The following is an 82,171-nucleotide window of genomic DNA, read 5'->3' as shown; positions in this document are numbered from 1 at the left end:
CACAATGGCTTTAAATGAAAGGATAAGACAACTGAACCAAGTAATACGAGGATGGATAAACTATTATTCCATATGTAATATGAAAACACATATGATGAATATAGATAAACATCTTCGTACAAGACTTCGAGTAATTATATGGAAGCAGTGGAAAGTTCCCAGCAAGCGACAATGGGGATTACAAAAGCTTGGGATTTCAAAAGATAGAGCAAGACAGACATCGTATATGGGAGACCATTATCAATGGGTAGTAACCAAGACATGTGTGATAAGAGCAATATCAAAAGAAAAACTAGCCCAAAAAGGACTAGTCAGTTGTTTAGATTACTATATAGAGAGACACGCTTTGAAATTAAAACGAACCGCCGTATACGGAACCGTACGTACGGTGGTGTGAGAGGGTGATTTATTTCACCCTACTCGATTCACAATAAAAAAAACAGCGATTGAAATGTCTTTCCATTGAATAACAAATGAAAATTCACTTCAAAAGCTGCTTTTAACAAAGTTTTGCTTGGGCTTTTGCTTCAAACTTTTCTTTCATCACCACAAAACGTTCATGGCTTGCTTTACCGATGATATCCTTTTCATCTTGGGCGATGATCGAAAAGGTGACTTTCTTACGATCAACCGCGATAATTTCAGCACTTATCCGAACCTTCATACCTGCTGGTGTGGCAGCATCGTGTGTCGTATGCATCAAGACACCAACACTGGTTTCTCCTTCTTCTAAGAAAGGCTGTAGACATTGCACTGCCGCATGTTCCATCGCCGCAATCATCATTGGTGTTGCATATACAGAAACAATGCCGCTGCCCACATTGCAAGCAAGCTTAGCTTCATCTACGATTACTTCTTCTTGACACTTTGCATGTAATTGAACTTCTTTCATCTTTTATCTCCTCTTACGACAGGTTTCCTGCCCATTTTTGCAGCATCATTATAGCATAATCTTCTTTTTCATATCCATACTAGAATTGAAAAAGGAGGAAATCTTGCATGTATTTGTATGATAATCAATTACCTATGGAAATAAACAATATTACCCCAGATCCTAAGCTTTATGAATATATGGATCATGAATGTGGCGGATGTGAAAAAGGCTTACAACTGGCTATATTATATTTGCGTCAAAGCTTCATGATACACAATCCTACATTTCATGAATTATTTCGCCGTATTGCTGCCCGTCGCTTAAGTGATATGGAAGTTTTAGGCGAGCTATTGCACCATCTGCATGGGGAAGATGATCGCTATTATGATGAATCCAATGACGATACCCCGGTCTTTGCATTTATTCCACCCTGTGATCAGCCAACGCATAAGGAAATAAAACAACATCATGTAAATAATGATCTAAGCGCTGCCTTACTATGTGATATCGAAGAAGAACAAGCCTATCAAACATATTATGAACAAGTATTAACCAAAACAAAGGATGAAGAGACAAAAAAGGTCTTGACATATTTATCTGAGAGCAGTGCCCATGTATTGCAGCATTTAAGAACAACACTGGACATTTTAACTACACATGACGAATTAAAAGACTTTGGAGAAGGGGATATGCATAATGCATGGGATTTAGATACGTCCAATTATTTTGATAAACCGAATCCATATTTCTTCAATCCAAACGACAAATTGAATAGCTGATAGAAGAACGGTCACATTTGTAAGAGATGCGACCCTTTTTTTCATGTATAATAAATACAGGTGATGCATATGCATGAGAAAAAGGATACAACAAGATATCAGAAGAAGATAAAAACGCAGCTGCGCTTATTTACTTGGCTTTTTCTATTGTTTTACATATGCTATGCCGTTTTACAAGTCATGCTATTGAAAGAACTATTTCCAATTCGCTTCCAAGAGCCACAGAAAAGATACATGATACGTTTACTCATGGAAGGGATATTATGGCTGTTTATCGTCAGGTCATTGCAAAAGGGCAGAAAGATCGCGCGCCTACTGTTCACCCTATGTGCGATCCTCTCTCTGTATTTTCTATCGGCACTGCCTGCTTTTTATCAGCTCAGTCTGTCTGGCTGGGAAGCTACGACGTTGCGGATCTTATTCACCTTATTGATGATTAGTAAGTACCTCATCACCTTTTGTTGCGTCTGCTATCTCTATCGCGATCCACATATTGTCAGTATATGGAAAAAAGCAGATAGAAGGATGGCAATAACGCAGCCAGAAGAGGAGGAAGAAAGACAAGAAGATGAAGTCTTAAACCAAGTGTTACAAGAAGTATCTCTGGTCCATATGGAAGAGGATAATCGTCTTTTTACAAGAGCACAACATTTTTTACATCGCTATACGTTTTATCTTGTCATGATTTTATTGGGGACGTTGATAGGCTTCTTACTGTTTTTATTCATCATGCAACTAAGTTTTCCTACGGACATAGATGGGTTACAATATGTGCAGCGTTTTTTCCTGTTAGCTATTCTTTTTACGTCGTTGCTATGGTCTTTTGCAGGTGTTGCCATGTTCATGTACAGTTCTTCCTGTCGCATTCTAATCATGCTTGCATGGCTTTGTGAAAGTACCCATCTGCTGCAAGAACTCCCTCAAGTATGGCAGACTTTTCAAAGTCAACAGTATCAACTGCCTTCCATACTTTGCATTATCGTGTTGGAGTTATTGCGTTATGGATTATTGTTAAAGCTTACGATAGCGCTATATCAAAACCCATTCTTGCAATTATATTGGAAACGTAAAACAGCAATTAAAAAAGCCCAAAGAAACAAGGATAGTCGTTATAGCTGAGAAACAATAAAATCAGGTTTTCGTTTCAGAGGGAAAATGCTATACTTAAAGTGATAAGTAGGAGGATGTTCTTATGAAAATGAACAAATATATCGATCACACTTTATTGAAAGCGGATGCTACACAGGATAAGATCCAGGTATTGTGTGAAGAGGCTAAGAAATATGATTTTGCGAGTGTTTGTGTAAATACGTATTGGGTAGCTTATTGTGCGAAACTATTAAACGATAGTGATGTTAAGGTTTGTACGGTCGTAGGTTTCCCACTAGGCGCAATGAGTACGAAAGCAAAAGCTTTTGAAACAAGCAATGCCGTTGCCGATGGGGCAGAAGAAATTGATATGGTAATGAATATCGGTGAAATGAAGGCACATCATTATGATGCTGTTCGTGATGATGTGGCTGCTGTTGTTAAAGCGGCAGATGGACACTGTGTCAAGGTAATTTTGGAAACATGCTTATTGAGTGAGGAAGAAATTGTGAAGGCTTGCCAGCTTTGTGTAGAAGCAGGGGCAACCTTTGTGAAAACATCCACTGGTTTTTCTACAAGAGGTGCAACACCAGAAGATGTGAAGCTGATGAAGGATACCGTAAAAGATAACTGTAAAGTTAAAGCAGCTGGCGGTGTACGTTGTCGTGCAGATATGGATGAGATGATTGCAGCAGGTGCTGATCGTATCGGAACCAGTGCCGGAGTTCAATTGATGCAAAATGAAGCAAGTGAAGGAGGCTATTAAGCCTCTTTTTCATAGCGCAATGAAAGAATTCTTATCTGCTAGAAAAGCAATCGATAGAACACGCTAAAAGTTTTTATGATAGCACAAAACGGAATTCATAAAAAATTAAGTAAGATTGGAAAAAAGATGGAAGTAAAAAAAACACTTGCAAGGAAGCATTCCACATGAAGCTTTTTCTGCTATTTTTGCTAAAAAAGATATTGTCAAAAAACTAACTTTATGATATTATAATTAAGCACTTGATAAGTGCCTTAATAGCTCAGTTGGTAGAGCATCCGGCTGTTAACCGGCAGGTCACAGGTTCAAGTCCTGTTTAAGGCGCCATTAAAAAAGATAACCTCACAAATGTGAGGTTTTTTTGTTATGTTTGCGATATCCTAAGTAAGTGCTTTTTAATAAGTTGCTGTTAAACTATTTAAATGGTTTCTACCAAATAACCATTAAATTGAAAGAGGCTTCTTTAGCATTATAAGGCAACTCAATAAATAGCCTCTTTTAAACGACATTTTAGATAGTATTATCGAGAACCCTTGATTAATCAGTACTTCGAAATTACTTGAAGGAATATAAAAATGTGTCACAATGCCTTTACAGGACGAATGACACATTTTCTTACATAGATGAAGTTTTTTGCAGCCTTTATAATCCAAATGATTTAGGATAAACGGGAATATCTAGCATTCTGCCTATTTCCATAGCCCACTCACGAAATCCATAGATCACACTGGTGATGATATGCTCATGACGGATAAATTTAAGATCTTCTTCAGCACAACATGCATCCCAATCGATCATATTCTGTAAACAGCTTAAAGCGTAACCTTCTTCAACAAGATCTTGTTTGTTCGTGGCACACATAAATGGGCGATCTTTTAGAATGCCGGCATTGTATAAAAGTAAAGGAGCAATGGAAATAGCCCCAATGACTTTTTTCTGTTGATCAAATATGCGTAATTTTTCTTTAAGAAGTTCATTCTTTAATATAGTAGGGTTCTCTTCCATAAATCCCGACAACAAGATGCCATCATAACCATCAACATCCAATTCATCAAGGGTATGTTCACATTGCAATACTATGCCTTCTTCACTGCGATATGCTTTCTTTTCAACACCAAAATAAGTAACGGGGATGTCAGCCATACGAAGCATTTCTAAAGCTACGGTAATTTCACACAGGCAATATCCCTCATATAAGATAACTGCAATTTGTTTCATAACGTCATTCCTCTTCTTTCTTAGTACAATTAAGCACAATGGATGAATTACGTTTTTCTTTTGATTTTATGCTCACTTAACCATGACAAAAAATAAAAGCTAGAGAAAAATTATCGATATTTCTTTACATACATGTGCGCATACAAAAAGCAAATCATCCATTGAAAAAAACATTCGTTTTCTACAATAGATTATTTGCTCATGTTCATCACCACGCCATTTCTTATTGCTTTTATTGTAGCCTGTGTTTGGATGTCTGTCAATAAAAAGGGAAACCATAGTGATGCAACATCTTACTTTTCCAAAGACTTCGCATATGCTACAATATTTTGTAAGTATAAAAAAAGAAAAGAGGAATACAGCATGAATGAAATAGAGCGAATCAAGGCCTTAAGTAATGCCTTTGGACCAAGTGGCATGGAAGATGATGTAATCGCATTGGTACGTGAAGAGTGTAGTGCTTTTCATTGTGAAGAGGATCATATGCGCAACTTATACATTTATTCATCGACAAGCAACACGAAGCAAGAAAAACCGATCATTCATCTTGATGCCCATGGGGATGAGGTTGGTTTTATCATCCAGGCCATACGTCAGGATGGGATGCTGCGCTTTCTACCCCTAGGCGGTTGGGAAGCGAAAAACATCGTTGGGAATAGTGTGCTTATTCGCAATGTAGACGGTGAAATCGTACAAGGCATCGTATGCAGCAAACCTCCACATTTTATGAAACAGAGTGAAAAAGGAAAAGCCATCGCTTTTGATGATTTGCTCATTGATGTAGGAGCTACCAGCTTAAAGGAAGTGCAAGAATCTTATCGTATACAGATAGGCTGTTTTGCCGTACCCAATGTTTTATGTTCCTATGATGAGCGTCACGATATCTTTATGGGAAAAGCCTTTGACTGCCGCATTGGCTGTGCCGCTTTGATTGAAACGATGCATCAGGTGCAGAATATGGATGTAGCAGTACAAGGGACGATATCAGCACAAGAAGAAGTTGGCGAGCGGGGCATGAAATGTGCTATTCAAAACATCCATTGTGATGTTATGATTGCTTTTGAAGGATGTCCTGCAGATGATACCTTTGAAGAAAGCTATATGATTCAAAGCGCATTGAGAAAAGGACCGATGTTACGTCATTTTGATTGTTCTATGATTACCAATCCACGTTTTCAACGCTTTGCCTTGGATGTGGCAAAACGTCATCACATACCGGTACAGGAAAGCGTACGCAGCGGTGGCGGCACCAATGGAGCCATTTCTCATACGCATTTGCGAGGCATTCCAACCATCGTAATTGGGATTCCAGTTCGTTATGCTCACAGCAGTTATGGTTATACAACATTAAAAGATTATCAAAATGCTGTCAAACTTGCCGTGGCGATAATAAAAGATTTAACAAAAGAAATGGTGGCATCTTTTTAATTAACCAAAACTTAACAAAGGAATATTCACAAATGGAAGAACTTCTGTTACAATCAAGACCATAATATAATTTAGAAAAGGAGCGATTTTAATTTATGGACACAGACCCCGCAGGGACCTCTATTACGTTACAATTGATTTTAATGGTGATATTAACAATGACAAATGCCTATTTCGCAGCGAGTGAAATGGCCATTGTTTCTGTTAATAAAGGAAAAATCAAACGCCTGGCTCAAGATGGAAATAAAAAGGCTAGGTTAGTTGAACAGCTGATGGATGCACCTACGAATTTCTTATCTACGATTCAGATTGCCATCACGTTATCCGGCTTTTTCAATTCCGCAAGTGCGGCAACGGGAATTTCAAGTTCGCTTGCTGAAGTATTACAGCGTTGGGGCATTCCCCAGGCCAATACGATCGCCGTTGTGTTGATCACGATGCTTATTTCTTTTATTACGCTTATCTTTGGTGAATTGGTACCCAAACGAATGGCTATTCAAAAGGCGGAAAGCTTTTCCATGTTTTGTGCTAAGCCGATTTTAATAATTAGTAAAGTAGCGTACCCTATCATTAAGATTCTCTCGGTATCTACCACGCTTGTTTTACGTTTGTTTGGCATACAAGATGAACATGTGGAAGAATCTTTATCGCGTGAAGAGATTCGCAGTATGCTAGAAGATAGTCGTGAAAAGGGTGTGCTTGATGAAGCTGCGGCAGAAATGATGGATGGGGTTTTTGAATTTGATGAGATCTTGGCTAATGAAATCATGACACCTAGAACACAAGTATTTTGTATTGATATAGATGATCCCAAGGATGCATATGTACACGTTCTGATGGAAATGCAGTATTCTCGAATACCGGTATATGAAGAATCTATTGATAATGTGATCGGTATTTTAAATATTAAAGATTATTTTACGCAAGCATATCAACATGGTTTTGCTTTTGTGGATATCCGTAAGATATTAAGAAAGCCGTATTTTGTTCCTGAAACAAAAAATATCGATGATTTATTTCAAGAGATGCAGAAGTTGCATCAACATATCGCGATTCTGATTGATGAATATGGAGGCATGTCCGGTATTGTGACCATGGAAGATCTCGTAGAAGAAATCATGGGAGAAATCGAAGATGAATATGATGATGCGCAAGCGATGATGTTACGCAAATTGTATGATAATGTCTATGAAATCAATGGTAGGATGCCCATCGAAGATTTGAATGAAGCACTGCAAATAAATATTGAGAATGAGAAGTATGATACGATTGGTGGTTTCATCTTAGATCAGTTAGGCTGTATCCCTGAAGATGGGGAAAGTGGAACCTTATATTGGAATGGTATACAATTTCAAATGTTAGAAATCAGAAATCATCGTATTGAACGTATCCGTGTGGAATTGCCGAAACAAAAGGAAGAATAACGAAAAAAAAGGCTATGCGAAAGAAAGGAATTTTCTAATGCATAGCCTTTCTAAATAAGATTGCGATAAAATTTGGAAAATGAGAAAGTGTTGTCATCTGTTTACTTTTTTATCAAAAATGGCTATACTATTAAAGAACATCCAGAGGTGTTGTACCGCTTAAAGAGCGGCATATGGAGGTTTTTATGAAAAAAATTATGTACATTACGACGTTATGCTTTCTTTTGCTGCTAAGTGGATGCGGCGGTTATACAAGAGATGAAACACCAGGTGCCTTACGCACGATTTCCGTAGCAGATATGGAAAAGAAAATGAAAAATAAAGAAGATTTTGTAATCGTATTTACCCAAAGCTGGTGTGCACATTGTGAGAAATTTCGCGATATGCTGGATGAATATTTACCAAAGCACCATGTGATCGTATACGATGTTGTCATTGACAAAGACCCTAATCCGGATCGCAGCGGCAATATTAAAAAGATTCAATCTTACTTTAAAACCATGGATAGTACGCCTTCCTTGTATTATGTGGAAAAAGGTAAGGTCAAAGATGAATTGGAAAACGGCGATGATGGAATCACGAAAGAAAAATTCGACAGCTGGGTCCAAAACTTTAAGCTCGATGAAAAGAAATAAGAAATTTGCACTAAATAGCGTTGAAAACTAACATTTGTCACATGTGACTAACAAATGTCATGAAAATTATGTGACAAAAGAAAGTTGCAATTCTTTACCTGGTTGTATACAATATAAGTGCAATAGTAGAATGATTGTTTGCAGTGTAGATCTACATCAAACAAAACATCTATGGTATTGTGGAACAACTAGATTTAAAGTATAAGTCTCTTTTAAATCTACACTACATTGGTGGATGGGGCATATCAGGAATAAGGATACGAAAATCAGATGTCTGCTGGTAACATTCAATGGTTTTCTTAAGATTTCCTTTCACTAATTATCATAATATAAGACCCCATACAATCCTTTTTTGAATAAACATGAAACCCTTCACACATTACACACGGGGTCATGCCTTATTCTCTGAGATTACACCGTTCATTCAATTACATGCGAGTGTTTCATACAATTATGAAGCAGGAAGAAACAAGTCAATGATGAGAGAGTGGCTTGTTTTTTCTTATGTTTTTAACATGGAGAAACATCACTTTTTCCTTCCGAGAAAAACATCTAAGGTGCTCTAAACGCAATCGCTTATACAAAAGCGGGCTTAATGTGTTTTATCATAAAATGAAAAGGAGTGGCTTTTTCTTAAAAAGGAAACCGAAAGGAGAGAACGAAATGATTAGCGAAATCAATCACGATATCATACTATTACAGAAAACAAGTGAGCCAGCAACAGAAAAAGATCTATGGGTGGCAAAAAATCTATTGGAAACACTGCAAGCACATGAAGATAGGTGTGTAGGCATGGCTGCCAACATGATTGGCATATTCAAGCGAATCATTGCTTTTGTGGATATTGATACAGGATCTCATTGGGTCATGCTGAATCCGGAAATCATCAAAACATCAAAAGAAACTTATCTGGCGCAAGAACAATGTCTGTCCATCAGCGGAATTCGCCAAACAAGACGCTATCGCCGTATCAAGGTACGATATCAAGATGAACATATGAACATAAAGATTAAGACCTTTCATGATAGGACTGCACAAATTATTCAACATGAAATCGATCACTGCAATGGCATACTAATATAAACGCTCTCGTTGTTTTCATTTCACCAACAAACAAATTAAGAAATGTCATTCCTTTTTCTCATTGTGAAAAATTCCGGCAGATATCTTTTTTCACTCTGGAAATTGCAGTAGGAATGCTTTAGAATATGATATAATAAGGAAAAACAGTCAGGAGGAAGGGTACGTATGTCAAAAATGAAGGGCGCATTGAAAACGGCTATCATTTTTTTGTTTTTAATGGTGTTTGTGGCGGCAGGCATCAGTATCTTTAGTAAAGCCAGTAAAACTTCCTTTGTCTATCGCAGCAAGGAGCCTCTGAAAATCGGTGCCACCTACATGACACTTAACAATCCTTTCTTTAGTATCATTGATGAAGAAATACATAATGTAGTCGAAGCGAATGGTGATGTGTTAATCAGTCTTGATCCTGCCTTAGACTTAGAAAAACAAAAACAACAAATACAATACCTCATTGATCAGAATGTCCAAGCGATCATTGTCAATCCTGTTGATTTCAACGGCTTAACTTCCTCCCTTGAAGCAGCCAAAAAAGCCGGTATCCCGGTCATTGCTGTGGATAGTGAAGTCATGGACAGTGACTTAATTACTTACAGTGTAATGTCAAATAATTATGATGCCGGTGTCCAGTGTGCAAAAGATATGATGAAATATAAGAAAAAAGCAGATATCGTTTTATTACAACATAGTACAGCATATTCTGCTGTTCAGCGCATTCAGGGCTTTATCGATACGATTAAAAATGATCCCAATTATCGTATTGTCGAACGCATTGAATGTGATGGTCAATTAGAGATTGCAATGCCGCTTATGCAAAAGTTCTTGGAAAAGGATGTATCTTTTGATGTGGTAATGGCTTTAAATGATCCAAGTGCATTAGGTGCTCTGGCAGCCATGCAAGATCAAGGCAAATTAAAAGATGTATTCGTATATGGCGTAGATGGCACACCGGAAACCAAGACGCTGATATCAGAGCATATCATGCAGGCAACGGTTGCTCAATCACCAAAGACATTAGGAAAAATGGCGGCAGAAGCTGTTTATAAGATTCGCAATCATGAGAAAATAGAAAAACTTCAGCGTATTCCAGTGACCATCATCACACAAAAAAACGTCGGGAAATATTCATTAGAAGGGTGGCAATAGTATGTTACGTAAACAACTTATGGAAAACAGACTGCGCTATACCTACTTCATCATGTGCTTTCTGAATTTCACGATGATTGTCTTTATCAGTTCGATTATTTATATCACAACCAAACGTATCTGTGATATGCAAGAGGCAAGGACCTTTTTATCGATGATTGATTATTTACCGAAAGATCCTATGCATAGTATGATCTTATCAATTACAGCCTTTGTGGCATTATTGATCGTGATGCGTCTGCGTTTAAAACTACATTTTGAAACATGGCAGCTGGTGCTTTGTTTTCTGGTTGAGTCAGGCTTATGTCTATTGATCATGGAACGACTATATTTCAGTACCAATTCCATATTGTTGCTGATGATGGCTGATTTATTAACCTATATTACTTCCAATACCTATCGTTTCTTCTTTATGGTTGTATTGGTTACGTTTTATTTAGGTGCTAATTATGATTTCTTATCGGCTCGCGTTTCTATGACATCCTTCTATGATTATATCAACTGTTATAATTCCTTTGTCAAATCACTCTTATTAAGTGTTCAAAATACCCTAGCCAGTCTGAATATCATTGTTTTTATCATCTACATGGTCTTTCTGGTTCAAGATAAGATCAATGAAAACAAGCGTTTCTTAGCATTGAATGAAGAATTACAAAGCTTAAACGAACAACTGAAAGAATATGCCGATATACGTGAAAAAATGGGAGAAACAAGAGAACGAAATCGTTTAGCCAGAGAAATCCATGATACACTGGGGCATACTTTGACGGGGCTATCCGTTGGCTTAGATGCCTGTGTGCTGACCTGTGAACTGGATCCAAAAGCCACACGTAAACAATTAAGTGTATTAAGTGAAACCGCCAGAAGAGGCTTAAAAGATGTTCGTCGCTCGGTTGATAAGTTGCGACCGGATGCCTTAGAACATTATACCTTGAAAGTGGCAATTGATAAGATGATCAAGGAATTTCAGGAAATTACGGATGTGACGATTCACTTTGTCTGTCATTTACCTAAGTTAACCTTTGATTCTGATGAAGAAGAAGTCATCTATCGTATTATTCAAGAGGGAATGACCAATGCGGTTCGCCATGGACATGCGACGAAAATATATATTTCTATCGCAAAGGAAGAAAACACGTTAATATTAATAATAGAAGATAATGGTATAGGATGTGAAAACATCAAACCAGACTTTGGTCTTCATCATATGCAGGAACGCATTGAGTTATTAAAAGGGAATATACGTTTTTATGGTTCCAGTGGGTTTATCATTATCGCTGAAATACCAATTCGGGAGGGTTTAGAATATGATTAAGATTTTAATTGCAGATGATCAGGAATTGATTCGTGAAAGCTTAAAAATCATCCTAAGTACCAATAATGAATTTGAAGTAATTGATACAGTAGGGAGTGGAAAAGAAGTAGTCGAAAGCATACGCCGTCATATACCGGACATTATTTTAATGGATGTTCGTATGCCGGATATGGATGGTGTGCAATGTACCAAATTTGTCAAAGAAGTATATCCTGAAATTAAGGTTATTGTATTAACGACATTTGATGATGATGAATATATTTTCTCGGCCTTAAAATATGGGGCAAGTGGTTATTTATTAAAAGGGGTATCTTTAGATGAATTGACCTCCGCAATTAAAACCGTTCTGCAAGGAGGAGCTATCTTTAATCCGAATGTTGCTAGCAAAGTGACCAAGATCTTTTCAGAAATGGCAAAAAACAATATCGTGGCAGAACGTATTCATGATGAAGACTTACCGAATTTAAGCGATACGGAATGGAAAATCATTCAACAAGTATCACAAGGACTTTCGAATAAAGAAATCGCCGAAATATTAAAATTCACAGAAGGTACGATACGCAATTATCTCAGTGTTATTTTGGATAAGCTGCAGCTGCGTGATCGTACACAACTGGCTATCTGGTATATCCATAGAGGAAAAGAAGCATGAAACAGAAGGTTATAGCCGTTGCGGCTGCCTTTTTGTTGATCGTGTCAATCTTATTATATATGACCTATCAGAAAAATAAGCCAATCACATTGACGTTTGGCATGTTTGCCGGCAGTAATTGGGATGTGCCCAATGGCGAAAGCTATAAGATCATTGATGAAGTTGTGGAACGCTTTGAACGTAAACATCCTAATGTAAAGGTAGAATATGTCAGTGGTCTACAGAAAAGTGATTACTCTGAATGGCTCTCGCAACAGGCTTTAAAAGGCAATTTACCTGATGTATTTATGATACGATCAAATGATTTATCTACATTTTCTGATATCGGCATCATGCAAAATTTGAACAGCTATATTCATAAGGATGATGCATTCGATAAAGCGGCATACTTTACACCATCCTATCAATCCGGAACTTATCAGAAGAAACAATATGCACTCCCTTATGAAAGTGTACCAACATTAATGTATGTCAATCGTACCTTGTTGGAAAAAGAAGGTATTTCTCTTCCATCAGATAACTGGACATGGGCCGATTTCTATGATATCTGCCGCAGGGTGACAAAAGATACGAATGAGGATGGCGCATTAGATCAGTTTGGTGTTTATGGTTATGGCTGGCAAAATGCAGTTGCCTCAAATGGAGCTACGGTATTTAATGCGGAAGGTACAAAAGCAACTTTAAGTGATGAGCGGGTATATGAGGCGATAGAATTCACCAGAAGATTAGAAGAACTAAATCAAGGCATGACACCAACGAGCGAAATGTTTGATAAGGGACAGGTTGTTTTCTGCCCTATGCGTTTTAGTGAATACCGCACATATAAACCCTATCCTTGGCGTGTCAAGAAATATAGCAGCTTTGAATGGGAATGCATCCCTATGCCAGCAGGGCCTCAAGGAGATAATGTATCGGAACTTGATACCTTGTTGATGGGAATGGCAAAAACCTCACAGCATAAAGACCTCGCCTGGGAATTCTTAAAAATGTTATCCTATGATGAAACAACGCAGGAGGATATCTTTGCTTATTCACAAGGAGTTTCTGTACTAAAAGACATTACCAATTCAAAGACGGTAAGTCGTTATCTGCAAGAAGATACACCAGGAGAAAGTGCTTTTAAGCTAGATTTCTTCAATAAAACAATGGAACATGCTATACCAGTGAATAAATTTTCAGATTATGATCAGGCAATGTCTGTTGCGGATAGTGAAATACGACGTCTTTTATCCACGGATGAAGATATTAAAACAATGGTGAATACACTGCAAAGTAAACTGGATATTTTATTACAAAATTAATAGTATTTCTAACATCGTTCAAACTGTTGACTCCATATGCAAAGGAAAAGTCAGCAGTTTTATTATGCTAAAGTTATATAATTGAGATTACGTTATCTGACTATTAAACTTCTTATATACACACAGTATTTCTACATGCCAGCTTACGATTAAACTTTTGATAAACACGCAGTACTTCTATATGCTATCTTACGATTAAACTTTCGATAAACACACAGTACTTCTATATGCTATCTTACGATTAAACTTTTGATAAACACGCAGTACTTCTATATGCTATCTTACGATTAAACTTTCGATAAACACACAGTACTTCTATATGCTATCCTATAAGTTTTATTATCATCACACGACTTATGAACTGGTAGTTGCTTAGGATATGGTACCAAGGAAGAATGTGAAGTTGGAAGAAGCAGATGTATATAACTACTTGAATGATGATTTATCCTGGGATAGGTCATCTTTTTTTGATGAAAAGATGTAAGAATTTTACTTTTGTAAAAAAGAGTACGCTATACTAATATCATAAATCTAATGGGAGGTAAGCTTATGCAAAAACGAATCTTATGTGGTTTATTTGCATGTGTGTTATTACTTGGTGGTTGTTCTACAAATACAAATGTTCATAAAAAAGAGCCAGAGAAACAGAAAGATACAGAGAATAACAGTGAGGTTAATAAAACTTATGAATTTACAGGTGTTATTAAAGATCTGACATCCAATAGTATCATGGTGAAGAATCAAGATGAAGAAAAGCGATTTGATCGTGAACAAATGAAGATGGAAGGTACGGATACGTTGTTACTGGATGAAGAAGTAAGTATTACTTACCGAAAAGAAAAAGAGCATTTGATTGCTCTTCAATGTGTCGTGAAGAAGGTCGCAAAGCAACAGGAAGAAAAAACCGAAAAAGAAGTGGCTATCGATAAGATTATTGCCTCTATGAGTATCGAAGAAAAAGTCGGACAGATTTTCTTTGTCCGCTGTCCAGACATGTATTCTATAGAGGATGTGGATACATATCATTTAGGCGGATATATTTTATTCGACAGAGATTTCAAAGATCAAAACTATCAAGATGTTGTGGCAAAGCTCACCGCTTATCAGAAAGAAGCAAAAGTTCCTTTGCTAATCGGGGTTGATGAAGAAGGGGGAACTGTGAATCGGGTGAGTACTTATTTTCGTGAAGTTCCATTTTGGTCACCACAGGATTTATATCAAGAAGGTGGTATGCCGCTGATTATTTCTGATACTAAGGAAAAGGCAGAATTATTAAAGAACATGGGCATTAATGTGAATTTAGCACCAGTGGCAGATGTTTCGACACATACAGAGGATTTTATATATGCACGATCTTTTGGCAAGAACGCACATGAAACAGCGAACTATGTGAAAACCGTAGTTCATACGATGAAGAAGAATCACATTGGTTCTTGTTTAAAGCATTTTCCTGGCTATGGAAACAATGTGGATACGCACACCGGTATAGCAATTGATAAGCGTTCTATGGCAACTTTTGAAAATAGTGATTTTATCCCTTTTAGCGCCGGGATACAGGCAGGTGCAGATAGTGTTTTAGTTTCCCATAATATTGTAAAGTGCATGGACGCTAAACATCCGGCATCGTTATCTGCAAAGGTCCATAGGATATTACGTGAGCAGCTGAAATTTCAAGGTGTTATAATGAGCGATGATCTGGCTATGGATGCAATTACGCAATATAGTGATGATGCTAGTGTGGCCGTAAGTGCTGTCAAAGCGGGTAATGATTTATTAATTTGCAGTAATTATCGCGTACAGTTGCCGGCCGTTCTAGAAGCAGTGAAAAAGAAAGAAATTCAGGAAGAGCAGATTGATGCCTCCCTGCGTCGTATTTTAAAGTGGAAATATGACTTAGGTTTATTGTCATAAACGATACGTAAAAAAGCAATTCATCTGGGTTTATTATCATAAATGATACGTAAAAAAACATCTCATCATGTAGAATTCCCATTGATAGTTACAGGGAATGATACGATAAGATGCTTTTTTTACTATATGATTACTAATAAGCTACTAAGGTATTACTATAGAATCAATTATTAATGCCATGGTGAAATCCAGAAACACTACTATCTACGGTTTTAAAGGTATAGCCAAGGGATTGATAATATTCAATGATCGCAGGTAAGGCTTCTACACTTTCTTGGGATCCTGGATGATCATGGGTTAGCATCATCAATGGAGATGCCCCGCCATAAGATGTTGCCTCTTGAATCAAAGATGCACTCGGCAAAGCCGAATTTCCATCGCCGCTGCTGGAATTCCAATCATAATATTGATAGCCTCTTTCTTGAACTGCTTTTGCTAAGCGTGTCATTAACCCGGGGACGTTTGAAGAAACCGTGTTACTACTGCCTCCAGGGAAGCGGATAATGTTTGGTGTCAAGCCGGTTTGTTGTTTCACAACATCACTTATGTTTTGTAAATCTTTAAAATAAGCGGATTCGCTAGCATAAAGAGCTCCATAATCATGTGAATAGGTATGTAGTCCAATGGCATGGCCTTTTTGATATGCTGTTTTGATATAGCCAAGATAGGAAGGGCATTGCGCTGTAACAAAAAAGGTCGCTTTTACATGATAACGGTCTAATATTTCCAATACCTTTGGTGTGTTTGCACTAGGTCCATCATCAATTGTTAAATAGATGATTTTTCCAGATGTTTTTTCTTGCACGATGACGGTACGATTTATTTCTGTCCTATTACCGGCTTTGTCTATTGCCTGATACGTTATGCTATAACGTCCGGGTTGTTTTGCGTCAAAGTTATTTTTATTTATGGTAAAGTTAATCTTACCATCACGATCATCAATTGCTTCTACGCCTTTTTTGAAGTCAGGCTTCTCACCTTTTTGGATGGTCATATCTAAAATTCCGGTAAAAACAGGTGGCTGTGTATCTTTTTTTAGAATATTTGCAACAGCCTTTACCGTTGTCTGGTTTCTTCCTTCATCTTCGACGATGATTTGAACGGTTTGTTTGCCAAGTTTTGTAAAGGAATATGCTTTTGCAAAACGAGCTGTTGTTTTCGTAGCATCATCAATTTTTTGAATAAAATCCTCAGGTGCTACCTTATCACCGATGCTTATTTTTTGATCTTGCGCTACTACAACAGGTGGTTTGCTGTCTTTTACGATATAATCAAGGGTGAATGTATGACCATCTATAGTATAGGTTATTTGATGATTGCCAAGTTTTGTCGTGTCGATGTTTGTTTCTACATGTACATCCTGAAGTGAACCATGATCGATCTTTTTGATGAAAGCTTTTGCAGAATAGGTTTCTTTCACTTCCAGAGTTATCGGGTTCTGCGTAAAGTGAATACGTGGCATACACAACCATATATAGCCGGCAACGGATAGAACAATGATTAGTAAAGCACAAAGAAGAATGCACAGGTAACGTTTTTTCTTTAAAGTATTTTTCATTTTTTCCACTCTTTTCCTTACCATTATAGCATAGCATGGTTTTAATTGAAAAACACACTAAAAATTTGATTATCCGCTAAAACGCTGTATCTATCGGCATTATCAAGGAGCTAAACACATCAAAATACTACTAATTTACTACGATTGAATGAGCCTTGATACGTCCTATTTCCCAGATATGCAAAGATACGGTACAGCACATCAGTATTGAAACAAGAAAAATTGAATACTTCATAGACTACGGAACGCACAATATCAGCGTTCCTTTTCTATTTCCAGCCGTTCCTAGTGGACGGCTATTTTACTACCAAAATGAAAGGAGCATTTAGAATTATGAAAAAGATATTAAAACGATTGTGTACGGGCTTCCTTGTTTTTGCGACTGTCGTTACCGCTTTACCGAGTACGGCGGTTCATGCGTCAGGTACGCAGTATTGGACGGAAAGTGATGAGCGTGTCGGTATCGTTGAAAAAGTAATGAATGACGGTTCTATCAGTTCAACATTCAATGAGGGACACATGAAAGTTGAGGGCGAGGACGCTTATTGTATCGACATCAACACCGACTTTCAAAATGGCTACAAGACTAGAGCTGACGCAAGCTCACGCATGAGTGCCGACCAGATAGCCGACGTTGCGTTATCTATTGAATATGTAAAGCAGTATGCAAAAAACCACAGCGGTTTGAGTAGCCAGCACAACTACTTATTAAGACAGTTGGTTGTCTGGCAAAGATTGAGCGTTCATCTTGGCTGGCAATGCGATAACGTGCGAGCTTCCTATGATGAAATCTCAAAAGCCGTACAAGATGAAGTATTCGCAGGAGCAAAAGCCTTTGTGAAAGAAAACAAAGGACGTTATGACTGTGGCGGATATATCTATTCTGGAGAGGGTCAAGAGTTAGGGCAATTCTGGGCGAAGTTAGCTGTCGGAAATGCCAAACTTCAAAAGACTTCCACCAACGCCAATATTACAGACGGCAACGGGATTTACTCTATCGCTGGTGCAACGTATGGTGTGTATTCTGATAAAGACTGCACGAAACAGCTTGCCACTCTTACGACAGATACCAGCGGAAATACAGAAGCCGTTGAAGTAAGAGCCAGTACAGTATATATCAAGGAACTTTCTGCACCAGCAGGATTTAAAATTGATAAAACTATTTACAGTTTGAGTGTGGAGGCTGGAAAGACGGCAACCTTGAAAGTATCTGATACTCCAAAGGTAACAGATACCTTGATTGAGCTTTTCAAGATTGACATGGAAACACAGAAATCCAATCCACAAGGAAACGCTTCTTTAGAGGGAGCAGAGTTTACATGGAACTTCTACGCTGGCTACTACAACAAGGATAATCTTCCTGCCAAAGCAACTCGTACATGGATAACAAAGACTATCGCTGAAAAAGACAGAGACGGTGCTATCCATTACATTACTCGTTTAGCTGACAAATATAAAGTATCTGGGGACAGCTTCTATACGCAGGACGGTAAAAACGTACTTCCATTAGGAACACTAACTGTTGAGGAAACAAAAAGTCCGTCGGGTTACTTGTTAGAGGGTGCATATATGCAGGCTGACGGTAGCGAGGAACAGATAAAAGGAATGTATCTGACACAGATTACAGAGGACGGTGACCTTGCCGTATTATCTGGAAGCAATCAATACCATGTTTCTGATAAAGTCATTCGTGGCGGTGTGAAAATCCAGAAACGAGATTTAGAAACCAAAGACACGAAAGCTCAAGGCGGTGCGACTTTGAAAGATACCGCCTTTGAAATCATTTCCTTAAATGAGAATGCCGTCTTAGTTGAGGGCAAGTTATACAAGAAAAATGAAGTGTTAATGACAATCCATACCGACATTGAGGGTATCGCTTCTACTTCTCCTGACCTATTACCTTACGGAAAATACAGATTGTCTGAACAAAAACCGCCAGAGGGTTACTTAATTAGCGGTGCAAAGCCGATTGATTTTGAAATCACAGAGAATGGAAAAATCGTTGATTTGACTGACGAAGCCCACTCTATCTATAACCAGATTAAACGTGGCGATATTGAGGGCGTAAAAATTGGTGCAGGTTCGCACAAGCGTCTTGCAGATGTTCCGTTTAGGATCACAAGCAAGACGACGGGCGAAAGTCATGTTGTTGTAACTGATGATAACGGACAATTCTCTACTGCTTCTGCTTGGGCTTCCCACAAGCACAATACCAATGCAGGAAAAACAAGCGAGGACGGTGTGTGGTTTGGTACTTCTGAACCAGACGACAGCAAAGGTGCTTTGCTTTATGATACCTACATCATTGAAGAATTACGTTGTGAAAGCAACAAAGGCTTCAAACTTATTCCACCGTTTGAGATTGTCATTTCCAGAAATAAGGTTGTGGTTGATTTAGGTACGCTGACTGATGAATACGAAAAAGAAATCACTATCCATACTACCGCTACCAGCAAGGACGGCGAAAAGACTATTCTTGCTGGGAAAGACGTAACTATCATTGATACAGTCGAATTAGACGGTCTTATCAAAGGGACAAAGTATCAGTTGAAAGGCTGGCAGATGTTAAAAGAAGAAAATGCAGAGCTAATCATCAATAACAAGCGTGTGGAAAATGACTATACTTTTGTTGCTGATGATGAAGCTATGAAAGTGGAAATCGTCTATACTTTCAATGCGTCTGCTCTTGGCGGTAAGAACCTTGTAACCTTTGAGGAATTATACGATTTAAGCAATTCAGAAGAACCCGTAAAAGTTGCGGAACACAAGGACATTGAGGACGACGGACAGACAGTGCTTATCACAGAGCGTATCATCAAAATTCATACGATAGCTACGGATAAAGACGGCAAGAAAGAGATTGAAGCTGGAAAAGACGTAACTATCGTTGACACAGTCAAGTTAGAGGGCTTAGAAGTCGGTACGAAGTATCAGCTTGTGGGCTGGCAGATGTTAAAAGAAGAAAATGCAGAGCTTATCATCAATGACAAGCGTATTGAGAATGACTACATCTTTACGGCTGACAGCGAAACTATGGAAGTTAAAATTGGGTTTACCTTTGACGCTTCCACTCTTGGCGGTAAACAGCTTGTAACTTTTGAGGAATTATACGATTTAAGCAATCCAGACAAACCTATCAAAGTTACGGAGCATCATGACATTGAGGACGACGGACAGACAGTTACTATCAAGGAAGTACCAGAAACACCTACCCCAGAAGAACCAGAGAAGCCAACCACACCAGATACACCTACGAAAACAGACAGCCCCAAAACGGGCGACAATACAAATATCCTTGCCTTTGCAATTATGATGTTTGTTTCTGCTGGTGGTCTGGCTGGTACATACTTTTTCAAACGCCGTAAGATGAAGAAATCATAAGGCGGTAGCTGTATGAGAAAAGAAAAATCACGCTCTCCGCCGTAGCTTAGATAGGCAGACTATACCTATTCTGGCTTGTCTGCCGATTACCTGCAAGAACACGGATAGTCAAGGGTGCGTTAGCATTTATTTACCCTTTACTATCTGGGGGCTTGCTGGTACTTTCCTAAATGCCAGAATACACACATCAATCAAACTTAAAGAAAGAAACGAGGTAAAACAATATGGAATTAAAATATATCGTGCCGAATGTGGCACAGACTTTTGGAAACTTGGAATTTGCAGGGGAAAACAAAGTAGACCAGCAACGTATCAATGGGCGTTACACTCCCGTATCAAGAAGTTACAACTTGTATTCGGATATTCAGAGAGCCGACGACATTATCGTTATATTGCCTGCAAAAGCTGGCGAGAAGCATTTTAAGCAAGAGCAGAAAGTAAAACTGATTAACCCACGCATTACCGCAGAGGGTTACAACGTCAAAGGACGTGGATTTACAAACTACATTTTAATGGCTGATGATATGTTACCAGCAGAAAGCAAATAAGGGGGTATTTGATTATGAGATTAGCAAATGGAATTGTATTAGATAACGAGAAAACTTTTGGAGTATTGAAATTCTCTGCACTTCGACATGAGGTGCGTGTAGAAAATGAGGACGGGACGACAAGCGAGGAAATCAAGCGTCGTACCTATGATTTGAAATGTAGTGTGCAGGAACGCATGATACAAGTGTCAATTCCTGCCGACGTTCCCGTAAAGGACTTTCCTTACAATGAGGAAGTGAAGTTAATCAATCCCGTAGCTGATACGGTGGCAAATGCCAACTTTAGAGGGACTACGGTTGATTGGTATATCAAGGCTGATGATATTGTATTGAAGAACAAAGGCGGTCAGGCTGGAAATACACAGAACCATGCTCCGCAGGGACAGCCGAAAAAATAAAGCAATATCATTGAAAAAAATAAATGGCACAGTTATAATTTATACCATATATGTAAATTGAAAGAGAGGTACAATCTATGACACCAGATAAGATATTACAATATTGTCTTAATAACTTGGAAGGTACTGTTTTAGTAAATAGCTGGGGAGAAAAAGGTATATTTTACAATCCTAATAATACGCTTAAACGTGGGGTGTATATTCTTACTGTTAAAGAAAAAGACGGCGAGAATGATAAAAGCTCTAATCTTGATAGAGAAAACATATACCGTGTAAATATGGGGTTGAGAAAAAATACATTTGTAAATATGTTTGGCGGTATCCCTAAGCGACCAATAAAAGGCGGTATCGTAGAAATGGAATATGATTTTACTTCCAGCAATCAACTAATGCCACACCCTATATACGCATGGATGGGCTGGGTCTGTATTTTAAACCCTACAGAGCAAAAATTTGAAGAATTGAAACCACTTATTCAAGAAGCCTATGAATATGCAAAGGAAAAATTTAAGAAAAGGAAGATATAAGTATTAGAATTTGCAATGATATAATGTGGATATATTCGGATATTCAAAGAGCCGACGATATTTAAAAACCCTATGTTGGTAGTAACTGATATAGATAAATCAGTTGAGTTTTATAAAAAGGTTTTTGGACTTCATGTCATTATGGATTTTGGAGCAAATAAAACTTTAACAGGTGGCTTAGCCTTACAGACAAGTGAAACATACAAAGAGTTTATCGGTACAAGTGATATTTCTTTTGGTGGTAACAATTTTAAAGTCTATTTTGAAGAAGATGATTTTGATAAATTTGCTGATAGGCTGAAAGAATATGATATTGAATATGTCCACCCTATTATAGAGCATTCATGGGGACAGCGTGTAGTCCGCTTTTATAACCCAGATAAACATATTATCGAAGTTGGAGAAAACATGAAGATAGTGTGCAAGCGTTTCTTAAATAGTGGAATGACACCAGAACAAGTTGCAGAACGTATGGATGTACCTATGAAATTTATAAATGCTTGTATGCGATAAATTCTTGTTTGTGGAAGTCAATAAATACAAAGATAAATTAGAATTTTTGAGAGGGTAAATTATATGGAGAAGTATTTGAGAGAAACACCTATGTTAAACTTTTCAGATGTCAATATACAACATTTAATAAGTGATAGAGAATGGAAAGATGTTGATATATACAATCGTATCAAGCAGATATACAATTTTGTTCGTGATGAAATTTTATTCGGATATAATGTGGATGATAGTATTTCGGCATCAGAAGTTTTATCTGATGGATATGGACAATGTAATACAAAAGGAACGCTTTTCATGGCATTACTTCGTGGAGTAAATGTCCCATGCCGAATACATGGATTTACGATTGATAAAAAATTACAAAAAGGTGCAATGACTGGCATTGTATATAAAAATGCCCCTAAAAATATTTTTCATAGTTGGGTAGAAGTTTATTTGGACGGAGTATGGTATGAACTTGAGGCATTTATTTTAGATAAAGAATACCTCTCAAGATTACAGAGCATAAATGCTACTTGTATAGGTGCTTTTTGCGGATATGGTGTTGCTGTAAAAGATTTCCGCAATCCTGTAATTGATTTTGAGCGAAACAATACTTATATTCAAAGCGAAGGAATCAGTCAAGACTTCGGAATATATGATTGCCCAGACGATTTACTTAAAGAACATCACCAAGAAATGTCCGTATTTAAAGCCTTTCTATATAGAAATTTAGGCAGACATTTAATGAATCGCAATATAAGAGAGATAAGAAATGCTGATTGATAAATTCCAGTTTGTAAAAGTCAATAAATCCAAAGATAAATTTGAAGTTAGGAGACTAATACTATGAAAGGATTTGAACGCAAAAACCAATTATTTTCTCTTTGCGGATTGAATTGTGGACTATGCCCTATGCTTTTGGGAAATTACTGTGGCGGTTGTGGCAATGGTAATCAATCATGCAGAATTGCGAAATGTAGTCTTGAACATGGAAAGATTGAATATTGCTATGAGTGTAAGCAATATCCATGTGAAAAATACCAACACATTGATGATTATGATATTTTTATTACGAGCAGACGACAAAAAGCAGATTTAGAAAGAGCGAAAAACATAGGCATTGAGCAATATAATCTTGAACAGCAGGAAAAAACACAAATTCTTTCTTACTTACTTTCTAACTATAATGATGGGCGTAGGAAAACTTTCTTTTGTGTGACAGTCAATTTACTAGAACTTTCAGAATTGCAAGAAGCAATGAAACAAATACAATCCAATGACGAATTGACCTTACTATCATTTCAGGCACAATGCTTGTATGTGGTAGAGGTGTTTCAGAAGATTGCCAACAGAAGAAATATAAAACTGAAACTTATCAAGAAAAAGTGATTTTAAAATTTCAGTTTGTCAATTTTATATCCATACACACAAAGCAGTTAGTCTTAGGATTGACTGCTTTTTTCATACCTAGAAAGGAGTGATTGATTTATGAGAAAGATATTAAACAAAGGACACCGTATCAGAGCCAGCGACAAGAATCTTGTCTATCACTTTTCCATAGGAACGCTTCTGTTTGTATTTGTTGCGGTTCTCCTGCTACTGAATATAAAACAACTTATGTGTATCGATTGGGAATATTTCAGCTTATTAGACAATGACTTGACGATTTCCCCTTACAACTTCATAACCATACTGATAGCGACTGGTGTTTGTGCATTGGTCGCTTTTCTGTATTACCGCTTCTGTTATGACAGTTTCAAGAAGCTCCTGCACCGTCAAAAGCTGGCAAGAATGATACTGGAAAATAAGTGGTATGAAGCAGATACCGTACAAGACAGCGGTTTTTTTACTGACCTGCAAAGCAGATCAAGGGAAAAAATCGTCTGGTTTCCTAAAATCTATTATCAAATGGAAAAAGGACTGCTTCATATCCGCTGTGAAATCACATTAGGAAAGTATCAAGACCAGCTCTTACGGTTAGAGGATAAGCTGGAAAGCGGTTTATATTGTGAGCTGACCGACAAGACGCTCCATGACGGCTATATTGAGTACACCCTGCTTTATGATATGGTCGCAAACCGTATCTCCATTGATGAAGTGAAAGCAGAAAACGGCTGTCTTAGACTGATGAAAAATCTTATCTGGGAATATGACGCACTTCCTCATGCTTTGATTGCTGGTGGAACGGGTGGCGGTAAAACCTATTTTCTGCTGACGCTCATTGAAGCACTCTTGCAGACCAACGCAGAGCTTTACATCTTAGACCCTAAAAATGCAGACTTGGCAGATTTGGGGACAGTCATGGGAAATGTGTATCATACCAAAGAAGATATGATTGATTGCGTCAATGCCTTTTATAACGGCATGGTACAGCGTAGTGAAGATATGAAACAGCACACTAACTATAAGACGGGCGAAAACTACGCTTACTTGGGACTTGCTCCTCACTTCCTTATCTTTGATGAATATGTGGCGTTCTTTGAAATGCTGGGGACAAAGGAAAGTATCGGACTGTTAAGCCAGCTAAAGAAAATCGTCATGCTGGGACGACAAGCAGGATATTTTCTTATCGTTGCCTGCCAGCGACCAGACGCTAAGTATTTCAGCGACGGGATAAGGGATAATTTCAACTTCCGTGTCGGTTTGGGACGTATCAGCGAGCTTGGGTATGGTATGCTGTTCGGTTCTGATGTGAAGAAACAGTTTTTCCAGAAGCGTATCAAAGGACGTGGTTATTGTGATGTAGGAACAAGCGTCATAAGTGAATTTTACACTCCCCTTGTACCAAAAGGACATGACTTTTTACAGACCATAGCTTCTCTTGCATACGCAAGGCAGGACGGGACGGCGACGTGCGAAGCGAAAGGCGATGGAACGGACTAGCCGTTGCTGGTGTGGCGTCAGCCACGCCAGCAGATACAAGCCCCTCAGTATCTAACAGAGGGGCACAAATACATTGGAAACTGGTATAAAAAGTCTTGGAAGTCCGCATGGCATAAGGCTTTTTACAAGTTTCAGTCTTTTGTGATATGAGCCTTAAAATATCACAATTTCATAGATTGGGGGTATCGTAACTGAAAGATAATGATTTTTTAACCGTCTTGAAAGCGAAACGTAGCGATTACGGCGTATCGCAGACAAGACTTGCACTCATGGCTGGTATCAGCCGTGAACATTTAAACCGTATCGAAGCTGGAACGGTGGCACTTACCGAGGATATGAAAACAAAGCTGTTGGAAGCTGTTGAAAAATTCAATCCCGACGAACCGCTGTTCCTGCTGTTCGATTATGTGCGTATCCGTTTTCCCACAATGGATATTAAGCACGTTATCAAGAATATTCTGAAACTGAATATCGACTATATGCTCCATGAAGATTACGGGCACTACAAATACACCGAGCATTACTATATCGGGGACGTGTTTGTTTACACTTCACAAGATGAAGAAAAAGGCGTACTTTTAGAACTCAAAGGCAAAGGCTGTCGCCAATTTGAAAGCTACCTGCTGGCACAAGAGCGAAGCTGGTATGACTTCTTCATGGACGTACTCATTGAGGGCGGTGTGATGAAACGTCTTGATTTGGCAATCAATGACAAAGCGGGCATACTGGATATTCCAGATCTGACCGCTAGATGCACAAGTGAGGAATGTGTTTCTGTGTTCCGTTCCTTTAAGTCTTACGCTTCTGGCGAGCTGGTAAAGCACAACGAAGCTGACAAGGCAGGCATGGGACATACGCTGTATATCGGTTCTTTGAAATCAGAGGTTTACTTCTGTGTGTATGAAAAGAATTATGAGCAGTACGCAAAGCTGGGAATACCGATTGAGGAAGTCCCGATAAAGAACCGATTTGAAATCCGCTTGAAAGATGAACGTGCTTATTATGCCGTCCGAGATTTGCTGACTTATTACGACGCAGAAAGGACGGCATTTTCGATTATCAACCGTTATATCCGTTTTGCTGATAAAGAACCAGATAAACGAAAAAGCGAATGGAAAACCAATGCACGCTGGGCTTGGTTCATTGGCGAGGGACGACCACCTTTGAAATTAACTTCACAGCCAGAACCTTATACGCTGGAGCGTACATTAAGGTGGGTGGAAAGACAGGTAGACCCGACGCTTAAAATGCTGGAAGAAATCGCAAAGAAAACGGGTGTCGATTATCTCAAAGAAATAAGAAAGCATACAAAGCTGACAGAGAAACACGAACAGATAATTGCACAACAGACCGCTTCCCCAGAGGAAGTTATAGTAAAGTAAAGGAGCATGGAAACATGGAACGAATACTATTTGATTTTCTTTTCCTTACGCTTGGCATGGGGCTGGGCGTAATACTGATGTGTTTAATGCAGGCAGGAAAAGAAGCAGACAAAGAAATGGAACGATTAAAAGAAAGTGAGGACAAATAAATGAATTTCGGACAAAATTTATACACATGGTTTTTAAGCAACGCACAATCACTTGTGCTTATGGCTATCGTGGTAATTGGTATCTACTTAGGGTTTAAGCGTGAGTTTTCAAAGCTCATCGGCTTCTTGGTGGTTGCCCTTGTCGCTGTTGGATTGGTATTTAATGCTGGCGGTGTCAAAGACGTATTGTTAGAGCTGTTCAATAAGATTATTGGAGCGTAGCGAATTTCATTGTTATGACAATTTAGAAATGATATAATGTGGGTACGAAGAAACAGAGAAATTAGAATTTTATGGAGGGAAAAGGTAATGGCAAAAGAAAAGGGTTCGTTCAAAGAGTTTCTATCGGCAGTTGCACCAGAATATCAAGCATTTGTCGAGAAACTTAATAACAAACTTATTGAACAAGGCTGTGACCTTGTAATCAAGGAAGCAAAGAGCGGTTATGCTGCTTCATACCAACTAGAGAAGAAAACTGTAATGAATTGGGTGTTTCGGAAGTCGGGGGTTTTGGCACGTATTTACGGAGACAATGCTGGCAAGTATGAGGATATAATCGCTTCTTTGCCTGCTGAAATGCAAAAGAAAATGACTACTTCTCGTGACTGTAAGAGACTTATTGACCCTACTGCTTGTAGCGATACCTGTGTTAAAGGTTTTGTTTATACATTAAATGGCGATACACATAAAAAATGCCGTAATGACGGAATGTTCTTCCTACTGACAAACGAAACAGCGGAGCATATAGCTAGGTTGGTCTGTGCAGAGGTTACTGTGCGTAAGTCGGCTTCATAGCGACAGAATAGTTAAGTTCGATAAATTCCGGTTTGTTAGACTGTCAATTTTCAATTTTACAACTTCATACCCACATACAAGCGGTAATCTGAAAAAGGTTATCGCTTTTTTCATATCTAAGTTTAAGATTGGAATGATAGATTGAAAGATTTTTTTTAGGATATGCAAATAAAAAATGAAAGGACGTGATAACCTATGCAGGAATTACGAGTATTGCTGGAAACGAAACAACCGATAAATGATGAAATCCGTTCTGCTTGGTTTCTCTTGCCGATTGATGAAGAAGAATTGCAGGAACGATTAGGCGTGGACGCAGAAAGCGAGGACTATCGTATTCTGGAAAAAGAACTGCCCTTTGCTGATGATGTGGGCGAAGATACGACCATTGAACGATTGAATGATATGTACCGCACTTATGAAAGTCTGCCAGCGGATTTAAAGGAAGATTACGACGAGCTGATGTGTTATTTTACTAATCTGGACGAATTGCACCAGCATAGAAACGATATTATTCATTATTCATGGTGTAAGAACATGACCGACGTTGCCCGTCATTTGCTGGATAATGACCCTGCCTTTGCTTCCGTTGAAGAACGCACTACCCGTTACTTTGATTTTGAAGCCTACGGACAGTATCTTGACGATAACGGACGCTTTCTGGAAACGGAACACGGTATTTATGAAATACCGTAAAAGCGAGGTGGTGTTTTATGATTGAAGATATGGCGGTGTATATCGCTAATCTTGGAAAATACAATGAGGGTTATCTGGTAGGCGATTGGTTTCGTTTCCCCTTGAATGAGGAAGAAATCGCAGAGCGTATCGGCTTAAATGCCGAGTATGAAGAATACGCCGTCCATGATACCGACAACTTCCCTATGGAAGTATCAGAATACATTTCCATTGAGGAACTTAACAACATCTATGACATGATAGAGGATTTTCCCGACTATATCGTAGATTGTCTGGACGAGTTTATCTCTCATTATGGAAGTCTGGAAGAATTAGCAGAACATATCGACGAAATTTATCATTATCCCGATTGTGAAACCATGACGGACGTAGCTTGCTACTATATTGATGAATTGCAGATGTTGGGGGAAATTCCACCGCAGTTACAAAATTATATTGACTATGAAGCCTACGGACGTGATTTATCCATTGAGGGAACATTTATTGAAACAAGTAGCGGTATGTGTGAAATACCATATTAGAGCTGGAAGATCAGCAACGAGCATTGTTGCTTCTGACAGCTCATTTACATTTAAGGACAGTCTGAAACACGGCTGTCCTTTTCCAATTCAAAGAAAGGAGTTTTTCTGAACGTATGAAGAAAATAAAAAGCTATACGGGTATCTGGAACGTGGAAAAAGTCTTATATGCAATCAATGACTTTAGCCTGCCCTTTCCCGTTACTTTTACCCAGATTACATGGTTTGTCATGACAGAATTTATCATCATTCTGCTTGGCGACCTGCCACCGCTTTCCATGATTGAGGGAGCATTTTTAAAATACTTCGGTATTCCCGTTGCTTTCACATGGTTTATGAGCCAGAAAACCTTTGACGGCAAGAAGCCTTACAGCTTCCTAAAGTCCGCGATGACTTATGCCGTCCGACCTAAAATCACTTATGCAGGAAAAGCCGTGAAACTGCATGAGCAGAAATTCAATGAAACAATCACGGCAGTTAGGAGTGTGAATTATGTTCCCAATTAAATATATCGACAATAACCTTGTCTGGAACAAGGACAATGAAGTTTTCGCTTACTATGAGCTGATACCCTACAATTACAGCTTCTTGTCGGCAGAACAAAAATATATCGTGCATGACAGCTTCCGACAGTTAATCGCACAGTCCCGTGAGGGTAAAATCCATGCGTTACAGATTGCGACGGAAAGCTCCGTAAGGAGTATTCAAGAACAGTCCAAAAAGCTGGTGTCTGGCAGGCTTCGTGATGTGGCGATACAAAAGATTGATGAACAGACAGAAGCCCTTGTATCTATGATTGGCGATAATCAAGTGGACTATCGTTTCTTCTTGGGCTTTAAGCTCATGGTTACGGAGCAGGAAGTCAATTTAAAGAACATGAAGAAATCGCTGTTTATGACGGTCAAAGAGTTTCTAAATGAAGTCAATCACACGCTGATGAATGACTTTGTTTCCATGACAAATGATGAAATCAACCGCTATATGAAAATGGAAAAGCTGTTAGAGAATAAAATCTCTAGGCGTTTCAAGGTTCGACGCTTGGATAAAAACGACTTCGGGTATCTCATGGAACACCTTTACGGCAGGGACGGCGTGGCTTATGAAGATTATGAGTATTCCTTACCAAAGAAGAAATTGAAAAAGGAAACCCTTATCAAGTATTACGACCTTATCCGACCTACCCGTTGTCTGATTGAAGAAAGCCAGCGATACTTACGTCTGGAACATGAGGACAGCGAAAGTTATGTATCGTATTTTACCGTCAATGCGATTGTCGGTGAGCTGGATTTTCCGTCAAGTGAAATCTTCTATTTCCAGCAACAGCAGTTTATCTTTCCCGTCGATACGTCCATGAATGTAGAAATTGTAGAAAACCGCAAGGCACTTTCCGTTGTCCGTAACAAGAAAAAGGAGCTGAAAGATTTAGACAATCACGCTTTTCAGTCTGGAAGTGAAACAAGCTCCAATGTGGTGGACGCATTAGACAGCGTGGATGAGCTGGAAACAGATTTAGACCAAAGTAAAGAAAGTATGTACAAGCTCTCTTATGTTATCCGTGTATCTGCTCCCGACTTGGACGAGCTGAAACGCCGTTGTGATGAAGTCAAGGACTTCTACGACGATTTGAACGTAAAACTAGTGCGTCCTGCTGGCGATATGCTTGGACTTCACTCTGAATTTCTCCCTGCCAGCAAGCGATACATCAATGACTATGTGCAGTATGTAAAGTCCGACTTCTTGGCTAGTCTTGGATTTGGAGCGACACAGCAGTTAGGCGAAAACACGGGTATCTATATCGGCTATTCCGTTGATACGGGAAGAAACGTGTACTTACAGCCGTCGATTGCAAGTCAAGGAATTAAAGGGACTGTTACCAATGCTTTAGCTTCTGCCTTTGTTGGAAGTCTTGGCGGTGGCAAGTCATTCTGTAACAACTTACTTGTGTACTATTCTGTTCTCTTTGGCGGTCAAGCAGTCATCTTAGACCCTAAGAGCGAGCGTGGAAATTGGAAGAATACCCTGCCAGAAATTGCACATGAAATCAATATCGTAAACCTTACCAGTGAAAAGGAAAATGCAGGACTTCTTGACCCGTTTGTGATTATGCGTGATGTCAAGGACGCTGAAAGTCTGGCAATCGACATACTCACATTCCTTACGGGTATTTCGTCAAGGGACGGTGAAAAATTTCCCGTACTTCGTAAAGCGGTTCGCTCCGTCGTTCAGAGCGACCAGAGAGGGCTATTGCACGTTATTAAGGAATTGAGAAAAGAAGATACACCAATCGCCCGTAACATTGCCGACCATATCGACAGCTTCACAGATTACGATTTTGCACATCTTCTGTTCTCTGACGGTACGGTGGAAAATGCTATCAGTCTGGAAAACCAGCTCAACATCATTCAAGTAGCGGATTTGGTATTACCCGACAAGGACACGACCTTTGAGGAATACACAACGATTGAATTGTTATCTGTATCAATGCTGATTGTTATTTCTACCTTTGCCTTAGAATTTATCCACTCGGACAGAAGCATTTTTAAGATTGTGGATTTAGATGAAGCATGGGCGTTCCTCAATGTAGCACAAGGCGAAACGCTCTCTAATAAGCTGGTGCGTGCTGGTCGTGCTATGAACGCAGGCGTTTACTTTGTTACCCAGAGTGCAACGGACGTATCAAAGGAAAGTCTGAAAAACAATATCGGTTTAAAATTCGCATTTCGCAGTACCGCTATTGAAGAAATTAAGCAGACATTGGAATTTTTCGGACTGGATAAAGAGGACGAGAACAACCAGAAGCGACTTCGTGATTTAGAAAACGGACAATGCCTATTTCAAGATTTGCGTGGGAGTGTTGGTGTCATTCAAGTACACCCCGTCTTTGAAGAATTACTGACCGCCTTTGATACCAGACCGCCAATCAGCAGAAATGAGGTGGAGTAATGAAAGAAAGGATAAAAGGTGCGTTCACAAGAAAAAAGATATTTCACTTTCTCAAAATAGCTCTGTTCGTCATGGGACTTACCCTTATCCTGCTTTCACTCTTGGGGACGGTAGCTCATGCGACGGGACTTGTGGACGACACAATAAATGCAGAAAACCTTTACTCAAAATATCCGCTGTCAAACTATCAGCTAGACTTCTATGTAGATAATAGCTGGTCGTGGCTTCCGTGGAATTGGCTGGACGGTATCGGAAAATCGGTGCAATACGGGCTTTACTGTATTACTAACTTTGTCTGGACTATCAGCTTATACCTTTCCAATGCAACGGGCTATGTAGTGCAGGAAGCATACAAGCTAAACTTCATCAATGATATGGCAGACAGTATCGGAAAAAGCATACAGACATTAGCTGGCGTTACCCAGAACGGCTTTTCCACTTCGGGATTTTATGTAGGTTTCTTATTGATGATAATTCTAATTGTTGGTATGTATGTAGCTTATGTGGGACTGATAAAAAGAGAAACCAGCAAGGCATTACACGCCGTTATCAATTTTATTGTGGTGTTCATCTTGTCGGCTTCCTTTATCGCTTATGCTCCCGACTATATCAAGAAAGTGAATGACTTTTCATCAGATATTAGTACCGCTTCTTTGGACTTGGGAACAAAAATCATGCTTCCCGACAGCGATAGTCAAGGCAAGGACAGCGTGGACTTGATAAGGGACAGCCTATTCTCTATTCAAGTAAAACAGCCGTGGCTACTCCTGCAATTCGGTAATTCAAATGTAGAAGAAATCGGGGCTGACCGTGTGGAAGCTCTGGTATCGGCAAGTCCAGATGATGAGGACGGCGAAACAAGGGAAGATGTAGTAAAGGCAGAGATTGAGGATAACGACAACAACAATCTGACAATACCGCAGGTCGTGAACCGTTTAGGTATGGTGTTCTTCCTGCTGTTCTTCAATCTTGGTATTACGATATTTGTATTCTTGCTTACGGGCATGATGATATTTTCGCAGATACTCTTTATCATCTTTGCCATGTTCCTGCCTATCAGCTTCCTGCTCTCTATGATACCGAGCTATGAAAGCATGGCGAAGCAGGCAATCGTCCGAGTGTTCAATACCATTATGACAAGGGCAGGAATTACGCTCATTGTAACGGTGGCATTTAGTATTTCAAGTATGTTTTATAACATCTCAACGGACTACCCGTTCTTTATGGTGGCGTTCTTGCAGATAGTGTGTTTCGCTGGTATCTACATGAAGCTGGGCGACTTAATGAGTATGTTTAGTTTAAATGCTGGCGACAGTCAAAGCATGGGACGCAGGATATTCCGCAGACCGTATCTATATATGCGACATAGAGCCAGAAGATTTGAGCGTCGTGTCGCTGGTGCGGTTACGGCTGGGGGTATCGCTGGTGCGGTAGCTGGTAACGCCGTATCGGGTAGTAAACAGAAATCACATACACAATCTCGCAGTAATACAACTTCCAGCATGGGAAAGAAAGCTGGTTCTGCCGTTGGTGCTGTCTTAGATACGAAAAATAAAATCAAAGATAAGGCAAATGCTGTCCGTGAAAATATCAAGGACGTACCGACACAGACTGCTTATGCGGTTCATTCTGCAAAGGAAAAAGCGAAGTCAAGCGTATCTGATTTTAAGCGTGGCGTGGTGCAGGAACAGACAGAACGACAAGCTGGACGATTGGAAAAACAGCAACAGCATAGACAGAATATCGCTGATAAGCGTATGGAATTGCAGAAAGCTCAAGAAGCAAGGTCTGGAAGAAAAACGGACGGATCGGCGACAATGGGAGCTACCCGTCCACATGAAAGACCCGTTACTGCTACTTCTTCAGAAGTTAAGAAACAGAATGTTGAGAAACCGCAGGAAGTCAAACGCCCTGCTACTTCCGTGAAAAGTGATGATGTGAAAGCTGTAAAAGAGCGTCCGTTAGCTTCTGGGAAATCCGTTGAACCTACCACAAAGGTAAACCGCCAGAATTTACATACGGAACGTATCACAAAGACACAGAAGACGACGGTTCAAAAGAACCAGCAGACCACAGAGAAAAACCGTAAACTTGTTACGAAGAAAGGACAGAAGAAAAAATGAGATTGAAACACATGGCTATCATTGGCTGTCTGTTTCCTATCTTCTTTTCAATCGTCTTATTCTTTGGGGTGCTGATTAGTGCAGAGGACGACGACGGTGATGGGAATTATTCATCTTCTATTGGTGGTATGAACCTATCCGCAGAAGTCTTGAAACATCAGCTAACGGTGGACAAATACGCAAAGGAAAACGGTATTTCCGAGTATGTGAATGTGTTGCTTGCAATCATTCAAGTAGAAAGTGGCGGTACAGCCGAGGACGTTATGCAGAGTTCGGAAAGTCTGGGACTACCGCCCAACTCATTAGATACAGAAAGTTCCATTAAGCAGGGGTGTAAATATTTTGCGTCCCTGCTTTCTTCATGTGAAGTACAAGGGATAAAAGATTTGAATGTAGCGATACAGTCCTATAACTACGGCGGTGGTTATGTGGGATATGTGGCAGTAAAAGGAAAGAAACATACCTTTACCCTTGCCGAGAATTTCGCCAGAGAAAAATCAGGCGGTACTAAAGTAACTTATACCAACCCGATAGCCGTTGCGAAAAACGGGGGCTGGCGATATTCCTATGGAAATATGTTTTATGTGGAGCTTGTCAATCAATACTTGACTGTCGCACACTTTGACGACGCAACGGTGCAGGCGATTATGAATGAAGCCCTAAAATATCAAGGCTGGAAGTATGTATATGGTGGAAGTAACCCTAATACTTCCTTTGATTGTAGTGGACTGACGCAATGGTGCTTTGGTAAGGCTGGTATCTCGTTACCGAGAACCGCACAAACACAATATGACGCAACACAGCATATCCCACTCTCGCAGGCAAAGGCTGGCGATTTGGTATTTTTCCATTCCACTTACAATGCAGGAAGTTATGTAACACACGTCGGTATCTATGTAGGAAACAATCAGATGTATCATGCTGGCGACCCTATCGGATATGCTGACTTAACCAGCAGTTATTGGCAGGCACACTTAATCGGTGCAGGCAGAATAAAACAATAGAAAGTGAGGACTTACAATTTATGTTTAAGAAGAAAGAGAAACAGACAAAACCCGTGAAAGAAAAAAGAGTGCGTACTATGAAAGTAGGTATACATAAGAAAACAGTAATCGCCCTTTGGGTCGTGCTTATCGCAAGTGTGAGCTTTGGAGTGTATAAGAATTTTACAGCGATTGATATGCACACGGTACATGAGAAAGAAACCATACAGCTACGCATTGATGATACCAACGGGATAGAAAATTTTGTAAAGAATTTTGCAAAGTCTTATTATACTTGGAACAACAGCAAGGAAGCAATCGAAGCACGTACTGCTTCTATCAATGGGTATCTGACAAAGGAATTGCAGGCACTAAATGTTGATACCATAAGAACAGATATTCCGACCAGCTCTGCCGCCCTTGATGTATTAATCTGGGGCGTTGCACAGTCTGGAACGGACGAATTTATCGCTACCTACGAAGTAGATCAGCAGATAAAAGAGGGCGAACAGACAACAAATGTCAAAGCAACTTATACGGTCAAAGTCCATGTAGACGCTGACGGGGATATGGTAATCGTGCAGAACCCTACTCTTGCACCAGATGTAAAAACATCAGACTATGAGCCAAAGGCACAAGAAGCAGACGCAAGTGTGGACGCTGATACTGTGAATGACGCTACCGCTTTTCTGGAAACATTTTTTAAGCTGTACCCGACAGCCACAGAAAAGGAACTTGCCTACTATGTAACGGGGAATATGCTTGAACCTATCGGCAGGGACTACCTTTATTCAGAATTGGTAAACCCAGTCTTTACAAAGGACGGGGATAATGTGAAAGTCAAGGTTGCTGTGAAATTCCTTGATAATCAGACAAAGGCAACGCAGGTATCGCAGTATGAGCTTGTGCTACATAAAGATAATAACTGGAAGATTGTAGGATAACATAGTAAAAGGCAGGTACACCATGCCGTGGTTATCTGCCTTAGTTGTTACCTATTTTAAATTGTTTTTTAGAATGTCCTTTAAAGCAAAATATTCTGATGGAAGCTTATTCATAGCAATCCACATATGAATTGATGTATATTGCAAATCTTCAATATAGAAGCTATTGATATTTTGTTTATCTGCTAAAATATATTTTGGTAATAATGATATTCCACCGCCCATAGCAACGGTATTAAGAATTGCTTCTACAGTATCTAATTCAATTATCATTGGTGATTTGGATTGGTGTAAGTTCCACCAATCCAAAAGGGCTTCTCTGTAGGGGCAGGACTTGATATTATTTATGATAATTGGATATGCAAAGATATCATTTATGGAATTGCAGGAGCATGGAGTTGCCAGCATTAAATTTTCTTGAAATTCCAAAACCTGCTTACCTTGTGTAATATTGTAGGTACTGTTAGTGATTATACAATCTAATAGTCCATTAGATAGGCTCTGGTCTAAGTCGTCTTGATTTAGTGTGGAAACTGACAATGACACATTTGGAAACTGTTTTTGATATTCAATGATACATTTGGGCAATAAATAACCAGCTATTGTCTGCGTTGTGCCAATTTTTAAAGTTTTAGGATTGTTCTGAAAAGATTGTAAGGTCTTATCGAGTAAAGAGATTATCTTTTCTGCTTGATACAGTAATTTTTCTCCATCTTTTGTGAGGGTTACGCCCTTGCTATGGCGAATGAATAGTGTCGTGTTTAATTCACCTTCCAGTTTTTTGATATGTGCAGTTATATTAGATTGAACATACCCCATATTTTCCGCAGTTTTCGATATTGATTTTGTATAAGCAACTTCCCTAAATATTCTAAGTTCCAGACTTTCCATAATAGCACCTCCAGTATTATTTAAAATGATATCTATCATCATTTACAACTATTATACACATAACGAACTAATATGTATAATTAAATTGAAATTTGAAGCAGGATAGATAGGAGGAAAAAATAATGATTGCTATGCAATATAAGATTTCACTACCAGATAACTACGACATGAACGTGATTAGACAGCGAGTAGCTGATAATGGACATAGAACGGATGGCTTTCAAGATTTAATATTTAAAGCATATCTCATATCTGAAAAAAGAGATTCTTCAAAGAGTTGTAATGAGTATTCTCCACTATATGTATGGCAGAATAATGATGGCATGAACAAATTCATTTTTGATGGTTACTATGATAATATTTTAAGTTCATTCGGTTGGCAAAAAATAAATATAGGTATTCCAATAACATGTTGTTTGGGAAAAGACTTTAATCTGTCAAAGTTTGCTCTTGAAATTGAACATGAAATTACACCAATGAAACAAATGAAAGCTATAAATTTTTCATTGGAGAAAGATGACTGTACAAGTAAAGTGTTAATATACAATCCAGACAAATGGAAATATGTAGAATACTATTTCTATAAAGATAGACCTATTAAAAAAACTATTGGAAAAATTTATTCAATTTTGCATTTGTCACAATAAAATATGTTTTGAAATATTGAATACTTAAATATGCAAAAAAACAAATGCAACTGGCTATGGGGCTATATCTACTAAAAAGCTATGTGATAGGTTGGGATTAAATTTAAACATTACTTCTAAAAGGCATGAATACACAAGGCTGACAAACTATACAGCTACGCCTTGATGATACCAACGGTATCGAAGACTTCGTAAAGAACTTTGCGAAGTCCTATTACACATGGAATAACAGCAAAGAAGCGATTGAAGCCCGTACCGCTTCTATCAATGGGTATCTGACAAAGGAGTTGCAGGCACTAAATGTTGATACCATAAGAACAGATATTCCAACCAGCTCCACCGTTCTTGATGTGTTAATCTGGGACGTGGCACAGTCTGGTACGGACGAATTTATCGCTACCTACGAAGTAGATCAGCAGATAAAAGAGGGCGAACAGACAACAAATGTCAAAGCAACTTATACGGTCAAAGTCCATGTAGACGCTGACGGGGATATGGTAATCGTTCAGAACCCTACCCTTGCACCAGCAATCGAAAAATCAGATTTTGAACCAAAGATACCAGAAACAGACGCAAGCGTGGACGCTGATACCGTCAATGACGCTACCGCATTTCTGGAAACATTCTTTAAGCTGTACCCGACAGCCACAGAAAAAGAACTTACCTACTATGTATCGGGAAATGTGCTTGAACCTATCGGCAGGGACTATCTGTATTCTGAATTGGTAACCCCTATCTTTACAAAGGACGGGGACAATGTGAAAGTCAAAGTGGCTGTGAAGTTCCTTGATAATCAGACAAAGGCAACACAGGTGTCGCAGTATGAGCTTGTGCTACATAAGGATAGTAACTGGAAGATAGTAGGATAAAAGAAAAAGGCTTGCATTTCTGTTTTGATTTGCAAGCCTAAATATATTATTTATACTTCTGGAAAATCCCGACTAATAAAGTATCTATCGCTTCAGCTAATTCAAATCTAACTTTGTCTGGGGCAGAAAAGGCGTTCCCTAATTGTAAAGTTGTATAACCGTGAATTGTTCCAGTAAGCATATTTAATATTTCAAGTGTTTTGTCTTTATTAAGACTGCACGATTGGATTAGAGTAGTTAATAATGAAAGATAGTTGTTAAAAATGGTTGCTGTTTCCTCTGTTCCGTGCCACACAGCCCATTGGATTGCTTCATAAACTCCAGGGTGTTCAATCATATAGTTTAGGTATTCGATAGAAACTAATTTAATTGCTTCTTTCCCTGTTTTTCCAACGGCAACTTTCATCATTCTTTCATTCATGTCACGCATACCGTTATGAGCAACTTCTAAAAGAAGATTATCTAAACTTTCTATGTGATTATATAAAGATGGGGTACGAATGTTTAATTTTTGAGCAACAGCTTTTAACGAAACATTATTTAATCCTTTTTCATCTGCTAAGTCTGATGTTGCTTTTATCACTGCTTCTTTAGTGGTTTTCATAGTTATACACCTCATTCAAAATATCATATAAACACAATTCTAGCTAATTGAATTAGTGTAGTCAATAATACAATTAGAAAATATGATTATTTATTGACTTTCCTACAAAAACATTTTAAAATGCTAATTAGATTAGTTAAATAGCTATTCAAAATAGCGTTTTAAGGAGCGATTATATGTGTACAAGATTTGTTTACAATGGTATAGATAAAATTGTTGGTTTTAATTTTGATATTGACCTTTCTGTATGGGATCATACTGTAATTACCGAAGAAAATAGATTTTATATTGGTATTAAAATGCCTGACGGTCTGTATCATTCATTTCATGGAGTAAATAAAAATGGTAATGTAGGAACACTTCTTTATGTCCATGGTAATGAAAATGCAAAGTATATAGATAGCGAGGATTGTATTACAATATCTGAATTAACAGAAAAATTCATTAAAGCAGAGATTTCTTTTGATGAAGCCTTAGACATTGTTAAAAAGAAAAGAATTATTTATGCACCAGATGCCACTATGCAAGTTATGCTTTCTGATAAAAAAGGACGAGTTTTAATTATTGAGCCCGGAATTGGGTATAGATATGAACAAGAGAATTTTTCACTTATTACAAATTATTCTATTCTAAAACCAGATATAACAAAGCCGTACATTGTTTCTGGGGATACAAGATACGAAGTGGCTAAAAAGTTATTGGCAGGATACGATAAAGATTTTTCAGTAAATGACGCATTTAAAGTATTAAAATCTGTTTCTCAAAAAGACTTGTGGGCAACTAGGGTTTCATTTGTATATTCTACAGAAAAAAATAAAGTCTATTATGTCTTGAACAATGATTTTAGTAATGTATTTGAATTTCAGTTTTAATACTAATGAATTTATAAATTTGCAATTATGATAAGAAAGGTTATTATGATAGGTCTAAAAAAACGAGATATAAAAAAAGCCTTGAAAACAGGTGCAAAGGCTGGCGGTTCGTCGTATGCTGATGTTCGAGCTGATATTGAATCAATGATTGATAAAGCTATGAACAGCACCGACCCAGAGGTGCAGGCGAATTATAAAAGGTATTTTGGAAATAAACGCCCTACGCCAGAAGAATATATTTACACAATCACTAAAAAAATAAAGTTTTGAGATAGCAAATTATACTTACGAGGCTGGTGGTTTTATTGGTTGAAAATCAATTATGGGTTTTGTGTCCTATATGTGGCAGTAAGACATGAATAAAAATTCGCAAAGATACTGAGTTGATAAATTTTCCATTGTTTTGTCCGAAGTGTAAACATGAAAGTTTAATCAACATAAAAAATGGAATTATAACAATTATCAAAGAGCCAGACGCAAAGACGCAGAGCCGATAATTTGTAGGTTATTTTAACTTATAGATTGTCGGCTCTTATTTGTTACCTGCGAAGCAGATCAGCAAATAAGAGTAAAGAGCTTGTCTATTTTGTGACTGACAATGTATTTGTATCCCTTTTTATATTGAAGTATAAATAATCAATAATTATAATTAGGTACATGAATGGAGGGATAAAATGTTCAAAATTGGTGAGTTTTCAAAACTGACACAAGTTTCTACTCGTATGTTGCGTTATTATGATGAAATGGGTTTGTTAAAACCTGCGAAAATTGATTCATTGACTGGCTATCGTATGTATTCAGCAGAACAAATCTCAACTTTAAATAGAATTATATATTTACGTGATAGTGGGTTTAATGTTGCTGAAATTGCATTATCTCTCAATTACAGTAATAATGCCATTATAGAACAGCTTGATAAAAAGTCTGTTGAAATTATGGATAATATACAAAAAGAACAAGAAAAATTAAAGAAAATTGAGATTGCTAAAAAAGAATTGTTATATGGTAAAAGTGAATTGTATTTTAACATAACCATAAAAGAGATACCGAGTTATTGCGTTTTATCTTTAAGAAAAGAAATACCCAATTATTATTATGAGGGCGAACTCTGGAAAGAACTCTCTGCTTTTGCTAAAGAAAATAAAATAAATATTTCTGATGAGACATTCTCAATATATCACAATAAAGAATATAAAGAAAAAGATGTTGATGTAGAATTATGTGCCATTGTAAATAAAATAGGAAAAGCTACAGGTGATTTTAAGTTTCGTTTTACCGAACCAGTTTCTATGATGGCTTGTACTATGGTATATGGAGATTTTTCTAATATTTCTTATGCTTATCGTTCATTTGCTAAATGGCTTCAAGAAAACAGTCAATATAAGATGAAAGGTTCAAGCCGTCAAATAGTTCATCGTGGACCGTGGAACGATAAAAATCCAGAGAACTATCTAACAGAAATCCAAATTCCTTTAGAAAATCTCTTGTAAAAAATGATAATCTGCCTTGACTTTAACATGGTGTTAAGGTTTATCGTTTATTTATCAAGAAGAAAACGGAGGAAAATATAATGACAACTTATAAAGTAAATTCAATAGGTACTATCTACAACAATGAAAAAGGTGCTTTCATTCAACTAGAAGCACCATATATTCTAGCATTAAAGGAATTAGACGGATTCAGCCATATCAATGTTTTATGGTGGTTCAGCGATTTTGACAATGCGGATTTTAGAAGCGTATTGGAAACAGACCAACCTTATAAAAAAGCTCCAGAGAAAATGGGGATTTTTGCAACAAGGTCGCCAGTACGCCCAAATCCGATTGCTTTATCAGCAGTAGAAATTATCAATATTGATTATATGAGTGGGCTGATACAAATTGCTTATATTGACGCTAATGACAAAACGCCTATCTTGGATATTAAACCATACACGCCGAGTTTGGATAGAGTGGAAAATCCGCAAGTTCCAGATTGGTGTAGTCATTGGCCTCACAGCTTAGAAGAATCTGCTTCTTTTGCATGGGAAAATGAATTCAATTTTTAAGGAGTGATGAACCATGAGTTTGCAGGATTACATTTTTGAAAAACCAGTAATTGAAACAGAACATCTTATTTTAAGAACAATGAATAAAAATGACATAGATGATTTGAAAGAATGGATTAGTGATATTTCTTTATACGAGTATTGGGGGAAACGTCCTTCAAAAAGCGAAAAAAATCCAGAATTACTCTTTAATAAGCCAGAAAAAGCTACTAAAAGTTTTCATTGGGGAATTGTCCATAAACAAGATAGCAAAGTGATTGGTGAAATATGGATATACCTTATTGAAAATAATAGAATGGCAAAAGTGGCTTTCAGACTTTCTAAGCAATATCAAGGTAATGGGCTAATGAGTGAAGCGTTGAAAAGCGTAATTGAATTTTGTTTTTCAAAAACAGAATTACAAAAAATATGGACAGATGTGCATATTTTAAATCATGCTTCTTACAAGACATTGGAGAAAGTCGGTTTTCAAAGGGAAGGACATATTCGAGGGGGAAAAATGGTAAATACCTATTGCGACTACTACCTATATGGGATTTTGAAATCTGATTATGTCACTAGCTGATGTTATGGCTAATATTGAAGCGACTATTGACGAAGCAATGAACAATACAGTTCCAAAGGTCTATGATACGAAAAGCATTAAAAGATATTTGATGAATTTATTAGATATGGCTCATTAAAAAGTACCAAAGAAATAAAAGTTACCATATAGACAAAATTGGTTTTTTATATCTTTTGATTTCTTATAAGATAATGGCATTGTGCGACAAGCTATACAAAAAATTTTCATGTATACTTTGATTATAAATTATACAAGGAGGTACTGATATGTACGCATATGAAAATATTGAAATGTCATTAAACTATATTGAACAACATTTAAGTGAGAAAATCGAAACAGAGAAACTGGCGGAAATTGCCTGTCTTTCTACATTTTATTACCAACGCTTGTTTAAAAAGTTAGTTAAGAAATCAGTTCAAGAGTATATCAAACTTCGCCGTTTAGCAATGGTGATAACAGAATTGAATAATTCAGAGGAAAGGATATTAGATATAGCTTTAAAATATGGATTTTCAGACCATGCGAATTTCACCAGAGCATTTAAAGAAGTTTATCATATTACTCCCGATGAATACAGAAAGAGTGTTCCTATGTTAAATACATTTGACAAGCCAGAACTTTCTTCTCATTATGTTATGATTGATGAGAATGTTCCATTGATTATAGGGAATATTGTTTTGGAAATTCAAAGAAAAACATTAAGAACAAAGGAAACATATTTTGGTTTTGAAAAAACAGTAAATATTGCTGAACAAATTCCTGCTGGAGAAAGTACAGGAATTGATGTTCCAGGTCAGCTATGGCGCGAATTCCATGCAAAGAAACTGCAAACCGAAAATGCCATTTTTAACAATGATATTGAACTTGGTGTATCTCACTTAGCAAGTCCAGATAAAGGAACATTCCTTTACTTTGCAGGAGGTATGGTTTCATCAACAGATGTATGTCCTAAAAATATGGTACAACATACATTACCAGCAGGTGAGTATATTGTATGCAAAATTGAGGCAGAATCTTTTGAAGAACTTGTTACTACTGCTTTAAATCAAGCAAATAAGTATCTGTTTGAAACTTGGCTTCCAAATCATAATTTGGTTACAAAGCCATTCATGGCAGAAAAATATTACAAAGGAAATGCAGAGATTAATTATATGGAAATATGGGTAATTCCTGTGTAAACAGTAAATGCTAAATAGGAATTATCCGACACGAATGAAAATGAAATAAAAAGTCTATAAAGGAGGGCATAGACCGTTGTGATAGACATAAAAGATATAAATTATGTACCTAGTATTAGTGAAATAAGCGGTTATATTGAAAACTCTGCATTTGATGAGTTGTATCAGCATATGAACAATGAATATAAAGCAGTTTGTAAAATCGAATACAGTAAAGATGTCTGGGACGACTATGAAACAGACTATACAATTTTCAATGTATGCGGTAATGATATTCGTGTCTATGATGATGAATTGGCAGAAGCCTTAAAACAGTTGTCCGAGCGTAACCGTGAAACTTTGCTAATGTATTATTTTTTGGAAATGAACAATAGTAACTTGAAGATAATTGGATAAATCAAAAGAAGTAGTTTGTATTTCATAGAAATATGATTTGCAAACTACATTTTCATTGAATTATATTCACAAATAGTTCTGAATAAGTTAAAATAATAATTCATGTAAAAACCGCAATATATATTAAAACTTGAAGAAAACAAAGTATTATAATCTAAGCTGAAAGGAGGGTGCTGTAATGGTCAATAAGGTTGAAAACATTATAACTGTTATCAATTACATAGAAGACAATCTCACAGAAAAACTAAACTTATCTTCTATTGCGATGGGCGTTGGGTATTCAAAGTATCATTTGCATAGAATGTTTGTCGAAACTGTGGGGTTGTCTATACATGACTATGTACAACGCAGACAATTAACAGAATCTGCAAAACTTTTAGTGTTTTCTGATAAATCTATTCTTGAAATCTCACTTATTGCTGGGTATGAAAGTCAGCAAGCATTTACAAATATTTTTAAGCAGATGTATAAGAAAACGCCTAATGAATATCGAGTGAACGAAGAGTTTTATCCGTTACAGCTTAGATTTGATTTGATACAAACAATTAAACAAAAATTATCACAAAAAGAAATAAAAGAAAATATTAGGTTTGCCACAACAACTGATATACCTGCCTGCCTAGAACTAGCTTATTTAGTAATAGACGGCTTTCCAAATTTGAATGATAATGAATATTTATCAGAATTAGAAAGAGGTATTTTAGAGCAAAGAGTATTGATTTTAAGTGATAATGATATTGCCATTGCTTTGATGTCTATTAACTATCATACGGGAAGTATTGATTTCTTTGGAGTACACCCTTTATATCGTAAATGTGGTATTACAAAATTGTTTTTAGATAAGGTTATGAATGAACTTTTAATAGATAAAGACATTTCTGTAACAACATTCCGTGAGGGCGACAAAGCTGATACAGGGTATCGTAAGGCTTACAAAGAATTAGGCTTTGCAGAAGCAGAATTATTATTTGAATTTGGTTATCCTACACAAAAATTAGTATTATTTTCAAAAAATGGGGGAAGCACAAATGAATAGTAATCCTCTTGCAAAAGATTTTAGTACTGGTTCTTTATTAAAATTTGCTTTCCCGACAATATCCATGATGTTATTTATGGGGCTTTACACTATTGTAGATACCATATTTATATCACGCTTTGTCAATACAGATGCTTTATCAGCAATCAACATTGTTTGTCCTATTATTAATTTAATCGTAGGCTTAGGAACAATGATAGCTACGGGTGGTAGTGCCATAGTTGCAAGAAAAATGGGGGCAGGAGAACCCAAACGAGCAAAACAGGATTTTACACTCCTTATTTTATTTGGGTTTATTTTGGGAGCAGTATTTTCCATTCTGGGAATTATCTTTATTGATGAAATTATATATGCTCTTGGAGCTGATAATGTTTTATTTCCATATTGTAAAGATTATTTAACTATTATTTTACTATTTACACCTGCAAGTATGTTGCAGGTACTATTTCAAAATTTATTTGTAACAGCAGGAAAACCAACTTTGGGACTGGTTCTTTCTGTATGTGCTGGTGTAATGAATATCGTATTTGATTATCTCTTTATGGTTATATTTGACATGGGGATTGCTGGTGCAGGATTTGGAACTGGAATTGGTTATTTGATACCAGCTATTACGGGGTTAATTGTCTTTAGTAAAAAATCGGGGACATTGTCTTTTGTAAAACCTCTTATAGATTTTAAAGTACTTGGAGAAAGTTGTATAAATGGTTCATCAGAAATGGTTAGCCAGCTTTCAACAGCAATTACTACATTCTTTTTCAATCGTACAATGATGAATTTATTGGGTGTAAATGGTGTGGCTTCTATTACTATAATTATATATACACAATTTTTACTTACAACATTATTTATTGGTTTTTCAATGGGCATTGCCCCTATAATTAGCTATAATTTTGGGGCAAACAATTATTATAGATTAAAGAAAATATATAAAATCTGTATTTCTTTCATTTTTGTAGGTTCAATATTTATTTTTGCGTTGTCCTTTATAAATGGAAATAGTTTGGTGCATTTATTTACTGGGACGAATGAAGCGGTATATAAAATTGCAATAAACGGTTTTATGATATTTGCATTTAGTTTTCTTTTTTTGGGTTTCAATATATTTTCATCAGCAATTTTTACTGCATTATCTAATGGTAAGCTATCTGCTTTAATTTCTTTTCTAAGGACATTCGGCTTTATAATGATAGGCTTGTTGATAATGCCACAGTTCATTGGGATAACAGGTGTATGGTTGGCTGTTCCCATTGCAGAAATATTAACACTATGTGTTTCAGTATATTTGAATTTTCGTCTTTTGCGTTCGTGGAATAATCAGAATAATAGTTATGAAAAAAGTACAGAAAGGTTATTATGATAGGATTAAAAAAACGAGATATAAAAAAAGCATTGAAAGCAGGTGCAAAAGCTGGCAGTGTTTCATTGGCTGATGTACGGGCTGATATTGAGGCAACGATTGATGAAGCTATGAACAGCACCGATCCAGAGGTGCAGGCAAATTTCAAAAAATATTTTGGAAATAAACGCCCTACGCCAGAGGAATATATTTACACAATTACAAAGAAAGCAGTTAAAGGGCTGAAAGTATGAAAATAGAACGTCTGATAGGAATAATCTTTTATTTAATAAATAGAGAGTGTGTAACAACAAATGAATTAGCACAAAAGTTTGAAGTATCTCGCAGAACGATTTTACGAGATATTGACACACTAACTCTTGCCGGTATTCCGATTTATTCTGAATTAGGTGTAAATGGTGGCTATATAATAAATAAAGATTTTAAGGTTGATGAAAAAATTATTGACAGCAACAATAAAGAATATATTTTGCTTGCCTTAAATAGTCTAAGAACTGTTTACGGAAATAAAAAGGTTATTGAAACTTACGAAAAAATGAAACATCTCTATAATGATGTAAATATCAATGCACTTCCAGATGTTGATTTCTCTGTTGTAACGGAAAGTCCGCAAATTATGAAGTGCGTAGACTTAATCAATAAAGCAACAAAAGAACAAAGAACTATAAAATTTATATATACTAATTCAGCAGGACATACAAAAAAAGTTTTTCTAAACCCATTACACACATATTATAGGTGGTACTCATGGTATGTTTTTGGATATGACACCTCTAAAAATGACTATCATATGTTCAAAGTGGTCAGAATGAAAAATATTTCTTTAACAAAAGAACTTTTTGAAACCAAAGATAATATAGCTAACCTTTTATCTGATTTTGAAAAAAGACGCAATCAGACAAATATTACTGTTACTCTATCTTATAAACAAGAAATAGATGCTTTAGTTAATGAATATTTTAAAGGGGAAATTGTTGAAACTGTTAATGAATGTTTTATAAGAGAAATTGAGATTAAAGAAAATGATTTTATAACATTCTCAATCCTTTTGGGACTTTGCGATAAAGTAAAAATATTATCCCCTCAAAAATACAAAGAAAAGGTGTTAGCTCATATCAGCAAAATAAAGAAAAATCTCACTTAATAGTGACATACATTTGTCACTATTTCTATTATATAATTTTCTCATATCGAAAATATGAGGAGATGTGAAAATGAAAAAAGTATATGTATATTTGTTAGACGACATGGCGGAATGCGAAATTGGTTATATTTTACAAGCGTTCAGTATGGAAAAATTATTAAAAAATGGAACTAAGGAATTTGAAGTAAAGACAGTCGGTTTTGATAAAGAACCCGTCTTAACTATAGGTGGATTAACAATTATTCCAGATTATACTATATCAGAAGTTGATTTCAACGCTAGTACAGCTCTGCTTTTACCGGGTTCTTCTACTTGGGGAAATAAAGAAAATCAAGAAATATTGGAAAAAGCACAAGAATGTTTGAACAAAAACATTTTAGTAGGTGCTATTTGTGGAGCAACACTCGCACTTGCTGATTATGGTATATTAGATAAATTTAAACACACGAGTAATTCTCTGGAATATCTAAGATTCTTTTCAAGAAACTATGCAGGACAGAGCTTGTATGTTTGTTCTAATTCCGTTTTAGACAGAAACTTAGTAACAGCAAGTTCGGCAGGTTCATTAGAATGGACGAAAAATATCCTAAAGAGCCTTAATGTATATTCTGACAAGAAAGTTACTGCTTTTTATAATTATTACTCGACTGGAAACGTAAAATACTATGATGAACTCTTAAAATGAAGGTGGTATTTCTGTAATGAAACAATCATGGGTTTTATGCCCCATTTGCAATAACAAGACACGCACAAAGATACGAGAAGATACGGAACTGATAAATTTTCCTTTGTTCTGTCCAAAATGCAAAACAGAAACTTTAATCAATATAAAGCATGGAAAAGTAACTATTATCAAAGAGCCAGACGCAAAGACGCAGAGCCGATAATTTATAGGTTATTATAACTTATAGATTGTCGGCTCTTATTTGTTATCTGGTAAGCGGTAAAGCTATACAAAAAGAGAACAAGAAGCTGATTACTTCTTGCTCTCTCTGTTGTTTACGATACCGTCAATCGTACCTTGAATGATTTTTAATTCGTTATCACTCAATAAATCAAGTGATATTTCTATCTGTCGGCGAGCTGTACTTTTTGAAACTTTCTCCGCCGGATAGAAATATTCATCAAGGTTTATTAAAATTTGTTATGCTGTAAAATAATGTTTTTAGATACTTAAGAAAGTGCTTTAAGGGGGCTAACGTTATGGAAGGCTTTAAGTGCAATCAAGCACAATCAAACACAATCTAATAAAACTTTATTAAAAATTGAATGCAATACAGCTTTAAAGGCTCGTACAAACTATATGTTTTGTGCGGGCTTTTTTAATGCAAAAATTTTTTTCAATTTTTTTGGATTTCAACTTAACAAATCACATCTGCCATTCCCTATATGGTGCGGAAAGAGGGATAACCACTTTTCAAGTCATAGCAGGAAAGGGGGTGAGATTATGAAACCGTCTGACTTCCAGAAAACAGTTCAATGCCGTTTTGAAAGTTGTTTGAAGAAAGTTGTCCGTCATGTTGTTAAAGACTACCAGCAAGGATTGAAACGACGAAAAGAAAAGGAAATTTCATTTTGTGATCTTCCAGAAATCGTTGTTGAAAAGCTGGCTGTCTGGGACGACTACGAAACAGATTATACAATTTTCAATGTATGCGGTAATGATATTCGTGTCTATGATGATGAATTGGCAGAAGCCTTAAAACAGTTGTCCGAGCGTAACCGTGAAACTTTGCTAATGTATTATTTTTTGGAAATGAACAATGAAGAAATTGCAAAAAAGCAGAATATTTCCAGAAGTGGAGTATTTCAAAATCGGCATAACTCATTGGCACTCATGAAAAAATTACTAAAGGAGAAATGATAGCAAATGCTACACACATTTAAGAAGCCGTCCTACTACTTGCTTTCGCAAGCTATGGACGGGGACGAAAAAGCGATTGAAAAGATACTGGCATTTTATGACCCGTACATATCAAAATGCTGTTTGTGTCCACTCTATGATGAATATGGAAATGTCTATATCGTTGTAGATATGGAATTGAAAGGACTTATCAGAGAAGCACTTATCAAAATGATTTTAGGGTTTGATATTGCTTTAGAAATCGAAGAAGAATAATAAGCAGTAACCGCAGAGCATGATTTGCTCAATCCCCTCTTTCCTGCTCTGCACCTACTTTTACATGAAAGCAACACGCTTTCGCCACAGCTCTTTGACAACTGAATAAAGCAGACAGATACGTTTGTGAGATAGCGAGCCACGGGGACTGTACGCCACGACCTTTTCAAAATAAAGCGAGCGACCCACGCAGTGATCCGAGAGCGACTGTTGGAAAAGTCGTTTTGCCACGACCTATCCTCACAGAATAATGATACGTCCGCATGGTGCGGTTCTGCCCACAAGAATGGGAATAGTTGAGATACTAATGGAGCTTTCCAAAGCCGTCTGCCTGCTTGTAAAAAACAGCACACAGTAAAGGGGGTGCATAGATGATGAACAATACTGATGTGCCTATCTGGGAAAAATATACGCTGACGATTGAAGAAGCGTCTAAATACTTCCGCATTGGCGAAAAGAAATTGCGTAAATTAGCCGAAGAAAATATTGACGCTGGCTGGGTTATTGTGAACGGCAACCGTATTCAGATAAAGCGAAAACAATTTGAAAAAATCATAGATACATTGGACGAAATCTAATGTCATAGAGCCGTGAGTATGGTATAATAAAGCATAGCGTATCACGGCTCATTCCATGACGGAAAGGAGCTTTACACTATGTCTAATGTAAAACGAAAAGACAGTAAAAATCGCAATTTACGAAATGGAGAGAGCCAGCGAAAAGACGGAAGATACGTTTACAAATATACCGATATATACGGGAAACCACAGTTTATTTATTCTTGGAAACTTGTACCGACAGACAAGACACCTGCTGGAAAGCGTGATGATATATCGTTGAGGGAAAAAGAAGCAAAGATTAAAAAAGACCTTGACGACGGTATCGACACAATCGGCGGTAAAATGACTGTCTGCCAGCTCTACGACAAGAAAAACAACCAGAGAAAGAATATCAAACGAAATACCGAAAAAGGACGACAGTATCTCATGAACGCTCTGAAAAATGACCCTTTGGGTATGAGGTCGATTGATACCGTCAAGCAGTCGGACGCTAAGGAATGGGCTATCAGAATGAGTGAAAAAGGATATGCCTACAAAACGATTGACAACTATAAGCGTTCCTTGAAAGCGTCATTTTATATGGCGATACAAGACGACTGTATCAGAAAGAACCCGTTTGAATTTAAGCTAAGTGATGTTCTGGAAGATGATACCGAGCCGAAAGTTATTCTTACGCCAGAGCAGGAAGAACGCCTGCTTGCCTTTATGGAAACGGATAAGATTTACAGCAAGTATTATGATGAGGTTGTGCTTCTTCTGGAAACGGGACTTCGTATTTCTGAATTTTGTGGACTGACAACGCATATTGATATGCAGAACAGAACACTCAATATAGACCACCAGCTATTGAAAGATAGTGAAATCGGCTACTATGTTGAAACTCCAAAGACAAAAAACGGAAAACGTGAACTTCCATTATCCGAAAGAGCTTATCAAGCACTCCAACGAATATTAAAGAACAGAGGGAAAGCTCAACCGCTGATTGTCGGTGGTTACAGCAATTTCTTATTCTTGAACCGTGAGGGCTTGCCTAAAGTTGCTGGAAACTATGTAGGTATGTTAAGAGGACTGATTAAGAAATACAACAAGACACACAAAGACAAGTTGCCAAACATCACACCTCATTCATTAAGACACACTTATTGCACGAACATGGCAAATAAGGGAATGAACCCGAACACCCTGCAATATATCATGGGACACGCTAACATAACCATGACACTTGGCTATTATGCACACGGTACATTTCAATCCGCAAAAGCGGAACTGGAACGATTGGCTTGTTAATATCGGAACGTATATTTACTACTCATTTACTACTTTTGGTTGCATTTTCATGCTGGTAAATGCCAGCTTATGCAAGGTATCTTCCAAAAAGAAAATACCGATAAAGCCCTAAAATACGGGATATATCGGCATTTACCAACTTATGAAAAGATAATCAGAAATTTAGTAAGTTTTTATGGTGAAAATTAGGAAGAAATTATAACAATAGTAAGTATTCTTTAATAATATGATGATATAAAAAAGGAAATTGTTTCGGTTTTTCATAAAATAGCTTTCTTTTATCTTGTTTTTGCTTTTCTAGTTAAGGTGCCTAATTTTTATACACCTATCGAATAACCTTGCACATGATTTTTAGGCAGTAAAAAAGACAATCGTATCTTAGGATACAACTGTCTGTTTATCTGTGGTAGTAGTTCTTTAAAAAGTTTTCTTTAAATTCGGCATATGTTCCATCTAGAATCGCTTGGCGTGCTTGCTCTGTTAAGCGAATGATGAAACGCAGGTTATGCATCGATGCCAGATTATAATATGTATGCTTGTCTTCTTGTTTTTCTGATTTCATGAGGGCTCTTAACTGTCCGCGTGTCCAACCTGCTTTACATACCGGACAATCACAGCCTTGTTCCAATAGTTCTTCACTATCCGCAAATTTTGATAAGCTATAATATCCATGGGTCGTATAGATCCTGCCATGTCTTGCTTCACGTGTTGGGGCAACACAATCAAAAGTATCGGCCCCCATTTCTACGCCAATGAGAATATCGTCCGGATGAGATAAGCCAAGCAAATGACGAGGCTTATTTTCTGGTAATTCTTCACAGCACCAGGTCAGGATTTCACCTAAACTTTCTTTTAGAAAAGCACCGCCCAGACCATAACCGTCAAAATCCATCTTGGCAAACTTTTGTGCGGTAGAACGTCGTAAATCTTCCCAACGTCCACCTTGTAAAACACCATAAAGCGATTGACGATAGCCTAAATCATCTCGGTGTTTTTTATGTTCTGCTAAACTGCGCAGTGCCCAGCGTTCCGTTCGTGCTAAAGCTTCGACGTTATATTCATAACTATCTGCCAGTGAAGTTAATTCATCATAAGCCATATGAATATCAGCACCGATGCGACATTGAATTTGCATGGATTCCTCTGGACCGATAAAATCATCCTGATCAGTGAAAGGATCATGAAACTGTACCCCATCTTCACTTACGATAGCTAAACGATCCTTAGGATCAGTATTGATAACCTCTTTTTCTCGATCCATACTGACGACTTTTCCTAAACCGGAGCCTAAGGACATAACCTGAAATCCTCCAGAATCGGTCAAAGTAGGTCCATTCCATCCAGACCATGCGGCCAATCCTTTCTGTGCTTGGATTTCTTCTGAAACATTGCGCAGATGATATCCATTGCTCAGCATTGCCTGTGCCTGAATAGCATGCAAATCCTGCATGGATAAAAACCGGACTTCACCCTTTGTGCCGACGCACATGAAAGCAGGTGTCTTAATATCTCCATGCGGTGTGTGAATGATACCTGCTCTTCCTAGTTTTCCAGGTATCTTTTTGACGATTTCAAAGCTAAATGTATTGTTGTTTTTGTATTCTGTCATTCTATCATTCTTCCTTTTAAACTTTTTGCGATGATGGCCTCAGCTGGGGAGAAGATAACTTCAAAGCTGATGCCGAGTACATAAGCAAATATCGCTTGTGCCAGAAATTCATGGAACGGCAGGACACCCAGAAACGCGATTGTTTCAAAGATGAAGGCATCCAGGATATGAGCAAATGCAGAAGAGCCTAACGCTCTGGCAATAAAACTTTTGGCAAATATGCCATCGTGATTCTTTAACTTCATGAAGATAACGTTATTCAATAGATTGCTGCAAACATATGCGAGCAGCGAACCAAGAATGATTCGTGGTGTAAAGCCGAATACACTGGCATATGCATTCTGCATGTTCCAACCATCATATGCCGGTAAAGCAATGACGATATAAAATACGATGATGGCTAGAATATTGATAAGAAAACCAGCTACAATAATATTTTTGGCAATCTTTTTTCCATAGAATTCCACAATCAAATCACCTATGATATAAGTGAGTGGAAAGACAACGACACCTCCATCAACAGCAATACCAAAAAAATTCCATAGCTTTATAGCGGCTAGATTAGATATCAGCAAGGTACTCACGGATATCGTAGCGAAGTAAAGTAAAAGCTTTTGTTTAAAATTTGGCATGGTGATATTATAACATAAATCAGTGAGAATGGAACCTACAGGAAGCAGACGGGTTACATGGTTAATAGGATTCTTTGTTTGGATTGTTTGAAAAACGGTATAAGGGCAATATCTGATACATATCCTATGAATAGGATCATCGTTATGCCATAGCTATACAATGGTTATCTTTTGTCTTTATTTTTGCATAGGAGTTGTGTTTTGTTTGTGATAGAAAAGGTTATATGCTATAGTTTGGTTATAAAATAAGGGAGGTTTTATACCTATGGATCAATTTACATCATTAAGAGAAAAAGTAGTTATCGTAACCGGAGGTACACGTGGTATCGGTTTTGAAACGGTGCGTAGTTTTTTACAAAATGGCGCAAAGGTCGCAATGCTGGGATCACGTCAGGAAACGGTAGATCATGCGATGGCATTGCTGATGGAAGAGGATCATACGTATCCTGTTAAAGGCTATCATCCTGATCTGCATGATGTTGAGGCAGTACAGGCCATGTTAAAGGATGTTACAGAAAAGTTTGGCAGTGTGGATATCTTGGTGAATAATGCAGGTGTATCCGATGCTACCTCTATTTATGCCTATGATGATGATCATTTTCTGGATGTCTTAAAAATTAATGTTGATGCAGTATTTCGTTTATCACGTTTAGTTGCACCGGTTATGAAGGAAAAAGGAAAAGGTGTGATTATCAATGTCAGCTCCATGGTATCGCTTTATGGACAGCGTTCGGGCAGTGCTTATCCAACGAGTAAGTTTGCCGTGAATGGAATGACGAAATCCTTAGCCAGAGAGTTAGGCAAAGATGGCATACGTGTGAATGCCGTTGCTCCCGGCATTACAAGTACCGATATGGTAAAGGCGTTAGATCAGACAATCATTCAGGCGATGGCTGCCAATGTCCCATTACAACGTTTAGGCGAACCGCAAGATATTGCCGATGCGATATTGTTTTTGGCCAGTGATATGGCATCCTATATCACAGGTGCTGTATTATCCGTTGATGGTGGATTTGTCGGATAAGGATTACGGATTTTATACGCAGGCACTCTTTTTTAGATAAAGAAAGAGTGCTTTTTTTACCCGTTTCCTTTGTTCCTGCATTATTCCTTTATCTTTGATCATATCGGCGAATCAGGGTGTTTAATTTGGGCTATCTTTCAGGTCTTTGTTTTTTCGCAGAGAACATAAAAAGCTGCACCTGTAGCATAAGATATTTTTATGGATGCTTCATAAGAATTTATGGATGCCCTCTTTCATTGAATATCACATTCAATTTTATTATAATGTAGAAAGCGAGGTGTAAACATATGAAGTTTGGTGTAATCGGTATCAGTTATCAAAAAACCTCCATTCAAAAACGTGAAGGGGCATCCTTTAGCGATACGCAAAAATTACAGCTTTATGATGAACTACTAGATAGCAAAATCCTACAAGCAATGAGTGTGACAACATGCAACCGCAGTGAGTTGTATATTGTCTATGAAGAAAAGCAACAGCTGCATCAGGCGATCACCTTATTTGTGAAGATGGCGAAAACCATTGCTCGTGAAGATGTCTTTGTTAAAACGGGAAAAGAAGCCCTACTATATTTGTTTGAAGTATGTGGGGGCTATCATTCTATGATCCTTGGAGAAGATCAGATTCTTGGGCAAATGAAAACAGCATATGCATTTGCCAATCAGGCAGGAGCATGTCGCAAAGAGCTGCATCGCATCTTACAAACTTGCTTTTCCTGCATCAAACAAATAAAACAGACATATCGCATCAGCGAAATATCCACATCGATTGCTTATCTTGCCTATACATATTTAACACAGCAAACAACGTTGCAAGGGAAGAAAATTCTTTTGATCGGAAGTGGGGAAATGGCACAGCTGATGCTTATGTATCTTAAGGATGTAAAAGCGGATCTTTGGCTATGTAGTCGTACCTTAGCTCATGCATCAAAATTACAGGAAGGAAAGGAAAAGCTGCCGATTGTACCTTTTGAAGAACGATATTCTTATATAAAGGATTGTGATATGATCATTTCAGCAACGGCCAGTCCGCATGTTATCATTAAAAAAGAAGCGTATCCTCTCACAGAGAAAGAACAATATCTCATGGATCTGGCTTCACCTAGGGATATTGATGAGACCATAAAAGATGAAAATCATCATCTCTGTAATCTAGATGATTTGCAAATCATCGCTGATGAGCATAGCAAAGAACGGCAAAAAAGAATGCGCCTGGCCTATGGGGATATGGTACAGCGTGTGGATTCTTTAATGGAATGGCTGTGCCATGTACAGGTTGACAAAGCGATAGCTTCTTTACAAACATACAGCAAACAACAGGCACAACATACGTATGAATTATTAAAACAGAAATTATCTTTACAGCCACATGAGGAACGCATGATGAAGAAAGTGCTGGAAACTTCTTTTTTGCGTATGGTAAAAGAACCGATTCTTTCCTTAAAACAGCTGCAGGAAGAAGATCAGGAACAATATGCGGCAATGGTAGAGCAGCTATTCTTAAAGGAGGATGACATATGCGATATATCATAGGAACCAGAGGCAGTGCCTTAGCCCTTGCCCAAAGTGAACAAGTTCGCACTTTATTACAAAACACCTATCCCCAGCATAGTTTCACGTTACAGATCATTGCCACAAAGGGGGATCTTCAACAGCATGTGGCATTAGATCAAATGGATGCCAAGGGCATTTTTGTGAAGGAAATAGAAGAAGCTTTGTTAGCAGGAAAGATTCATATGGCAGTACATAGTTTAAAGGACATGCCAACCCAATTACCCAAAGGATTATGTTTTACTAAAACGCTTCTTCGCGAAGATGCACGAGATGTTTTTATATCCCGTACCAAGACAACGTTTCATGAATTAGGACCTCAGGCGAAAATTGGCACCGGCAGTAAACGCCGTAAGGTACAACTAATGAAACTGCGTCCGGATATATCCGTTGTGGGGATACGGGGGAATGTGGATACCAGATTGAGAAAAATGGAAGAACAGCAGCTTGATGGCATCGTCTTAGCAGCCGCAGGCTTAAAACGTTTGCAAGTACAAGGAATTTCTTATGAATATTTTCCCTACACATCTATGATACCGGCTTGTGGACAAGGGGCTTTGGCCATTGAGGTCAAAGAACAAGATGCCACGCTTTTAACCATGATCAATGCTTTGGCGAATACACATATTGATCAAGAAATTCAAATAGAACGCACCTTTTTACAGGCAATCGATGGGGGATGTCATACGCCGGTTGGTGCGCATTGCAAGATCACGGAAAAGGAAATCGTGTTTGATGCTCTTTATGGAAATGAGGATTGTAGTAAGATGTGTGATCTACATTGGAGGCGTCCTTTAACAGACGCACAGCAGCTTCCCTTTGAAGCAGCGAAGTATTTGATAAAGGCGGTGCAATCTCATGAATAAAGTATATCTGGTTGGGGCAGGATGTGGTGATCCTGCATTATTAAGTTTAAAAGGAAAGGCTTGTATAGAAGAGGCAGATTGTATTCTATATGATCGCTTAATTGATCCTTCCTTATTATCCTATGCCAAAGCAGATTGTAAGCTAATTTATGTGGGGAAAGAGAACCATAAGCATACGATGCCGCAAGCGATGATTCAAAAACTGCTTGTAGATGCTGGGAGAACCTATCCTGTTACGGTACGTCTAAAAGGCGGAGATCCTTATGTATTTGGCAGAGGGGCAGAAGAAGGTCTGGCATTAGCACAGGCAGGTATTGCTTTTGAGGTTGTTTGCGGTATTTCTTCTGCTATCGGTGGTTTGGCATATGCCGGGATTCCGGTTACTCATCGAGGATATACCAATGGGTTTCGCGTATATACCGCACATTCACAAAAAGATGTCCTTGCTGATTTAAACTTTGCGGAGTTAGCCAAAACAAAGGATACGCTGATTTTTTTGATGGGCTTGCGCTCAGCCATGCAGCTTGTGGAAAAATTATTGGCATGTGGTATGGAGAAGGCTACGCCAATGGCCATATGTTCGCATGTCAGTATGCCTAGCCAAAAGGTGTTAACGACCACATTGGCAGAACTGCATCAAAAAGACATTGATACCTTATCTTCTCCTGCCATCATTGTGATTGGTGAGGTAGTTAAACTAAGAGAAAAGCTTTGTTTCTATGAACAAAAACCATTATTTCAAAAGCGCTATCTGCTAGTCAAGGTACAGAAAGAAGAACATCAAGCAGCAAAGCTATTACGCGAGCAAGGAGCATGGTGCGAGGAAGTACAATGTGGGTATTGTAAAGCGATAGCACATACATGGACAAAAGAAGCATTCCAATCTTTTACCCATGTCGTGTTTACTAGTGCGCAGGTGGTGCATATCCTCATGAAACAGCTGCAGGAAGCAGGTTTTGACAGTCGTATTCTTTATCAGTGTAAACTTTGTGTCATGGGAAAAGGAACCAAAAAGGCTTTGGCACAATATGGCTTATGCGCTGATCTGATGCCAAACATTCATGACAGTAAACATATGGCAGAGCTTTTAACAGCATCTGTTCAAAAACAGGATCATATCCTACTGCCAAAAGCTGTAAATGGAAATACGTATTTGCAAAAGACATTAGAAACACAATGTAAGGTAAGTTATGTGCCTTTATATACGATAGAAGAGCTGCCCCATTCAATACAAGATGAGGATTATGATGGCGTTTTAATGACGTGTCCTTTTAGTGTTCAGCAATATGCAAAGCAGACAAAGCAACGTAAGCAAATGGTGTATGCAATGGGAGAAAGAACAAAACAGGCATTGATAAAAGAAGGATTCACCTCCATTACGACATTGAAACATGCGGAAATGGAAGAATTTGTGAAAGCCATTTTACACCATGAAAAGAAAGGAAGGGACTAGAGCATGTATCGAGGTCGAAGATTAAGAAAAAACAGTGTCATCCGTGATATGATGAAAGAAACCAGATTGTCAGCAAAGGAGCTTGTTTATCCACTATTTGTGACGGAACAGCCAGATGTCAAACAGGAAATTCCAGCAATGCCGGGTGTGTATCATTATTCATTGGATCATTTGCATGAGATTTTAGATGAGATGGTAGAAACGGGTGTTTTATCCTGTATCTTGTTTGGTATTCCTTTACATAAGGATGCCTGTGGCAGCAGTGCATATGCACAAGATGGCATCATCCAGAAAGCGATTGCTTATATTAAACAAGAATATCCAATGCTTTATGTCATTGCGGATGTCTGCATGTGTGAGTATACAGATCATGGACACTGTGGCATCTTATGTGAAGATGGTCATGTAGATAATGATGTAACCTTAACCTACTTAAATAAGATTGCCTTAAGTTATGCAGCTGCTGGTGTTGATATGGTTGCGCCAAGTGATATGATGGATGGTCACATTGCATCTATTCGAGAATGTTTGGATGCACATGGCTATCAAGAAGTTGCGATTATGGGGTATAGTGCCAAGTATGCTTCTTCGTATTATGGACCATTTCGCGAAGCTGCACATTCTGCCCCAAGCTTTGGTGATCGCCGCAGCTATCAGATGGATTATGCCAATCAAGAAGAGGCAATGCGTGAGATAGCAGCAGATATTGAAGAGGGCGCAGATGTCATCATGGTGAAACCGGCTTTGGCCTATTTGGATATCGTAAAGATGGCCAAGCACCAGTTTGCAACACCTTTATGTGTATATAATGTCAGTGGAGAATATAGCATGTTGAAGTTGGCTGTAGCGCAAGGCTTAGTAAAGGAAGAAGTTATTTATGAAACCATGCTAGCCTTTAAGCGGGCAGGTGCAGATATTATCATCACCTATTTTGCTTTGGATATTGCAAAGCAACTTCGTAAAGGAGAGTGCTGAGCATGAACCATCAAAAGAGTGAGGCCTTGTTTGCCAAAGCTTGCCGCTATATACCGGGTGGTGTGAATTCCCCGGTGAGAGCTTTTGCGAATGTAAAAGAAATACCCTTGTTTGTAGATCATGCAGATGGTGCGTATCTATATGATGTTGATGGAAATGCCTATTTAGATTTTATCTGCTCCTGGGGGCCGATGATTTTAGGACATAATCATCCCTTATTGGTAAATGGTATGGAAGAGGTCATGCGTAAGGGAATCAGCTATGGCTTATGTACACCGGATGAGGAACATCTGGCAAAACTTATCTGTGATGCGTATCGTGGTATGGATATGGTACGTATGGTGAATTCGGGTACAGAAGCAACCATGTCTGCCATTCGCATAGCCAGAGGCTATACCAAGCGCAATAAGATTATTAAGTTTGAAGGGTGTTATCACGGGCACAGTGATTGTCTGTTAGTGAAATCCGGCTCCGGTGCTTTAACCTTTGGCACGCCGACGAGTCCCGGTGTTCCTGAGGATATGGTAAAACATACACTGGTGTGCCGTTATAATGATCTGGCTTCCGTTAAAGAAGTGATGGAACAATATCCTGATGATATTGCGGCTGTCATCATTGAACCGGTTGCCGGTAATATGGGAGTCGTTGGCGCGAACGCTTCATTTTTAAAAGGCTTACGGGCACTATGTGATGAATATCACAGTGTTTTGATCTTTGATGAAGTCATTACCGGTTTTCGTTTGGCATATGGAGGAGCTGCCCAGTATTATGGGATTACTCCGGATATGGCATGCTTCGGTAAGATCATAGGTGCCGGTCTTCCGGTAGGAGCCTATGGAGGGAAAAAGGAAATTATGTCTTGTGTATCTCCATGTGGTCCTATCTATCAGGCAGGTACATTATCGGGGAATCCTTTGGCAATGCATCTGGGCACGCTATTATTAGACTATTTAAAAACACATCCACACCTATACACAGAGTTAGCAGATAAGGGACATTATCTGAAAACAGGTATAGAAAAATTGTTACAGGAAAAAGGATTACCTTTCCAAGTGCACCAATGCGGTTCTTTACTAACGCTGTTTTTTACAGATACAGCAATATCTTCTTATGATGAAGTGAAAACATGCTCGCAGGATATGTTTACCACATATTTTCATACCTTGTATGAAGAAGGCATCTTACTTGCGCCTTCTCCTTATGAGGCCATGTTCTTATCCGATGCACATACCAAAGAACAATTAGATTATGTACTAGATAAGATAGCACTTGCGTTAGATAAGGTCAAACGTCTATGAGCCTTTGTGTACAACTAGAGTTGAAAAATCGTAAGGTATTGATTGTCGGAGGCGGCCATGTGGCATTAAGAAAAACAAAATTATTTTTGCGCGAAGGTGCTAAGGTAACCATCGTTGCACCAGATATCTTAAAGGAACTGTATGCTTTGGCACAATGTCATAAGCGTGCATTTACTCAAGATGATGTTCTTGATGCTTTTCTGGTGGTGGCAGCAAGCAATGATGCTGAGGTGAATGGAGAAGTGCGTCAGGCTGCCCAACAGGCAAATGTCTTATTTATGAATGTGGAAGCTGATTCGCAAAGTGATGTACATGCCATGTCTTATATAGAGGATGCTTATTATGCTCTTGCCTTCACTACCAAAGGGAATTCCCCTTGCTATGCAAAACAGGTCTTAGAATCGTTTAATGCACAACTTAAACAACATCATGTACCATATCTTAAAGCTTTAAAGACGCTGCGCGCAGCCATTTTGCGACATGTCAAAGATGGTGTGAAAAAGCATGCATTATTAGAGGTGTTGATGACGATGGAGCTACCTTTGCTACAATTTTTAGCAAAGGCTTATCTGCAACAAAGGGCATGTGTCTTGGTGTATCATGGTGTGACAGGGGAAAAAGCTCAAGAAGAAATCGCGTTGCTGCTACAAGAACTATCTTTACATCAGCCAGCCATGGCTTTTGGTTATGCTTATCTTTCAAAGCGAATTTTATCGCAGGTAAACGATGAGCGAACAGCAGTATTTTCTTGTAGAAAGTTACTTGCTTTCTTGCAGGATGTATCAATACCGGTACAGGTGGTTCCTATGTTTTTGCAGGAAGGGCACTTTTATGAAGAAGCAAAACAACTTGCATATGAATACCATGCTTCCATCTTACCCTTACCTTATGCAACAAAAGATAAGCTACATGCATTACTTCAGCATTTGTATGACACTTATCATAAAGAAGGTACAAAATTGCTTATCACTTTTCATGCCAGTGAGGATTCACACTTCGAAAAACGCTGTCACGCCATTTGTGCAGAAATGAAGGATATGACTTGTTGCGATGAGAAGCAAAGCAAACAATTAGAAGAAACGACTCAAAGCTATCCATTGTACATGTTATATGGTAAGCATGCTTCGGCTACCAGCACGAAACGGATATCCTGTATGAGTGATAAAATTTTACGTAAACAGTTGTTTGATCATATCATGAGCATGTTGCAAGAAAAAGCTACAACTTAACCATTTATGGTTTGTCATGAGAATTTCATATTCTTTTGATGATAATGGAATAAAAACGCATCAATTCATTTAAAATTCAAGAAACTCCTCTTGTCGGAATACTATTTCTATTGTATAGTAAACATAGCAAAAGATTTTTTATAAGATGTGAATAACCTATGCAAAAGGCTGCATAGTATATAGTAAATCATAAGAATATTGGAGGAGTTTTTTCATGAAATTAAAACACGATCATATGTTGGCACAATTGTGTCATTTTGGTTTCCGCTGTGAGGAGAAGACAGCGGATGGTTTTCTGCGCTATTCCAGACGTATTGGCGATCTTTTAATTACGGTTGCGAATGGTCAATTTGAAAATAAGATTCGTCTTTCTATGCTAGAAGATAAGGAAGGACATATCCGTACCTCTTATCATGATTTGCATGCTTACACGGATTTAATAGGGGCATTGGCACAAGCCGGTATGCTTTTGGAAGAAAGCTATGTCTTGCATCATCATGAAGAAGATCATGCCACTGTTTATGATATGCATGAGAATCCATTAATTGCATTTCCTAAGAAACCAGAAGGGTTTATGATCTAAACAAAGGGTTTGCAATCTCTTTTTATTAACAGTATAATGATGGAAATAAAAAGGGGTGAGCATTATGATTGATGGACATACACATTTAGAAAATGGGCCATTGACACCTGATTACTGTATGGAATTTATCGAGGCAGCAGTGGCAAAAGGGATAGATACTTTGCATATACTGGATCATACACATCGCTTTATTGAATTTGCGCCGATGTATGAACCCTTAAAGAAGGCCGATCCCAGACAAAAAGCATGGTTTGAAAAAAAGCAGTTAGAGCCTTTACAAACCTACTTTGATTTGATCGCTGAAATGAAGTCAAAACAGCTTCCTATTGAAGTAAAATTTGGCTTAGAGGTTTGTTATGCTCCCAAGGATAAAGCATTTTTAAAAGATTTGTTACAACAATATCCCTACGATTTTCTGATTGGAAGCATTCATTCCATTGATGGTTTATTGTATGATATGGAAGCATTTTCCCGGGAAATATTATGGGATAAATACGATACAAACGCGATTTATCAGCGATATTATGAAATTATGGAAGATATGATATGCAGTGGTTTATTTACGCAAATCGGACATCCCGACCAGTTAAAGTTATTCCATTATACACCTACGATGGATATGACACCGATATATGAGCGGATTGCTGCTTTAGCAAAACGCTACCATGTTCAGATGGAAAATAATACAGGTATTTATTATCGCTATCATCATGAGGATATGGGGACGAATGCTGCTTTCCTTAACATTTTGAAGCAACATGGTGTGGACATCATAACTGCCAGTGATGCACATCGTAGTGAACATGTGGGGATGTATATAAAAGAAATAAGTGAATGAGCCTTTCCATAAGGCTCTTTTCTCTGGAAAGGATGTATATGAGTTTATATTTTGTAAGACATGGTCAAACCGATTGGAATCAGCAAGGGAAATTGCAGGGAAGAAGCGATATTCCTTTAAATGCTATCGGTATTCAACAGGCAAAAGATACGAGCAGGTTATTAAAAGATGTATCTATTGAAAAGATTTTTTGTAGTCCGTTAACGCGGGCCATGCAGACAGCGGCCATTTTGCAGGAAGTCACAAAATGCGATATCGTATATGACGACCGTTTAAAAGAGCGCTGCTTCGGTGATTTGGAAGGTAAGAAGATGAATACCATCACAACATACCTTTGGGATTTCCAAGCATTACCTTGCCCGCATGCAGAAGCAATGCTTGCTTTCTTTCAACGTGTACAGGAGTTTCTAAAAGAAATTACCACAGATCTTAGGACACATGATTATTTGATCGTAGCTCATGGAGGCGTATATCTGCCGGTACATGAATATTTTAAAGGATTACAACGTGAACAAGATCTGATGAAGATCGTGCCTAAGAATTGCACCCTAACTAAATTTGATGCATCACTCAGTATTCTTGTTTAATATTGTAAGGATGTTTTAATTGCCAATGAACCTATGCAATCGCATTGGTTTTTTATTACGATTGTATGAACATCCTTTCTGCAAGAGCAAATGTGCAATGGATACAAATGAATCTATCACAATAATGGTAGTTCACAGAAAGGCTTTCTGGTGTTATACTTACCAATGTTGGGAATCCTAGTATATAAGATAGAAAGGAAGGTAGCTATGACAAAAATTGATATTATTTCCGGCTTTTTAGGAGCAGGAAAGACAACTCTGATAAAGAAACTGTTACAAGAAGCATTTGGAAAAGAAAAGATCGTCTTAATTGAAAATGAGTTTGGTGAAATCGGTATTGATGGCGGCTTTTTAAAGGATGCCGGTGTGGAAATTCGGGAGATGAATTCCGGCTGCATTTGTTGTTCATTAGTCGGTGACTTCAGCGAAGCATTAAAGAAAGTGATTAAAGACTATACACCAGATCGCATTATTATTGAACCAAGTGGCGTTGGAAAACTATCCGATGTCATTCAGGCAGTGCGCGGCGTTGTGGAAGAAATGCAGGTGCAGATGAACAGCTTTACGACAGTTGCGGATGCTTTGAAGTGTAAGATGTATATGAAAAATTTTGGTGAGTTCTTCAATAATCAAATTGCTTATGCTAATACGATTGTATTAAGCCGTACGCAAAACTTAAATGAAGAAAAGCTACACGACGTTATTCATGCGTTAAGACATGAGAATGAACATGCGCGTATGATTACAACACCATGGGAAAAACTTGATGGCAAGGAAATCTTACAGGCTATGGAACAAAGTGATGATCTGGCGAAAGAATTATTAGAAGAAAGTGCAATTTGTCCAGAATGTGGGCATCATCACGAACATGGTGAGCATCATCATCACGATCATGAACATCACCACGACCATGATCACGACCATGACCATGATCACACCTGCAGTTGTGGACACGACCACGATCACGACCATGAACATCATCATCACCATCACGCAGATGATGTCTTTACCAGCTTTGGCAGCGAAACGGTGAAGAAATTCAGTCAGGAAGAGTTAACAGCTATCTTAAACGCATTAGCTGATGAAGAAACCTATGGAATGATCTTACGGGCAAAAGGCATGTTAGAAAGTGATAAAGGGGAATGGCTATATTTTGATATGGTACCTCAAGAACATGAAATTCGTATTGGTGCGCCTACCTATACCGGACGATTCTGTGTCATTGGCTCTAAGTTAAATGAAGATGCACTGAAACAGCTGTTTCATGTAGAATAGGAGATCTTTATGACAGTACCTGTATATTTATTTACCGGTTTTTTAGAAAGTGGAAAAACCTCTTTAATCAAAGATACCTTACTGGACCCTGGATTCAATACGGGAGAAAAAACGCTATTATTGGTATGTGAAGAAGGCATGGAAGAATATGATGAGGATTTTCAGAAAAAGACCAATACTGCCATCGTCACTGTGGATAAGTATGAAGATCTGACCTATAAATTCTTAAAAAAATGCGATAGCATGATAGAACCGGAACGTGTAATGATTGAATTTAACGGAACATGGAATCTGACCAATTTTCTTGATACGTTAGATTTTCCATATGACTGGTTGTTGGTTCAACTTCTTTCTACCGTAGATGCCTCTACCTTTGAAATGTATCTAAACAATATGCGCTCAATGATTTATGAACAATTGGTGCATTCTGAAACGATTATTTTTAATCGTTGTGATGAGGATACCAAGAAACTCTATTTGCGGAATAATATCAAGGCTATTAATAAAGGCGCGCAGATTATTTATGAAATGAGAAATGGGGAAATCGCGGAACTTGGCGAAGAGGATATGCCATTTGATCTGCATGCAGATATTTTACAAATCCGCGATGATGATTATGGCTTATGGTATATGGACGCCATGGAACATCCGCAAAAATATGATGGCAAAATTGTAGAATTGAAAGGAAAAGTCATTTCGACACATGTAGATGATATTCCTAATGCTTTCGTATTTGGCCGTTTTGCGATGGTTTGTTGTGCAGATGATACATCGCTTATCGGCTTATTGGTACACTATGCATCTTCAAATGAGCTTTTGCCGAAAGAGTGGGTAAAGGTTCGCGCTAAGGTGAAACTTGAGTATGATGAAGAATATCAAGGAAATGTGCCTATTTTATATGCAGATGATGTAACAACGGTGGATGCATTAGCGGATGAGTTTGTTTATTTCAACTGATTTTTCATGAGGTATACTTTATAAATGATCATAAGGCATTAGCAAAAGAAGCGAATGCCTTTTTTAATTATATACTAGCGCAATATTACCTAATTTTCTGTTTGATTTAAACTTCTTAAGGTTTCCTTTCAATGCGCTTTTTTGCCTTTTTTTGTGTTATACTTCTAATAAAAGATGAAGGAGGGTATGCAGTTGAAAAAATTATTTGTGGGATGTTTAGCGATAGCCTTGTTAATTAGTAATATGACGGTCGTATCCGCACAAACGGCTACTGATACGACACAGGAAAAAACATCCACTTTTGATGGTATAGAAATTGTTACGGGCGAAACCTATCAACCGGTTTCTGAAGGTAAAAATACAATGAAGAATGTAGCTATGGGAGATACGATGGAAAAAGGAAATTTGTATCGTTCTGCCCGTGTTGCAGACCCTTATTGGGAAGAAGGGAAATTCTATGATGGCTATGGCACTTTATTGTATGGCGGAAATGCAAAGAAAATCATAGATGTTTCAGAATGGGAAGGAGTAATTGATTGGGAGAAGGTAAAAGCATCCGATGTAGATGGTGTTATCTTACGTGTAGGCTATGGGAACCAAATGATGGATAAACAGTTCTTGCGAAACTTAAAAGAATGTAATCGTCTGGGGATTCCTTATGGTTTCTATTTATACAGTTATGCGTATGATGCGAATTTTGCATATGCTGAGGCACAAGGATTGCTTGAAATGTTAAAGGGACAGGATCTTTCCAATCTGGCTTATCCAATTTTTTATGATATTGAAAACTTTGGAACATGGTCAGAAGATGGTGTTACCTACCATACTCCATCAACGATTGCGGCATATGAAGAAATCATTGCCACCTTTATTGCGCATATGAATGAGGCTGGTTATCATGGCAAGGTTCAAGTTTATTCCGGTCGTTATTATACACAAACGAAACTTAATTCGGAAAAGATTTTACCTTATGTTTCATGGATTGCCGAGTATGGTCCTAAATTGAATTATGTAAATACGTATTATGATGGAGAAGTGGCATGGCAGTATACGGAGAAAGGCAGTGTGGATGGTATTTCTTATGATGTAGATATCAGCAGTTTTGCCGATGATGCTATGCATGTCATACTTCCTTCAAGCATTCAATTATCAGCTTCTACTGCAACACTTGAAACAGGACTGACCAAAAAAATCAATGCCAGCGTGTATCCTACAGGTGCTTACGATGCATTGTCATGGACAAGCAGCAATCCAAAGGTTGCACAGGTAAGCAGCAATGGCACGATTACCGCAATGGCATCGGGAAGTGCAATCATCACGGCAAAGACAGCTAATGGAAAGACGGCTTCGGTAAATGTGCTTGTAAAGACGCCAACGGTGAAATTATCAGCCATTTCTAAAACAATGTATCGTGGGGAAACAACTAAGCTAACAGCGACATCCAGTAACAAAAAGCCTGTATCTTGGACAAGTAGTGATCCTACGATTGCCAGTGTAGATAGCAATGGAACAATTAAGACACTAAAAAATGGTACGGTGAAAATCAGTGCAAGTGCTAATGGTGGTAAAGCTGCATGTACCATCACGGTGAAAGAGCCAATTCAGATCAGTGCAACAACATCTTCTATTTATCGTGGTAAAACAACAACATTAAAAGCAATACCGGCATATAGTACGACAATTACATGGATGAGCAGTAATCCATTGATTGCGACCGTAAGTTCTAATGGTGTTGTCACCGGTAAGAAAGCAGGAACGGTAACGATAACAGCCAAAGCGTTTGGCAAGAGTGTTGCGAAAACGATCAAAGTGGTAGAGCCATCCTTAAAAGTAACAGGAAGTACATCACTTTATCGTGGTAAGACAACCACCTTAAAGGCCACAACTTCGTATAGTACCAAGGTCACATGGACAAGCAGTAAACCATCGATTGCGACCGTAAGTTCTAATGGTGTAGTCACCGGTAAGAAAGCAGGAACGGTAACGATAACGGCCAAAGCGTTTGGCAAGAGTGTTACAAAAACAATTAAAGTGGTAGAGCCATCCTTAAAAGTAACGGGAAGTACATCACTTTATCGCGGTAAGACAACCACCTTAAAGGCCACAACATCCTATAGTACCAAGGTCACATGGACAAGCAGTAAACCATCGATTGCGACCGTAAGTTCTAATGGTGTTGTCACCGGTAAGAAAGCAGGAACGGTAACGATAACGGCCAAAGCGTTTGGCAAGAGTGTTACAAAAACGATTAAGGTGGTAGAGCCATCCTTAAAAGTAACAGGAAGTACATCGCTTTATCGCGGTAAGACAACCACCTTAAAGGCCACGACTTCGTATAGTACCAAGGTCACATGGAAGAGCAGTAATTCATCAATTGCGACCGTAAGTTCCACTGGTGTTGTCACTGGTAAGAAAGCAGGAACGGTATATATTTATGCGAATGCTTATGGAAAAAGCGTGAAATATAAACTAACGATAAAAGAGCCGGCTTTAAAGTTAAATAAGAGCAGCAGTTCAATTTATAAAGGGAAAACAACGACCTTAAAGGCCACGACTTCCTATCGTACCAAGGTCACATGGAAGAGCAGTAATTCATCAATTGCGACCGTAAGTTCCACTGGTGTTGTCACTGGTAAGAAAGCAGGAACGGCATATATTTATGCGAATGCTTATGGAAAAAGCGTAAAGTGTAAAGTAACGGTGAAAAATCCGACAATTACATTAAATAAAAGCAAAGCAACTGCTTATGCTGGAAAAAGTTATACCTTAAAAGCAACAACCTCTTATCGTACGAAAATATCTTGGAAAAGCAGTAATACAAAAATTGCGACGGTGGATAGTAAAGGTATGGTAAAGCTTAAAAAAGCAGGTAAAGTAACCATATCCGCAACCGCTTTTGGGAAAAAGGTGAATTGTGTACTAACGGTGAAAAATCCGACATTGAAGGTAAGTAAGGCAAGCGTAAGCATCTATAGGAAGAAATCTTATACGGTGAAAGCTACAGCAGTACCTGGTGGAAAAGTAAGTTGGTCTTCCAGCAATAAGGCAATCGCAACCGTATCCAGCAGCGGAAAGATCACCGGGATGAAAAAAGGGACGGCTTATGTATATGCGAAGATTCACGGTTTAAAGAAAACAATTAAAGTTATTGTAAAATAAGGGCAAGATTGATATAATCAGCCCTTTTTTTACGCATTTTATGTATAGAATAATAAAATATTATCTTAAATATACAGGTTATGAATTATTTACAACCGCTTTCATTTGTTATATAATTTGATACACTCCCGATAGAACTTGCATCTCTATACTGAAGGAGGATACATTATGAAAGTAAGACAACATCTGCAAGTGTCCGCAGAAGCTTTTTTTGCGGAGATTATGACATCGATTTGTGCAGATATTCAAAAAGAAACAAAGAAAAAAGTGCGCATGGCAATATTAGAAAAAGGATATTCCTATACCAAACGCTTGCCTAAGCGCAGCACGAAGAATGCCGAAGTGATTGTAAAAATCTTAGACTGCATTCCCAATCGTCGTTACTGTGCAAGCTTTACAAGCCAGATGGATATCACGATCGTATCTTACGACATTGAAGTGATGGATGCCGGCACGATTGCCGTAACCTATGAAGAAAATTATCAGCTGAAAGATGCCTATCAGCTAAAACATCGCTTTTTCAGAGATACGTTATTAGCAAAAGATGCCCAAAAACGTGGTATTAAATTATTGAAACATATTGAACATTGTATCATCAAACAGCAGAAAGCAGGTGCTGTGTGAGATGTTAACCATATCCTTAGAACCCAAGCAGAAGGATTTTATGGAAATCCTGTTAAACGCTGATGCGCCGATATCTATGATGATGCTACAAAAGCAATTAAATATGAGCAGACGCAGTGTATATTATATCGTCAATAAAGTAAATGAACTATTTGCCCAACTGCATATGGAACCTATTTCGAATATACGTGGGAAAGGCTATGTGATGAGTGAAACACAAAAGCTGCAGCTGAAGCCTTTTTTAGAACAACAACAGGATCATTTCCTGCGCCCTAAAGAACGTATTTTTTATCTTATCTGTTGGATGATGTATCCAACAAAACCGATTCACATAGAAGATATCATACAAACCTTGGATGTATCACGCAATTCTGTTTTTAATGATCTTAAGGGACTGAAACATGAACTATCCCATTATGATTTACAGCTAGAATTTGATTTGAAACAAGGGTATTTCATAACCGGTAAGGCATTGCATAAACGAGCTGTTCTTTTATACAGTTTAAAGATGTTGTTACATCGTGTGCATTATCGCAGCTTGAGCTTCCTGAATGTGGGGGAAGTAGAAGATTTTTATGAGCGCCTATTGCGTATCTCAGCTGAAATGGGAAATGAATTTGATAATGCTAATCTACTATCTATTTCCTGCTTGCTGGGAATCATTCATTACACGCATGATGAATTTGATTTCTCTTTATTGGAATTGAAAAATTTAGCGGAAACAAAGGAATTGAATCTGATTGATACATACTTTCAAGATTTTCATGTACATGAACGCTTGTATTTGGCGGTACATCTGTTAGGCTCTAAGGCCGGGGAAGCCTTACAGGTAGAGGATGATGAAAATGATATTCGTTTGTTTGAATTGGCACAACGGATGAGTGATGCCTTTGAACGCATGGCATGTCTGCAGTTGGTTGATAAGAACGGCTTGATCAATTCTCTTTATCTGCACTTCAAATTATCTATGTATTATTACCGTTTATCTATTCAGGTAGTAAATCCTATGATACAGGAAGTAAAAGAGCATTATGCGGATATTTATGCGATGATTTCCATGATATGTCAAGATATGGCAAAAGCTTTTCCTTTCCCCGTTATGGAAAGTGAATTGGTGTATATTACCATGCATTTTGGCGGACATCTGCGTAAAGGAGGCGGTAAGTTTTATCGCCGTATCAAAGTATTGGTGGTTTGTCCAAGTGGTATTTCTACTTCAACGCTATTACGCAGGGAAATTGAAGATTTATATTCCAATGTGGATGTCGTGGCAACGACCTCAGCAGCGAATCTAGCGCAGTTTGAGGATGAAGTGGATTTTATCGTATCCACCATAACCCTTACCAGTGAAGTACCTTGGATACGAGTAAATACGATTTTAACACAAGAGGATAAATCGTGTATCGCCTCGATGATGATGTTGAATTATGAATCTTATACGATGGATCGCAAACAAGTGAATGGGTTATTTGATGTATTGCGAAAATATGTAGAGGAAGCTCAAATGCCTCAATTACAGCGGGATGTCGTAGCATATTTGCGTAATGGCAATGTGTTGGTACATGTAGAAGAGGAAGAACAATTGCGTATCTTTGATGCTTTAAAACAGCAGACCATCCAGATCTTGGATGAACCAATGGAGTGGCAACAGGCGATCCATAAGGCCAGTGAGCCATTGTTGCATAGGGCAATCATCAAGAAGAGTTATGTACAGGCAATGATTGATTTATTATATGATTATGGTCCCTACATCGTATTGGCAAATGGTGTGGCAATTGCCCATGCCAATCCTGAGCAAGGGGCAAATGCTTTAGGATTATCACTGCTTATCAATAAACAAAGCATTACGTTTGAAGATGATGCCAACGTGCATTTTCTCTTTGTATTATCCAATCCTGATCAGGATAAGCATTTGCATCTCTTACGCGATATCATGCGTTTGGCAAATGATACAGCATTAGTAGATCAGCTTCTTAAGATGGAAGATACGCTAGCTGTACTAGAAGGATTAAAGAAATTATCCAATATGCAATAAGGTATTAAAATAAAAAAAGGAGTCCAAGTGATTGCACAATGAAGTTCAGTCGGCTTGGACTTTTTCGTATCTTACATGGTTGTTATAATGGCAACGTAAAGAGATGCATGTCTTACAAAAAAGGAGTGGATAAGGTGAAAGAAGAAAGTATTCAGCTTGCGAATATACAAATCGTATCACAGGTAAAGGATTGGCAAGAGGCAGTAACCTTAGGGATACAAAGATTAATTCTTCACGGTGATGTAAAGGAACAATATCTTAAGGCAGTCATCGATAACGTAAAACACTTTGGTACGAGTTTTATTGTTTCACCTTATGTTATCCTACCACATGCCAGACCGGAACAAGGAGTAATAAGAAATGCTGTTTCGATTGTCTTGGCACAAAAACCATTTTATTTTGATGAACAAAAGGTGCCGGTAAAGCTGCTGCTGATCTTAGCACCGACAGATTCTCGCTCACATTTACAAATGCTGCAAAAGTTAGCGTATATCGTGAGTGACAATCAGACTGTCAAGCAGGTGATGGAATGTACAACACCAGAAGCGTTGTATGACATTTTCCTGCAGTATGAAGCTAAGGTGTAGAAGATGGGGTGAGAATATATGAAATTTCAATTTGTTCCAGAACTGGTTAAAACGGATTTGGAGGCTGTTAATCAAAAAGAAGCCATCACATCACTTGTGACACTATTGAGGAAAGAAGGTTGTGTGCAGGATGATTACGCCGGGCTGGTGCTGGAAAGGGAACAGCAGTATCCAACAGGTCTACAGACAAAAGGTGCGGCGATTGCTATGCCCCATGCGTTTGATGAGCGTATCAAAGATTCACATGTGGCAATCGGCATTCTGAAAGATGCTGTCAGTTTTCACAACATGGAAGATATGGAAGAAAGTCTAAATGTCCATATTATCTTCCTGTTAGCTGTTGGGCAAGCGCATGAACAGTTGGAAATGCTGAAGATCTTAATGGGATTGTTTCAAGAAGAAACGATGTTGCAAAAGATGCTGGCAACACATTCTTCGCAGGCAATCTGTGATATGTTGAATGGGTATGTGCAGCAACAAGCTTAAGAAGCAGAAAAGAGGATATAGAGATGAAAAAAATCGTAATTGCTTGTGGTGCAGGCTTGGCAACCTCAAGCATGGTAAAAGATAAGGTGGAAGCAATCTTAAAACAAAAAGGCATTGCTTTTCAAACAATGCAATGTACGTTAACAGAAGTTGATAATTACGATGGCAGCGTGGATTTGATTATAACGACCATGCGTGTCAGAAAGAAATATCATTCACCGGTACTTTCCGGCAGTGCTTATTTATCAGGTGTAAATGAAGATGAAATAACCGCAAAAATGCTGGAAATCTTGCAAGGATAGAAAGGAGTTACGTATGCAAGTTGTAATGGATGTCATCAGTTACATTGTAGATCTGGGAAGCTATATCTTTGTCCCTATGCTCATGTGTCTGATTGGTTTATTGTTTGGTTTGAAGTTTCCCAAAGCTCTTCGTGCCGGGGCAACGGTTGGTGTTGGCTTGGTCGGTGTCAGTATCGTATCTACACTAACATCACAATCTTTAGGCCCTGTCATCAATGAGATGGTAAAGGTCTTAAATCTAAATTTGACGGCAATCGATGTCGGCGGTTCACCGGCAGCAGCCGTAGGCTTTGGTGGGTTGTTAGGAGCATCACTGATTGTTATTATCATATTCGTAAATATCGTAATGGTTGCTTTAAAGCTTACCAATACGGTAAATGTCGATGTATATAACTTCTGGTACTTTGCCATAACAGCAGGTTTTGTACAGATTTTAACAGGTAGCTTCTGGTTAGCTATTTTAGCCGGTGTCACTCATGCCATCTTAGGCTTAAAGGTTGCGGATATCATGGCGCATCGTACCCAGCAAATCATCGGCATTGAAGCAATTGCCATTCCGCATGGCTTTGCGGCAGCCAGTGCGCCTTTGTTCCTGCTGTTAGATAAAGTTTATGATCATATTCCTTTCTTAGCACATCGCAAGATGGAAGAAGAGTATGAAGAAGAAACCAAAAAAGGAATTGGCCATTATATCGGAGCTATCTTTGGAGAACGTATTTATTTGGGATTGATCATGGGTATGTTCTTTGGTATCGTAGCCGGCTATGATTTTAAGGGAATTGCCGATGTAACGATTAAAACAGCAGCCTTGATGGAATTATTCCCAACGATGGTTAAAATGCTGGTAAATGGTTTAATACCGATTTCCAATCAAGCAAAGCAATTCTTCACCAAGCATTTTGCGGACCGTGAATTGTATATCGGCTTAGATTCTGCTGTTACCATCGGACATCCGGTGACAATATCTGTTGGTTTCTTAATGATTCCTGTCTTTATGATCGTAGCGGCGGTGTTACCGGGAAATACGACATTGCCACTAGGAGAAGTACCGTTTGCGGCTTTCTATGTTTGCTTTGCGACGATTGTACATCGCGCAAATCGCAGAAGAACGATTGTATCCAGCTTGATCTTTATTCCAATCGTGTTATGGATTTCCAGTTGGGCTGCCCCTATGTTTACAGAGCTGGCACACAATGCAAATCTGACACTGGTAGCACAAAATCAGCAGGCAACTACGATGGCTTTAGGAAATCTGTTTATTTTAATTCCAACCTTATTAGCGGAAATACCGGTGGTTGGCGCTATTGCCTTGATTGTCATTGATGTAGCAGTCATCTTCGGTGGTAAGGCTTTGGAAAAATATTATGCGAAAGAAGACGCAAAATTTGAAGAAACAATTGGGATAGAATCCTTATAAGGAGTGTTAAAAAAATGAAAAAATTAACGATTGGTGTAGTAGGTGCCGGTATTTACGGGAATTATCATATCCATACCTATTGCTGTGATAAAAATGTTGAACGTGTGGTATTTTGTGATTTGAATGAAGAACGCAGAATAGCCACGGCTGATAAATATCAGATAACCGGTTATAAAACCGTAAAAGAAATGATTGCGCAGGAGCAGTTAGATGCAATCAGTATCGCAACACCGGATCCATATCATTTTGAACCAGCCAAAGATGCCATGGAAGCCGGAATCAAGTATTTGTTTATTGAAAAACCACTGGCTACCAGTGTAAAAGAATGTGAAGAATTGATTGCTTTAGCTGAAAAACACGGAGTTAAGATTTCGGTAGATTTTCATAAGCGTTGGGATCCTGCCTATAATGCCATCCGTGATGAAATCAAAAAAGATGAGGATACCTTTATCCGTGGCTATATGGCGCTGGATGATATCATTGATGTGCCTAGAAAGTGGTTTACTTGGACAGATAAATCGTCTCCTGCCTGGTTTCTAGGGGTACATTGTTATGATTTAATTCGCTATATAACAGGCAGTGAAGTAGAAAAAGTATATGCAGTCGGCAATAAGGAAGTATTGAAAAAGGAAGGTTATCAGACATATGATAACATACAGGCAATCTTGACGATGAAAGATGGCAGCAACTGGACGGTAGAAAACAACTGGATCCTGCCTGTGACTTTTCCTAAATCCAATGATGGACAGCTTGTTGTCGTAACCGAAAAGAAATATTTTAAGAATGAATCCTATCGTGGTGTTAAGAGCTTTACGGATAAGAAAGAGTCGATTCCAAATTATATCTTCATGAATTTTACCCAAGACAGTGCCAGTGGCTTTGGTTTAGAACCAATGCAGGAATTTGTGGCTGATATTTTATCAGAACGTCCATTTAGAACTTCTATTTATGATGGCTTACAGGCAACGCGCATTGCACAGGCGGTACATGATTCTTGTGAAAGCGGAAAGGTCGTGTATTTATAACCATGGTGTGCATCGCCTCTAAACAATTACGGATAGAAATTGATGAACTGGGTGCACAAATGCGTTCCTTGTATAGCATCCCACAGCAAATGGAATATTTATGGCAAAGAGATGCGGCGATATGGGGCAGCAGTGCTCCTGTCGTCTTTCCTGTCATAGGAAAGCTACACAATTTATCCTATCAGCTGGATGGAAAAACCTATTCCATGCGTTCTAATGGCATCCTGCGGTATGAAACGTTGCCCATTCTTGCGCAGGGAGAATCGTATGTGGAGTTTTTGTTCACCAATACACAAGAAACAATGAAACAATATCCGTATCAATGCCGCGTGCGTCTGCGTTATGAAGTGATCGATAATAAGCTCATTGTAACAGCAGCGATTTCTAATGATGATACACGTACTCTATATTATAATTATGCCGGACATCCGGGGTTCCGCATTCCTTTAGATGAGAATGAATCCTGTGATGATTATTATGTAGAATTTGAGAAACCGGAAACAATGAATATTTATGAGGTATGTGAAAGTGGGCAGCTGCTACAGATACAACAACCCTTCTTTCATGAAGAACGACGTTTCTTCATACGCAAAAATCTGTTTCAAAAAGAGGCATTGGCATTTATCCATCCTGCATCAACGAAATTGCATATTCGCTCACTGACAAAGCAAACAAAGATAACTGTTGATTTTACCGGCTTTGATCATGTGGGAATCTGGTCACCATATCATAAGGAGAAAAAGCTTTCCTTCCTATGTGTGGAGCCATGGATCGGTCATACGGACTTTTATGGCTATGAAGGCGATTTTAGTAAACGAGATGGCATTGCTTCTTTAGCACCGAAAAAAACAAGCGTACATCAATATAGTATTACCATATCTTAAAGGCGGATTGTTAAAATCGTAAACCCTTCTTACATAACTTACAGATAACAACTTTCACTTTGGATGTATCATGAGATGAGCATGGTACATCTTTTTACTATGGAAAATAAAGAGGAGTATCCCTAAGAAAGAAAATTGTGCACTTTTCATAGCCGTGTTATACTGATAATATGTATATGGGAGGTATGATCATGGGATTCTTTAAAAAACATAAAGCAAAGCAGGAACAGCTTGTTCCTTTGGAGGTATATGAAGAAAATGAAATCCAAGAGCTGGAAGCATATATTCAGAAAACCTTCGGCCCTTTTGAAAATGTTTTTCACGAAATCTTTTCGCCGGATATTCATGTGGATATTGCCATAATAGCTCCTAATGAAACAGATCCTTATTATAAACTTGTCACCATGGGTATGGGTGCGCATGATATGGAGGTACCATCGCAATTTGCTGCGTATGAATTACGCAATGCCGAATTGCTAATCTATCTTCCAGCAGATTGGAACATCGAAAGTAATGATGAAAATGATTATTGGCCACTTCGTTGGCTGAAAATAATCGCTCGGATGCCGATAGATTATCATACATGGGTCGGTTATGGTCATACCATTGCAGCTGGATCCGATCGTGCAACGCTATCTGATAATAATCAATTTGAGGGGATTGGGCTGATTGAAGCATTAGAAGCCGAAAAGAAACCGGCGTGTGTGCGCTTAAGCAGCGGAAAACTCATCCGTTTTTATCAATTGTTACCTTTATATGGGGAAGAAATGGAGTATAAGCTACACTGTCAGGATATGGAGGCATTGTTAGCTAAATTTGATGATGATTTCTCACTTGTCGTCGATATTCATCGTAAAAATTATGGAAAGCTTTGAGTTTATAAAAGTCGGTTAACAATGATAGGATCACTCCTTTCGTAAACAACGTTTTCTTTATTTACGTTGTCTACATAGAAGTATTCATATCACAATAAGACTGACTTTTTTTTGTTTAAAATGAGCATTTCATATTGACAAGATAAGTACCTGGTATTATATTTAGCTTGCTAACAATTAGCAAGCTAATGATTGAGGTGAAGAAATGAAAACGCCATTTTATCTTATGGTATTTAAAACTTTTCATGCACAGCGCAACCAAATTCGCAAAGATATGGAAAGTTATGAGCTTTCTCCGGGACAACCGAAGGTTTTACGCTATGTTTTAGGAAATGAGAATTGCATGCTGAAAGATATTGCTGAAGCGTGTGATGTAGAATGTGCTACAGTTTCCCGTATTTTAACTTCGTTAGAAGAGAAAAAAATGTTGATACGTACAATTGATGCGAAAAATAAACGCGCATTGAAATTATGCATTACCGAAAAGGGCAAGCATGCTTTACAAGAATGGAATGCCCATTGTAAAGAAGTGGAAGCATTGTCATTGAAAGGTTTTAGTGAGGAAGAGCAGGAGCAATTTAAACAGTTTCTTAACCGTATGTATCACAATCTTAGCAATAAAACGTTAGATTAGGAGGTAAGATTATGCTGAAACGTATGTTTCCTTATATGCATAAGTATCGCAAATATCTATGGCTAAGCTGTTTCTGTGTGGTTGCGGAAACCGTATTTGAGTTGGTCATTCCTTTATTAATGGCGGATATCATAGATGTTGGGGTTGCCAATCAAGATAAGACATATATTTTGTTACAAGGCTCTAAGATGATTGCATGTGCATTGCTGGCACTGATTTTGGGGGTGCTGTATGCACGCTTTGCGGCAACGGCAGGGCAAGGATTCGGAGCAGAATTGCGAAAAGATGAGTTTAGGAAAGTGCAGGAATTTTCTTTTGCGAATACCGATCATTTTTCTACAAGTTCTTTGATAACCCGTTTAACTAGTGATGTTACCATTTTGCAGACAGCCATTTCCAATGGAATACGGCCCTTTGTTCGCTCACCGGTCATGTTGCTGACAGCTTTAATTTTAACCTTTACGATTAATAAATATCTAGCCATCGTATTCTTGATAGCAATCCCGATATTGGGCCTTGGTTTATTTCTGATCATTCATAAGGTGGGCCCTTTATATCGTTTGATGCAGGCATCCATCGACAAGGTAAATACCATCGTTCAAGAGGATCTGATTGCCATACGTGTGGTGAAATCCTATGTGCGAGGCACGTATGAGAAGACCAAATTCCAAAAGGTCAATGAGCAATTACGCTATGCAAGTGAAAAAGCATTCCGGACTTCTGTATGGAATCTGCCATTGTTTCAGGTGGTTATGTATACGACCATTTTATGTATTCTCTGGTTTGGGGGAAATATGATTTTCGTTGGTACGATGAAAGTCGGGGAATTGACCGGGTTTTTAAGTTATGTTTTACAGATACTGAATTCTTTGATGATGATTTCCAATGTCTTTTTGATGTTGACACGATCACTTGCCAGCTGTGAACGTATTATTGAAGTGTTGGATGAACCATTGGATATTCATGATGAAGCAGGAGCTGATGCTTATATTGAACATGGAACGATTGATTTTTCTCATGTGTATTTCAAATATAAGAAAGATGCTGAAGAATATGTGCTGCGTGATATCAATCTGCATATTCCAGCCGGTTCTACCATCGGTATTCTGGGAGGTACCGGTTCGGCAAAAACAACCTTGGTACAGTTGATACCACGTTTATATGATGTGGAAGATGGCATCGTATCCATTGATGGACGCAATGTGAAAGCATATCCTTTACAGCATTTGCGTGATGCCATTGGTATGGTATTGCAAAAGAATACTTTATTTTCCGGAACGATTCGTGAAAATCTGTTATGGGGAAATGCGCAGGCGGATGATGAAGAGCTAGACTGGGCATGTGAGGTTGCTTGTGTAAATGAGTTCTTACCTAATTTCCCTAAGGGATATGAAAGTGATTTAGGGCAAGGCGGTGTTAATGTATCTGGTGGACAAAAGCAGCGTCTTTGCATAGCAAGAGCATTGCTGAAACATCCTAAAGTCTTAATTTTTGATGATTCCACGTCAGCTGTGGATACCGCAACCGAAGCGCATATTCGAGAAGGCTTAGCAGCTTTAAAAGACACAACAAAAATTATCATTGCGCAGCGGGTCACCAGTGTAATGCATGCGGATCAGATCATCATCTTAGAGGATGGAGGCATTCATGCCATCGGCACGCATGAAGAGTTGTTGGCAAAGGATGCCATTTATCAGGAAATTTATACTTCACAACAGGAAGGAGCTGGTTTCCATGGCTAAACAGATTACGGGAAAGAAACCCCAAAATATGCGGAAAACCTTAAAAACCTTTCTGCATTATTTAGGAAATCATAGCTTTGCTTTGTTGTTTGTTGGGGTATTGGTAATTGCCAGTGCAGAAGCGAATCTATATGGCACCTATATGTTACAACCCATCATAGATAATTATATTGTTCCTCATGATCACGATGGTTTAATCATGGCCATTCTGTTTATGGCTTTGATGTATGGCAGCGGTGCTGTATGTACGGCTATTTACAAACAGCTGATGACGCATACCTCACAAAAGATCGTTATGGAGATACGTCAGGATTTATTTGCGAAAATGCAGAAATTACCATTACGCTTCTTTGATTCAAATACGCATGGGGATATTATGAGCCATTTTACAAACGATTTGGATACGGTACAGGATGCAATGAATAACTGCTTTGATAATCTTATCCAAAGCTTTACCATGATAATCGGTACGTTAATTGCCATCTTTATTTTAAACTGGCAGCTTTCATGTATTGTTATGATTTTTATGATTATTATGTATTTGCTGATTCAGTATTACAGTAAAAAGTCTAAGTATTATTTTTCGCATCAGCAAGCAGCGATGGGAAAATTAAATGGGTTTATCGAGGAAATGGTTGATGGTGTTAAGGTCGTTAAAGTATTTAATCATGAAGAACCAAACTTTGAAGAATTTGAACGCCGTAATGAAGCATTGCGCAGTGCAGCTACCGAAGCACTGACTTATTCTGGAAGAACTATACCAACGGTTGTGTCATTGTCATATTTCAACTACGCAATTGTCGCATGTATTGGAGGTTTCTTCGCAATCGCTGGAAATCTTGGCCTTGGGGCATTATCCGCATATTTGGTATATGTACGTCAAACAGCTTTGCCAATCAACCAATTCACGCAACAGTTAAACTTTATGTTAGCCGCAATGGCAGGTGCTGAGCGTATTTTTGATATGATGGAAGAATGTGAAGAGGTAGATAATGGAGAAGTAACCCTTACACGGGTCCGTCTGTTAGCCGATGGCAGTATGCAGGAATGTCAGGAATATACAGGACATTGGGCATGGCGACATCCACATGATGGTGAAATTGAACTTGTATTGCTGCGTGGTGATGTCCGTTTCCATGATGTTGTTTTTGCCTATGAACCAGGGGTAACGATCTTAAAAGACATTAACCTATATGCCAAACCCGGACAGAAAATTGCCTTTGTGGGCAGTACCGGAGCCGGCAAGACAACCATCACCAATTTGATCAACCGCTTCTATGATATCGAAAGTGGCAGTATCACCTATGATGGGATAGATGTAAAGCTCATTGCCAAAGATGATTTACGTCGTTCGATGTCCATCGTATTACAGGATACGCATCTGTTTACGGGTACGATTGCGGATAATATTCGCTATGGAAATCTACATGCTACCATGGATCAGATTATTGAGGCAGCAAAACTGGCAAATGCTCATTCTTTTATTAAGCGTCTTCCTGATGGATATCATACGATGCTGAGTGGAGATGGAGCAAACTTATCACAAGGACAGCGTCAATTGCTTGCGATTGCCAGAGCAGCAATCGCTAATCCTCCAGTTCTGATCTTAGATGAAGCAACTAGCTCTATTGATACACGTACGGAAAAACTGATTGAACAAGGAATGGATAAATTAATGCAAAATCGTACCGTCTTTGTGATTGCCCACCGTTTATCTACGGTTCGCAATGCCGATGCCATCATGGTCTTAGATCATGGAGAAATTATCGAACGTGGAAGTCATGAAGAACTATTAAAACAAAAAGGACGTTATTATCAATTATATACCGGACAGTTTGAATTAGATTGATAAGATAGATTCCCATGTCTTTGTAACCTTTTTTAGAAGTATTAAGGGCAGTTACGTATAAATAACTGCTCTTTTTCATGTGTGGCGGGCATGCCACATATCTAGGGTGAAAATCCCTCGGGGCGTAGTTATCGACGAACCCAAGAGCGACTTGCAAGTTTCATATCGT

At 38.2% G+C, this 82,171-nt stretch carries 85 protein-coding genes and 1 tRNA gene; 78 read left to right on the top strand and 8 right to left on the bottom strand.

Features of this window, described 5'->3' with window-relative positions:
• The first annotated feature begins 4 nt into the window (after window positions 1–4).
• The gene (locus EDD61_RS09175; RefSeq protein WP_132225102.1) at window positions 5–397 is read left to right on the top strand and encodes a group II intron maturase-specific domain-containing protein; all 393 of its coding nucleotides are present in this window, start codon (window positions 5–7) and stop codon (window positions 395–397) included.
• Window positions 398–499: 102 nt separating this feature from the next.
• Here the strand turns inward: EDD61_RS09175 and EDD61_RS09170 are convergent, their stop codons facing one another.
• The gene (locus EDD61_RS09170; RefSeq protein WP_008689956.1) at window positions 500–892 is read right to left on the bottom strand and encodes a thioesterase family protein; all 393 of its coding nucleotides are present in this window, start codon (window positions 890–892) and stop codon (window positions 500–502) included.
• Between the two features lie 107 nt (window positions 893–999).
• Here EDD61_RS09170 and EDD61_RS09165 point away from each other — a divergent pair, with 107 nt between their 5' ends.
• The 4 genes from EDD61_RS09165 to EDD61_RS09150 all read left to right on the top strand — a co-directional run bounded on the left by EDD61_RS09165 (window position 1,000) and on the right by EDD61_RS09150 (window position 3,832).
• A complete protein-coding gene (locus tag EDD61_RS09165) occupies window positions 1,000–1,653 on the top strand; it encodes a ferritin family protein (RefSeq protein ID WP_132225100.1) in 654 nt (217 codons plus the stop codon).
• Window positions 1,654–1,722: 69 nt separating this feature from the next.
• Window positions 1,723–2,772 carry a hypothetical protein gene (locus EDD61_RS09160; RefSeq protein WP_132225098.1) on the top strand — a complete coding sequence of 350 codons (1,050 nt, stop codon included), beginning with the start codon at window positions 1,723–1,725 and terminating at the stop codon, window positions 2,770–2,772.
• 73 nt (window positions 2,773–2,845) lie between these two features.
• Entirely contained in the window at window positions 2,846–3,508 is a 663-nt protein-coding gene (gene deoC / locus EDD61_RS09155; RefSeq protein ID WP_132225096.1) for a deoxyribose-phosphate aldolase, read from the top strand.
• A gap of 248 nt (window positions 3,509–3,756) precedes the next feature.
• Window positions 3,757–3,832: transfer RNA gene (locus EDD61_RS09150), tRNA-Asn, on the top strand.
• Between the two features lie 315 nt (window positions 3,833–4,147).
• On the opposite strand, the gene EDD61_RS09145 is transcribed toward EDD61_RS09150, so the two are convergent.
• Entirely contained in the window at window positions 4,148–4,723 is a 576-nt protein-coding gene (locus EDD61_RS09145) for a DJ-1/PfpI family protein (RefSeq protein ID WP_132225094.1), read from the bottom strand.
• Between the two features lie 363 nt (window positions 4,724–5,086).
• On the opposite strand from EDD61_RS09145, the gene EDD61_RS09140 reads away from it, so the two are divergent.
• The 9 genes from EDD61_RS09140 to EDD61_RS09100 all read left to right on the top strand — a co-directional run bounded on the left by EDD61_RS09140 (window position 5,087) and on the right by EDD61_RS09100 (window position 15,615).
• Complete coding sequence (locus tag EDD61_RS09140) at window positions 5,087–6,151, top strand: M42 family metallopeptidase (protein ID WP_008689951.1); 1,065 nt, start codon at window positions 5,087–5,089, stop codon at window positions 6,149–6,151.
• Window positions 6,152–6,246: 95 nt separating this feature from the next.
• On the top strand, window positions 6,247–7,575 hold the full coding sequence (locus tag EDD61_RS09135; RefSeq protein ID WP_008689950.1) for a hemolysin family protein: 1,329 nt from the start codon (window positions 6,247–6,249) through the stop codon (window positions 7,573–7,575).
• Window positions 7,576–7,760: 185 nt separating this feature from the next.
• The gene (locus tag EDD61_RS09130; protein ID WP_008689949.1) at window positions 7,761–8,210 is read left to right on the top strand and encodes a thioredoxin family protein; all 450 of its coding nucleotides are present in this window, start codon (window positions 7,761–7,763) and stop codon (window positions 8,208–8,210) included.
• Window positions 8,211–8,873: 663 nt separating this feature from the next.
• The gene (locus EDD61_RS09125; RefSeq protein ID WP_132225092.1) at window positions 8,874–9,293 is read left to right on the top strand and encodes a peptide deformylase; all 420 of its coding nucleotides are present in this window, start codon (window positions 8,874–8,876) and stop codon (window positions 9,291–9,293) included.
• 165 nt (window positions 9,294–9,458) lie between these two features.
• Window positions 9,459–10,436: a sugar ABC transporter substrate-binding protein gene (locus tag EDD61_RS09120; protein ID WP_008689947.1), complete on the top strand. Its 978-nt coding sequence runs from the start codon at window positions 9,459–9,461 to the stop codon at window positions 10,434–10,436.
• Window position 10,437: 1 nt separating this feature from the next.
• Window positions 10,438–11,751, top strand: coding sequence for a sensor histidine kinase (locus tag EDD61_RS09115; RefSeq protein ID WP_020990745.1), 1,314 nt, complete (start codon window positions 10,438–10,440; stop codon window positions 11,749–11,751).
• Window positions 11,744–12,403 (top strand): response regulator transcription factor, encoded by a 660-nt coding sequence (locus tag EDD61_RS09110; RefSeq protein WP_008689942.1) that lies wholly within the window; start codon window positions 11,744–11,746, stop codon window positions 12,401–12,403. Before EDD61_RS09115 ends, EDD61_RS09110 begins: the two co-directional genes overlap by 8 nt.
• The gene (locus EDD61_RS09105; protein ID WP_008979685.1) at window positions 12,400–13,704 is read left to right on the top strand and encodes an ABC transporter substrate-binding protein; all 1,305 of its coding nucleotides are present in this window, start codon (window positions 12,400–12,402) and stop codon (window positions 13,702–13,704) included. Before EDD61_RS09110 ends, EDD61_RS09105 begins: the two co-directional genes overlap by 4 nt.
• A 549-nt stretch (window positions 13,705–14,253) precedes the next feature.
• Entirely contained in the window at window positions 14,254–15,615 is a 1,362-nt protein-coding gene (locus tag EDD61_RS09100; RefSeq protein ID WP_132225090.1) for a glycoside hydrolase family 3 protein, read from the top strand.
• Window positions 15,616–15,778: 163 nt separating this feature from the next.
• Here the strand turns inward: EDD61_RS09100 and EDD61_RS09095 are convergent, their stop codons facing one another.
• The gene (locus tag EDD61_RS09095; protein WP_132225088.1) at window positions 15,779–17,173 is read right to left on the bottom strand and encodes a polysaccharide deacetylase family protein; all 1,395 of its coding nucleotides are present in this window, start codon (window positions 17,171–17,173) and stop codon (window positions 15,779–15,781) included.
• A 333-nt stretch (window positions 17,174–17,506) separates the two neighbouring features.
• On the opposite strand from EDD61_RS09095, the gene EDD61_RS09090 reads away from it, so the two are divergent.
• The 19 genes from EDD61_RS09090 (at window position 17,507) to EDD61_RS08995 (ending at window position 35,935) form a co-directional block, all read left to right on the top strand.
• A complete protein-coding gene (locus tag EDD61_RS09090; protein ID WP_132225086.1) occupies window positions 17,507–20,554 on the top strand; it encodes an SrtB-anchored collagen-binding adhesin in 3,048 nt (1,015 codons plus the stop codon).
• A gap of 224 nt (window positions 20,555–20,778) precedes the next feature.
• Window positions 20,779–21,102, top strand: coding sequence for a YdcP family protein (locus EDD61_RS09080; protein WP_132225084.1), 324 nt, complete (start codon window positions 20,779–20,781; stop codon window positions 21,100–21,102).
• Window positions 21,103–21,116: 14 nt separating this feature from the next.
• Complete coding sequence (locus tag EDD61_RS09075) at window positions 21,117–21,500, top strand: YdcP family protein (protein WP_131009575.1); 384 nt, start codon at window positions 21,117–21,119, stop codon at window positions 21,498–21,500.
• Between the two features lie 77 nt (window positions 21,501–21,577).
• Window positions 21,578–22,027, top strand: coding sequence for a DUF6194 family protein (locus EDD61_RS09070; protein WP_065987107.1), 450 nt, complete (start codon window positions 21,578–21,580; stop codon window positions 22,025–22,027).
• A 72-nt stretch (window positions 22,028–22,099) separates the two neighbouring features.
• Window positions 22,100–22,540 carry a VOC family protein gene (locus EDD61_RS09065; protein ID WP_065987108.1) on the top strand — a complete coding sequence of 147 codons (441 nt, stop codon included), beginning with the start codon at window positions 22,100–22,102 and terminating at the stop codon, window positions 22,538–22,540.
• A gap of 63 nt (window positions 22,541–22,603) precedes the next feature.
• Window positions 22,604–23,305: a transglutaminase-like domain-containing protein gene (locus tag EDD61_RS09060; RefSeq protein WP_132225082.1), complete on the top strand. Its 702-nt coding sequence runs from the start codon at window positions 22,604–22,606 to the stop codon at window positions 23,303–23,305.
• Between the two features lie 63 nt (window positions 23,306–23,368).
• Window positions 23,369–23,911, top strand: coding sequence for a DUF3795 domain-containing protein (locus tag EDD61_RS09055; protein ID WP_065987116.1), 543 nt, complete (start codon window positions 23,369–23,371; stop codon window positions 23,909–23,911).
• A gap of 99 nt (window positions 23,912–24,010) precedes the next feature.
• The gene (locus tag EDD61_RS09050; RefSeq protein WP_065987117.1) at window positions 24,011–25,405 is read left to right on the top strand and encodes an FtsK/SpoIIIE domain-containing protein; all 1,395 of its coding nucleotides are present in this window, start codon (window positions 24,011–24,013) and stop codon (window positions 25,403–25,405) included.
• A 191-nt stretch (window positions 25,406–25,596) separates the two neighbouring features.
• Entirely contained in the window at window positions 25,597–26,787 is a 1,191-nt protein-coding gene (gene mobT, locus EDD61_RS09045; RefSeq protein ID WP_120136706.1) for a MobT family relaxase, read from the top strand.
• A 14-nt stretch (window positions 26,788–26,801) separates the two neighbouring features.
• Complete coding sequence (locus EDD61_RS09040) at window positions 26,802–26,936, top strand: DUF3789 domain-containing protein (protein WP_021361465.1); 135 nt, start codon at window positions 26,802–26,804, stop codon at window positions 26,934–26,936.
• Window positions 26,937–27,158, top strand: a complete 222-nt coding sequence (locus tag EDD61_RS09035) for a hypothetical protein (protein WP_006354966.1) — start codon at window positions 26,937–26,939, stop codon at window positions 27,156–27,158.
• Between the two features lie 87 nt (window positions 27,159–27,245).
• Window positions 27,246–27,731 carry a hypothetical protein gene (locus EDD61_RS09030; protein WP_021361464.1) on the top strand — a complete coding sequence of 162 codons (486 nt, stop codon included), beginning with the start codon at window positions 27,246–27,248 and terminating at the stop codon, window positions 27,729–27,731.
• Between the two features lie 195 nt (window positions 27,732–27,926).
• Window positions 27,927–28,424 (top strand): antirestriction protein ArdA, encoded by a 498-nt coding sequence (locus EDD61_RS09025; RefSeq protein WP_132225080.1) that lies wholly within the window; start codon window positions 27,927–27,929, stop codon window positions 28,422–28,424.
• 17 nt (window positions 28,425–28,441) lie between these two features.
• Window positions 28,442–28,945: an antirestriction protein ArdA gene (locus EDD61_RS09020; protein ID WP_120136756.1), complete on the top strand. Its 504-nt coding sequence runs from the start codon at window positions 28,442–28,444 to the stop codon at window positions 28,943–28,945.
• Window positions 28,946–29,058: 113 nt separating this feature from the next.
• Window positions 29,059–29,448: a conjugal transfer protein gene (locus tag EDD61_RS09015; protein WP_132225078.1), complete on the top strand. Its 390-nt coding sequence runs from the start codon at window positions 29,059–29,061 to the stop codon at window positions 29,446–29,448.
• Window positions 29,435–31,885 carry a conjugal transfer ATPase TcpF gene (tcpF, locus tag EDD61_RS09010; RefSeq protein ID WP_132225077.1) on the top strand — a complete coding sequence of 817 codons (2,451 nt, stop codon included), beginning with the start codon at window positions 29,435–29,437 and terminating at the stop codon, window positions 31,883–31,885. The genes EDD61_RS09015 and tcpF overlap by 14 nt, the downstream gene beginning before the upstream one ends.
• Entirely contained in the window at window positions 31,885–34,008 is a 2,124-nt protein-coding gene (locus EDD61_RS09005) for a CD3337/EF1877 family mobilome membrane protein (protein WP_132225075.1), read from the top strand. The genes tcpF and EDD61_RS09005 overlap by 1 nt, the downstream gene beginning before the upstream one ends.
• Entirely contained in the window at window positions 34,005–35,012 is a 1,008-nt protein-coding gene (locus EDD61_RS09000) for a C40 family peptidase (protein ID WP_132225073.1), read from the top strand. Before EDD61_RS09005 ends, EDD61_RS09000 begins: the two co-directional genes overlap by 4 nt.
• A 77-nt stretch (window positions 35,013–35,089) precedes the next feature.
• Window positions 35,090–35,935: a conjugal transfer protein gene (locus tag EDD61_RS08995; RefSeq protein ID WP_442915984.1), complete on the top strand. Its 846-nt coding sequence runs from the start codon at window positions 35,090–35,092 to the stop codon at window positions 35,933–35,935.
• 51 nt (window positions 35,936–35,986) lie between these two features.
• Here the strand turns inward: EDD61_RS08995 and EDD61_RS08990 are convergent, their stop codons facing one another.
• Window positions 35,987–36,826 (bottom strand): LysR family transcriptional regulator, encoded by an 840-nt coding sequence (locus EDD61_RS08990; RefSeq protein ID WP_165877202.1) that lies wholly within the window; start codon window positions 36,824–36,826, stop codon window positions 35,987–35,989.
• Between the two features lie 122 nt (window positions 36,827–36,948).
• Between EDD61_RS08990 and EDD61_RS08985 the strand changes: the two genes are divergently transcribed.
• Both EDD61_RS08985 and EDD61_RS08980 read left to right on the top strand, forming a co-directional pair.
• A complete protein-coding gene (locus EDD61_RS08985) occupies window positions 36,949–37,473 on the top strand; it encodes a DUF4865 family protein (RefSeq protein ID WP_120136734.1) in 525 nt (174 codons plus the stop codon).
• A gap of 149 nt (window positions 37,474–37,622) precedes the next feature.
• Window positions 37,623–38,342 carry a conjugal transfer protein gene (locus tag EDD61_RS08980; protein WP_120136733.1) on the top strand — a complete coding sequence of 240 codons (720 nt, stop codon included), beginning with the start codon at window positions 37,623–37,625 and terminating at the stop codon, window positions 38,340–38,342.
• A gap of 46 nt (window positions 38,343–38,388) precedes the next feature.
• Here the strand turns inward: EDD61_RS08980 and EDD61_RS08975 are convergent, their stop codons facing one another.
• Window positions 38,389–38,946: a TetR/AcrR family transcriptional regulator gene (locus tag EDD61_RS08975; RefSeq protein WP_120136732.1), complete on the bottom strand. Its 558-nt coding sequence runs from the start codon at window positions 38,944–38,946 to the stop codon at window positions 38,389–38,391.
• Between the two features lie 176 nt (window positions 38,947–39,122).
• Between EDD61_RS08975 and EDD61_RS08970 the strand changes: the two genes are divergently transcribed.
• The 14 genes from EDD61_RS08970 to EDD61_RS08905 all read left to right on the top strand — a co-directional run bounded on the left by EDD61_RS08970 (window position 39,123) and on the right by EDD61_RS08905 (window position 48,431).
• A complete protein-coding gene (locus tag EDD61_RS08970; RefSeq protein ID WP_120136731.1) occupies window positions 39,123–39,818 on the top strand; it encodes a C45 family peptidase in 696 nt (231 codons plus the stop codon).
• Between the two features lie 45 nt (window positions 39,819–39,863).
• The gene (locus EDD61_RS08965) at window positions 39,864–40,088 is read left to right on the top strand and encodes a hypothetical protein (RefSeq protein ID WP_120136730.1); all 225 of its coding nucleotides are present in this window, start codon (window positions 39,864–39,866) and stop codon (window positions 40,086–40,088) included.
• 89 nt (window positions 40,089–40,177) lie between these two features.
• Window positions 40,178–40,315, top strand: a complete 138-nt coding sequence (locus EDD61_RS08960) for a cysteine-rich KTR domain-containing protein (protein WP_243642711.1) — start codon at window positions 40,178–40,180, stop codon at window positions 40,313–40,315.
• A gap of 177 nt (window positions 40,316–40,492) precedes the next feature.
• A complete protein-coding gene (locus tag EDD61_RS08955) occupies window positions 40,493–41,308 on the top strand; it encodes a MerR family transcriptional regulator (protein WP_132225069.1) in 816 nt (271 codons plus the stop codon).
• An 80-nt stretch (window positions 41,309–41,388) separates the two neighbouring features.
• Window positions 41,389–41,865: an SAM-dependent methyltransferase gene (locus EDD61_RS08950; protein WP_074077839.1), complete on the top strand. Its 477-nt coding sequence runs from the start codon at window positions 41,389–41,391 to the stop codon at window positions 41,863–41,865.
• A gap of 13 nt (window positions 41,866–41,878) precedes the next feature.
• Window positions 41,879–42,430 (top strand): GNAT family N-acetyltransferase, encoded by a 552-nt coding sequence (locus EDD61_RS08945; protein WP_120136764.1) that lies wholly within the window; start codon window positions 41,879–41,881, stop codon window positions 42,428–42,430.
• Between the two features lie 266 nt (window positions 42,431–42,696).
• Window positions 42,697–43,608, top strand: coding sequence for an AraC family transcriptional regulator (locus EDD61_RS08940; RefSeq protein WP_120136667.1), 912 nt, complete (start codon window positions 42,697–42,699; stop codon window positions 43,606–43,608).
• A gap of 78 nt (window positions 43,609–43,686) precedes the next feature.
• Entirely contained in the window at window positions 43,687–44,004 is a 318-nt protein-coding gene (locus EDD61_RS14095) for an RNA polymerase sigma factor sigma-70 region 4 domain-containing protein (protein ID WP_442915985.1), read from the top strand.
• A 178-nt stretch (window positions 44,005–44,182) separates the two neighbouring features.
• Window positions 44,183–45,040: a helix-turn-helix domain-containing protein gene (locus EDD61_RS08930; RefSeq protein ID WP_029469549.1), complete on the top strand. Its 858-nt coding sequence runs from the start codon at window positions 44,183–44,185 to the stop codon at window positions 45,038–45,040.
• Window positions 45,033–46,400 (top strand): MATE family efflux transporter, encoded by a 1,368-nt coding sequence (locus EDD61_RS08925; RefSeq protein ID WP_029469550.1) that lies wholly within the window; start codon window positions 45,033–45,035, stop codon window positions 46,398–46,400. Before EDD61_RS08930 ends, EDD61_RS08925 begins: the two co-directional genes overlap by 8 nt.
• Window positions 46,397–46,633: a hypothetical protein gene (locus tag EDD61_RS08920; protein WP_065987169.1), complete on the top strand. Its 237-nt coding sequence runs from the start codon at window positions 46,397–46,399 to the stop codon at window positions 46,631–46,633. The genes EDD61_RS08925 and EDD61_RS08920 overlap by 4 nt, the downstream gene beginning before the upstream one ends.
• Window positions 46,630–47,544, top strand: a complete 915-nt coding sequence (locus tag EDD61_RS08915) for a helix-turn-helix transcriptional regulator (protein WP_029469551.1) — start codon at window positions 46,630–46,632, stop codon at window positions 47,542–47,544. The genes EDD61_RS08920 and EDD61_RS08915 overlap by 4 nt, the downstream gene beginning before the upstream one ends.
• Before the next feature lie 70 nt (window positions 47,545–47,614).
• Window positions 47,615–48,229, top strand: a complete 615-nt coding sequence (locus EDD61_RS08910; RefSeq protein ID WP_029469552.1) for a DJ-1/PfpI family protein — start codon at window positions 47,615–47,617, stop codon at window positions 48,227–48,229.
• Window positions 48,230–48,245: 16 nt separating this feature from the next.
• Window positions 48,246–48,431 carry a cysteine-rich KTR domain-containing protein gene (locus tag EDD61_RS08905; RefSeq protein WP_079876775.1) on the top strand — a complete coding sequence of 62 codons (186 nt, stop codon included), beginning with the start codon at window positions 48,246–48,248 and terminating at the stop codon, window positions 48,429–48,431.
• Between the two features lie 89 nt (window positions 48,432–48,520).
• Here EDD61_RS08905 and EDD61_RS14255 read toward each other — a convergent pair whose 3' ends face one another.
• On the bottom strand, window positions 48,521–48,679 hold the full coding sequence (locus EDD61_RS14255; protein WP_224727267.1) for a hypothetical protein: 159 nt from the start codon (window positions 48,677–48,679) through the stop codon (window positions 48,521–48,523).
• Between the two features lie 312 nt (window positions 48,680–48,991).
• Here EDD61_RS14255 and EDD61_RS08895 point away from each other — a divergent pair, with 312 nt between their 5' ends.
• The 4 genes from EDD61_RS08895 (at window position 48,992) to EDD61_RS08870 (ending at window position 51,510) form a co-directional block, all read left to right on the top strand.
• On the top strand, window positions 48,992–49,408 hold the full coding sequence (locus EDD61_RS08895; protein WP_054344583.1) for an RNA polymerase sigma factor: 417 nt from the start codon (window positions 48,992–48,994) through the stop codon (window positions 49,406–49,408).
• Window positions 49,409–49,414: 6 nt separating this feature from the next.
• Window positions 49,415–49,663 (top strand): helix-turn-helix domain-containing protein, encoded by a 249-nt coding sequence (locus EDD61_RS08890; protein ID WP_132225067.1) that lies wholly within the window; start codon window positions 49,415–49,417, stop codon window positions 49,661–49,663.
• A gap of 374 nt (window positions 49,664–50,037) precedes the next feature.
• A complete protein-coding gene (locus EDD61_RS08875) occupies window positions 50,038–50,241 on the top strand; it encodes an excisionase (RefSeq protein ID WP_004613735.1) in 204 nt (67 codons plus the stop codon).
• A 78-nt stretch (window positions 50,242–50,319) separates the two neighbouring features.
• Window positions 50,320–51,510 carry a site-specific integrase gene (locus tag EDD61_RS08870; RefSeq protein WP_132225063.1) on the top strand — a complete coding sequence of 397 codons (1,191 nt, stop codon included), beginning with the start codon at window positions 50,320–50,322 and terminating at the stop codon, window positions 51,508–51,510.
• 397 nt (window positions 51,511–51,907) lie between these two features.
• On the opposite strand, the gene tgt is transcribed toward EDD61_RS08870, so the two are convergent.
• Window positions 51,908–53,119, bottom strand: a complete 1,212-nt coding sequence (gene tgt, locus EDD61_RS08865; RefSeq protein ID WP_132225061.1) for a tRNA guanosine(34) transglycosylase Tgt — start codon at window positions 53,117–53,119, stop codon at window positions 51,908–51,910.
• Complete coding sequence (locus tag EDD61_RS08860) at window positions 53,116–53,751, bottom strand: queuosine precursor transporter (RefSeq protein WP_008689934.1); 636 nt, start codon at window positions 53,749–53,751, stop codon at window positions 53,116–53,118. The genes tgt and EDD61_RS08860 overlap by 4 nt, the downstream gene beginning before the upstream one ends.
• A gap of 265 nt (window positions 53,752–54,016) precedes the next feature.
• Here EDD61_RS08860 and EDD61_RS08855 point away from each other — a divergent pair, with 265 nt between their 5' ends.
• The 25 genes from EDD61_RS08855 to EDD61_RS08735 all read left to right on the top strand — a co-directional run bounded on the left by EDD61_RS08855 (window position 54,017) and on the right by EDD61_RS08735 (window position 82,002).
• A complete protein-coding gene (locus EDD61_RS08855) occupies window positions 54,017–54,775 on the top strand; it encodes an SDR family NAD(P)-dependent oxidoreductase (protein ID WP_008689933.1) in 759 nt (252 codons plus the stop codon).
• A gap of 287 nt (window positions 54,776–55,062) precedes the next feature.
• A complete protein-coding gene (gene hemA, locus EDD61_RS08850; protein ID WP_132225059.1) occupies window positions 55,063–56,304 on the top strand; it encodes a glutamyl-tRNA reductase in 1,242 nt (413 codons plus the stop codon).
• Complete coding sequence (gene hemC / locus EDD61_RS08845) at window positions 56,289–57,188, top strand: hydroxymethylbilane synthase (RefSeq protein WP_132225057.1); 900 nt, start codon at window positions 56,289–56,291, stop codon at window positions 57,186–57,188. Before hemA ends, hemC begins: the two co-directional genes overlap by 16 nt.
• Window positions 57,181–58,641: a uroporphyrinogen-III C-methyltransferase gene (gene cobA, locus EDD61_RS08840; protein ID WP_008689930.1), complete on the top strand. Its 1,461-nt coding sequence runs from the start codon at window positions 57,181–57,183 to the stop codon at window positions 58,639–58,641. Before hemC ends, cobA begins: the two co-directional genes overlap by 8 nt.
• Window positions 58,642–58,644: 3 nt before the next feature.
• A complete protein-coding gene (gene hemB / locus EDD61_RS08835) occupies window positions 58,645–59,616 on the top strand; it encodes a porphobilinogen synthase (RefSeq protein ID WP_132225055.1) in 972 nt (323 codons plus the stop codon).
• A gap of 2 nt (window positions 59,617–59,618) precedes the next feature.
• Window positions 59,619–60,914, top strand: coding sequence for a glutamate-1-semialdehyde 2,1-aminomutase (gene hemL, locus EDD61_RS08830; RefSeq protein WP_132225053.1), 1,296 nt, complete (start codon window positions 59,619–59,621; stop codon window positions 60,912–60,914).
• The gene (locus EDD61_RS08825) at window positions 60,911–62,143 is read left to right on the top strand and encodes a precorrin-2 dehydrogenase/sirohydrochlorin ferrochelatase family protein (RefSeq protein WP_132225051.1); all 1,233 of its coding nucleotides are present in this window, start codon (window positions 60,911–60,913) and stop codon (window positions 62,141–62,143) included. The genes hemL and EDD61_RS08825 overlap by 4 nt, the downstream gene beginning before the upstream one ends.
• A 214-nt stretch (window positions 62,144–62,357) precedes the next feature.
• Window positions 62,358–62,726, top strand: a complete 369-nt coding sequence (locus tag EDD61_RS08820) for a hypothetical protein (protein ID WP_008689924.1) — start codon at window positions 62,358–62,360, stop codon at window positions 62,724–62,726.
• A gap of 64 nt (window positions 62,727–62,790) precedes the next feature.
• Window positions 62,791–63,564, top strand: coding sequence for a histidinol-phosphatase HisJ family protein (locus EDD61_RS08815; RefSeq protein WP_132225049.1), 774 nt, complete (start codon window positions 62,791–62,793; stop codon window positions 63,562–63,564).
• A gap of 38 nt (window positions 63,565–63,602) precedes the next feature.
• Window positions 63,603–64,151, top strand: coding sequence for a histidine phosphatase family protein (locus EDD61_RS08810; RefSeq protein WP_207901017.1), 549 nt, complete (start codon window positions 63,603–63,605; stop codon window positions 64,149–64,151).
• Between the two features lie 207 nt (window positions 64,152–64,358).
• A complete protein-coding gene (locus tag EDD61_RS08805) occupies window positions 64,359–65,426 on the top strand; it encodes a CobW family GTP-binding protein (protein WP_132225045.1) in 1,068 nt (355 codons plus the stop codon).
• Window positions 65,427–65,435: 9 nt separating this feature from the next.
• Window positions 65,436–66,383, top strand: coding sequence for a TIGR03943 family putative permease subunit (locus EDD61_RS08800; RefSeq protein WP_008979699.1), 948 nt, complete (start codon window positions 65,436–65,438; stop codon window positions 66,381–66,383).
• A 192-nt stretch (window positions 66,384–66,575) separates the two neighbouring features.
• Complete coding sequence (locus tag EDD61_RS14085; RefSeq protein ID WP_243642710.1) at window positions 66,576–69,542, top strand: Ig-like domain-containing protein; 2,967 nt, start codon at window positions 66,576–66,578, stop codon at window positions 69,540–69,542.
• A 168-nt stretch (window positions 69,543–69,710) separates the two neighbouring features.
• Complete coding sequence (locus EDD61_RS08790) at window positions 69,711–70,166, top strand: DUF3284 domain-containing protein (RefSeq protein ID WP_008689915.1); 456 nt, start codon at window positions 69,711–69,713, stop codon at window positions 70,164–70,166.
• 40 nt (window positions 70,167–70,206) lie between these two features.
• Complete coding sequence (locus EDD61_RS08785) at window positions 70,207–72,201, top strand: BglG family transcription antiterminator (protein WP_243642709.1); 1,995 nt, start codon at window positions 70,207–70,209, stop codon at window positions 72,199–72,201.
• Between the two features lie 134 nt (window positions 72,202–72,335).
• Window positions 72,336–72,788, top strand: coding sequence for a PTS sugar transporter subunit IIA (locus EDD61_RS08780; RefSeq protein WP_008689913.1), 453 nt, complete (start codon window positions 72,336–72,338; stop codon window positions 72,786–72,788).
• An 18-nt stretch (window positions 72,789–72,806) separates the two neighbouring features.
• Window positions 72,807–73,274: a PTS sugar transporter subunit IIA gene (locus tag EDD61_RS08775; protein ID WP_008689912.1), complete on the top strand. Its 468-nt coding sequence runs from the start codon at window positions 72,807–72,809 to the stop codon at window positions 73,272–73,274.
• 23 nt (window positions 73,275–73,297) lie between these two features.
• The gene (locus EDD61_RS08770) at window positions 73,298–73,576 is read left to right on the top strand and encodes a PTS sugar transporter subunit IIB (RefSeq protein WP_132225039.1); all 279 of its coding nucleotides are present in this window, start codon (window positions 73,298–73,300) and stop codon (window positions 73,574–73,576) included.
• 13 nt (window positions 73,577–73,589) lie between these two features.
• Window positions 73,590–74,993: a PTS transporter subunit IIC gene (locus EDD61_RS08765; protein ID WP_008689910.1), complete on the top strand. Its 1,404-nt coding sequence runs from the start codon at window positions 73,590–73,592 to the stop codon at window positions 74,991–74,993.
• Between the two features lie 14 nt (window positions 74,994–75,007).
• A complete protein-coding gene (locus EDD61_RS08760) occupies window positions 75,008–76,018 on the top strand; it encodes a Gfo/Idh/MocA family protein (protein ID WP_008979706.1) in 1,011 nt (336 codons plus the stop codon).
• Window positions 76,019–76,020: 2 nt separating this feature from the next.
• Entirely contained in the window at window positions 76,021–76,902 is an 882-nt protein-coding gene (locus EDD61_RS08755; protein WP_132225037.1) for an aldose 1-epimerase family protein, read from the top strand.
• A 191-nt stretch (window positions 76,903–77,093) separates the two neighbouring features.
• The gene (locus EDD61_RS08750) at window positions 77,094–77,777 is read left to right on the top strand and encodes a suppressor of fused domain protein (RefSeq protein WP_132225035.1); all 684 of its coding nucleotides are present in this window, start codon (window positions 77,094–77,096) and stop codon (window positions 77,775–77,777) included.
• 205 nt (window positions 77,778–77,982) lie between these two features.
• Complete coding sequence (locus tag EDD61_RS08745) at window positions 77,983–78,411, top strand: MarR family winged helix-turn-helix transcriptional regulator (protein ID WP_008689905.1); 429 nt, start codon at window positions 77,983–77,985, stop codon at window positions 78,409–78,411.
• 11 nt (window positions 78,412–78,422) lie between these two features.
• Window positions 78,423–80,153, top strand: coding sequence for an ABC transporter ATP-binding protein (locus tag EDD61_RS08740; RefSeq protein ID WP_132225033.1), 1,731 nt, complete (start codon window positions 78,423–78,425; stop codon window positions 80,151–80,153).
• Window positions 80,146–82,002: an ABC transporter ATP-binding protein gene (locus tag EDD61_RS08735; RefSeq protein ID WP_132225031.1), complete on the top strand. Its 1,857-nt coding sequence runs from the start codon at window positions 80,146–80,148 to the stop codon at window positions 82,000–82,002. Before EDD61_RS08740 ends, EDD61_RS08735 begins: the two co-directional genes overlap by 8 nt.
• The last annotated feature ends 169 nt before the right edge of the window (window positions 82,003–82,171 follow it).

The organism is Longicatena caecimuris, assembly GCF_004341945.1.
Taxonomy (GTDB): domain Bacteria; phylum Bacillota_I; class Bacilli_A; order Erysipelotrichales; family Erysipelotrichaceae; genus Longicatena; species Longicatena caecimuris.
The sequence above is the reverse complement of the archived record's forward strand: the minus strand, read 5'-3'. Positions and strand labels throughout refer to the sequence as shown.

What these genes read in the sequence shown, in the direction of transcription:
- EDD61_RS09125 (WP_132225092.1), top strand. Translation starts at nt 8,874, where the DNA reads ATGATTAGCGAAATCAATCACGATATCATACTATTACAGAAAACAAGT.
- hemL (WP_132225053.1), top strand. Translation starts at nt 59,619, where the DNA reads ATGAACCATCAAAAGAGTGAGGCCTTGTTTGCCAAAGCTTGCCGCTAT.
- EDD61_RS09115 (WP_020990745.1), top strand. Translation starts at nt 10,438, where the DNA reads ATGTTACGTAAACAACTTATGGAAAACAGACTGCGCTATACCTACTTC.
- EDD61_RS09030 (WP_021361464.1), top strand. Translation starts at nt 27,246, where the DNA reads ATGGCAAAAGAAAAGGGTTCGTTCAAAGAGTTTCTATCGGCAGTTGCA.
- EDD61_RS08775 (WP_008689912.1), top strand. Translation starts at nt 72,807, where the DNA reads ATGAAATTTCAATTTGTTCCAGAACTGGTTAAAACGGATTTGGAGGCT.
- deoC (WP_132225096.1), top strand. Translation starts at nt 2,846, where the DNA reads ATGAAAATGAACAAATATATCGATCACACTTTATTGAAAGCGGATGCT.
- EDD61_RS08955 (WP_132225069.1), top strand. Translation starts at nt 40,493, where the DNA reads ATGTTCAAAATTGGTGAGTTTTCAAAACTGACACAAGTTTCTACTCGT.
- EDD61_RS08825 (WP_132225051.1), top strand. Translation starts at nt 60,911, where the DNA reads ATGAGCCTTTGTGTACAACTAGAGTTGAAAAATCGTAAGGTATTGATT.
- EDD61_RS08860 (WP_008689934.1), bottom strand. Translation starts at nt 53,751, where the DNA reads ATGCCAAATTTTAAACAAAAGCTTTTACTTTACTTCGCTACGATATCC.
- tcpF (WP_132225077.1), top strand. Translation starts at nt 29,435, where the DNA reads ATGTTCCCAATTAAATATATCGACAATAACCTTGTCTGGAACAAGGAC.
- EDD61_RS09105 (WP_008979685.1), top strand. Translation starts at nt 12,400, where the DNA reads ATGAAACAGAAGGTTATAGCCGTTGCGGCTGCCTTTTTGTTGATCGTG.
- hemA (WP_132225059.1), top strand. Translation starts at nt 55,063, where the DNA reads ATGAAGTTTGGTGTAATCGGTATCAGTTATCAAAAAACCTCCATTCAA.
- EDD61_RS08760 (WP_008979706.1), top strand. Translation starts at nt 75,008, where the DNA reads ATGAAAAAATTAACGATTGGTGTAGTAGGTGCCGGTATTTACGGGAAT.
- EDD61_RS08870 (WP_132225063.1), top strand. Translation starts at nt 50,320, where the DNA reads ATGTCTAATGTAAAACGAAAAGACAGTAAAAATCGCAATTTACGAAAT.
- EDD61_RS09015 (WP_132225078.1), top strand. Translation starts at nt 29,059, where the DNA reads ATGAAGAAAATAAAAAGCTATACGGGTATCTGGAACGTGGAAAAAGTC.
- EDD61_RS09120 (WP_008689947.1), top strand. Translation starts at nt 9,459, where the DNA reads ATGTCAAAAATGAAGGGCGCATTGAAAACGGCTATCATTTTTTTGTTT.
- EDD61_RS09020 (WP_120136756.1), top strand. Translation starts at nt 28,442, where the DNA reads ATGATTGAAGATATGGCGGTGTATATCGCTAATCTTGGAAAATACAAT.
- EDD61_RS08950 (WP_074077839.1), top strand. Translation starts at nt 41,389, where the DNA reads ATGACAACTTATAAAGTAAATTCAATAGGTACTATCTACAACAATGAA.
- EDD61_RS09135 (WP_008689950.1), top strand. Translation starts at nt 6,247, where the DNA reads ATGGACACAGACCCCGCAGGGACCTCTATTACGTTACAATTGATTTTA.
- EDD61_RS09070 (WP_065987107.1), top strand. Translation starts at nt 21,578, where the DNA reads ATGACACCAGATAAGATATTACAATATTGTCTTAATAACTTGGAAGGT.
- EDD61_RS08805 (WP_132225045.1), top strand. Translation starts at nt 64,359, where the DNA reads ATGACAAAAATTGATATTATTTCCGGCTTTTTAGGAGCAGGAAAGACA.
- EDD61_RS08930 (WP_029469549.1), top strand. Translation starts at nt 44,183, where the DNA reads ATGGTCAATAAGGTTGAAAACATTATAACTGTTATCAATTACATAGAA.
- EDD61_RS09055 (WP_065987116.1), top strand. Translation starts at nt 23,369, where the DNA reads ATGAAAGGATTTGAACGCAAAAACCAATTATTTTCTCTTTGCGGATTG.
- EDD61_RS09035 (WP_006354966.1), top strand. Translation starts at nt 26,937, where the DNA reads ATGAATTTCGGACAAAATTTATACACATGGTTTTTAAGCAACGCACAA.
- EDD61_RS09000 (WP_132225073.1), top strand. Translation starts at nt 34,005, where the DNA reads ATGAGATTGAAACACATGGCTATCATTGGCTGTCTGTTTCCTATCTTC.
- EDD61_RS09130 (WP_008689949.1), top strand. Translation starts at nt 7,761, where the DNA reads ATGAAAAAAATTATGTACATTACGACGTTATGCTTTCTTTTGCTGCTA.
- EDD61_RS08745 (WP_008689905.1), top strand. Translation starts at nt 77,983, where the DNA reads ATGAAAACGCCATTTTATCTTATGGTATTTAAAACTTTTCATGCACAG.
- EDD61_RS08735 (WP_132225031.1), top strand. Translation starts at nt 80,146, where the DNA reads ATGGCTAAACAGATTACGGGAAAGAAACCCCAAAATATGCGGAAAACC.
- EDD61_RS09060 (WP_132225082.1), top strand. Translation starts at nt 22,604, where the DNA reads ATGGAGAAGTATTTGAGAGAAACACCTATGTTAAACTTTTCAGATGTC.
- EDD61_RS08810 (WP_207901017.1), top strand. Translation starts at nt 63,603, where the DNA reads ATGAGTTTATATTTTGTAAGACATGGTCAAACCGATTGGAATCAGCAA.
- cobA (WP_008689930.1), top strand. Translation starts at nt 57,181, where the DNA reads ATGAATAAAGTATATCTGGTTGGGGCAGGATGTGGTGATCCTGCATTA.
- EDD61_RS09160 (WP_132225098.1), top strand. Translation starts at nt 1,723, where the DNA reads ATGCATGAGAAAAAGGATACAACAAGATATCAGAAGAAGATAAAAACG.
- EDD61_RS09170 (WP_008689956.1), bottom strand. Translation starts at nt 892, where the DNA reads ATGAAAGAAGTTCAATTACATGCAAAGTGTCAAGAAGAAGTAATCGTA.
- EDD61_RS08945 (WP_120136764.1), top strand. Translation starts at nt 41,879, where the DNA reads ATGAGTTTGCAGGATTACATTTTTGAAAAACCAGTAATTGAAACAGAA.
- EDD61_RS09095 (WP_132225088.1), bottom strand. Translation starts at nt 17,173, where the DNA reads ATGAAAAATACTTTAAAGAAAAAACGTTACCTGTGCATTCTTCTTTGT.
- EDD61_RS08815 (WP_132225049.1), top strand. Translation starts at nt 62,791, where the DNA reads ATGATTGATGGACATACACATTTAGAAAATGGGCCATTGACACCTGAT.
- EDD61_RS09005 (WP_132225075.1), top strand. Translation starts at nt 31,885, where the DNA reads ATGAAAGAAAGGATAAAAGGTGCGTTCACAAGAAAAAAGATATTTCAC.
- hemC (WP_132225057.1), top strand. Translation starts at nt 56,289, where the DNA reads ATGCGATATATCATAGGAACCAGAGGCAGTGCCTTAGCCCTTGCCCAA.
- EDD61_RS08790 (WP_008689915.1), top strand. Translation starts at nt 69,711, where the DNA reads ATGAAAGTAAGACAACATCTGCAAGTGTCCGCAGAAGCTTTTTTTGCG.
- EDD61_RS08990 (WP_165877202.1), bottom strand. Translation starts at nt 36,826, where the DNA reads ATGGAAAGTCTGGAACTTAGAATATTTAGGGAAGTTGCTTATACAAAA.
- EDD61_RS08750 (WP_132225035.1), top strand. Translation starts at nt 77,094, where the DNA reads ATGGGATTCTTTAAAAAACATAAAGCAAAGCAGGAACAGCTTGTTCCT.
- EDD61_RS08995 (WP_442915984.1), top strand. Translation starts at nt 35,090, where the DNA reads ATGAAAGTAGGTATACATAAGAAAACAGTAATCGCCCTTTGGGTCGTG.
- EDD61_RS09110 (WP_008689942.1), top strand. Translation starts at nt 11,744, where the DNA reads ATGATTAAGATTTTAATTGCAGATGATCAGGAATTGATTCGTGAAAGC.
- EDD61_RS08925 (WP_029469550.1), top strand. Translation starts at nt 45,033, where the DNA reads ATGAATAGTAATCCTCTTGCAAAAGATTTTAGTACTGGTTCTTTATTA.
- EDD61_RS08970 (WP_120136731.1), top strand. Translation starts at nt 39,123, where the DNA reads ATGTGTACAAGATTTGTTTACAATGGTATAGATAAAATTGTTGGTTTT.
- EDD61_RS09065 (WP_065987108.1), top strand. Translation starts at nt 22,100, where the DNA reads ATGTTGGTAGTAACTGATATAGATAAATCAGTTGAGTTTTATAAAAAG.
- EDD61_RS08940 (WP_120136667.1), top strand. Translation starts at nt 42,697, where the DNA reads ATGTACGCATATGAAAATATTGAAATGTCATTAAACTATATTGAACAA.
- EDD61_RS08965 (WP_120136730.1), top strand. Translation starts at nt 39,864, where the DNA reads ATGATAGGTCTAAAAAAACGAGATATAAAAAAAGCCTTGAAAACAGGT.
- EDD61_RS08820 (WP_008689924.1), top strand. Translation starts at nt 62,358, where the DNA reads ATGAAATTAAAACACGATCATATGTTGGCACAATTGTGTCATTTTGGT.
- EDD61_RS08905 (WP_079876775.1), top strand. Translation starts at nt 48,246, where the DNA reads ATGAAACAATCATGGGTTTTATGCCCCATTTGCAATAACAAGACACGC.
- EDD61_RS09140 (WP_008689951.1), top strand. Translation starts at nt 5,087, where the DNA reads ATGAATGAAATAGAGCGAATCAAGGCCTTAAGTAATGCCTTTGGACCA.
- EDD61_RS09165 (WP_132225100.1), top strand. Translation starts at nt 1,000, where the DNA reads ATGTATTTGTATGATAATCAATTACCTATGGAAATAAACAATATTACC.
- EDD61_RS08920 (WP_065987169.1), top strand. Translation starts at nt 46,397, where the DNA reads ATGATAGGATTAAAAAAACGAGATATAAAAAAAGCATTGAAAGCAGGT.
- EDD61_RS08855 (WP_008689933.1), top strand. Translation starts at nt 54,017, where the DNA reads ATGGATCAATTTACATCATTAAGAGAAAAAGTAGTTATCGTAACCGGA.
- EDD61_RS08875 (WP_004613735.1), top strand. Translation starts at nt 50,038, where the DNA reads ATGAACAATACTGATGTGCCTATCTGGGAAAAATATACGCTGACGATT.
- EDD61_RS09040 (WP_021361465.1), top strand. Translation starts at nt 26,802, where the DNA reads ATGGAACGAATACTATTTGATTTTCTTTTCCTTACGCTTGGCATGGGG.
- hemB (WP_132225055.1), top strand. Translation starts at nt 58,645, where the DNA reads ATGTATCGAGGTCGAAGATTAAGAAAAAACAGTGTCATCCGTGATATG.
- EDD61_RS08915 (WP_029469551.1), top strand. Translation starts at nt 46,630, where the DNA reads ATGAAAATAGAACGTCTGATAGGAATAATCTTTTATTTAATAAATAGA.
- tgt (WP_132225061.1), bottom strand. Translation starts at nt 53,119, where the DNA reads ATGACAGAATACAAAAACAACAATACATTTAGCTTTGAAATCGTCAAA.
- EDD61_RS09175 (WP_132225102.1), top strand. Translation starts at nt 5, where the DNA reads ATGGCTTTAAATGAAAGGATAAGACAACTGAACCAAGTAATACGAGGA.
- EDD61_RS08800 (WP_008979699.1), top strand. Translation starts at nt 65,436, where the DNA reads ATGACAGTACCTGTATATTTATTTACCGGTTTTTTAGAAAGTGGAAAA.
- EDD61_RS09145 (WP_132225094.1), bottom strand. Translation starts at nt 4,723, where the DNA reads ATGAAACAAATTGCAGTTATCTTATATGAGGGATATTGCCTGTGTGAA.
- EDD61_RS09090 (WP_132225086.1), top strand. Translation starts at nt 17,507, where the DNA reads ATGAAAAAGATATTAAAACGATTGTGTACGGGCTTCCTTGTTTTTGCG.
- EDD61_RS08910 (WP_029469552.1), top strand. Translation starts at nt 47,615, where the DNA reads ATGAAAAAAGTATATGTATATTTGTTAGACGACATGGCGGAATGCGAA.
- EDD61_RS08770 (WP_132225039.1), top strand. Translation starts at nt 73,298, where the DNA reads ATGAAAAAAATCGTAATTGCTTGTGGTGCAGGCTTGGCAACCTCAAGC.
- EDD61_RS09075 (WP_131009575.1), top strand. Translation starts at nt 21,117, where the DNA reads ATGAGATTAGCAAATGGAATTGTATTAGATAACGAGAAAACTTTTGGA.
- EDD61_RS08755 (WP_132225037.1), top strand. Translation starts at nt 76,021, where the DNA reads ATGGTGTGCATCGCCTCTAAACAATTACGGATAGAAATTGATGAACTG.
- EDD61_RS09100 (WP_132225090.1), top strand. Translation starts at nt 14,254, where the DNA reads ATGCAAAAACGAATCTTATGTGGTTTATTTGCATGTGTGTTATTACTT.
- EDD61_RS08740 (WP_132225033.1), top strand. Translation starts at nt 78,423, where the DNA reads ATGCTGAAACGTATGTTTCCTTATATGCATAAGTATCGCAAATATCTA.
- EDD61_RS09080 (WP_132225084.1), top strand. Translation starts at nt 20,779, where the DNA reads ATGGAATTAAAATATATCGTGCCGAATGTGGCACAGACTTTTGGAAAC.
- EDD61_RS08895 (WP_054344583.1), top strand. Translation starts at nt 48,992, where the DNA reads ATGAAACCGTCTGACTTCCAGAAAACAGTTCAATGCCGTTTTGAAAGT.
- EDD61_RS08985 (WP_120136734.1), top strand. Translation starts at nt 36,949, where the DNA reads ATGATTGCTATGCAATATAAGATTTCACTACCAGATAACTACGACATG.
- EDD61_RS09050 (WP_065987117.1), top strand. Translation starts at nt 24,011, where the DNA reads ATGAGAAAGATATTAAACAAAGGACACCGTATCAGAGCCAGCGACAAG.
- EDD61_RS08975 (WP_120136732.1), bottom strand. Translation starts at nt 38,946, where the DNA reads ATGAAAACCACTAAAGAAGCAGTGATAAAAGCAACATCAGACTTAGCA.
- EDD61_RS08890 (WP_132225067.1), top strand. Translation starts at nt 49,415, where the DNA reads ATGCTACACACATTTAAGAAGCCGTCCTACTACTTGCTTTCGCAAGCT.
- EDD61_RS08785 (WP_243642709.1), top strand. Translation starts at nt 70,207, where the DNA reads ATGGAAATCCTGTTAAACGCTGATGCGCCGATATCTATGATGATGCTA.
- EDD61_RS09025 (WP_132225080.1), top strand. Translation starts at nt 27,927, where the DNA reads ATGCAGGAATTACGAGTATTGCTGGAAACGAAACAACCGATAAATGAT.
- EDD61_RS08765 (WP_008689910.1), top strand. Translation starts at nt 73,590, where the DNA reads ATGCAAGTTGTAATGGATGTCATCAGTTACATTGTAGATCTGGGAAGC.